General features: G+C 62.2%; 95 protein-coding genes, 12 pseudogenes and 2 other annotated features. Of the genes and pseudogenes, 61 read left to right on the top strand and 46 right to left on the bottom strand.

The features are described from left to right. Positions 1–61: 61 nt before the first annotated feature. From J5T34_RS07660 to J5T34_RS07630, 7 genes are all read right to left on the bottom strand, one after another. On the bottom strand, positions 62–400 hold the full coding sequence (locus J5T34_RS07660; RefSeq protein WP_053821763.1) for a copper-binding protein: 339 nt from the start codon (positions 398–400) through the stop codon (positions 62–64). Next, positions 397–3,567: an efflux RND transporter permease subunit gene (locus J5T34_RS07655; protein WP_174782260.1), complete on the bottom strand. Its 3,171-nt coding sequence runs from the start codon at positions 3,565–3,567 to the stop codon at positions 397–399. Before J5T34_RS07655 ends, J5T34_RS07660 begins: the two co-directional genes overlap by 4 nt. Continuing rightward, positions 3,564–5,129 carry an efflux RND transporter periplasmic adaptor subunit gene (locus J5T34_RS07650; protein ID WP_151023070.1) on the bottom strand — a complete coding sequence of 522 codons (1,566 nt, stop codon included), beginning with the start codon at positions 5,127–5,129 and terminating at the stop codon, positions 3,564–3,566. Before J5T34_RS07650 ends, J5T34_RS07655 begins: the two co-directional genes overlap by 4 nt. After that, positions 5,126–6,433 (bottom strand): TolC family protein, encoded by a 1,308-nt coding sequence (locus J5T34_RS07645; protein ID WP_151023068.1) that lies wholly within the window; start codon positions 6,431–6,433, stop codon positions 5,126–5,128. Before J5T34_RS07645 ends, J5T34_RS07650 begins: the two co-directional genes overlap by 4 nt. A gap of 72 nt (positions 6,434–6,505) precedes the next feature. Then, positions 6,506–6,904, bottom strand: a complete 399-nt coding sequence (locus tag J5T34_RS07640) for a copper resistance protein (protein ID WP_115737209.1) — start codon at positions 6,902–6,904, stop codon at positions 6,506–6,508. A 161-nt stretch (positions 6,905–7,065) separates the two neighbouring features. Next, entirely contained in the window at positions 7,066–7,287 is a 222-nt protein-coding gene (locus J5T34_RS07635) for a hypothetical protein (protein WP_062799422.1), read from the bottom strand. A gap of 594 nt (positions 7,288–7,881) precedes the next feature. After that, entirely contained in the window at positions 7,882–8,130 is a 249-nt protein-coding gene (locus J5T34_RS07630; protein WP_151023066.1) for a hypothetical protein, read from the bottom strand. A 953-nt stretch (positions 8,131–9,083) separates the two neighbouring features. Between J5T34_RS07630 and J5T34_RS07625 the strand changes: the two genes are divergently transcribed. The 7 genes from J5T34_RS07625 (at position 9,084) to J5T34_RS07595 (ending at position 15,133) form a co-directional block, all read left to right on the top strand. Then, positions 9,084–9,386 (top strand): hypothetical protein, encoded by a 303-nt coding sequence (locus J5T34_RS07625; RefSeq protein ID WP_115737208.1) that lies wholly within the window; start codon positions 9,084–9,086, stop codon positions 9,384–9,386. A gap of 249 nt (positions 9,387–9,635) precedes the next feature. Beyond that, positions 9,636–10,034, top strand: coding sequence for a hypothetical protein (locus J5T34_RS07620; RefSeq protein ID WP_115737207.1), 399 nt, complete (start codon positions 9,636–9,638; stop codon positions 10,032–10,034). A 274-nt stretch (positions 10,035–10,308) separates the two neighbouring features. Further along, positions 10,309–11,076, top strand: coding sequence for a class I SAM-dependent methyltransferase (locus J5T34_RS07615; protein ID WP_232348068.1), 768 nt, complete (start codon positions 10,309–10,311; stop codon positions 11,074–11,076). A gap of 347 nt (positions 11,077–11,423) precedes the next feature. Beyond that, entirely contained in the window at positions 11,424–11,909 is a 486-nt protein-coding gene (locus J5T34_RS07610; RefSeq protein WP_115737295.1) for a CzcE family metal-binding protein, read from the top strand. 129 nt (positions 11,910–12,038) lie between these two features. Next, on the top strand, positions 12,039–12,275 hold the full coding sequence (locus J5T34_RS07605) for a hypothetical protein (RefSeq protein WP_115737205.1): 237 nt from the start codon (positions 12,039–12,041) through the stop codon (positions 12,273–12,275). Between the two features lie 301 nt (positions 12,276–12,576). Next, the gene (locus J5T34_RS07600; RefSeq protein WP_151023064.1) at positions 12,577–14,313 is read left to right on the top strand and encodes a phosphoethanolamine transferase; all 1,737 of its coding nucleotides are present in this window, start codon (positions 12,577–12,579) and stop codon (positions 14,311–14,313) included. A gap of 7 nt (positions 14,314–14,320) precedes the next feature. Further along, positions 14,321–15,133 carry a phosphatase PAP2 family protein gene (locus tag J5T34_RS07595; RefSeq protein WP_082371458.1) on the top strand — a complete coding sequence of 271 codons (813 nt, stop codon included), beginning with the start codon at positions 14,321–14,323 and terminating at the stop codon, positions 15,131–15,133. Here J5T34_RS07595 and J5T34_RS07590 read toward each other — a convergent pair. Continuing rightward, the gene (locus J5T34_RS07590) at positions 15,098–16,363 is read right to left on the bottom strand and encodes a type II restriction endonuclease (RefSeq protein ID WP_151023062.1); all 1,266 of its coding nucleotides are present in this window, start codon (positions 16,361–16,363) and stop codon (positions 15,098–15,100) included. The two genes, J5T34_RS07595 and J5T34_RS07590, sit on opposite strands and share 36 nt — an antisense overlap. Before the next feature lie 169 nt (positions 16,364–16,532). Between J5T34_RS07590 and J5T34_RS07585 the strand changes: the two genes are divergently transcribed. The 5 genes from J5T34_RS07585 (at position 16,533) to J5T34_RS07565 (ending at position 21,154) form a co-directional block, all read left to right on the top strand. Beyond that, positions 16,533–16,808: a DUF2933 domain-containing protein gene (locus J5T34_RS07585; RefSeq protein WP_115737203.1), complete on the top strand. Its 276-nt coding sequence runs from the start codon at positions 16,533–16,535 to the stop codon at positions 16,806–16,808. Between the two features lie 13 nt (positions 16,809–16,821). Then, positions 16,822–19,263: a heavy metal translocating P-type ATPase gene (locus J5T34_RS07580; RefSeq protein ID WP_174782259.1), complete on the top strand. Its 2,442-nt coding sequence runs from the start codon at positions 16,822–16,824 to the stop codon at positions 19,261–19,263. Positions 19,264–19,327: 64 nt separating this feature from the next. After that, the gene (locus tag J5T34_RS07575) at positions 19,328–19,744 is read left to right on the top strand and encodes a DUF411 domain-containing protein (RefSeq protein ID WP_053823085.1); all 417 of its coding nucleotides are present in this window, start codon (positions 19,328–19,330) and stop codon (positions 19,742–19,744) included. 61 nt (positions 19,745–19,805) lie between these two features. After that, complete coding sequence (locus J5T34_RS07570; protein ID WP_053821772.1) at positions 19,806–20,336, top strand: c-type cytochrome; 531 nt, start codon at positions 19,806–19,808, stop codon at positions 20,334–20,336. A gap of 620 nt (positions 20,337–20,956) precedes the next feature. Next, complete coding sequence (locus J5T34_RS07565) at positions 20,957–21,154, top strand: hypothetical protein (RefSeq protein ID WP_082371627.1); 198 nt, start codon at positions 20,957–20,959, stop codon at positions 21,152–21,154. Positions 21,155–21,368: 214 nt separating this feature from the next. Here the strand turns inward: J5T34_RS07565 and J5T34_RS07560 are convergent, their stop codons facing one another. The 6 genes from J5T34_RS07560 to J5T34_RS07535 form a co-directional block, all read right to left on the bottom strand. Beyond that, a complete protein-coding gene (locus tag J5T34_RS07560) occupies positions 21,369–21,716 on the bottom strand; it encodes a CzcE family metal-binding protein (RefSeq protein WP_174782258.1) in 348 nt (115 codons plus the stop codon). Between the two features lie 385 nt (positions 21,717–22,101). Next, positions 22,102–22,578, bottom strand: coding sequence for a cupredoxin domain-containing protein (locus tag J5T34_RS07555; protein WP_053821774.1), 477 nt, complete (start codon positions 22,576–22,578; stop codon positions 22,102–22,104). Positions 22,579–22,646: 68 nt separating this feature from the next. Next, a complete protein-coding gene (gene copD, locus J5T34_RS07550; RefSeq protein ID WP_174782257.1) occupies positions 22,647–23,564 on the bottom strand; it encodes a copper homeostasis membrane protein CopD in 918 nt (305 codons plus the stop codon). Positions 23,565–23,571: 7 nt separating this feature from the next. Beyond that, positions 23,572–23,958 (bottom strand): copper homeostasis periplasmic binding protein CopC, encoded by a 387-nt coding sequence (copC, locus tag J5T34_RS07545; RefSeq protein ID WP_053823086.1) that lies wholly within the window; start codon positions 23,956–23,958, stop codon positions 23,572–23,574. 38 nt (positions 23,959–23,996) lie between these two features. Then, positions 23,997–25,115, bottom strand: coding sequence for a copper resistance protein B (locus J5T34_RS07540; protein WP_244258752.1), 1,119 nt, complete (start codon positions 25,113–25,115; stop codon positions 23,997–23,999). A gap of 17 nt (positions 25,116–25,132) precedes the next feature. Next, the gene (locus tag J5T34_RS07535) at positions 25,133–27,019 is read right to left on the bottom strand and encodes a copper resistance system multicopper oxidase (protein WP_053821776.1); all 1,887 of its coding nucleotides are present in this window, start codon (positions 27,017–27,019) and stop codon (positions 25,133–25,135) included. A gap of 202 nt (positions 27,020–27,221) precedes the next feature. Here J5T34_RS07535 and J5T34_RS07530 point away from each other — a divergent pair, with 202 nt between their 5' ends. Together J5T34_RS07530 and J5T34_RS07525 are read left to right on the top strand one after the other, a co-directional pair. After that, positions 27,222–27,908 (top strand): heavy metal response regulator transcription factor, encoded by a 687-nt coding sequence (locus J5T34_RS07530; RefSeq protein WP_053821777.1) that lies wholly within the window; start codon positions 27,222–27,224, stop codon positions 27,906–27,908. Further along, positions 27,905–29,299 (top strand): heavy metal sensor histidine kinase, encoded by a 1,395-nt coding sequence (locus J5T34_RS07525; RefSeq protein ID WP_151023058.1) that lies wholly within the window; start codon positions 27,905–27,907, stop codon positions 29,297–29,299. Before J5T34_RS07530 ends, J5T34_RS07525 begins: the two co-directional genes overlap by 4 nt. Positions 29,300–29,417: 118 nt before the next feature. Here the strand turns inward: J5T34_RS07525 and J5T34_RS07520 are convergent. The 6 genes and pseudogenes from J5T34_RS07520 to J5T34_RS07495 all read right to left on the bottom strand — a co-directional run bounded on the left by J5T34_RS07520 (position 29,418) and on the right by J5T34_RS07495 (position 36,442). After that, a pseudogene (locus J5T34_RS07520) lies at positions 29,418–30,454 on the bottom strand (IS630 family transposase). A gap of 70 nt (positions 30,455–30,524) precedes the next feature. After that, complete coding sequence (locus J5T34_RS07515) at positions 30,525–31,598, bottom strand: porin (RefSeq protein WP_053821779.1); 1,074 nt, start codon at positions 31,596–31,598, stop codon at positions 30,525–30,527. Positions 31,599–32,516: 918 nt separating this feature from the next. After that, positions 32,517–32,801: a periplasmic Cu(I)/Cu(II)-binding protein CopK gene (gene copK / locus J5T34_RS07510; protein ID WP_053821780.1), complete on the bottom strand. Its 285-nt coding sequence runs from the start codon at positions 32,799–32,801 to the stop codon at positions 32,517–32,519. An 89-nt stretch (positions 32,802–32,890) separates the two neighbouring features. Further along, positions 32,891–33,277: a hypothetical protein gene (locus J5T34_RS07505; RefSeq protein WP_116322066.1), complete on the bottom strand. Its 387-nt coding sequence runs from the start codon at positions 33,275–33,277 to the stop codon at positions 32,891–32,893. A 238-nt stretch (positions 33,278–33,515) separates the two neighbouring features. Continuing rightward, positions 33,516–34,508 (bottom strand): copper resistance protein B, encoded by a 993-nt coding sequence (locus J5T34_RS07500; RefSeq protein WP_223819835.1) that lies wholly within the window; start codon positions 34,506–34,508, stop codon positions 33,516–33,518. Further along, positions 34,505–36,442, bottom strand: a complete 1,938-nt coding sequence (locus tag J5T34_RS07495; protein ID WP_053821781.1) for a copper resistance system multicopper oxidase — start codon at positions 36,440–36,442, stop codon at positions 34,505–34,507. The genes J5T34_RS07500 and J5T34_RS07495 overlap by 4 nt, the downstream gene beginning before the upstream one ends. Before the next feature lie 265 nt (positions 36,443–36,707). Between J5T34_RS07495 and J5T34_RS07490 the strand changes: the two genes are divergently transcribed. From J5T34_RS07490 to J5T34_RS07470, 5 genes and pseudogenes are all read left to right on the top strand, one after another. Continuing rightward, positions 36,708–37,034 (top strand): four-helix bundle copper-binding protein, encoded by a 327-nt coding sequence (locus J5T34_RS07490; RefSeq protein ID WP_062799392.1) that lies wholly within the window; start codon positions 36,708–36,710, stop codon positions 37,032–37,034. 197 nt (positions 37,035–37,231) lie between these two features. Next, positions 37,232–39,046, top strand: coding sequence for a glycoside hydrolase family 15 protein (locus tag J5T34_RS24110; RefSeq protein WP_053821782.1), 1,815 nt, complete (start codon positions 37,232–37,234; stop codon positions 39,044–39,046). Then, positions 39,047–40,042 carry an SDR family oxidoreductase gene (locus J5T34_RS07480; protein WP_062799390.1) on the top strand — a complete coding sequence of 332 codons (996 nt, stop codon included), beginning with the start codon at positions 39,047–39,049 and terminating at the stop codon, positions 40,040–40,042. Positions 40,043–40,063: 21 nt separating this feature from the next. Beyond that, positions 40,064–42,748 carry a vitamin K epoxide reductase family protein gene (locus tag J5T34_RS07475; protein WP_082818925.1) on the top strand — a complete coding sequence of 895 codons (2,685 nt, stop codon included), beginning with the start codon at positions 40,064–40,066 and terminating at the stop codon, positions 42,746–42,748. Positions 42,749–42,997: 249 nt separating this feature from the next. After that, positions 42,998–44,749, top strand: a pseudogene (locus J5T34_RS07470) (Tn3 family transposase); the annotation flags it as partial. A 346-nt stretch (positions 44,750–45,095) separates the two neighbouring features. Here the strand turns inward: J5T34_RS07470 and merR are convergent. Beyond that, positions 45,096–45,503, bottom strand: coding sequence for an Hg(II)-responsive transcriptional regulator (merR, locus tag J5T34_RS07465; protein WP_062799388.1), 408 nt, complete (start codon positions 45,501–45,503; stop codon positions 45,096–45,098). Between the two features lie 71 nt (positions 45,504–45,574). On the opposite strand from merR, the gene merT reads away from it, so the two are divergent. From merT to J5T34_RS07435, 6 genes and pseudogenes are all read left to right on the top strand, one after another. Beyond that, entirely contained in the window at positions 45,575–45,925 is a 351-nt protein-coding gene (gene merT / locus J5T34_RS07460) for a mercuric ion transporter MerT (RefSeq protein ID WP_062799386.1), read from the top strand. A 13-nt stretch (positions 45,926–45,938) separates the two neighbouring features. After that, the gene (merP, locus tag J5T34_RS07455) at positions 45,939–46,211 is read left to right on the top strand and encodes a mercury resistance system periplasmic binding protein MerP (protein ID WP_062799383.1); all 273 of its coding nucleotides are present in this window, start codon (positions 45,939–45,941) and stop codon (positions 46,209–46,211) included. Positions 46,212–46,239: 28 nt separating this feature from the next. Beyond that, positions 46,240–46,659, top strand: coding sequence for an organomercurial transporter MerC (gene merC / locus J5T34_RS07450; protein WP_062799381.1), 420 nt, complete (start codon positions 46,240–46,242; stop codon positions 46,657–46,659). A gap of 40 nt (positions 46,660–46,699) precedes the next feature. Beyond that, entirely contained in the window at positions 46,700–48,385 is a 1,686-nt protein-coding gene (gene merA, locus J5T34_RS07445; RefSeq protein ID WP_062799379.1) for a mercury(II) reductase, read from the top strand. Further along, positions 48,345–48,608, top strand: a pseudogene (locus tag J5T34_RS07440) (DoxX family membrane protein); the annotation flags it as partial. The gene merA and the pseudogene J5T34_RS07440, both read left to right, overlap by 41 nt. Positions 48,609–48,826: 218 nt before the next feature. Further along, a pseudogene (locus J5T34_RS07435) lies at positions 48,827–51,764 on the top strand (Tn3 family transposase). 58 nt (positions 51,765–51,822) lie between these two features. Here the strand turns inward: J5T34_RS07435 and dsbD are convergent. Then, positions 51,823–53,759, bottom strand: a pseudogene (gene dsbD, locus J5T34_RS07430) (protein-disulfide reductase DsbD). A 232-nt stretch (positions 53,760–53,991) separates the two neighbouring features. Here dsbD and J5T34_RS07420 point away from each other — a divergent pair. Continuing rightward, positions 53,992–54,177 carry a hypothetical protein gene (locus tag J5T34_RS07420; protein WP_170265909.1) on the top strand — a complete coding sequence of 62 codons (186 nt, stop codon included), beginning with the start codon at positions 53,992–53,994 and terminating at the stop codon, positions 54,175–54,177. A 162-nt stretch (positions 54,178–54,339) separates the two neighbouring features. Here the strand turns inward: J5T34_RS07420 and petA are convergent, their stop codons facing one another. The 7 genes from petA to cueR all read right to left on the bottom strand — a co-directional run bounded on the left by petA (position 54,340) and on the right by cueR (position 59,775). Further along, complete coding sequence (petA, locus tag J5T34_RS07415) at positions 54,340–54,945, bottom strand: ubiquinol-cytochrome c reductase iron-sulfur subunit (protein ID WP_062799377.1); 606 nt, start codon at positions 54,943–54,945, stop codon at positions 54,340–54,342. Positions 54,946–55,439: 494 nt separating this feature from the next. After that, positions 55,440–55,685, bottom strand: coding sequence for a DUF2933 domain-containing protein (locus J5T34_RS07410; protein ID WP_208579253.1), 246 nt, complete (start codon positions 55,683–55,685; stop codon positions 55,440–55,442). Between the two features lie 45 nt (positions 55,686–55,730). Beyond that, complete coding sequence (locus tag J5T34_RS07405; protein ID WP_062799373.1) at positions 55,731–56,033, bottom strand: hypothetical protein; 303 nt, start codon at positions 56,031–56,033, stop codon at positions 55,731–55,733. Between the two features lie 155 nt (positions 56,034–56,188). After that, positions 56,189–56,431 carry a hypothetical protein gene (locus tag J5T34_RS07400; protein WP_116359830.1) on the bottom strand — a complete coding sequence of 81 codons (243 nt, stop codon included), beginning with the start codon at positions 56,429–56,431 and terminating at the stop codon, positions 56,189–56,191. Positions 56,432–56,551: 120 nt separating this feature from the next. Then, positions 56,552–56,809, bottom strand: coding sequence for a hypothetical protein (locus tag J5T34_RS07395; protein ID WP_062799371.1), 258 nt, complete (start codon positions 56,807–56,809; stop codon positions 56,552–56,554). Between the two features lie 96 nt (positions 56,810–56,905). Continuing rightward, the gene (locus tag J5T34_RS07390; RefSeq protein ID WP_371558780.1) at positions 56,906–59,341 is read right to left on the bottom strand and encodes a heavy metal translocating P-type ATPase; all 2,436 of its coding nucleotides are present in this window, start codon (positions 59,339–59,341) and stop codon (positions 56,906–56,908) included. 5 nt (positions 59,342–59,346) lie between these two features. Next, a complete protein-coding gene (gene cueR, locus J5T34_RS07385; RefSeq protein ID WP_062799367.1) occupies positions 59,347–59,775 on the bottom strand; it encodes a Cu(I)-responsive transcriptional regulator in 429 nt (142 codons plus the stop codon). A gap of 238 nt (positions 59,776–60,013) precedes the next feature. Between cueR and J5T34_RS23910 the strand changes: the two are divergent. From J5T34_RS23910 to J5T34_RS07360, 5 genes and pseudogenes are all read left to right on the top strand, one after another. Then, positions 60,014–60,414 (top strand): annotated as a pseudogene (locus tag J5T34_RS23910) (hypothetical protein). A gap of 70 nt (positions 60,415–60,484) precedes the next feature. Continuing rightward, positions 60,485–61,786 (top strand): TolC family protein, encoded by a 1,302-nt coding sequence (locus J5T34_RS07375; protein WP_062799363.1) that lies wholly within the window; start codon positions 60,485–60,487, stop codon positions 61,784–61,786. Continuing rightward, positions 61,783–63,324 carry an efflux RND transporter periplasmic adaptor subunit gene (locus J5T34_RS07370; RefSeq protein WP_062799361.1) on the top strand — a complete coding sequence of 514 codons (1,542 nt, stop codon included), beginning with the start codon at positions 61,783–61,785 and terminating at the stop codon, positions 63,322–63,324. Before J5T34_RS07375 ends, J5T34_RS07370 begins: the two co-directional genes overlap by 4 nt. After that, positions 63,321–66,491, top strand: coding sequence for an efflux RND transporter permease subunit (locus tag J5T34_RS07365; protein WP_062799358.1), 3,171 nt, complete (start codon positions 63,321–63,323; stop codon positions 66,489–66,491). Before J5T34_RS07370 ends, J5T34_RS07365 begins: the two co-directional genes overlap by 4 nt. Beyond that, complete coding sequence (locus J5T34_RS07360; protein ID WP_053821791.1) at positions 66,488–66,841, top strand: copper-binding protein; 354 nt, start codon at positions 66,488–66,490, stop codon at positions 66,839–66,841. The genes J5T34_RS07365 and J5T34_RS07360 overlap by 4 nt, the downstream gene beginning before the upstream one ends. A 399-nt stretch (positions 66,842–67,240) precedes the next feature. Here J5T34_RS07360 and J5T34_RS07355 read toward each other — a convergent pair whose 3' ends face one another. Next, positions 67,241–68,137, bottom strand: a complete 897-nt coding sequence (locus J5T34_RS07355; protein ID WP_082371464.1) for a sterol desaturase family protein — start codon at positions 68,135–68,137, stop codon at positions 67,241–67,243. A gap of 160 nt (positions 68,138–68,297) precedes the next feature. Here J5T34_RS07355 and J5T34_RS07350 point away from each other — a divergent pair, with 160 nt between their 5' ends. The 7 genes and pseudogenes from J5T34_RS07350 to J5T34_RS07320 all read left to right on the top strand — a co-directional run. Next, positions 68,298–68,930, top strand: a complete 633-nt coding sequence (locus J5T34_RS07350; RefSeq protein ID WP_053821792.1) for a cation transporter — start codon at positions 68,298–68,300, stop codon at positions 68,928–68,930. Between the two features lie 78 nt (positions 68,931–69,008). After that, entirely contained in the window at positions 69,009–72,044 is a 3,036-nt protein-coding gene (locus J5T34_RS07345; RefSeq protein ID WP_170265910.1) for a heavy metal translocating P-type ATPase, read from the top strand. Then, complete coding sequence (gene lspA / locus J5T34_RS07340) at positions 72,034–72,528, top strand: signal peptidase II (RefSeq protein WP_053821794.1); 495 nt, start codon at positions 72,034–72,036, stop codon at positions 72,526–72,528. The genes J5T34_RS07345 and lspA overlap by 11 nt, the downstream gene beginning before the upstream one ends. Then, positions 72,485–73,348, top strand: a complete 864-nt coding sequence (locus J5T34_RS07335; protein ID WP_082371465.1) for a helix-turn-helix transcriptional regulator — start codon at positions 72,485–72,487, stop codon at positions 73,346–73,348. Before lspA ends, J5T34_RS07335 begins: the two co-directional genes overlap by 44 nt. Continuing rightward, entirely contained in the window at positions 73,345–73,770 is a 426-nt protein-coding gene (gene cadR / locus J5T34_RS07330) for a Cd(II)/Pb(II)-responsive transcriptional regulator (protein ID WP_053821795.1), read from the top strand. The genes J5T34_RS07335 and cadR overlap by 4 nt, the downstream gene beginning before the upstream one ends. A 680-nt stretch (positions 73,771–74,450) precedes the next feature. Further along, positions 74,451–74,828: pseudogene (locus J5T34_RS07325) on the top strand (OmpH family outer membrane protein); the annotation flags it as partial. Positions 74,829–74,868: 40 nt separating this feature from the next. Then, positions 74,869–75,569: pseudogene (locus J5T34_RS07320) on the top strand (IS3-like element ISRme15 family transposase); the annotation flags it as partial. Next, positions 75,162–75,278: a sequence feature (AL1L pseudoknot), on the top strand. (Overlaps the previous pseudogene by 117 nt.) 40 nt (positions 75,570–75,609) lie before the next feature. Here the strand turns inward: J5T34_RS07320 and J5T34_RS07315 are convergent. Beyond that, a protein-coding gene (locus J5T34_RS07315; RefSeq protein WP_109842673.1) for an IS3 family transposase occupies positions 75,610–76,835 on the bottom strand; the annotation gives its coding sequence in 2 pieces (ribosomal slippage) (positions 75,610–76,550 and positions 76,550–76,835; 1,227 coding nt in all). Next, positions 76,441–76,557 (bottom strand) — a sequence feature (AL1L pseudoknot). It overlaps the preceding gene by 117 nt. A 38-nt stretch (positions 76,836–76,873) precedes the next feature. On the opposite strand from J5T34_RS07315, the pseudogene J5T34_RS07310 reads away from it, so the two are divergent. Beyond that, positions 76,874–77,035: pseudogene (locus tag J5T34_RS07310) on the top strand (OmpH family outer membrane protein); the annotation flags it as partial. A 181-nt stretch (positions 77,036–77,216) separates the two neighbouring features. Continuing rightward, positions 77,217–77,483, top strand: coding sequence for a heavy-metal-associated domain-containing protein (locus tag J5T34_RS24105; protein ID WP_338123553.1), 267 nt, complete (start codon positions 77,217–77,219; stop codon positions 77,481–77,483). A gap of 44 nt (positions 77,484–77,527) precedes the next feature. Here J5T34_RS24105 and J5T34_RS07300 read toward each other — a convergent pair whose 3' ends face one another. Beyond that, on the bottom strand, positions 77,528–78,007 hold the full coding sequence (locus J5T34_RS07300; RefSeq protein WP_115737192.1) for an MAPEG family protein: 480 nt from the start codon (positions 78,005–78,007) through the stop codon (positions 77,528–77,530). 46 nt (positions 78,008–78,053) lie between these two features. Further along, a complete protein-coding gene (locus tag J5T34_RS07295; protein ID WP_115737191.1) occupies positions 78,054–78,626 on the bottom strand; it encodes a phosphatase PAP2 family protein in 573 nt (190 codons plus the stop codon). A gap of 417 nt (positions 78,627–79,043) precedes the next feature. On the opposite strand from J5T34_RS07295, the gene J5T34_RS07290 reads away from it, so the two are divergent. Together J5T34_RS07290 and J5T34_RS23905 are read left to right on the top strand one after the other, a co-directional pair. After that, positions 79,044–80,969 (top strand): cytochrome c/FTR1 family iron permease, encoded by a 1,926-nt coding sequence (locus J5T34_RS07290; RefSeq protein ID WP_053823089.1) that lies wholly within the window; start codon positions 79,044–79,046, stop codon positions 80,967–80,969. Between the two features lie 182 nt (positions 80,970–81,151). Then, positions 81,152–81,328: pseudogene (locus J5T34_RS23905) on the top strand (DoxX family membrane protein); the annotation flags it as partial. A gap of 23 nt (positions 81,329–81,351) precedes the next feature. Here J5T34_RS23905 and J5T34_RS07280 read toward each other — a convergent pair. Beyond that, complete coding sequence (locus tag J5T34_RS07280; RefSeq protein ID WP_004635319.1) at positions 81,352–82,857, bottom strand: tyrosine-type recombinase/integrase; 1,506 nt, start codon at positions 82,855–82,857, stop codon at positions 81,352–81,354. Next, positions 82,854–83,792, bottom strand: coding sequence for a DNA-binding protein (locus tag J5T34_RS07275; protein WP_004635320.1), 939 nt, complete (start codon positions 83,790–83,792; stop codon positions 82,854–82,856). Before J5T34_RS07275 ends, J5T34_RS07280 begins: the two co-directional genes overlap by 4 nt. A gap of 598 nt (positions 83,793–84,390) precedes the next feature. Between J5T34_RS07275 and J5T34_RS07270 the strand changes: the two genes are divergently transcribed. Then, complete coding sequence (locus J5T34_RS07270; protein ID WP_004635326.1) at positions 84,391–84,567, top strand: hypothetical protein; 177 nt, start codon at positions 84,391–84,393, stop codon at positions 84,565–84,567. Positions 84,568–84,654: 87 nt separating this feature from the next. On the opposite strand, the gene J5T34_RS07265 is transcribed toward J5T34_RS07270, so the two are convergent. Together J5T34_RS07265 and J5T34_RS07260 are read right to left on the bottom strand one after the other, a co-directional pair. After that, a complete protein-coding gene (locus tag J5T34_RS07265) occupies positions 84,655–85,062 on the bottom strand; it encodes a hypothetical protein (protein WP_004635327.1) in 408 nt (135 codons plus the stop codon). Between the two features lie 107 nt (positions 85,063–85,169). Next, complete coding sequence (locus J5T34_RS07260; RefSeq protein WP_004635330.1) at positions 85,170–85,628, bottom strand: MgtC/SapB family protein; 459 nt, start codon at positions 85,626–85,628, stop codon at positions 85,170–85,172. Between the two features lie 249 nt (positions 85,629–85,877). On the opposite strand from J5T34_RS07260, the gene czcN reads away from it, so the two are divergent. From czcN to czcE, 9 genes are all read left to right on the top strand, one after another. Further along, on the top strand, positions 85,878–86,528 hold the full coding sequence (gene czcN / locus J5T34_RS07255) for a heavy metal efflux RND transporter CzcN (RefSeq protein WP_020206397.1): 651 nt from the start codon (positions 85,878–85,880) through the stop codon (positions 86,526–86,528). Positions 86,529–86,842: 314 nt separating this feature from the next. Beyond that, positions 86,843–87,190: a CDF family cobalt-zinc-cadmium transporter CzcI gene (gene czcI / locus J5T34_RS07250; RefSeq protein WP_137924345.1), complete on the top strand. Its 348-nt coding sequence runs from the start codon at positions 86,843–86,845 to the stop codon at positions 87,188–87,190. Between the two features lie 75 nt (positions 87,191–87,265). Then, the gene (gene czcC / locus J5T34_RS07245) at positions 87,266–88,522 is read left to right on the top strand and encodes a heavy metal efflux RND transporter CzcC (RefSeq protein WP_004635338.1); all 1,257 of its coding nucleotides are present in this window, start codon (positions 87,266–87,268) and stop codon (positions 88,520–88,522) included. A gap of 17 nt (positions 88,523–88,539) precedes the next feature. Further along, entirely contained in the window at positions 88,540–90,102 is a 1,563-nt protein-coding gene (gene czcB / locus J5T34_RS07240; RefSeq protein WP_004635340.1) for a heavy metal efflux RND transporter CzcB, read from the top strand. A 16-nt stretch (positions 90,103–90,118) separates the two neighbouring features. Continuing rightward, positions 90,119–93,310, top strand: a complete 3,192-nt coding sequence (gene czcA / locus J5T34_RS07235; RefSeq protein ID WP_004635342.1) for a heavy metal efflux RND transporter CzcA — start codon at positions 90,119–90,121, stop codon at positions 93,308–93,310. Positions 93,311–93,360: 50 nt separating this feature from the next. Beyond that, a complete protein-coding gene (locus J5T34_RS07230) occupies positions 93,361–94,311 on the top strand; it encodes a cation diffusion facilitator family transporter (RefSeq protein ID WP_004635344.1) in 951 nt (316 codons plus the stop codon). A gap of 1 nt (position 94,312) precedes the next feature. Further along, entirely contained in the window at positions 94,313–94,990 is a 678-nt protein-coding gene (gene czcR, locus J5T34_RS07225; protein WP_008646724.1) for a heavy metal homeostasis two-component system response regulator CzcR, read from the top strand. Between the two features lie 4 nt (positions 94,991–94,994). After that, positions 94,995–96,425 carry a sensor histidine kinase CzcS gene (gene czcS / locus J5T34_RS07220; RefSeq protein WP_011229349.1) on the top strand — a complete coding sequence of 477 codons (1,431 nt, stop codon included), beginning with the start codon at positions 94,995–94,997 and terminating at the stop codon, positions 96,423–96,425. A gap of 108 nt (positions 96,426–96,533) precedes the next feature. Further along, the gene (czcE, locus tag J5T34_RS07215; RefSeq protein ID WP_011514820.1) at positions 96,534–96,935 is read left to right on the top strand and encodes a copper-binding periplasmic protein CzcE; all 402 of its coding nucleotides are present in this window, start codon (positions 96,534–96,536) and stop codon (positions 96,933–96,935) included. A gap of 298 nt (positions 96,936–97,233) precedes the next feature. Here the strand turns inward: czcE and J5T34_RS07210 are convergent, their stop codons facing one another. Continuing rightward, positions 97,234–97,512 (bottom strand): hypothetical protein, encoded by a 279-nt coding sequence (locus J5T34_RS07210; protein WP_008646716.1) that lies wholly within the window; start codon positions 97,510–97,512, stop codon positions 97,234–97,236. 182 nt (positions 97,513–97,694) lie between these two features. Next, positions 97,695–98,762 carry a porin gene (locus J5T34_RS07205; protein WP_011229350.1) on the bottom strand — a complete coding sequence of 356 codons (1,068 nt, stop codon included), beginning with the start codon at positions 98,760–98,762 and terminating at the stop codon, positions 97,695–97,697. Between the two features lie 296 nt (positions 98,763–99,058). Here J5T34_RS07205 and flgB point away from each other — a divergent pair, with 296 nt between their 5' ends. Further along, positions 99,059–99,481, top strand: coding sequence for a flagellar basal body rod protein FlgB (gene flgB / locus J5T34_RS07200; RefSeq protein ID WP_008650726.1), 423 nt, complete (start codon positions 99,059–99,061; stop codon positions 99,479–99,481). Positions 99,482–99,980: 499 nt separating this feature from the next. Continuing rightward, complete coding sequence (locus J5T34_RS07195; RefSeq protein WP_011514822.1) at positions 99,981–102,470, top strand: heavy metal translocating P-type ATPase; 2,490 nt, start codon at positions 99,981–99,983, stop codon at positions 102,468–102,470. A gap of 57 nt (positions 102,471–102,527) precedes the next feature. On the opposite strand, the gene J5T34_RS07190 is transcribed toward J5T34_RS07195, so the two are convergent. From J5T34_RS07190 to J5T34_RS07175, 4 genes are all read right to left on the bottom strand, one after another. After that, entirely contained in the window at positions 102,528–102,806 is a 279-nt protein-coding gene (locus J5T34_RS07190) for a zinc ribbon domain-containing protein (protein WP_223277440.1), read from the bottom strand. A gap of 256 nt (positions 102,807–103,062) precedes the next feature. Then, complete coding sequence (locus J5T34_RS07185; protein WP_008650723.1) at positions 103,063–104,184, bottom strand: glycosyltransferase family 2 protein; 1,122 nt, start codon at positions 104,182–104,184, stop codon at positions 103,063–103,065. After that, entirely contained in the window at positions 104,181–104,564 is a 384-nt protein-coding gene (locus J5T34_RS07180) for a GtrA family protein (protein ID WP_008650722.1), read from the bottom strand. The genes J5T34_RS07185 and J5T34_RS07180 overlap by 4 nt, the downstream gene beginning before the upstream one ends. After that, positions 104,561–106,168, bottom strand: coding sequence for a glycosyltransferase family 39 protein (locus J5T34_RS07175; RefSeq protein WP_008650720.1), 1,608 nt, complete (start codon positions 106,166–106,168; stop codon positions 104,561–104,563). Before J5T34_RS07175 ends, J5T34_RS07180 begins: the two co-directional genes overlap by 4 nt. Positions 106,169–107,017: 849 nt before the next feature. Between J5T34_RS07175 and J5T34_RS07170 the strand changes: the two genes are divergently transcribed. Together J5T34_RS07170 and J5T34_RS07165 are read left to right on the top strand one after the other, a co-directional pair. Continuing rightward, positions 107,018–107,344, top strand: a complete 327-nt coding sequence (locus tag J5T34_RS07170; protein WP_049768032.1) for a helix-turn-helix transcriptional regulator — start codon at positions 107,018–107,020, stop codon at positions 107,342–107,344. Positions 107,345–107,442: 98 nt separating this feature from the next. Continuing rightward, positions 107,443–108,006 (top strand): mechanosensitive ion channel family protein, encoded by a 564-nt coding sequence (locus tag J5T34_RS07165; RefSeq protein WP_012435773.1) that lies wholly within the window; start codon positions 107,443–107,445, stop codon positions 108,004–108,006. Between the two features lie 145 nt (positions 108,007–108,151). Here J5T34_RS07165 and J5T34_RS24100 read toward each other — a convergent pair whose 3' ends face one another. Then, entirely contained in the window at positions 108,152–108,229 is a 78-nt protein-coding gene (locus J5T34_RS24100; RefSeq protein WP_223819874.1) for a YHYH domain-containing protein, read from the bottom strand. A gap of 297 nt (positions 108,230–108,526) precedes the next feature. On the opposite strand from J5T34_RS24100, the pseudogene J5T34_RS07155 reads away from it, so the two are divergent. Further along, positions 108,527–109,939, top strand: a pseudogene (locus J5T34_RS07155) (phage integrase family protein); the annotation flags it as partial. 21 nt (positions 109,940–109,960) lie between these two features. Here J5T34_RS07155 and J5T34_RS07150 read toward each other — a convergent pair. Next, positions 109,961–111,130 carry an NAD(P)/FAD-dependent oxidoreductase gene (locus J5T34_RS07150; RefSeq protein ID WP_103519529.1) on the bottom strand — a complete coding sequence of 390 codons (1,170 nt, stop codon included), beginning with the start codon at positions 111,128–111,130 and terminating at the stop codon, positions 109,961–109,963. A 625-nt stretch (positions 111,131–111,755) separates the two neighbouring features. On the opposite strand from J5T34_RS07150, the gene J5T34_RS07145 reads away from it, so the two are divergent. Beyond that, on the top strand, positions 111,756–112,082 hold the full coding sequence (locus J5T34_RS07145) for a four-helix bundle copper-binding protein (RefSeq protein ID WP_012435770.1): 327 nt from the start codon (positions 111,756–111,758) through the stop codon (positions 112,080–112,082). Next, entirely contained in the window at positions 112,009–112,299 is a 291-nt protein-coding gene (locus tag J5T34_RS07140; protein ID WP_162491053.1) for a hypothetical protein, read from the top strand. The genes J5T34_RS07145 and J5T34_RS07140 overlap by 74 nt, the downstream gene beginning before the upstream one ends. Before the next feature lie 426 nt (positions 112,300–112,725). On the opposite strand, the pseudogene J5T34_RS07135 reads toward J5T34_RS07140, so the two are convergent. After that, positions 112,726–112,851, bottom strand: a pseudogene (locus J5T34_RS07135) (twin-arginine translocation signal domain-containing protein); the annotation flags it as partial. Positions 112,852–113,040: 189 nt separating this feature from the next. On the opposite strand from J5T34_RS07135, the gene J5T34_RS07130 reads away from it, so the two are divergent. Together J5T34_RS07130 and J5T34_RS07125 are read left to right on the top strand one after the other, a co-directional pair. Continuing rightward, positions 113,041–113,727: a heavy metal response regulator transcription factor gene (locus tag J5T34_RS07130; protein ID WP_012435768.1), complete on the top strand. Its 687-nt coding sequence runs from the start codon at positions 113,041–113,043 to the stop codon at positions 113,725–113,727. Continuing rightward, positions 113,724–115,109 carry a heavy metal sensor histidine kinase gene (locus J5T34_RS07125; RefSeq protein ID WP_012435767.1) on the top strand — a complete coding sequence of 462 codons (1,386 nt, stop codon included), beginning with the start codon at positions 113,724–113,726 and terminating at the stop codon, positions 115,107–115,109. Before J5T34_RS07130 ends, J5T34_RS07125 begins: the two co-directional genes overlap by 4 nt. Positions 115,110–115,343 lie beyond the last annotated feature (234 nt).

Here is a 115,343-nt window from a genome sequence, read left to right as displayed (position 1 = left end):
TGCTAGGCCATGCCGTGACGCGCACGGCCGCCGGCGGCGAACCCGTGCGCGCATGGGGCGATTACTTGCGCTGCATATCCACGACCGTCGGCGCGCCATCCACCTTGTCGAATGTCACCGACACGGCATCGCCTTCCTTGAACTTGCCAAGCGAGGCGCGATCCTTGACCGGGAACACCATGGTCATGCCGGGCATGCCCAGATTCTCGATCGGGCCGTGCTTGAGCGTGACCTTCCCGGTTTGCGCATCAATCTTCTTGATTTCTGCGGGCACCGGCCGAGCTGCCTGTTGCGAGGCGGCGGGCGCCTTCATGTCCATGCCGTCCATCGAACCCGCGGCGAACACGGCCGGCGCGGCAATGATGGCCAGGGCGGCGGCGAGGGTCTTGAGGTGTTTCATTGTGATTCCTCCTGAGGTGTGAGGTTGGGGGAAAGGGAAGCCTGCTTGATCTGACGGCGGCGTAGCAGCAGATACACCGCCGGGACCACAAACATGGACAGCAGCGGCGCCGTCACCATGCCGCCGACCATCGGTGCAGCGATGCGCTGCATCACTTCTGAGCCGGTTCCGTGCGACCACATGATCGGAAGCAGGCCGGCCAGAATTACAGCTACGGTCATCGCTTTCGGGCGCACACGCAGCACGGCGCCTTCCTGGATGGCATCGAGCAGGGCCGCAAGACTGTTTTGCCCATCCTCGAGCCGTTCCTGCCAGGCATGCTTCAGATAGAGCAGCATGATGACGCCGAATTCCGCAGCGACCCCGGCCAGTGCAATGAAGCCGACAATCCCGGCCACCGACAGGTTGTATCCCAGCAGATAGAGTAGCCAGAAGCCGCCGATTAAGGCCAGCGGTAGAGTGCCCATGATGAGCAGCGCCTCATCCAGCCGGCCGAATACCAGGTAGAGCAAGACGAAGATGATCAGCAGGGTGAACGGGACCACTACCTTCAGCTTCGCGGTGGCGCGCTCGAGATACTCGAATTGTCCCGACCAGCTCAGGGAGTACCCGGCTGGCATCGGGACGGCTCTGGCGACTGCCACCTGCATGTCTTGCACGGCAGAGCGCAGGTCCCTGCCGCGAATGTCGACGTAGATCCACCCGGAGAGCCGCGCATTTTCACTGCGCAACATGGGCGGCCCTTGCACAACCTGGATGCGCGCAACGTCGGCCAGCGTGATTTGCAGCCCCTTGTCGGTCACGATCGGTAGTCTGCGCAGTTGCTCGATGGAGTCCCGATAGTCGCGCGGATACCTGACATTGATCGGAAAGCGCGCAAGCCCGTCGACCACTTCGCCGACGTTTTCGCCACCGATGGCCGACGAGACGATCGCCTGAACGTCGTCAATGTTCAGGCCGTACCGACCCGCAGCGCCCCGATCGATATCGACGTCGATGTACCGGCCGCCCGTGAGCCGCTCAGCCAGTGCGGAGGTGACCCCGGGAACCGTCTTGACGGCCTCCTCGATGCGCGTGGCCAGGCGATCGATTTCCTTCAGGTCGGTACCGGCGACCTTGATCCCCACCGGGCTTTTGATGCCGGTCGCGAGCATGTCGATGCGGTTGCGGATCGGCGGCACCCAGATGTTGGACAGCCCTGGCACCTTGACGACCCGATCGAGCTCCTCCACCAGCTTGTCGGTGGTCATGCCGGCACGCCATTGGTCCTTGGGCTTGAACTGGATGGTGGTCTCGAACATCTCGATCGGCGCCGGATCGGTGGCGGTATCGGCGCGGCCCGCCTTGCCATACACCGTTGCGACCTCCGGCACGGTCTTGATGAGCCGATCGGTCTGCTGCAGTAGCTGGGAGGCCTTACCTGCAGAGAGACCTGGCAACGCGGAGGGCATGTAGAGCAGATCGCCTTCATCCAAGGGCGGCATGAATTCGCCGCCAATGCGCATAATGGGCCACGCGGTGGCGACGAGCAGCACGGCGGCGACTGCCAGGGTGGTCTTGGGATACGTGAGCACCTTGCCGAGCAGCGGCTGGTAGCCACGAATCAGCCAGCGATTGAGCGGATTGGCCTGCTCCGACGGGATCTTGCCGCGGATCATGTAACCCATCAACACTGGTACCAAGGTGACGGAAAGTCCCGCTGCGGCTGCCATGGAATAGGTCTTGGTAAAGGCGAGCGGCGAAAAAAGACGGCCCTCCTGCGCCTCCAGCGTGAACACCGGAATAAACGACAGCGTGATGATCAACAGGGAGAAGAAGAGGGCAGGTCCGACTTCGACAGCAGATTCGCCGATGACGCGCCAACGCTCATGCTCGCCGAGGTCGCGCTGCGGGTTGTCGGCATGCCAGTGCTCGAGATGTTTGTGCGCGTTCTCGATCATGACCACCGCGGCATCAACCATCGCGCCGATGGCGATGGCGATGCCACCCAGCGACATGATATTGGCGTTCACGCCTTGATAGCGCATCACCAGGAAGGCGGCCAGCACGCCCAGCGGGAGCGAGACGATGGCCACCAGCGCCGAGCGCAGATGAAAGAGAAACACCAGGCAGACCAGCGCAACGACCGCGAATTCCTCGATCAGCTTGGTGGTGAGATTGTCCACTGCCCGTTCGATCAGCGCCGACCGATCGTAAGTCGTGACGATCTCGACGCCCTTGGGCAGGCTCTTTTGCAAGGTGGCGAGCTTGGCCTTGACCGCTTCAATAGTTTCCAGGGCATTCTTGCCTGAGCGCAGGACGATGACGCCACCAGCCACTTCGCCCTGACCATTCAGTTCGGCAATGCCACGCCGCATCTCGGGGCCGAGTTGCACGGTGGCAACGTCGCCCAGCCGTACCGGGATGCCGGCGTCGCTGGTGACGAGCGGAATCTGGCGAAAGTCGTCCAGCGTTTTCAGGTAACCGGTCGCCCGAACCATGTACTCCGCTTCACCCAACTCCAGCACCGAACCGCCAGTTTCCTGGTTGGCACCCTTGAGCGCTGCGAGCACCTTGGCTTGCGACAGGTTGTAGGCGCGCAGCCGATCCGGCATCAGCACGATCTGGTATTGCTTGACCATGCCGCCAAGCGAAGCCACTTCAGCGACGTTGGGCAGGGACTTGAGCTCGAAACGCAGGAACCAGTCCTGTAGCGCCCGTAGCTGGCTGAGGTCATGCTGGCCGGTCTTGTCAACCAAGGCATACTCATAAATCCAGCCGACGCCGGTTGCATCGGGGCCGAGCGCGGGCTTGGCCGCTGCCGGCAGCCGCGATTGCACCTGGTTCAGGTACTCGAGCACGCGCGAGCGCGCCCAGTACAGGTCGGTCCCGTCTTCGAACAACACATAGACATAGGAGTCACCAAAAAACGAGTAGCCGCGCACGGTCTTGGCGCCGGGTACGGATAACATGGTCGTGGTGAGCGGATAGGTGACCTGGTTTTCCACGATCTGTGGTGCCTGGCCTGGGAACGGCGTGCGGATGATCACCTGCACATCGGACAGGTCCGGGAGGGCGTCAAGCGGTGTGCTCTGTACCGCCCAAAGTCCCCACGCGGTGACCATGACGGTGGTGAGCAGCACCAGGAACCGATTGCGGATGGACGCGAGGATGAGCCGGGCAATCATGGCTTGGCTCCCGCAGTGGCGTCGGCGGTCTCAACGGCGGAGAGGGTTGCCACGCCGTCGCTATCCAGGCGGAAGCGGAATCGGACCCGGTCCCCGGGCTTGAAACCTTTGGGCATGCCGGCTGGCGGCGCGCCAAACTCCATCGTCATGGCGCCCCACTGCGCCGAGGGAATGGCACCATGGGAGATCGTCATGCTCTGCTCGGTGAGGGCCTCGATCCGGCCGACGCCTTGATGCTCCGGCCCGGGCGCCGCAGCGGTGCCAGGCGCCGACGCGCCGGCTGCAGAGGCGGCTGTGGGGGCGGTCATGCGCTGAGTAGTGCCGCGCAGGCTCGCCTCCGAGTCGATCAGGAACTGTCCTGATACGACCACCTTCTGACCCGCTTTGAGCCCTTCAATGACTTCGGTTTGACCGCCTGCCGCCGCGCCGGTCTTGACCTCCACGGGGCTGAAGCCGCCTTGGCCGGATGCGACCATGGCGATGGTGCGCGTGCCGGTGCGAATCAGCGCCTCGGTTGGCACGAGCACACGATCTGGCCCTGGGGCGGCGTCAAAGCGCACCGAGACAAACATGCCGGGCAATAGCTGACGGGCCTTGTTCTGCAATTCGATGCGCACCTTGACCGTGCGGGTGCCGGCGCTGATATCTGGCAAGATGGCGTCGACCTTGCCCGACAGCGGGTGGCCGGGCAAGGCTGCCGCGGTGGCCGACACTGTCTGGCCGGGCCGCAACGGGGCGGCCTGGCTCTCAGGCACCTCGGCGATGACCCAAACGGTTGCTAGGCTCGCAATGCGAAACAGAGTCGTTCCCGGCGAAACCGTCATGCCATCGCGCGCCCCGATTTCGGTGACGATGCCGTCGACCGAACTGGTGATCGTCAGCCGCGGCTGCAGTTTGCCGGTGGACTGGACCAACCGGATATGGCTCTCGGTCATGCCCACCTGACGCATGCGCGCAATGGCGGCCTCGCGCAGCTCGCGCTGGAGGCTGCCGTCCATCCGGCTGATCGCCAGATATTCCTCCTGCGCCGCGACCCATTCTGGCGCATAGATTTGCGCCAACGCTTGACCTTTGCTGACCGGATCGAGGGTGGTCCGAGCGTACGCGTGCTCCACGAATCCGCTGGTGCGGGCCTGCAGCACTTCGATGCTACGTTCATTGATCGCGACATTGCCCGGCACTTGAAGTGCGGCCTCGAGTCGGCCGGTCTTCACCTCGGCCGTGCGAATGCCAAGGTTCTGTGTCACGCGGCTGTCAATGGTGACGGCCGCACCGCCGCTGGCTTCTTCATACACGGGCGACAACGGCATGTCCATGTACGGCGACTTGCCCGGCTTGTCAAAGCGCTGTCCGGGCACCATCGGGTCGTGCCAGTAGAGGATGCGCTTGCCAGTTTTCGGGTCAATGTCGCCCGCCTTGAGGGCGGCACCGCCGGCGCCGGTGCCCGAGTTTGCCGACGCGGGCGACTGGCGCCCTTGCTGTTGACCGAGGTAATAGGCAGCGCCAACGCTTGCCACCACCATCAGGCCTGCCACCGTCCGTGCAATCGTGGTCTTGTTCATGGTTGGGCTCCTTGCAGTGACGTGGGCTGGTTTGCAGTGGGTAACGGCATCAGGAAAGTCAGGTCCGCCCACAGGCGGGCGGTGGCAGCCTCAAGCTTCAGGCGCTCAAGCGAAATATTGAGCGCCTTGCGGCTGGCATCGGCCACGGCGGTCAGGGTGCCGGCACCCGCTCGATAGGCAGTCAGGGCCGCTTCGGTCTGTGCCTTGGCCAGCGGCACCGTGGTGCTCCGATAGCGCTCGAGCCGCGCCTGGCTGAGCGCCAGCTCTGCCTGCTTGCCGCGCAACTGCCCGAGCAAGCCGCGGCGTACGACTTCGGCTTGCGCGCGCGCGGCGTCGGCCTGCGCAAGCTTTGCGGCCAGTTCCCGATCCTGGCGATGCTTCTGGTCCCAGGGAAGCGGCAGTGAGACGTTGAGCGAAACCATGTTGGAGTAGGCGGGGCCGCGCTGGCTGTACATCAGTTCCACGCTCACATCCGGGATCTTGTTCTCCCGAGCGACCCGGCTTTCCGCCTCGGCGACGCCAACCTGTGCCTCGGCCGCCGCCACCTCCGGCAGTTGCGCCACGCCGCCGGCATCCAAGGTATTGAGCCAGGCCGGCGCCTCAAAGCCAGGGCGTTCGGCCAGGGGAAGTTCTGCAGCCTCGCCCACCCAGCGTCGCAGCATCGCTCGGGCTGATACCAGTGCGGCGCGGGCCTCGTCTTCGCGATCTTGCAGTTGACGGAGCTCCAGTTCGGCGGCCAGGATGTCGGCACGGGAGCCGCGGTTGCCGCGATAGGCGGCCTGCGCCGCGTCTACCATCAACTGGATGGAGTGCGCCTGTTCGGAGAGCACACTGTAGGCGCGCTCGGCATACCAGCGGTCCAGCCAGGCCGTCGCGGCGCCGCGCTGCACCGTGGCGAGCGCCGCCGTACGCTGGGCCTCGGCCGACGACGCCTCGGCTTCGAAGCGCTGGGCGCGAGCCTCACGCTTGGCCGATCTCGTGAACTCCTGCATCAGGCTGATCGAGCGCATCGTCATCGATTCCGTGCCGAGGGAAAACCGGTCGGGTCCGTTCGCCGGTACGTTATTGACACCGACTTTGAGCACCGGATCCGGCAATTGCCGGCCAACGACCGCCATCTCGATGGCGGACTGGACCGCCGAGCGCGATGTTTCGGCGTCCGACGAGCCGGAAGACGCGAGGGCTACCGCTTCCTGCAAGGAGAGTGCGGCCGCCGGTTGTGCCCATCCGGGATGGGCAGCGGCCAACAGCGTAAGGGCGAGCGTCAGCCGGCACCCATACGCAAAGGGAGAACGCAAATGCATAAAGCCTCCGCAAAGCAACGACCACCCTGAACACCATGGTTCAGGGCACGATAGTAGGCGTTGCTGCGGAGGCTAGTTTCGGAAACAGCAGTGGAGGATGGGCAGCGGGCGAGGGGGCCCGCGTGGCACCGCGTCGGCGTAGGCGGCTCGCTGGCTGACGACTACCGGCACCAACGCCGGCTCAACCAGATTGACGAGCACGGGCTGGAACGCTGGAATCTGCGGGCTGGGGTGGTCGGCCGATTTGGAGCCAAGCTGGCAGTGCTCCAGGCACAAGCCGTCATGGGCAGCCGGCGCTTCGGCCTTCTGCGTCATGTCGGGACAGGACTCGGTCATACTGGCCATGTCCGTCATACCGTCCATCGAATACCGGCTGCCCGCGCAGGCGTAGGCCGCCGCTGCCAGCTGAACTGTCAGGAAGGTACTCAGCAGGAAGGCGGCAAGGCAAAGCCGGCGAAAGCGGATACGCACGTGGGAAACTCGGTTTGAGCCAAATGGTAGCAGCGTTTGGCCGCTTTCGGCACTTTGCCCTCGCGGCCGTTTGCCACAGATCAAATGCGACCCACTTGTGGCATCGCCCAATCGAGGCGCTCCGATGCGCCACGCCAACGCAGCGCATCGGAGTATGCCGGTTACTTGGGCTGACCCATCATTTCGCGGCACTTTTGCATCATGGCGGCATGGTCACGCCTCATCGCGGTGTGGTCCTCTGCCTGCTGCGCCTTCAATTGTTGCGCCTCAGCCCGCTTGGCGTTGCGAGCCTTTTCGATCACATACCAGTCCGGACCGGCGACTGCTGACAGCGAGAGCCCAAGGGCGACGGCGCCCCCTAGCGCGTGAAAAAAGAATTTCATGATGTTCCTCGTTCTGGGTATGCAGCGCGCGGCCTAAACCCACCAGCGAGCGGCAGGCGACACTGCAAATGTCGAAATCAGACGAGCACGTTGGTGCGATGGCACCAAGTGCGGCACCCTCGCCGTGCGAGACCGCCCTACAGACAGTACCGTTTGGGCGGGCGCTCGAGGCGAGGCGGAACGACGGAGCGATATGCGAACTCCGGATGCGCGACCAACACGCTGGTCCATGCATCCGTGGGGGCGGCGGTGGCCAACGGCGTGCCCGCGAGGATTGCACAAGCGGAAATCGTGCAGGGAAGACGAGACGGGCCGCTGACATGTCGGTCACCGGCGCAACCGAATTGACTGACGCAGTCATGGGGACTGCCGGTCTCGACACTGGCTTGCGCCGCTTGAGCAGGTCCGTGTGCTGGCATTTGAGCGATGCCAGCGATACAGCAGTTGTCCAACGGTCCGGCCTGAGCTCGTAGAGGCAAAGCCAGCGCCAGGGTCAGGAGCACGACGAGACGCCAAAGGCGATTCATAGGCTTACGCATTGGACCTCTCCGAGCCGAGTAGCGCCGTCGCGGGAACCATATTGAGTATAGAACTTCATCTTGCGCGCGGCACGGTTGAGTCCGACAGCGCGTTGCCTGCAGGGCAGGTCGACGCGAACGACAGGTAGACCTCGTCGAGCATGCGATGGTTGTCGCCGGCCAATTGTTCCAGGGCAGCCAGCAGGTGCTCGGCCACGCTGTACTGCTGCTGTGCGCAGGCCAGACGGAACGCAGCGAACACGTCATCAAATAACGTGGCGTTGCAGTCGTCATGCTTTCCCCGCTGGATGCGTGGTACGGCCAAGGCGTGATCGCCGCGATGCCGTCCTCATTTGCACTATGGACCTTCCCACGGGGGTAAGGTCAAGCAGTGCGCAGGCTGGCGTCGCGCTTCGATTGAAAACGACCGGTAAGCGCCACCCATCCGCAGCCGCTAGGCGTCGGGTGTAGAGAACGAACTCGCCGCGAATTGCCCCGCCATACGCGGGGCATGCGTTTCAAAACCGTCGATGCATACACGGTCCACTTCCGGCACTGAGGCGTAACACGCAGTCACGCCACGGATCCGAGTCTTTCTGATAGCCGAGCTTTTCGCAAGCGGGGCCCTCAACGCGTAATGAGGTCTCCATATCGCGCTCGGCGTGCGCGGTACGTTCTGCGACGGTCGCGCACCCGGCCAACATGACGGTAATGAGTAATAAGACACGCATGATTTCTCCTTTGCCCTAGATGACGAGAGTCCGTTGCGGTGGTTCAGGGCGCGACACGACCGGGAAGCCAGCGAAGCGGTGTGCAAACGGCAATGCCGTTATCGTGAATCTAGGTTCTGATTGCTTTTGCACCAAGATCTGCCTTTGCAGAAGGGCCCCGCAGCGTGCCATCTTTCAGCGACCTTACTTCACATTGCTATGCGATGACCCAACCATTACATGCTGGCCATCCATGTTCGGTTGGGCTTTCGTCCTAGTGATGTTCATCGGCAGGAGATTGCGACATTCACGACCAGCTAGTATTACGCGACCATTACGTGCAGGAATTTTTTCTGTGTTGTCTTGGCCCGGGAATGGCAGCAAGCGTTCCCGTTTGGAAATTGCCGCCATCATTACCCAACCATTACGCGGCAGTCATCGAGTTCGACTCGCGCGTCATTGCTGGGGTAATGCCGTTACAACCGCTCACATTTGTAGGGAAACGCGAACACTGCCGGCAATGTAGAAGTCGTATGCTCCCACCCTCTACGCACGCAAAGGAGAAAATATGAAAAAGCTTCCCATCCTAGTCGGCACCGCGCTGGTCATCGGGTTCAGTTACGCCAATGCGCAGACGCATGGCTACACGCATGAGGGCTATGGTCGGGCAGGCCTCTACCCGTCACGGCCGGCGCCTGCCGCTGTGCACGTCGTGCCCGCGGTTGCGGTGGTACATGATGCGCAGCCCTCGTACGGGCATGGCACTGCGCCGCGCGAGTCGCATCGCCAGCCGCGCCACGGCATCGAACATGGGCGACGTGAGCCTGAGCGCCGCTGGCACAATGCCGCTCACGGTTCACGCGACCACTGACGCACTCGCCTGTTATTGATTGCCCGCTGGCGTGCCGACACCGGTAGCCGGAGCGGGGGACTCCCGCATGATACGGATGCTTTCATCAGAGGCATCGCTTCTAGGCTTTGTTCGTTACCGTGACGCCGGCGTCCGTTGAAAAAATCAGGAGAAGCGCCGCGTCTGTCATGTCCACGTCATTCTACTGACAGGCGGCTCGTATAGACTCCCGACTCAATTGATGCTTGATGCCGCCGGATGAGAAGGCTGTTGCGCCACCTATCGCTTTGGCTCGTTGTATTGGTATTGCCGATTCAGAACGTTGGCGCAGCGGCTACTCTTTCGTGCGGCGAGCTGACCGAGTTGCGGCAGGGCGCCGGTCTCTTCGCCATCCTTGCCACCATCGACGTCGCTGACGAGGCGAGCGCCGACCAGGCCGACGCACACTGCGATCCGAGGTCGCATCACTGTCCGGCAAGCAAAGAGCGCGGCAAGGGGCGCGGTTGTCATGCGTGTTCTGCCTGCTCGGCCGCCTCGACACTTGCCATCTTTGCCTTCTCGGGGACCCAAGCATTGTCCATGAACAGCATGCTACCGGCGTCTCTGCTGTGGATATTTGCCAGCACAACGCCTGAAACGCTGCTGCGCCCGCCTTCCCCCCATCTCTGACGCCGCCCAAGCAACTCCTGGGCTGGCTACCTCCACCTTCCTAGATCTCGTCCTTGACCGAAGACGAAACAAGCCTGCCTGCGCTCGTTCCTGTGCGAGAGCAAGGTAGGGCAATTATGGTGCGGCGTGCGATGTCGCGCGCGCGCACATATTGGAGACAGCGATGCGCATCTGTAATCAATGTAAGGCCCCGCTCAAAATTGACGTGTGGGCGTGCAGCGCGTGCGGTTGGCAGCCCCGTGTTCTGGCTGGCGTGCTCTGCCTAGCACCTGCCATGATGGTCGACCATGATGGCTTTCACGAACCGCTCTTTGTCGAGTACGAGAAGCTCGAAGCGACGCACTTCTGGTTCGTCTATCGCCGCAAACTGATCCTGGACGCGCTGCAGCGCTACTTTCCGGCCTTGCGCTCTTTCATGGACGTCGGTTGCGGAACCGCGGAGAACCTGCGCGCGATCCAGGCCCGCTTCCCGCGTGCACGCTTGGTCGGCGGCGAGGCATCGTTGCGCGCCCTGATGCAGGGACAGCGCAAATGCAAAGCTCAATTGTTGCAAATGGATGCCCGTGCCATTCCCTTTGCCCAAGCCTTCGATGTCATGGGGGCGTTTGACGTCATCGAACACGTCGACGACGACGCTCAAGTATTAGCGGAGATGTACCGGGCCTGCAGGAATGATGGGGGAATCGTATTGACAGTGCCCCAGCATCCGTCGCTGTGGAGCCATATGGACGATGCGGCCAAGCATAAGCGGCGCTATACGCGCCAAGAACTGGTGAAGAAAGTGGAGGCGGCCGGGTTCGAAATCGTGGACGTCACCTCCTTCATGACGCTGCTGCTGCCTGCGATGGCCATCTCCCGGGTGTGGCAGCGCGCCAAGCCGCCCGGCGATGCCATGGACGACGGGTTTCGCATTGGGGCGGCCATGAACGGCATGCTCGGGGGTGTTTGCACCCTCGAGCACAACCTAATACGGGCCGGTTTGCGTTTCCCGGCAGGCGGCTCGCTGCTGCTGGTGGCCAGGAAGAAGGGCTGGACTTTGTAGAGGACGCAGTCACGCGTGGGCCCATCGCGGCGTTTAACGTCAATGACGAGGACGCCGCGGGCCGCGTCTCAAGCCTTCGCCAGGCTCGTCTGTGGCGCAAGAGCGGACGCGTCGGCTTGGGTTCTTCCCAAATGCCTCGGTTCGCGCGGCCGTCAGGGCAGCGTCGCAGGCGCGGCCCTCGCGCCTGGCTATCCAGGTCGTTCACCTCGCCGAAGTACCCATTTCTGCGGCGCAGATGGATGCGGGAAAGCTTACGGGGATGTAATTCGCGAGTAACGTCCGCGTGAGTGCCGGTTGCCTACCATGACACTTAAGAGGTTACGCCTCGAAACGTTATGGAGCGCATCATGAACACCAAGAAGACCGCTTTGACCGCTTTGACCGCATTGGCGCTGGCGGCCGTTTCCGTCCTATCCAGTTCACCGGCGTGGAGTGCGGACCAGACCAGAACCAATGCGGGCGACAACTGGGCGGAGCACGTGCGGCGGCAAGCCGCCGACCAAGCCAGCTCATCGGCATCGCTCACAGTGCCCAGCGCAATGGCTACGGCGCAGGCTGCTACCCCATTGGGGCCGCAGGCGACGCTCTTCGGTAGCCTGGCGCCGGCGAACACGGCCGCACGCGCGGTGACTCTCGCTCCCGGCCTGAAGTCTGTCAATGTGGCCTCCGGCGACACCGTTACCTTCCGCAGCGGCGCGCAGCAGGCCACCTGGACGTTCGCCGAATTTGTTCAAGGAAAATCCGTGGATCTTGGCGTCCTATTCCCGGCAATGCCCAACGCCCAAGGCGTGCGCGTCTATATCGAGCGCAGCAAGCTCTTTACCGGTGGCTAAGAATGGCCGGTTTGCCGGGAGTGACAACATGACACATTTGTAATTTTGTCGTCAGGCCCTGGTGGGGTACATCTTTCTACACTGCAAATGCAGGCTCACTGAGCCACTATCGAAACAAGGAGAAATAGAATGCGTACATTGAAGAAGACTGCCTTGGTGGCATTGACCGTGGCAACCCTTGGTGGCGTCGCGGGCATCGCGAACGCTGGCGTCAATTCGCCGCGCGATCCCTTTACCGATGGAGCGCATGCCATGGGCACGCGCGATCCGTTCACCGATGGCAGTCACGCCATGGGCACGCGGGACCCGTTCACAGACGGTAGCCACGCCGTAGGCCCTCGCGACACGTTCAGCGACGGCGCCTAAATCTCGGCAACGCGCCGACTCGCCGGGGCGATGGGCCGCTCGGTGGGCCGGTGCGTTGACGCGGGGCGGGTATCGGGGAAACTGTCCCGATACCCGTTATCGTGCTTGCGCACGCGCCGAGATTCAGCCTTGCCGATGCGCCGGCTCGGGTCGGACCAGGCCCTGATCTAGGCAGACGGCATAGGCTGCAGCGGTCGGACCGCACCCAGCCCAGCGAGTCATCATCGCGCCTTCGGCGCGATTCTTTTTGTCCACCACTGGCTCAACACAGCGTTGCGTACTGCAACGCCTGGGGCTGGTAATGTCCCGCCTTTCGCGCCATGCGCCAATGATGGAACCGAATCTAAACCGGTCGCGCCGTGACCCGGCTTCGCCCGACACACCACCAAGCGGCGCGCGCGCAAAGGTGGGTCGCCCCTGGCGTCTGGAGGTCGGCGTCGAGACCTTGCTACTCGGCTTCTGCCTATACTTTGTTCTCGTCCTGAACGGTCCGTTCTGGCGGGCGCTATTCGCCGAACGGACGTTGAGCGGGCTCCGTGATCTGGGCTACGGCGTGGCAGTGGGCACCGCGCTGGTCACGGCGCATTTTGTGCTGCTGGCGCCGTTCATAAACCGCTGGACGGCCAAACCGTTGCTGACAATTTTGGTCGTAGTGGCCGCCGGTGCCAGCTATTTCATGGGTCAATACGGCATCTACCTTGACCCCAGCATGGCCCGCAATGTGCTGCGCACCGACGTGGCGGAAGCTCGCGAGTTGCTAACGCTGCGTATGATGTGCAGCATCGCGCTCTTGGCACTACCACCATTGTTGTTGTTGCCCTGGGTGACGCTGCGCCAGCGTTCACTGACGCGAAGCGTTGGCCTGCGCGTGGTCGCGATGTTGGTGGCCGTTGTTGTCGGCGTGGGGACGCTGTCCTTGGTGTTTAAGGATTTCGCAGCCCAGATGCGCAATCATAAGGAGATCCGCTATCTGCTCGCGCCGGTCAATGTAGTGTACGCCTTTAGCGGGGCGCTGGCACGCGATGCCAGTATCGCGAACCGGCCGCGCCAGCCGGTGGGCACCGATGCCCGGCTCGGCGCTAGCTGGGGCGAGCACAACAAGCCCCTGCTCTTCGTGATGGTCGTGGGAGAAACCGCACGAGCGGCGAACTGGGGGCTCAGTGGCAGGTCGCCTCATGACACGACGCCGAACCTGGCGCAGCGCGCTGTGATCAATTTCGCTCAAGTCACCAGTTGCGGCACCAATACCGAGGTCTCTCTGCCCTGTATGTTCTCGTCCCAGGGACGTCGCAATTACGACGAAGATGCCATCAAGGCCAGCGAGTCATTGCTACACGTCATCGGACGAGCGGGACTGAAGGTGGGGTGGGCAGACAATCAATCGGGATGCAAAGGCGTCTGTGCAGGCCTGCCCACGTGGCAGCCGGATCCTCAGGCTATGTCGGCGTTATGCGATCGCGACCGCTGCCTGGATGAAGTGTTGTTAGCCGGGGCGGAAGCATTGCGGCACCAGCTACCTGGCAGCTTGGTCGTGGTCCTGCACCAACTTGGCAATCATGGTCCCGCGTACTACCGGCGGTATCCGGCCCGATTCGCGCAGTTCGGTCCGACTTGCGACACCGATGATCTCTCGCGCTGTACCCCAGAGCAAATTCGCAACGCGTACGACAATGCATTGCTGTACACCGATCATGTGCTCGCACGCACCATCGACTGGCTCGAACAACTCGAGGCGCGCTATGACACGGCCATGATCTATGTATCAGACCATGGCGAGTCGCTGGGAGAGCGCGGACTGTTCTTGCATGGCATGCCTTACGCGATTGCTCCGCGGGAGCAGACCGAGGTACCGATGGTGATGTGGTTCTCCGCCTCATTCGCCCAGCGCATGCGGCTCGATGTCTCCTGCCTGCGGGCGCGTGCGCGCGAACCCGCCACGCATGACCACTTATTCTCCACGGTCTTGGGCCTGCTGGATATCCGCACCCAGACCCGGGATGCCACCATGGATTTGTCGGCACGCTGCCGCAACGGATAATGCCCCCATGAGAGAAATGCCGTTGGTTCAGACGCCCGCCAGTCAGCGTTGGCTGCGCCAGCAATGGTGGATGCTGGCATCGGCCGCGCTGGTGCTGGCCTACGTGTTCCAGCGCACCGAACTCGACCTCTGGCTCGAGGGCCGTTTCTACGATGTCGGTCGGACGGTCTTCCCGTTGCGCCAGCACTGGCTATTTGAAGCGGTGCTCCACAAGGGCGCGAAGTGGCTCACTTACGTCGCCGTAGCCGCGGCCATGGGTGTCTGCTGGCTGGGCTGGCGGGGGCGTCTGCCTTGGCTGCCGCGTCGCAATGCGTTGCTTGCCGGTGCGGGCATGGTGGTGATCCCGTTGAGCGTCACGCTCCTGAAGCTCATGACGGGACGCCACTGTCCCTGGGACATGGCTCAATTCGGCGGCAGCTTGCCCTATATGCGGTTGCTGGATCCGCTGCCGGCAGACGTCAAGCCGGGACAATGCTTTCCTGCCGGTCATGCGGCCACCGGCTTTCTCTGGGTCGTCTGGGGGATCGCATTGCGTCCTGCCGGCCGTCGCTGGGCGTGGGTTGGGCTGGCTGGCGGACTGCTGCTGGGCGGCACGCTTGGCGCGGCGCGCATGGCGCAGGGCGCGCACTTCCTGTCGCACACGCTCGCAACCCTCTGGGTGGCGTGGGCGGTCAGCTTGCTACTCGCGTGGGGGCTGCGGGCCGACGTGCGGCTAGGCAGCGCCGCGCCGCACCAGGGCCCGAAAGCTTGCTCGCGCCGTCGCCGACCACCGCCAGGACCGGACTCACAACTGTCTCGCGATGGCCTCGATCGGCTTTAAGCCACTGCCAAAGCGCGCAATGCTTTCGCGATGCTCGCGCAGGCTGGAATAGGGGACATAGCGGATATTGAGTGCCGAGACGCGGCTAAAAGCCGGGCGGCTCAATTGCGCGCGCACGTCGTCTTCGCGATCATCCGGCGCGACCAGGAACAGATGCTTGCGGGCGGACGGGTCGGAGCCGAGGGCCAGATCCAGCAAGCGCACGATACCGGAATAGATCGAGGTGGTATGTTCGACTTCAAAGGCGGCTTCGACCTCAAGGGTGGTGGCATTTAGCCAGACGGTGTCAATCCATGGAACGGTATCGCCTCCCGCCACCAGCAGCGCCGGCGGCAACGTTGAGAGACAGCCCTGGCTCAAGGGCTCGCCGTTGTACAGCCGACTTCGGTCGTTGGTGGCAATCCAAACGGCAAAGCCGAGCGACTTGCCGAGATCGCGCAGCCATCCCTGCACTTCGGTATGGGTGGCGTCTTCGGCCTGCCCCAGCTGAATCTGCCTGGCAAGCGCGGCAGCCTGCTCGCGCACCTTGGCCAGTTCCTGCTGCCAGACGGCCACATCGTGGGCCTGCGCTTGCCGCGGTGGCAGCGGATAGCGCTGCATGCCGATGTCAAACAGCAGGCCCGCGATCGCGCCAAGGTCATTGGAGAGCAAATCCCGATAACGCTGATTCAGGGCGAGCACCCCCTCGCGCATCGCCAGATAGTGATCCCATTTGCCAAGCTTGACCGACGAGCCTGTCAGGGCGTTATAGCCATTGACAATCGCGGTATTGAATGGCATCACCAGCGTGGGATGAATGAAATACAGCAGGTTGGCCGCCGCCGGCCCGAGACCCTTGATGCCGAGGCTGCTCAGCTGGCGAATCGCATCAAGGACTTCGGATTCGGTGTCACAGCAGTTGCAGGTATGGAGCAGTCTGGCAAAAGCACGCTGATTGTCGGCATGCTCATAGATATCTGGAATGCGCAGTTTTGGCTTCCACAGAAAGGCGTGATCCGCGCCTTTGAAAATCTGCCGTTGCTCTGCGATTGAAGACACCACGGTCTCGAGCGATGAGCCCCGATACGCGTTGCCGAATGTACCGGCCTGGATCTCGTCGACCACCGCGCCGATGCCACGCCGAATCGAGCGGAAATTCTTCAGCCGCTCCGGCCAAAGAAACCAGGTTTGATAGGCGCCGGCGGGATCGGTCTTCCAGCGCTCAATGAGGATGCGGATGGTGTCGGTCATGGTGTGCATTTTGCCGGGCAGTGTATCACCGTGAGGCCTTTTGACCTGGCGCATTGTTGACGCGAACCGGCTTGACCTTCCCATTATCGGAAGCTCTACCGTTATCACAAGAAAGCTGAGTGCGGCGATTGGCTGCCGGTCAGCTTCCCGTCATGGTAAGGAGTCTGTCATGAAAGCATGTCATGCCCAATCGACGCATCATGGCGCCAACGCCGGCCAAATCCGTCGGTTTCGCTGGTCGCTGCGTTGGGGGATCGTCCTTGCCGCCGTGGCGATCGTCATCGCCATCGCGCTCGGGATGCCGCGTTGGAGTGCGGTTGCTTCCTGGCTGCCATTTGCGCTAGTGTTATTGTGCCCGTTGATGCATCTATTCCATGGCGGCCACGGGCGCAGCGCGCCTTCAAAAGAAGGCGGCGACCCGGTGGACGGACAGCGCCACGACTAACAGGAGGCCTTCCATGAATGAACCCAGCAGCCAGCGCCACCCACCGAAAGCGGGGCACCCTGACAAGGCAACAAGCCCCGGTCCTGGCGCGCATGCTGACCAGCACCATTCCCATCGCCACGGTGCGCCGCACGACAGCCCAGTGTCGGGCGTCGGCACCGCCAAAGATCCGGTTTGTGGCATGGTGGTGTCGGCCGACTCGGCATTCCAGACCCAACACGCTGGCATTCCCTATTACTTTTGCAGTGCATCGTGTCAGCGCAAGTTCGAGGCGGACCCGGCCAAGCACGCCGCGGCTGCGGCAGCTCCTGCCGCGGCCCCTTCAGCCGCCCCGGATGCGGAATCGGGGCCGCCGGGCACGATCTACACCTGTCCGATGCACCCCGAGATCCGGCAGGATCATCCCGGCAACTGCCCGAAATGCGGCATGGCGCTGGAGCCGCTGTTGCCAGACCTGGACGAGACCGAGAATCCGGAGCTGGTGGATTTTCGGCACCGTTTTTGGTGGACGCTGCCGTTGACGGTGGTGACCACGGTGTTGGCCATGCTCGGCCATCGATTCGGGTGGATGCAGGCGGCGACGCAGAGCTGGGTCGAATTGGTCCTGTCGACGCCGGTGGTGCTTTGGGCGGGTTGGCCTTTTTTCGTGCGGTGCGCCCAGTCGTTCCTGCATCGCAGCCCCAATATGTGGACGCTGATCGGTCTGGGGACCGGTGCGGCCTATGCCTATAGCGTGGTGGCAACCGTGGCACCGGATGCGTTCCCTCAGACCTTTGCCGCCCACGGCCGCATCGGCGTGTACTTTGAGGCCGCGGCCGTCATCATCTCGTTGACGCTGCTCGGCCAGCTGCTTGAACTCAAGGCGCGATCGCAAACCTCCGCGGCGATCAAATCGTTGCTCGGGCTCGCGCCCAAGACGGCGCGCCGCATCGGGCGCGATGGCGCCGAGGAGGATGTGCCTCTCACTCATGTGCATGTCGGCGATTTATTGCGCGTCAGGCCCGGGGAAAAGGTGCCAGTCGACGGCATCGTGACCGAAGGCAGCAGTTCGGTGGACGAATCGATGATCACCGGTGAACCGATGCCGGTCACCAAGCGCGAAGGCGACCGCGTTATTGGCGCCACCATGAATACCTCAGGCAGCCTGATCATCCGGTCGGAGAAGGTTGGCGCACAAACGGTGCTCTCCCAGATCGTGCAGATGGTGGCGCAGGCGCAGCGCTCAAAGGCGCCGATGCAACGCATGGCCGATAAGGTCGCGGGCGTGTTCGTGCTCGGCGTCATCGGCGTCGCCGTGGTGACGTTCTTTGCCTGGGGCCTGTTCGGTCCACCGCCGAGTTGGGTGTTCGGTCTGATCAATGCAGTTGCGGTCTTGATTATCGCCTGTCCCTGTGCATTGGGGCTGGCCACGCCGATGTCGATCATGGTTGCCAGCGGCAAGGGCGCCACCAACGGCGTGCTGTTCCGCGATGCCGCCGCGATCGAGAACCTGCGCAAGGTCGACACCCTGATCGTCGACAAGACCGGTACGCTGACCGAGGGGCGGCCAGCCTTCGAGCGTGCAATTGGCGCCAATGGCTATGCCGACGACGAGGTCCTGCGGCTGGCGGCGAGCCTGGACCAGGGCAGCGAACATCCGCTGGCCGCGGCGCTGGTGGAGGCGGCCCGCATTCGTGGCTTGGCGCTGGAGAAGCCACAGGACTTTGAATCGAGCACGGGCATCGGTGTGCGCGGTACGGTCGGTGGGAAGACACTCGCCATTGGGAACACGGCGCTGATGCAAGCCGACGGCATCGACACCGAGGCGCTGCGCGCCCAAGCCGATACGCTGCGCGTACAAGGCGCGAGCGTTATGTATCTTGGCGTCGATGGCCGTCTGGCCGGGCTGCTGGCGGTGTCGGATCCCGTCAAAGGCTCAACGCCCGAAGCGCTGGCGGCCCTGAAGGCCGAGGGCATCCGCGTGGTCATGGCCACCGGCGACGGCGTGGCCACGGCAAAGGCGGTGGCCGCAAGGCTGGACATTGCGGAGTTCCACGGCGAAGTGAAGCCTGCGGACAAGCTTCAGCTGGTGAGCCAACTGCAGCAAAGCGGGGCGGTGGTCGCCATGGCCGGTGACGGCATCAATGATGCCCCGGCGCTGGCCAAGTCGGATGTGGGCATCGCCATGGGCACGGGCACCGATGTGGCGATGAACAGTGCTCAGGTGACGCTGGTCAAAGGCGACCTGCGTGGCATTGCGCGCGCACGCGAGCTATCCGAGGCAACCATTCGCAACATGAAACAAAACCTTGGCTTCGCGTTTATCTATAACGCGCTCGGGGTACCGTTAGCGGCAGGGGTGCTGTACCCGTTCACCGGTTTGCTGCTTTCGCCTATGATTGCCGCGTTGGCAATGAGCCTGAGCTCGGCCTCGGTGATCTCCAATGCGCTACGCCTGCGGCAGGCAGAGATTTAAGCTGGCGATGAGGCACTCGACCGGTGCTGACTTGTCTATTGACATGATGTTTTTCGGAGAATCCATGAAGTATTTCTTGGCCACTGCCGCATTGCTCGCGGCCGCCACCGGCGCGCAAGCGGCCTCGCCGACGCTAACGGTGTACAAGGATCCCAGTTGTGGCTGCTGTGCAGAATGGGTCAAACACGTGAACCAGGCCGGCATCCAGACCAAGGTCATTGATTCGTCCGACATGACGGCGGTCAAAGCCAGGCTCGGCGTCCCGACCCAGTTCGGCTCCTGCCATACCGCGGTGATCGATGGCAGCGCGCAGGTGGTGGAGGGGCACGTGCCGGCAGCAGCGGTGCGCAAGCTCGCTGCGAAGCCGACCTTGAAAGGGGTCGCAGTGCCCGGCATGCCGGCAAACTCGCCAGGCATGGGGCAGATGGACGGAAAGCTTGTGACAGTGGATTTTAGCGGCAAGCCATTCTCGAAAGACTAGGACTGCAGCGGGGCTGCGCGGGTAAGCGTTGCCAGAACTTCAGAACTGCCAGACAAAGGACATGGAAGAGTCAACTCAGTCGCGCTGGATCGTGGCCTGCGTGTTGGTGGTGGCCGCCGCGGCGGCCACCGGGGTCGCGCTCAAGGCGAAACGCTATCTGGAGCCACCCTCCGGTGGACCGCAGACGCTCAGGGAAGGGCGCCAACTGCGCATCGATGCCACGGATGCCGCGCAGCTCGGTCGCGGCAGGCAGCTGTACGCACAGGCCTGCGCGTCGTGCCATGGCGTCAAGCTCGAAGGCCAGCCTAACTGGCGCGAGCGGCTCGCAAATGGCCGGATGCCGGCGCCCCCGCATGATGCATCGGGTCATACCTGGCACCATGCGGACGCGGTGCTGTTTGCCATCACCAAGAACGGGCTCGTTGCCGGCGTGACCGCGCCGAGAGGCTATGTCAGTGACATGCCAGCCTTCGGCCAGTCGATGTCGGATGACGACATCATTGCCGTGCTCGCGTACATCAAGAGCACTTGGCCTGAGAAAATGGCAGTAGCGCAGCGCGAAGCGACCGCGCAGTATGCGAGCCCGAAGTAGCGACCCAAGCAAACACCGCAAGCAGGCGCTCCGGTCAGCGATGGCGCCTACGTCCGTTTCGAGCCTAGCCTGGGCTGCTGCAGTGACCCTGCACGAGCTGTCGCGGTGTGTACGCCACAGCTGACGAACATGTCGCGTTGAGCGGCCGGCTTGCTGGTATTCAGGCGCTTGGATCGCGCCTGGTAATTTCTGTCTCTTGCCTGCCTGCCCGCTCGCGCGTGGCACACAGCTGTATGCGAGCAGCGGTCGCGCGCCGTCGAAACGGCTCGAACACGCGTGCCGCTACGCCGATGACTCGTCGTGGGCGAAGATCGGCGAACGCTGCGCCGCACTAATCCCCTTACGTCGTCCAGAAGAGATACAAAAGCCCAAGCACGACCAGCGCCGCCCCAATGATCGAGTAGTAGCGCATGCCATGCAGGGGCTGGTCTGGATGGCCTCGCCGGTGAAAGACGAGTCTCATAGCCGTTATGGAAAGTCGAGCATTGCCATATGGTAGACCCAGCGCCGGTGATTTACCTTGACGTGTCTGCACGGCGGTCATTGAATGAATGCTGAAACGCGTCGCCACGAGAGCGGAACCATCCGCCGATTCACTTCTAGGGGTCCTGGAGACTACGATGCTGACACCACATGAAGTGGCCACCCTTATGCTGATCGACGACGCAGCCCCCAATCTCGCCGACCTCGATCACGCGTCGATCGAGGCATTGATTGAGCGGCAGCTGGTGCATCTGGAAAAATTGGCTTACGGCGATCGTCTGCACATCACGCCGCGGGGCAGTGACTTTTTGCATGCTCTCGCTAAATTGCATTAGGCTGGTCTGCAAACGCACTTGCGCACTGAAGGCTATGCGTTGCGCGTTGCGCAGTATGCCGCGATATGGCTAGACCCGGCGGTGCCCCTCGGGTCTGCAAGCGCCAAGTCAGCGGACCAAGGCGGACGTTCCACCGCCTACTGGTCCGGATGCGGCGTGGGGGAGGGCTGTCGAAGTGGTCGTCTGGCACAGCGTCCAGTAAGCAACCAATACGTCATGAGCTGCCCCGATAGAGCGGGCTTGGCGCGATGATGGCCGTGATGCCTTTGGCTTCCGGCAGATCCGGCAAAAGGAAGTTCAGCGCAACTGCCGATCGTCCACTACTTGTGGTCATAAAGGTCCAAGCCACCGTGCGGTTGGCGCCCCGGAAAGCAACGGTTTCTCCAGAGGTGACATTAACGTATCGCGCACCTGGCCGCAGCGTGATCGACCGAGTCGCCGTCTCGCCGGCAGCGACGGTACCATACAAATCGGCCCTAGCAGGTGGCAAAGGCGCACACGCCGACGCCATGCCGAAGGCAGAGAGTGCCAGTGCGATCCGTAAAGCCTGCGTGGTAGTCATAATGAGACTCCCTGTCGATGTGCGGCAAGGTCTAACGGACCCGCCTTTGCGACAACCCGACTTCCACCCGCGCCAAGGACGCACGCAGCTTGGTGCTGCGCTGATCTGTGGGCAACTGGCAAGGCTACCGGCACCCAAACGCGAGTTGCCGCACGATCTAGTCTAATCAGGGCATTCCAACGATAACGTTGCCCAAACGTTACATTCTGGACAGGTAACAATGTGGTCCACGTCATGCCCCACAAGTCAACGCTTCCAAGTGGGGAGGATCACGCGCAAGAAAACGGGTCCGCCACGGCGGCACCATGACCCAACCTACGCTGTCGAACCCTCAGCATCGGTGCGCCGTTTTGTTCGCCGCCGGACGCACCCGTCGTCGCGCTTTTTACTTGACGGCCACCTTGCCGACCATGCCGGCTTCGAAATGGCCCGGCACCAGACAAGCGAAGTCGACGGTCCCAGGACCGTCGAACTGCCACACCAGTGTGCCTTGTTTGCCAGGTGCGAGCATAATCTGGTTCGGGATAGAGTGCTTAGCATCAGGCATGCTGCGCATCATCTGCGCGTGCTCTTTCAACTCAGCGGCGGTACCGATCACCATTTCGTGCTCCACTTTGCCGACATTCCGCACGACAAAACGCACGGTTTCACCGCGCTTGACCTGAATCGAGTCGGGCGCGAACCGCATCGTGTCGCTCATGGTCACGTTAACCGTGCGTGAGACCTTGGCCGGCTTGCCCGGCTGACCGGCAGCGGACTTACTGGCGCTAGCTGGGCTCGCATGCCCCTCCATGCTGCCGGCAGCCCACACCAGCATTGGCGACAGCCCCAACACCAGCAGCAACGACTTGAGCGTCTTCATGGCATCTCCTTGGCGGTTGTTTGAGAGCAAAACAAGCGCAGCCTAGCTGCGCGGTTCGTGAAACGTGGCTACATGCCCGCGGGGGATAGGATGCCGAGCGAGGCGACAAGAGCCAGAATGAGCGTTGCCGCACTGGTCTCGAACATCAGGCTGCGCCGCAAGGTACGAACGGCGACGGCATAGTCGCTCGTCCGTACGGCATGCTCCAGGCGCGGGCTCAGATGAAAACGGTTAGCCGCGGCAAGGGCGAGCATGGTACCGAACAGCGCCAGCTTGGACGCCAGCAGTCCACCGTATGAGTTCAGCGACAGTTCTGGCAAGACCGGACCGACAATCAACCAATAGTTCACTGCGCCGGTAATGACCAAGGTTACGACAACGATCGTACCCACCTGAGCGAAGCCGTTCGAGGTGCGGCTCAGTAGGGCAACCTTGGCAGGTGTGGCAGAGGGATGCGACAACAACACGAACGCGAGCAGAGCGCCGACCCATGCGCCGGCGGCCATTAGATGCGCGATATCCGAGGCAAGGTGAATGTAGCGTCGAATGCCATCATCCATGGCGCCATGGCCGCCCCAGGCAAGCGTGGACAGCGCGACGCCGCCCGCTGCAGCCAGAACCCAGAATTGAAGTTCTGGCCGTTTGCGGACAAACAACGCGACCAGCACGCAGAGGACCAGGGCAACGAGTCGCACGACCCAGGCCGCGCCAAACGCGGTGCCTGTCACAATCATTTCGAAGACATGGCCTTGCAGTTCGGCGTAGGATGCGGCACCGGTCATGCCCTTGGCCATGATGGTGATATTGGCCAGCGACAGGACGATGCCCAGGGCCGCGACCGCCGCGCCAAGCGTCAAAAAGCGCGCACCCGTTGGCGACGCCATTTCCTCACGGCGCAGTGCGTACAAGCCAAACAGCGGCAGACCAAACAGTGCAGTCAGGTCGAAATAGAGTGCGAAACGCACTGCAACAGTTGCCCAGTCCATCGGCGGATCACTTCACGGTGAACGCGATGTTGCCATTAATCGGGTGCGTGTCGGACGACACTGCACGCCAATCGACGCGGTAGCTGCCAGGCGCCAGCGTCTGGGCCGGGGTGATCACCATGGTCTTGGGGTCGTCGCTGCCGGCAACCTTGGCGGCAATTTTCATCGGCGCATGGTTGGCCATGCCGGGCATGCTGGTCATGACGAGGCTGGCCCCGGAGAATTGGGTCGCGAGGTTCTCTGAAAACTTCAGCTCGATCTTCTGCGGCGCCGCCACCTCGGCCTTGTCGGCGGGCATGGACGATACCAGCTTTGGATGGGCGAAGGCTGCAGTACTAGCCAGCACAGCGGCGGCTGCCAGAGCGGCACGAATGGTGAAGCGGGGCGCTTGCATGGTGAACTCCAAATATGAGTGTGGATTGAAATACGTGGTTAGAACCACATGCGAACACCCGCTACAAAACGGGTTTCGCCACTTCGGCCGCCGGCGGTGCGAACCATGTCGGCGGTATTGCCAAAGGTTTGGTACCGTTCAATGCCGATATAGGGAGCGAACTGACGGCTGAACTCATAGCGCAGGCGCAGACCCACGGCACCGCTGGAAAGCCCGCTGCCCACGCCGACCTCGGGATCGTTCTTGCCATAAAGATTGGCCTCGATTCGGGGTTGCAGGATCAGGCGCTGGGTAATTAGCAATTCATACTCGGCTGACAGGCGCAGCGCAGTGCGACCTTCGGTGCCGATATAGCCAGTAGCGTCGACCTCGAACCAGTATGGCGCCAGGCCCTGGATACCGAAGGCCAGCCAGTTTCGGGTTGGCCGGCCATAGCCGGCATCGTTGCGGATACCCAGCTGCGTGTCCCAATAGGTGGCAATGGCATGACCCCACAGCAATTCGGTCCGCGCCTCGTGGATCTTGCGCCTCTCGGATTCGCCTTCGGCCTTGATCACGAGGCGGTTAAAGCTGCTGCCAATCCACGCTTGCGCCTCATAGGCAGCGGCATTGCTCTCATTTCCCTTGACCCATTCCAGCCGGTCAACGAGTACCGAGGCAAATAGGTGTTCGTCTGCCATGTGCAGCGAACGGTGCGGACCAATGGCGTATTGACCCACGCCGAGCTGATAGCCCCCTGAGTAACCGTGCGGGTCGCGCGCATCCGCGGGCGCGCTCCCCCCTTGCATCTGCATGTCGCCATGATCCATGCCTTGCATCGAACCCGTGCCTTGCATCTGGCTGTGGTCCATGCCCTGCATCGAACCCATGCCCTGCATCTGGCTGTGGTCCATGCCCTGCATCGAACCCATGCCCTGCATCTGGCTGTGGTCCATGCCCTGCATCGAGTCCATGCCTTGCATCTGGCCGTCGGTGGCAGCGGTGCCGCCAACCTTGCCCGAAGACTTTGCTTTCGGAATGGACTTCGCCTTTTCCGCGACGGCGGGCGACGAAGTTTGCGTTGGAACCGCTTCGGTGTGGGCGTGCTGGGCCCAAGCTGCGCTCATGCCAGCGGAAGCAAGCACGGCGGCAAGTACTGTTCTTGTTGGTTTTTCCATGTGCATATCGGTTAGGGTCAGGCCACCACCACTTCGCGGAACATCCCGGCGTCCATGTGCAACATCAGGTGGCAATGCCAGGCCCACCGGCCCAAGGCGTCGGCGGTGACGAGGAAGCTGATGCGTTGCGCCGGTTGCACCGCGATCGTGTGTCGACGCGCGAGGAAGGCGCCATCCGGCGATTCGAGTTCGCTCCACATGCCATGCATGTGCATTGGGTGCGTCATCATGGTGTCGTTGTGCAAAATGACGCGCAGCCGCTCGCCATACTTAAAGTGCACCGGCGTCGAATTTCCGAACTCCACCCCGTCGATGGACCACGAGTAACGCTCCATATTACCGGTCAAGTGCAGTTCCACTTCGCGCCCGGGACCGCGTTTGTCCAACGGACCGCCAATGGTGTGCTGATCGGCCAGTGTCAGGACGCGGCGCCCGGTGTCGCGCAAACCGATGCCCGGGTCGTCCAAGTTGGTGCGCGCCATGTCAACGCGCATATCGGTGGTGGCGCCATACTCGGTCTTGGCGTGGCGCGCCTTGGTGCTGGGCACCTTCAGCGACGCATCGGTCGCCATGCCCCCCGACATGCTACCCATGGCATGCTGGCTGTGATCCATGGCCATAGCGCCATGGTTCATGCCTTGCATGCCCATCGAGCCGTGGTCCATGCCTTGCATGGCCATGCCGCCATGGCTCATTCCGCCCATGGCGCTGTGATCCATGCCGCCCATGCCTCCCATACTGCCCATCATGTCGGCCATGGTGAGCCACTGCGGCTTATCCACGGCGGGCACCGGTGCCGCCAGCCCGGCTCGAGTTGCCAGGGTGCCGCGGGCATAGCCGGTGCGATCCATCGACTGCGAGAAAATGGTATAGGCCTCGTCGCGCGGCTCGACCAGCACGTCACAGGTCTCGCCCGGGCCGAAGCGGAACTCATCGACGGTTACCGGTTCGATGTTCTGTCCATCGACTTGGATGACCTTAAGCTTGAGGCCGGGAATGCGCACATCGTAGAACGTGTTGCCTGCGCCGTTGATAAACCGCAGACGAACCTTCTCGCCCGGCTTAAACACGCCGGTCCAGTTGCCGGCCGGTGTGACGCCGTTCATCAAGTAAGTCAGCGTGGCGCCCGAGAGATCCGCCAGATCGGTCGGGCTCATCCGCATCTCGTTCCACATCTTGCGCTTAGCGAGCGCGCTCTTCATCCCTTCACTGGAGACGTCGCGGAAAAAATCGATAACCGTCGGCTGGTTATAGTTGTAGTAGTCGCTCTGAACCTTCAGTTTCGAGAGCACGCGCATCGGATCTTCGTCGGTCCAATCCGAGAGCAGCACGGTATAATCGCGATCGGCTCGCACGCCATCCACGCCGGTGGCTGGATCGATGACAATGCCGCCATACACGCCGGTCATCTCCTGGAAGCCCGAATGCGAGTGATACCAATAGCTACCAATCTGGTCGACCTTGAAGCGGTAGGTGAAGGTCTCGCCCGGCGCAATGCCCGCAAAGCTGATCCCCGGCACGCCGTCCATCTCGAACGGCAGAATGATCCCGTGCCAATGAATCGACGTGTGCTCGCGCAACCGGTTCGTGACCCGAATCGTCACCGTTTCGCCTTGACGCCAGCGCAGCGTCGGCCCCGGCAACATGCCATTGATGGTGGTCGCGACGCGTGGCGTCCCGGTGAAGTTGACCACCGACTCGCCGATCACGAGGTCGAAGTCGGTCCCGCGCAGCACTGGTGCTGTGCCGGATAAGACATCTGCCGGTCGGCCTGACGGCTGAGCCCAGGCCGCACCGCCCAAGCCAGACAGCCCCGCCATCACGCCACCGGCGGCCAGACCCTGTACAAAACGGCGGCGCGGCAGATTAGGCAGCACAAGGCCAGACGGTCGATCACGTCGCATGAAATAGTCCTTTTTGCTTGAATGGCCGCGTCGGAAGGCGGCAGCAAGAGAGTAACGACAGCGAGGCTACCGTCAACTTACCCAAACATTACATTCCGGTAAGGTCTGGGTTACCCACAGAGCGTCTCGGTAGACTACCCCGTATTAGAGCCGGTCCAACAGGCGGGCACATAATCCGAAAGACGAGGGGGAGGGCACGAAGATGAAGCTGCTGGTGGTAGAAGATGAATCCAAGACCGGCGAGTACCTGCGCCAGGGGCTGACCGAGGCAGGATTCGTGGTCGACTTGGTCGCCAACGGGCTGGACGGACAGCACTTGGCGCTTAACGAAGCGTACGACCTGATTATCCTCGACGTCATGCTACCCGATCTCGATGGCTGGCGTATTTTGCAGACGATCCGCGCCGCGGACAACCCGGTTCCGGTGTTATTTCTGACCGCCCGCGACAGCGTGGCCGATCGGGTCAGGGGGTTGGAGTTGGGCGCTGACGACTATCTGGTCAAGCCATTCGCGTTCTCGGAACTACTGGCGCGCGTACGTACGCTATTGCGGCGCGGTACTGTACAGCTAGCGATGGACCGCATTCAGGTGGGCGATCTGGTGCTGGATTTGGGCAGGCGCCGGGCGTCGCGGGCCGGGCGCCGCATCACGCTGACCAGCAAGGAGTTTGCGCTGCTGGAGTTGCTCGCTCGCCGGCGCGGCGAGGTGCTGCCACGCTCGTTGATTGCCTCCCAGGTCTGGGACATGAACTTTGACAGCGATAGCAACGTGATCGATGTGGCCATTCGCCGCTTGCGGGCGAAGATCGACGATGACTTTGATATTAAGCTGATTCAGACCGTGCGCGGCATGGGCTACGTGCTGGAAGCGCCGGAGGAGCAGGCATGACGCATCGCCTGTCCCTGACGATGCGTCTGACCATCCTGTTTTCGCTCTGCTCTGCCGTGGTGCTGCTGGGCTTGGGCGTTCTCATCTGGCTGGCGATGGACCGCCACTTCGCCACCGAGGATTATGTGGTGCTCGGCGACAATATTCGCCTGATCGAAAAGATCGCGCAGGAAACGCCGGCCGAGCGCTTGCCCCAGCGGCTTCGGGAAATGGTCGATCACCATCCTGGCTTCGTCGCGCAGGTGCAGACCGCACAAGGCCACAAGCTGTATGCGACCAAGGACTTCGATTTTGCGATTGCTTTCGAGGCGATTCCGCGCGAATTGGCGCGTGACAATACCTTCGTCTGGCAGCAAGGCGAGCAGGAGTATCGCGGCATGCGCGCGCAGGTTGGTGCGGCTGACCCGCGCATTGCACCTTTGCGCGTCGTGGTCGGCATGGACACGGAAATCCACGCGCACTTCATGCATGCATTTCGTCGTTCGCTGGCCTTCTATACCACATTGGCGGTGCTCGCCAGCGGTCTCTTTGGTTGGTGGGCGGCGCGACGCGGGCTCGCACCCCTGCGCATGATGGTCTCACGCGCCAAGGGCGTCACCGCGAACAAACTGGATGCGCGCATGCCGGTCGAAGCCGTGCCGGTCGAGATGGCAGATCTGGCGATCACGTTAAACGCGATGCTGGAGCGACTGCAGGATGATTTTCGGCGGCTCTCGGAATTCTCCTCCGATTTGGCGCATGAGCTGCGCACGCCCATCACCAACCTGATGACGCAGACGCATGTCGTGCTATCGCAGCCGCGAGATGCCGCCAAATATCGAGAGGTCCTGGCCTCGAATGCCGAGGAATTGCAGCGGCTTGGGCGCATGGTGTCCGATATGCTGTACTTGGCCAAGATGGAGCACGGCATCACACTGCCGAATGAGGAAGCGATCAACGTGGCTGATGAAGTACAGGCGCTGTTCGAATTCTACGACGCGCTGGCAGAGGACAAGGGCGTCAATCTACGGCTTGATGGGCAGGCGAAAATTACCGGCGACCGTCTGATGTTACGCCGAGCGCTCAGCAATCTGCTCTCGAACGCTCTACGCTATACGCCGTCCGGCAAAGAGATCCGGGTCGAGACGCGCGAGCAGGGCGGCAGCACGTCGATCGTAGTCGAGAATGAGGGCGAGGAAATCAGTCCCGAGTTGCTGCCATCGCTATTCGACCGCTTTTTCCGTGCCGACAAATCAAGGACCCGTGCGGAGTCCGAAAGCGTGGGACTGGGTCTCTCCATCACGCAAGCCATCATGTTTGCGCACGGGGGCCAGATTTCGGCGGAATCGTCGGAAGGCACTACGCGCTTCATTTTGACGTTTCCCCGCCAGCGAAACGCCGCCCGGAGCTAGACGGTTGGCCTCCAGCGCGTCGCCGCATAAAAATAGCCACGGCGTTGCGGCGCCGTGGCTAGTGGTCCTTCGGTAAAAGGACCGTTCAACCTATTGATCCGGCATTGTATCTAGAATCTCATGCGGCATCACGAAGCGGTTTGGGCTCGAAACTCGCTTTTGGTCCGCTCGGGCTGTCGTTGACACCTTCACAGGTACATGGACGTCGCCTTGACCAGTTGCAGCTTGGTGCGCGCCGGCGCCAGCGTTGTGACGGCCGGCTTGAGGTCGGCGAAGGCCCTCTCGTCCGGGGTTGAGTTCGGGTCTGTAGCTTGGCCGGTAGAAGACTTCGATTTCGTGCTTGTGCTCGGCCAACCACGCCTTTACGGGCTTGCTGTGATGCACGCGCAGATTGTCCAGGATCAGGTAGACCTTGCGCTTAATACCCTTGACCAGCCGTTTCACGAACTTGATCAGGATGTCGGAATTGAGCGCGCCGTCGAATATCTTCCAGCGCATCGTTCCCTGGTTGGTAACGCTGGAGATGACCGACAAGCCATGGCACTCGTTGTTCGCCCGTACCACCGCCGCCTGGCCTTGCGCAGCATGGCCGCGCATGCGTACGTCGTTGCTGCGCAAGCCGGTCTCATCGCCCCAATGGATCTCGGCGCCTTCTGCCTTGGCGCTCGCTAAAATGACCGGATACTCCTCATCGAGCCACTTCTTCACTGCCGCTGGCGGCTCGTAGGCCTTCTGGATCGGCCTCTGCGGCGTGAAGCCCCAGCGTTCGTGGTAAAGACCTAGGGTGCGTGCAGCGAGTTCGATGCCGTAGCGATCGCGGATCAGTTTTGCCACCGCCTGGCGCTGCCACAGCGGGTACCCCATCTTCATCTGATCGGGCGTACGGTCGCGAATCAGGCGCAGCACTTCACTCTCCTGCTCGGCCGTCAGCGTGCGTCCAATGCCGCGGGGTCGTCCCGGCCGCGTAGTGTCCACCGCCTTCCAGCCGCCCGCTTCATACGCCTTGAATGCCGCACTCACCGTCGCGCGCGTCAGCTCGCACTGCGCCGCCGCCTCGTTCACGCTCACGCCTTGAAGCCGCATTCTCACCGCTCGCCGTCGCCGCTCGTTCAACGCGTCGACCGACAGCGTCCTCGAGTCGATTTTGTCATGCATCATCTGACTAACCCTCTCGAGAACGTCCCCTATTTGTGTGCCGGATCAACAGGTATTCAGGCGGCTTTGCTTAAAACTTATGGCGTAGACCCAGCACGACACCGGTCTGGTTGTCGCCCGGCACGACATTGACCGGCGCGCCACTGCTGGCGTTAAAGCCGTTCAAGCCCAACTGTGAGCCACCTTTGTTACGGACATAGCCGACATTGAAGTACATGTCGGTGCGTTTGGAAAACGCGTAATCGGTCGAGGCCACGAACATCAGCGGATCGGCGCCGGAACCCCGCACATCGGTATAGTACGCTGCGCCGGTGAGCGACAGCGCCGAGGTCAGCTGATAACGCAGGCCTGCCCAATACAAGTTGGAGCGCATTGCGCTTACCGCGCTCGAGATATTTCCGTTGAGCCAACGATATCCGGCATACAGCTTTGCTGGTCCGATCCCATAGCTGATCCCCACTAACGCGCGCCGGTCCTTTTGCCCCTGCGATGCAACGGTTGACCCCTGGTACTCGTCGTACAGGGCGCCCAGGGAAAGCGGTCCAGTCGAATACACCAGACCCGCACTCATCTCCCGGTCCACCTTCAGCTCGCCGGGGACTTCGCCGCCGCCAGTGCGGCCGAAGCTGTACAGTGCCATGGCGGTCACGCCGCCAAACGTGCCCTTGTACTTGACGGAATTGTCCGCGCGACCGGCAATGGTATCGTCGCTCTTGAAAAGCGAGTATCGCGGCGCGAAACCCATCGGATCAAACTGAATGGCGGTGTCGTATAGCACCGTGGTCTGGCGACCAAGGGTCAGCTGACCATATGGGCTGGACAGCCCGACCAGTGCGCCCCGGTCAAATAACCGGCCGGCGCTACTCGACTGCGCGGTATCAAGGGCGAAGCCGCTCTCCAGTTCGAACACCGCTTTGAGGCCACCGCCGAGATCTTCCGTACCCCGCAAGCCCCAACGCGAGGTCGACATATTGCCGGCCGACATGCGCACCTGGTTGGTGCCGCCGCTCGACGATGGCACATTCGATAAATATTCGATGCCGACATCGGCGACGCCGTATAGCGTGACACTCGTCTGCGCATAAGCCCCCAATGACAGCGACCCCAGCAGCATGCCAGCGGCGGTCATCTTTCTTCTTTTCATAGCGTCTCCAGTTCGCCACGTTATTGGTATTCGATAGGCACTGAAGTCTAGTGAGACCAAGCTTACTGCGACATTGCAAGCCGGTTACATTGTTGGGGCGGATGCAACTTGTGCAGCGCGCAGCGGTCGCCCATTCCCACGGAGTTAGCAGGCATGCGCTCGCGCTGGGCTAATGGGAAGTAGACGACAGGAGAGTGCGCGATGGCGGGATGATGTCTTGTCATGTTCTCGTAATCTCTGTGACAGACCGGCCGCCCTAGAATCAATCGCGTTGCCGCCTTGGGTCAACAGGAGCGCCCCGTTCTTTCCAGGTGCCAGGTGGCATGCCGCGTCATGATGCTGGCCGTCAGATCCCACGAAGACAGCCTGCGTCCAGTTCTTTTTTAGGGAGACTTCGATTGAATCTGATCCGAACCGGCTTATCGGCGTTGCTTGTTAGTCTTAGCGCTTCTGCGTTGGCGCACGCCCCCATTTTGGATCTTGATCGGGGTCCTGCCGCTTTCGTGCCCGGTGGCCTGGCCGAGCCGCGCCCTACGGAGTGGCTGATCGACGTCGGGGCGCGGGTCAACGCGACCTGGCGCCGAACACTTGGTGCGGGGGAGGGGTGTGTGCTGGTTTTGGACAATCCCCGCAACGAGCCAGCCGAGGTCACCGTAGTGATTTCCCAGGATGACGCCGGACACGCGATGCCCGGAACGCGCCCGGTATCGCTGCGCATCCCTGCTCATGGTCGCCATGCCCTGACACTGCAGGCCTCTCGGTCGCTTAGCGTGTCCGTGTACGCTGAGAAATAATGCAGCGCTCGCTCATCGCTCGGGCCGCGTGGGTGACGCTGAGCATGGCAAGCGGCCCGGACGGGCTCCGAGCAAGGGCACTGCACGGCGCCCGCTTGCTCAGAGCCCGTGTCAGGTCGCCCGCTTAGCCGCCTTCGCGGTGACCTTTGATGAGGGCGTCGTCCAGACGGAACACCTCATTGCCCTTCATCAGGATCTTGCTACCGTCTTTGGTCTCCATGACCTTGCCTTCTGGCATGCTGACGGACTTGCCGTACTTGTTCTCCATGCCCATCTTGCCGTCTTTGAAAACGTGGACTTTTGATCCGTCTTTGAGCTCATAGGTTTTCACGACCGTGCTCAAATCGGTCGCGGCGGCAGTAAGCGATACCGCGGCAATCAGGCTTGCAACGACAAGTTTGCTTTTCATCTTCGAGATCTCCTTTGGCTCGGTGGCACAGGTTGAGACTGCGTTGGCACACGCGGAAAGCGCGTACCGAAAAAGGGGGAACGTCTAGACTATTGCGGTGGCGCCGGTCGGGGCTGGCCGCAGTCACGGTTTTGTCGCTTCGCCTCTCGCGACGGCTTAGATTTGGCAGTATTCGATGGCGCCGCGGCGCCGTTGCCGTGCTTGAATAAGCGGTGCCGGGGGTTCACGGCAAGCGCATACTGCGGGGTTTCCTTGTCCCGCTGCGCTGTACAGTCCAGCGACCTGCTTTCCCATTCATGGTCCACGGCAGGCCACATCGCGGGCGCGGCAGGAGCCGGCACGCCACCGCACTGCAGCCACCAGTTACTGCTGAGCTCTTGCCTGGGCTCCCAGCCGATTTGAATGGCGCCAATCGCACCGGGCGCGATGCCCATTGCCGCGCCACCGAGCAGGACCAGCAGCTTTCCGACTTTCATGGGTCCTTTCCTGAGTTGGCCGGCGACGTGTGCCACGCGCGCCAGCATGGCACGCGGAGAGGACGCAGACTAATGCCCCATCAAACGGGGCCCCCCTATGGCTGCTTGCACGTGCGTCATAATGACCATTCTATTTTCCCGCGCGCGGCCTTCGCAGGCGTGATACGAAATGTAATCGCACAGTAAGTTGGCGGTTAACCAGCAGCGGGCTTGAACCTGGCCGGCGTCTCAAATGGGTTCAGAACCAGATTCGCACGCCGGCAACGATTTGCTTGTCGGTGGTCCGCTCTCCGGCAGCACGCGCAAAATCCGCGGTATTGCCCAGCTTCTTGCCCCACACCACGCCTAGGTAGGGGGCGAACTGGCGACGGATCTCGTATCGCAGTCGCAAGCCAAGCTTGAACTCGGACACGCCGCTGCCAATGCCTCGCGCCTCATCTGCCTTGCTATAGGCGTTCGCCTCGAACTCCGGCGTCAACAGCAGACGTTGGGTGAAGCGAATATCGTAGGTAGCCCGCACTCGGGCGGCAGCGCGTCCCGACGACCCCAGATAAGCCGTGGCTTCGATATCAAACCAATAAGGCGCCAGGCCTTGCACGCCAAAGGCGCCCCAGGTCCGCGGCGGCCCATTGCCGAAATCCTGGCGCACGCCCAGTTGCCAATCCCAGAACGGCGCAAAGGCGTGTCCCCACAGTGCCTCAGCTCTGGCATCCTCTGTGTTGCCATACAGACGCGTGCCTTCCGACTTGACCCATAACCGGTTCAGATCCCGTCCTACCCAGGCGAGCATGTCCCAGGCCAGTCCAGAGCCGCCGGGTGCCTTGACGTACTCGAGGCGATCGAATAGCACCTGATAGTAGATATCGTTATCGGCCATCGTATCCCCAGGCATGGGAATGCCTCGGTTCGGATCTGCCATCGGCACCGGGGCCTCATTCACCTGGATGATCGCATTCGCGCCGCCGGGCACTGAGGCAGATTCTGTCGGACTGACTGCGGGATGGCTTGGCGCTGGCTTCCCGGCTGGAGCTGCGGTCTTTGGTGGCATCGGGGCATCGTGCGCCATGCCTGGCATCGGCGTATCGTGTGTCATACTTGGCATCGGCGCCATCGTCTGCGCCGCCACGCTGTGGCACTGCACGCTGGCCAAGAGAGCCAGGCTTGCGAGAAGGATGAGACGGTGGTTGGGCACGTCAATCTCCCTGGCGTTGGCGAGGTTCAACCCGCTCATGCGACCACGACCTTGCGGAACATGCCGGCTTCCATGTGGTAAAGCAAGTGACAATGAAAGGCCCATTGTCCCGGCGCATCGGCCGTCACCAGGAAGCTGACTTGTTTGGACGGCTGGACGTTGATCGTGTGCTTTCTGACCAGCGCCTGGCCTTCGTGATTTTCCAGCTCGCTGAACATCCCGTGCAGGTGCATCGGGTGGTTCATCATGGTGTCGTTGATCAGCGTGATGCGCAGGCGCTCCCCGTAGTAGAGCCGGATCGGTTCGGCTTGGGAAAACTTCTTGCCGTCGAGGCCCCAGATGAAACGGCGCATATTGCCGGTCAAGTGCAGTTCCAACTCCCGGCTGGGCGGGCGCTTGTCGATCACCGGGCCGAGCGTTTTAAGGTCCGCGTAGGTCAACACTCGCCTGCCGTTGTTGCGCAGTCTTGGCCCCGGATCCGACAGCGAGCGGGAAGGGTTCATCGAGCGCATGTCGACCTGTGGCCCCATGCCAGGCATATTGCCCATCTTGCCCATGTCATGCCCCATCTCGCCACCGGTTTTCTGCATCCCCGGCTTCGCGTCGGACTTGCCGTGGTCCATGCCGGCCATTCCGGCATGGGCGTCCTTCGCTGGCCCGGACATGGTCGACATGTCATGCCCCCCCATGCCCCCCATGGCGCCCATGCCCGCCTCCGGCGTCATTGGTTGCATCGTGGGTGCGCCACCCATGGACTCCATCCCCATGCGATCCATGGCCATGGATGGTTTCTGATCCATCTTCATGGCCCCCATTTCCATGCTGCCCATATCCATGTCCGCCATGTCGCCCATGCCCATATCGGCCATGGTGAGCCAGGTCTTCGGATCGAGCTTGGGCACGTCGGCTTCCATCCCGACTTCCGGTGCAAGTGTCGCCCTGGCGTAGCCGCTGCGATCGATCGACTGAGCAAAGATGGTGTGCGCCTTATCGTCCGGCATCTGCACCACTACGTCGTAAGTCTCGGCGACGGCAATGCGGATTTCATCCACCGGTACCGGTTCGACATCCTGCCCATCAGCCGATACCACCGTCATCTTCACGCCGGGAATTCGGACGTCAAAGTTGCTGGTCGCCGAGCCGTTGATAAAGCGCAACCGCACGCGCTCCCCGGCTTTAGCGATCGCTGTCCAATTTTTATCTGCGGGCGTGCCGTTGATCAGGTAGGTAAAAGTGGCTCCCGAAACATCGGCCAAATCGGTCGGATTCATTCGCATCTGGTTCCACATCGCGCGCTTAGCCAAGGCCTCGGACAGCCCCATTTCGGACACATCTCGGGCAAAGTCGCCCACCGTCGGCATCTGAAAGTTATAGACGTCGCTCATCTTCTTGAGCTTCGCGAACACCATTTCCGGGTTTTCATCCGTCCATTCGCTGAGCATCACGACATAGTCGCGATCGACCTTGATCGGGTCTGGATGCATTGGCTCGATGACCAGCGGTCCGTACAAGCCGGTCTGCTCCTGAAAACGGGTATGCGCGTGGTACCAATAGGTGCCGGCTTGCCGCACTTGAAAGCGATACACGAACGTCTCGCCCGGCCCGATGCCGGGAAAGGAGATACCGGGCACGCCGTCCATCTGAAACGGCAGCAAGATGCCGTGCCAGTGAATCGATGTTTGGGTATCGAGCAAGTTGGTCACGCGCAGCGTGACCTCGGTGCCTTGCTTCCAATGCAGAATCGGCGCGGGGATGGAGCCGTTCACACTGGTGGTAGGCCGGATACGGCCGGTAAACGACATGGGCGTCGCGCCAATGGCCAGGTCAAACGTGGTCCCTGTCAGCACGACCGGATAGCCTTGGCTCTTCAAGGCCCAAACGGCGCGTGGATACGCGCCCAGGCTCGCCAAGCCGCCTCCGGCGATCAGACTTCCCAGCAGTCGGCGGCGGCTCAGTGAGACGGGGCGAAGCATGGCATCGCTAGGGCGTTCGAACACGTTGTCTCCTCGCGCAATGGTGAAACGTCCACTTAGCATAGTGCGCGCCACGTCGAAGCAAAAGCTCCTTTAGCGTCATCAGCCTGGCCAAAACATGTGCTGTCACCGGTTTCGTCATCGTCGCGTAATGCTCCTGTAAGGCAGTCGCTCCCATGCTGTCGTCTGCTTCCTGTGGCGCGCGAATTGCTCTCAATTTGGCGGCGTCTCGCAACGCTGGTCGAATTTCTTTAGGAGCTTTGCCATGCCACATGAAAACTATCTATCTTGTATTGAAGCCTGTCACGCCTGCACAGTCGCCTGTCATCACTGTGCTGCGTCTTGTCTGCGTGAGCCAGAGGTTGAGGCCATGAAACGCTGCATCGCACTCGACCTGGACTGTGCCGAAACATGTGCCTATGCCGCGGCGATGATGGCGCGCGACAGCCAGTACGCGCGCGCGATATGCGCGCTGTGCGCGAAGGTCTGTGAAGAGTGTGGGACGGAGTGCGCCAAGCACGAAGCGCAGCATTGCCAAGAGTGCGCACGTGCCTGTCAGGAGTGCGCGCAGGTCTGTCGCGCCATGGCGTAGATCCAGGTAGCCCAACGACTCGATCTTGGACGGCAACGCGCGGCTCGGGTGGTGAAGCCATGGCACGCCGCGAACTTGAGCCGTGTAACGGCAGGCATAGCGCGTTGTAGTTCTTTCCCGCGCTAGCGCCAGATGTAAGCCAGGATCCCGACCTCGGCAACGCGTGTTGCCAGCGTGGCGAGGGTCAAGGAGACGGAGTGTTCACCAACCCCAGGTATCCGCCCATTGCCGACTATGCCGTCATTGGCAACACGCATAGCGTGGCGTTGGTGAGCACGTCGGGATCCATCGACTGGTGCTGTATGCCGCACTTTGACGCCGGCGCCGTATTTTGCAGATTGCTCGATGCTAACCGAGGAGGCTACTTTCAAATCCGGCCGACGGGTCGTGCGATCAGTTCGCGCTATTACCGGGTCCCAGGGGGCGTACTGGAAACCATGTTTGAAGCCAGCGGCGGGATCCTTCGCCTGACCGACTTCATGCATAGCGAGCGTCTCGCACGCAGTCGGCTGGACCATGACTCACCCGAGTGCCATCGGCTGTTGCGGCGCATTGAGGCGACCGTTGGCGAGGTGAGGGTGGAACTAGTGTTCAGTCCGAGCTTTGACTATGCGCGCAAGCCCCACCAATGGGAAGTCGGTTCGCATGGCGTGACCGCTGTATGCGAACACCAACGTCTCAGCCTGGTATGTTCGCCGCCGCTGCCGCTGGCGACCGAAGCGCACCGCGCCAAAGGCGTGGCCATCGTGCGGCCCGGCGCGCCGCTGTGGGCGATTGCGTCCTTCCAACAAGACGGGCCGGACCGGCCTGTGCACGACCCCCAGGCGGTCCTTGATGAGACCCTACGACATTGGGGCGAGTGGCAGCAGCAATGCACCTATCGCGGTCCCTTCGAACGAGAAGTGCGCACCAGCGCCTGTGTTCTCAAGTTGCTGACGTTTGGCCCGACCGGAGCACTGGTGGCGGCGCCAACCACCTCGCTGCCGGAGTGGATCGGTAGCAGCCGCAATTGGGACTATCGGTTTTGTTGGCTGCGCGACTCGGCCATGGTGCTGCGCGCGTTGATGGCGCTGGGCCATCACGAGGCCGCAATGGACTTCTTTCGTTGGATCGAGCGATTTTGCGATCTCAAACGACTGCAGATCATGTACCGGATCGATGGCAGCCCGAACCTGCCTGAGCAGGAGCTTCGCCATCTTGACGGGTACCGTGCGTCCCGTCCGGTGCGTATCGGCAATGCGGCGGCGGAACAGGTGCAACTGGATGTCTATGGGCATGTCCTCGACGCGGCCTGGGTGTGCCAACAGGGCATGCCAATGACACTGTCCGCCCCAATGCGGCGCGTGCTCGCCCGGCTAGCCGACGCCGCCGCGGCGCGCTGGCGTGAGCCGGACCAAGGATTCTGGGAAACGCGCGGGGTGCCCCAGCATTTCGTATCATCCAAGCTGATGTGCTGGGTCGCGTTGGACCGTGCCATTGCGCTGGCACAGGCTGGGCAACTCGACGGAAACGTTGCTGTCTGGAAGCTCGAACGGGACGCGCTGCGTCGCGTCATCGAGGGGCAGGGGTTTCACCACGGGACTGGCGCGTTCACGCAAAGTTTCGGATCGCCAGCTTTGGATGCGAGCGCGCTACTGATCCCGCTGACCGGCTTTCTCCCCCCAACTGACGCGCGCGTGAAAGCAACCGTGGCCCGCATTCAGCGGGATCTCACCAAGGATTCGCTGGTCTATCGGTACCGCATCCACGATGGCGTGCCAGGAGAAGAGGCGACCCTCGCCATCTGCAGCTTCTGGCTGGTACAAGTCCTGGCCCGACAAGGCCGGGCCAAGGAGGCGATCAAACTCTTTCGGCACATCTGCTCGTTTGCCAGCGATCTCGGCTTATTCGCGGAAGAGATCGACCCGGATAGCAAGGCGCTGCTGGGCAACTATCCGCAAGGCTATACCCATCTGGCACTGATCCAGGCTGCGCTGGACATTCAGCAAGCGCAGCAACGCGGGGAGGCCTGAATGCATCCGCCCAACGTTGTTGTCGTCACCGGTGGCACCGCAGGCGTGGGGCTCGCTGCCGTGCGGGCCTTTGCGCAGCGCGGGGACTGGATCGCAATCCTGGCAAGAGAGCCGGATCGCCTGGCCCGGGTCTGTAGCGAATTGCGCGACCTGGGGATCCTGGCGCTGGGCATCCCCGTCGATGTCGCCGATGCCCAGCAGGTGGAGGCAGCAGCGTCGCGCATTGAGCTCGAACTGGGACTGATCACGATTTGGGTGAACAATGTCTCGACGACCGTGTTTGCGCCGGTCGCCGAAACAACGGCGGCCGAGTATCGCCGCGTCACGGAAGTGGTCTATCTGGGCGCGGTGCATGGCACGTTGGCCGCGCTGAAACGCATGTCGGCGCGCAATCATGGCTGTATTGTGCAGACCGGCTCGGCGCTGGCCTATCGGTCCATCCCGCTACAGTCAGCATACTGTGGGGCGAAGGCGGCGATCCGTGGCTTTACCGATTCCCTGCGTTCGGAACTCGTTCACGATCATTCGTCGGTGAGACTGACGATGGTGCATTTATCGGCGTTCAATACGCCGCAATTCGATTGGTGCCGCAGCAAGTTGCCACGCCGTGCCCAACCAGTGCCGCCAATATTCCAGCCGGAAATCGCCGGCGAGGCCATTGTCTGGGCAGCCACGCACGGCCCTCGCGAGGTATGGGTGGGCTGGCCAGCCGCCAAAACCATTCTGTCCAGTCGATTTTTCCCAGGCCTGGGTGATCGTGTGGCGGCCAGACAGGCCTATGAGGCACAGCAGACCCAGGAACCCGCCCACCCCGATCGGCCCGATAACCTGTTTGTACCGGTCGTGGGCTTGTTTGCAGCACATGGCCGCTTTGACAATCAAGCGAAGTCAACCAGTGCGCAGTGGTGGATCTGCGTGCATCGCTGGCAAGTGTCCGCAGCGATCGGTGTGGCCGCCGTGGCTGGCCTGCTCGGTCTCTTCATGATAGTCAGATAACACCCCGGCAAGGAGTCGGCGTTGGCACATAGCACGGACACGATTTTGGTAGTGGGGGCAGGATCGCTGCTCGGCCGCGCCGTAGTGGCGCGCCTGTTGCAGCAATACCGTGTGGTCGCGCTCGATGGCGAAGACCTTGCCGCAGCGTTCCCCAGTGCGCTAGCGCTTCGCATCGACGCGACACGTGAAAAAGATATGGCGCAGGCATTCGATGCGGTGATAGCCGGTCACGGCGAGCTTATAACGTCGGTCGTCTATGTGGTCAGCGAGATGGAAGACGCGCCCAATGCGGACGGCAGCGTGCAGCGGATCGCGGCGGAACTCGACCTTGTCGGCAACCTGCAACGCATCATTGTTGAATTGCTGCGGTGCGCGGTGGGTCAATTCGTGCTGGCCGGCACCTTGCTAGTCCATGCCCCGTCGCAACCCGGCAATCCGATCAATGAAGCCTCGCCCATCGATCCCAAATCGCCATTGCGGGCGATGATGATCAGGGCGGAGCACCTGCTCCAGCACGAACTCGGCGCCGTACCGCGGTTGATGCTGCGGCTCGCGCCGCTCTACGACGATCTCGGTCATAACGCTTTCCTGGTGCAGCAGATCGCGGCAAGCTACGAGTCCAGCCTTGTCGCCCGGGCCGACGCACATCCGGACACCGCCCATGTGTTCCTGCACGTCGATGACGCGGCAGCGGCGGTCGCGCACGCTGTCGCAGCGCGCGGCCAGTTGCCTTGCAAGTTGTCGTTAGTGCTTGCCGAGGAGGAGGCAGTGACACCAAGGCAACTGCGGGCAGCAATTTTGCACGCACTGGATGGCCCGGGCGAAGCGATGCGGCCGCAGGCCGGCGTCGGGGCGCGCCTTTACTCACGCTGCCAGCATGCGCGAAATGTCGGTGACGCCTCTGACCCGGAACTGCGATGCCTGGCAAGCGATCATTATGAAGTGGACAGCGCCAGCGCGCGCGAGAGGCTAAATTGGCGGCCTGAGCGCCGAATTCTAGAAACGATGCCTCGCATCATCGCGGCGCTGAAGCAGGACCCGGTCAGTTGGTATCGCGCTAACCGGCTAAACACGGCCATCATCGCCGACCATCACCCCGTGGTGCGACACGGCAGCGTGACCGTCAAGGGCGCGCCGGAAATCAGCGGCTCCGCCGCTAAGCACGAGCACGAGCACGAGCACGAGCACGAGCACGCGCAGCATATGCGCGACGCCCATTACAGCCTGTTATGGGCGCATTATCTCAACATCTTGCTTGGTGCCTGGTTACTCACAAGCCCTTTTGTCTTGGGCGCCTTTGATACTCGGGAGTTTGGCACGCTGGTAATGCAAGTGACCGCAGAACGCGGTCTTGCGCCCCCTGCGTTGCGCATGACGTGGCTGGGCTGGAGCGACATGGCCAGCGGCAGCCTGATCATGGGCTTCGCCACATTGTCTCTTTCGCGTCGCTTTTCATGGGCGCAGTGGGGCAACGCCTGTGTCGGGCTCTGGTTGCTGTTCGCGCCACTGGTGTTCTGGGCGCCGTCCCCGGCCGTCTACAACAACGATGTGATCGTCGGCGGCTTCCTCATCGCCTTTGCCATCCTCGTACCCATGATGCCAGGCATGAGCATGGCGTCGATGAAGGACCAGTCCGATCTGCCGGTCGGGTGGACGTACTCGCCGTCCACCTATTTGCAGCGGCTGCCCATTATCGGGCTGGCCCTGTTCGGGTTCCTGATCGCACGCCAGCTCACGGCGTATCAACTCGGCCATGCGGCGGCGGTTTGGGAGCCGTTCTTTTCTCCTGACGCGCAAAAAAACGGGACGGAAACCATTATTACCTCCGCCGTGTCCCGGTCCTGGCCGATTCCGGACGGTGGCCTTGGCGCGGTCAGTTATCTGCTGGAGGTGTTGATGGGCGCGATGGGTGGGCGCCAGCGTTGGCGCACCATGCCTTGGATGGTGGCGGCATTTGGGATCGTCGTCGTGCCCCTTGGCGTGGTGAGCATCTATTTCATCATTATCCAGCCAATCGTGATCGGGACCTGGTGCACGTTGTGCCTGATCGCTGCGGGCGCAATGACGCTGATGATCCCTTATACGTTGGATGAACTGGTTGCAATGGGTCAGTTTCTGGGACAAGCGCATCGGCGCGGCGAGCCGGTACTTCGCCTCTTCTTCGTGGGCGGCGCCTCGCCAGGAAGCCAGCGCGACCGGCGTCCCGGTTTCGATAGCGCATTGTCCGACGCGATGGCGTCGGCGTTGCGTGGTGTGCAATGGCCCTGGACACTGGTTGCGTGTGTCGGAGTTGGCATCGCGCTGATGTTCACGCGCCTGTTGTTTGGCACCATTCCGCCGTTAGCGGACAGCGATCATTTGATCGGTGCGCTCGTAATTGTTGTCGCTGTGGCCGCGCTCGCAGAGGTAGCAAGGTTACTGCGCTGGATCAATGTCGGCTTTGGCGCTTGGTTGGTCATCGCACCGTGGGTGCTCAGCGGCGGAAATTCCGCGGCGGCGGCATTTGGGGCCGTCGCAGGGCTTGCGTTGATCGGATTGAGCCTGCCGCGCGGCTGGCGCAGCCGGGAGCACTATGGTAGCTGGGTCGGCTCATTCGGTAGCGGAATGCGGCGAACTGGCGGCGGAGTCGCCGCCAGTTTGACCGTCGGCCAGCGTGCCTTTGTTATCGGACCTCGCCTTCATGCATCATGCCTAACAATCATCTAGCCATCATTAACCTCTCCCGCCTTGACATCCTGATTGCGTCGCTTCAGGCAAACGCCGCCTTGCAACGTCGCCGACTTGTGCGCAGTCGGCCAGCAGCAGCGAAGGACGGCCGGGCGCAAAACTTGCTGGAAGTACAACTCGCAGCGCTCACCGCCCTACGGGCGATACGCTTTAATCTAGTAGAGTCGGCACCAGCGCCACGCAATGTTGATGGCGCCGCAATATTTGATCAGGCCGCACGGCGGCAGTCTGGCTGCCATCGATACGATCCGGACGATGAACGTCAACGATGTGCGCAAAGTCCCGGCCGACGCGCCGACCTCCTTCATCAAGAAGCGCTGGGAGCCACTGGTACGCACCAAGAACGGCATCGATCGTCGCTACTATGAGCTGTGCGCGCTGTCCGAACTCAGAAACCGCCTGCGCTCCGGCGACATCTGGGTCCAGGGCTCGCGCCAGTTCAAGGATTTCGATGAGTACCTGCTGCCCGCCGAGAAATTCGTCGCACTCAGACAGAGCCGCTTGCTGCCCCTGCCCATCGCCACCGATTGCGAGCGCTACTTGAGCGAGCGGCGCGGGCTGCTTGAACTGAAGCTGGCCACCGCCAACCGGTTGGCCGCCGCCAACAAGCTGCCGGACGCGATCATCACTCAGTCGGGCCTGAAGATCTCGCCGCTCGATGCGGCCGTCCCGATGGAAGCGCAGACCCTGATCGATCAGACCGCGCTCATGCTGCCGCGCGTCAAGATTACGGAACTGCTGATGGAAGTCGACGGCTGGACCGGCTTTACCCGGCATTTCACGCACCTGAAGACCAGTGAGCCTGCCGCCGACAAGACGCTGCTGCTCACGACCATTCTTGCCGACGCCATTAACCTCGGGCTAACGAAGATGGCGGAATCCTGCCCGGGCACCAGTTACGCCAAGCTCTCCTGGCTGCAGGCCTGGCATATTCGGGACGAGACCTATGCTCAGGGCCTGGCGGATCTGGTCAACGCGCAGTCCGCCCATGCGTTCGCTGCCCATTGGGGCGATGGCAGCACCTCATCGTCGGATGGCCAGCGATTCAAGGCGGGCGGCCGTGCCGAAAGCACCGGCCACGTCAACCCAAAGTATGGCTCGGAGCCCGGCCGGATGATCTACACGCACATCTCGGATCAGTACGCGCCGTATCACTCCAAGCTGGTGAACGTCGGCGTCCGTGACTCCACCTATGTGCTCGACGGCCTGCTGTACCACGAGTCGGACCTGCGGGTCCAGGAGCACTACACGGACACCAACGGCTTCACGGACCACGTCTTCGCCCTGATGCATCTGCTCGGGTTCCGGTTCTCCCCGCGCATTCGCGACCTCGCGGACTCAAGGCTGTACATCCCCGGCAATCCTGACGACTATCCGGCATTGGCCCCTATGATCGGCGGCGCGTACAAAGAGAGACTGATTCGCACGCACTGGGACGAGGTGCTGCGCCTCGCGACGTCGATCCGGCAGGGCACGGTCACCGCCTCGCTGATGCTGCGCAAGCTCGGCAGCTACCCGCGACAGAACGGACTGGCGGTCGCCCTCCGCGAGCTCGGCCGCATCGAGCGGACGATATTCACCTTGGACTGGCTGCAGGACCTGGAACTGCGTCGGCGCTCCCATGCGGGGCTCAACAAGGGGGAAGCGCGCAACGCCTTGGCACGGTCCGTGTTCTTCTACCGGCTTGGCGAGATCCGCGATCGCAACTTCGAACAGCAGCGCTACCGTGCCAGCGGACTGAACCTGGTCACCGCGGCCATCGTCCTGTGGAACACGGTCTACCTTGAACGTGCCGTGCAGGCGCTGGTGGAGCGCGGCATGCCCATCGATCCGTCCCTGTTTTCGTACCTGTCGCCGCTCGGCTGGGAACACATCAACCTGACCGGCGACTACGTGTGGCGTCAGAGCCAAAAGCTCCAAGATGGAAAATTCCGCCCGCTGCGATCGCTTCCGGAGGTGCGTTGGCCTAGCGCTGCCTGAACCCGCAATTCACCGGCGTTACGACTTCACGACCGTTCTCGGGCAGGGCCAACACCGGCATGGCACTTACACGGCGCCACATTGTCGTATCCAACCACTGGGCCGCCCCTCGTTGGCCAAGCCGAGGGCGTCGTAGAGGAATGTACGACTGGATCTTACAGCACAAGCGCGCCTTGCAAGCGCTGCGCCCGCTGGTGCCGCTTTGTCCCCCCGACGATGTCTGACTCGACTAGGTCGCTTGCCCCTCGATACGGGGCATATGAGGCTGGCTGCGCCGAAGCCGTACAAAAGAAGCCGGAACGAACTGGGGCAGCGTAGCCCGCGTCCACTACGTCCTTTGGCGCACTTATCCCGCTTGCAGCGCTGCGATCAGCGGGCAGGATACGTTACCCTGGCTGGCATGACAGGCGCCCACCAGTTCGGACAGCACGGCCTCCATGCGTCTCAGGTCGGCCAGCTTTGCGCGCACGTCATTGAGCTTGCGCTCGGCTAGGCTGCTCGCTTCCTCGCAATGGGTGCCGTCCTCCAGGCGAAGCAGTTCACCGATTTCTTCCAGACTGAATCCCAGCCGCTGCGCCGATTTCATGAAGCGCACCCGGACCACATCCGTTTCGCCATAGCGACGAATCCCGCCGGCGGGCTTATCTGGCTCTGGCAGCAGCCCCTTGCGCTGGTAGAACCGGATCGTTTCCACGTTGACACCAGCCGCCTTGGCGAAGGCGCCGATGGTCAGGCTCTCCAATCCGCTCCGCATATCGCTTGACTCCGTACATAAGTACGGAAGTAAGGTTACGCTATCCCTACCTACTAAGAAAGGAAAAACGCATGTCACGACTGCAAGCCGGGCGCCGTGCGCTCTTTGCCGGTGGCATCGCCGCAATCCTCGCCTCCACCTGCTGCTTGGGGCCGCTGCTCCTGATCGCGCTCGGTTTCAGCGGGGCCTGGATCGGGAATTTAACGGCGCTGGAGCCATATCGGCCGCTGTTTCTCGGCACCGCAGTGCTGGCTCTGTTCGTCGCCTGGCGGCGCGTTTTACGCCCGGCGCAAGTCTGCAAGCCGGGCGAGGCCTGCGCTATCCCGCGGGTACGCGCCACCTACAAGCTCATTTTCTGGGTCGTCGCCCTGCTGGTTCTGGTTGCGCTCGGCTTTCCCTACGTGATGCCATGGTTCTACTGATCAGGAGTTCGCCATGAAGAAGCTGTTTGCCGCCCTCGCTCTCGCCGCCGTTGCTCCGGCGTGGGCCGCCATGCAAGCCGTCACGCTGTCCGTGCCGGGCATGACTTGCGAAACCTGCCCGATCACGGTCAAAAAGGCGCTCTCCAAGGTCGACGGCGTGACCAAGACCGAAGTGAGCTTCGAGAAGCGCCAGGCCGTCGTCACCTTCGACGATGCCAAGACCAGCGTGCAGAAACTGACCAAGGCGACCGAGGACGCGGGCTATCCGTCCAGCGTCAAGCGGTAAGCCCCGGATCGAACATGGGAGTGACCGCATGGGACGGATCACGCGCGTGACCAACAAGGCAGGGGCGCTCGGCGGTATCGTCTCGGCGATGGGTTGCGCGAGTTGCTTTCCCGCCATCGCCGGCTTGGGCGCGGCTATTGGCCTAGGCTTCCTGAGCCAGTACGAAGGGCTGTTCATTAGCGTTCTGCTGCGGGTGTTCGCTGGTATCGCGCTACTCGCCAATGCGACTGCCTGGTTTAGCCATCGGCAGTGGCAACGGACCGCACTCGGCGTGATCGGCCCACTCCTGGTACTGACGGCGGTGTATTTGACGGTTGGCCGGCGCAGCGAGGCGCTGCTCTATGTCGGCCTGAGTTTCATGGTCGGCGTATCGATCTGGGACTTCATCTCGCCGGCAAAGCGCTGCGGGGCACCGAACGCCTGTGAACCCCCGGTCAAGCGCGGCTGACCGCATTGGCCGCTGCCGAAGTGAACATTGGAACTGTGGTATGACCCACTTGAAGATTACTGGAATGACCTGCGACTCGTGCGCCGTCCACGTCAAGGATGCCTTGGAGAAGGTGCCGGGCGTGCGGTCTGCGGTCGTGTCCTACCCGAAGGGGACGGCGCAAATCGCCGCCGAACCCGGCACGTCGCCAGATGCGCTGACTGGCGCCGTGGCCGGACTCGGCTACCGGGCCATGCTCGCCGAGGCCCCGCCGGCGGAAAAGCGCGGCAGCCTGCTCGACAAGGCGTTCGGCTGGCTGGGCCGCGGTGAGAAATCCGCAGGCGAAGGCTGCGGGCTTCGCATCGCCGTCATCGGCAGCGGCGGCGCCGCGATGGCGGCGGCCCTCAAGGCCGTCGAGCAAGGCGCCGAGGTGACCCTGATCGAGCGCGGCACCATCGGCGGCACCTGCGTCAACGTTGGCTGTGTGCCGTCCAAGATCATGATCCGCGCGGCCCACATTGCCCATCTACGCCGCGCAAGCCCGTTCGACGGGGGCATCCAGGCCACGCCACCGGCGATCCTGCGCGAGCGCCTGCTCGCCCAGCAGCAGGGGCGTGTCGATGAGCTGCGCCACGCCAAGTACGAGGGCATCCTCGCGAGCACGCCGGCCATCACGGTGCTGCGCGGCGAGGCCTGCTTCCAGAACGGACACACCTTGAGCGTGCGCCTGGCCGAAGGCGGCGAGCGCGAGGTGGCGTTTGACCGCTGCCTGATCGCTACTGGTGCCAGTCCGGCTGTGCCGCCGATCCCCGGTCTGAAGGACACCCCGTACTGGACCTCGAACGAGGCGCTGGCCAGCAACATCCTTCCTAAGCGGCTGGCCGTGATCGGCTCGTCGGTGGTGGCCGTGGAGCTGGCGCAGGCCTTCGCCCGGCTCGGCAGTCAGGTCACGATCCTGGCCCGCAGCACGCTGTTCTTCCGCGAGGATCCGGCCATCGGCGAGGCCGTCACGGCCGCCTTCCGTGTCGAGGACATCACGGTGCTGGAACACACGCAGGCCAGCCAAGTGGCCTACGCGAACGGCGAATTCGTGCTCACTACCGGGCACGGCGAAATCCGCGCCGACCAGTTGCTGATCGCCACCGGCCGCGCGCCGAACACGCGTGAGCTGGCACTGGAGGCGGCGGGGGTGACGGTCAACGCGCAGGGCGCCATCGTCATCGACAACGGCATGCGAACCACCGCGCAACACATCTACGCCGCCGGCGACTGCACCGACCAGCCGCAGTTCGTTTACGTGGCCGCGGCGGCCGGCACCCGCGCGGCGATTAATATGACCGGAGGCGATGCCGCGCTTGATCTGAGCGCCGTGCCGGCGGTCGTGTTCACCGACCCGCAGGTCGCCACCGTGGGCTACAGCGAGGCGGAAGCGCACCACGACGGCATCGAGACCGATAGCCGCCTGCTCACGCTCGACAATGTGCCGCGCGCGTTGGCCAACTTCGACACGCGCGGCTTCATCAAGCTGGTTGCCGAGGCAGGATCGGACCGCCTGATCGGCGTGCAGGCGGTGGCGCCTGAAGCGGGTGAGCTGATCCAGACGGCGGCGCTGGCGATCCGGGCGCGGATGACCGTGCAAGAGCTGGCCGACCACTTGTTCCCATACCTGACGATGGTCGAGGGGCTGAAGCTCGCGGCGCAGACCTTTGCCAAGGACGTCACGCAACTGTCTTGCTGTGCGGGTTGAGAAAAAGCCAACCGTCTGGAACTCGGCGATGGCCAAGCTGGCCAACTGGAATACCGCCCTCGAACTGTTCCGCGGGGACTACCGGGTGCCGCTGGTGCCCTCGAAGTCTGCGGCCTACCTGGCGGTGTCAATCGAGCTGACCGCCCCAGCTCTGCTGTTGCTGGGACTAGCGACCCGCGCCGTGGGGATGGTCCTGCTCGGCATGACGGCGGTGATCGGCGTCCCCTTGATTTCGGTGCAATTTACCGGGGTAGCCACCCTTAGCATTCACGCGGGTTTCCGGGCGGCGTCCGGGAAAATACCCCAGTAAATCAATAAGTTGCTGTCTACTGTCGCCAGTTGGGCGCGATTGCCTCATAGCGCACTTATTGTGTCGAAACGTTGCGTCCCGGTCTCATTGCCGATAACCTCAGCGGTCCGTCTTACGCTTGGGAGAGCGCGATGGATCACTGGCAACTGGCGTATCTGGGCATGCGGCAGATTCCGCGCGAACTCAGCGAGTTTGAGCTTACCACGTTCTTCACCTTCTCCGCCAAAGAGCGGGCCCTGATCCATGCGCGGCGCAGCCATTTGTACCGCTTGGCCTGTGCCGTTCACATTGGCTTTGTCCGCATGACGGGGCGCACCCTCGATGCCTACAAGCAGGTGCCAAAATTCCTCTGGGCCTTTGTGGGCGCGCAACTCGGCATCACGCCGCCGGACATGGGCACGCTGAGCGCGCTGTATGACGGGCGCACCGATACCTTGGTGGACCATCAGATGCTGGCCTACCAAGCCCTGGGGTTCAGCCCGATGGCAGAGCATCAGCGACGTTACGTGACGCGCTGGCTCAAGGAGCGGCTGGCAGGGCAACCGAGCCGCAGTGACCTGCTGCACGAGTTGAAGCGCTGGCTCTACGAGCATCGCATCCTGATTCCGCATGACCGAGCGCTGAAGCGGCTGATCAGCCAGGCCGGAGAGGCATTCGAGTCGGCCCTGGCTGACGCGCTGGTGCAGGCCTACGGCGAGGTTTCCCTCGATGCGTGGGGTGCCCTGCTACCGCGGCCAGAAAACGACCGGCCGAGCCTACAACAATGGCTGTGGGCTGTCCCGCTACGCAATTCGACCCATCAGATGGGCGAGTTGTTCGACAAGATCGACCGCCTGTACAAGCTGGGCATCCACAGCGGTTGGCCGGCAGCCTGCAATGAGGCGGTGGTGCGGCACTATGCGCGGCGCTGTGCCAACCGCCCGGCGTCGGTCAGCAAGCGGGTCGCGCAACAGTCCCGCCGCCTGGAATCGGCTTGCTTTTTACGCTATGCCTTATGCGCGGCCACGGATCAATTGTCGTCCATGCTGCGGCACTGGATTCGCAAATGCGTCAACGATGCCGGACGCCTAATTGACGCGGGCCGACCGGACCCAGGTACCAAGTTGGGGGAATTCGCTGCCGCCGTCAAAGCGCTGGTCGCAGACGAGACGCAGACAAGGGATGCCCTCTGTCAGCAACTGAGCAATCTGGCTGACGAGGCAGCTGGTCAGCATCTAGCGAGCCGTGCCAGCCTCATCCGCGCGCAACTCCTGTCGCGACACAGGCTATCCCGTGCCTTGCTGGGCAGACTGGTTCATCTGCCATTTGCGGCACAGTCGGCCCACCCGGTGATCGAGGCAATGGAGGTACTGCGCAAGCTCTATGCGCGCAGGGCCGACTGGCTCCCTGATCGGGTGATGGTTCGATTGGGACGCGCCTGGCAGCCAGCACTAGAGGGCTTGGATCGCAAGCGGGCCCTGGCCGCCTTCGAGTGGGGGACGCTGTTTGCCCTGCGGGTGGCGCTGCGCAATGGCTCGGTCTTCCTGGACCACAGCTTCGCCTTCCGCAGTCAGGCGGCCCTACTCATCTCCAAAGAGGATTGGCAAGCCCGGCGTAACCATTTCTACGGTCATCTCAAGCTGCCGCAGGACGCCAAGGCGTTCCTCGATCCTGTGGTGGCGCACCTGGACGCGGGGCTCGCCAGGTTGCGCGATGCAGTCCAGCGTGGGGAGCTGAACATTGATAGCGCCATCCATATCGATCCGCTCACGGCAAAGAAACCGGAAGCCTCTGTGGAGGCGCTGCGACGCGCGCTGTTCGAGCGGCACCCCGGTGGACAATTGCCCGAAATCCTGCTGGAGATTGACAGCAGCACCCACTTCAGCTGGCTCCTGCTGGGTCGGGAACCGCATTCGCGCAGCGAGCTGCTGATGATCTACGCTGCAGTGCTGGCGCACGGCACCTCAATGTCGGCGGCGGACCTCGCACGGATGGTGCCGGAGTTGTCGCCCAGCGCGATCCGGCAAATGATGCATCGCATCGCGGACGAGCGCAAACTGCGCCAGGCCGCCGATGCCGTCCTGATCTTCATGCATCAGCACCCGATCGCCCAGCACTGGGGGCGCGCCGATCTGGCGTCGTCGGACATGATGTCGCTGGAGACCACGCGCACAGTCTGGCGGGCACGGGCTGATCCGCGCCGGCGCACGGCATCGATCGGTATGTACACGCATGTCCGGGACCGCTGGGGCATCTTCTATGACCAGCCGATCCTACTGAACGAGCGGCAGGCCGGTGTCGCCATTGAGGGCGTCATCCGCCAGAGCGGATCGGAAGACGTGGCACAACTAGCGGTCGATACCCATGGCTACACCGATTTCGCCATGAGCCTGTCCCGGCTACTTGGCTTCGATCTCTGCCCGCGGCTTGCCCACCTGCGCGATCGCCGCCTGCATGTGCCCAGGGATCACGAGATACCGGCGGAATTGGCTGCGGTGGCGGACGCGGATGTCCGGCTGGTCTTGATCGAACGTGCCTGGGACGAACTGGTCCGGATCGCGGCATCGGTGCAAAGCGGGGCAATGTACGGCAGTGCAGGCCCTGATGCGTTTCGGTGCAGCGGCGAAAGGTCAACCCATCTATGAGGCTGGCGTGCATCTCGGGCGGCTGTTTCGCACGATCTTCCTCATCGACTATTTCACCAATCCCGCGTTCCGCCATGAGATGCAGCATGCCTTGAACCGCGGCGAGGCGGTCCACACGGTGCAGCGGGCCATCCACTATGGCAAGATTCCGTTGGAATTGACCCGGCACGATGCGTCGCTGGCGGCGGTGTCGTCGGCTCTGACCTTGTTGTCCAATGCCGTGATGGCCTGGAACACGCTGCACATGCAGCGCGCGCTGGACGCGATTGAGGCCATCGGCGGCGAATCCATGCGTGCCGAGGATTTGCGCCAGATTGCGCCGACTCGTCTGGAAGGCATCAATTTGCGTGGTACTTTCGATTTTCCGATTGCACGTTACGCCCATCGGCTGCTGCCGAGTGCGACGAGCACGCCGGACTCACCATCGCAGTGGCGCACTGCATAGCCCATTTTTTTTCGGATTGTGCCGTTATCCTCGCGGGTTGGAGTCGGTGATGTCATCCTTAGGGCCTGCCTTCCTTACCGAAGGCGCGCTCGAGGCTATCAAGGAAACGCGATGCGGATTGATAGCCGATGACCCGCACCGGGCTCTCTCGCCCATCGGCGCCGAACAAGATGATGCCGGGCGGCCCGAATAGGCCGAAGCGCTTTAGCAACGCCTTGTCGTCGGCGTTGTTTTGTGTCACATCAGCTCGAAGTACGACAACCCCGGCCAACTGCGTCTGAACTCCGGGATCGCTGAAAGTCGTCTCCATCTCCTTACAGCTGACACACCAGTCGGCATAGAAATCGAGCAGTACCGGCTTGCGGGCCGCAACGGCCTGCGCCAGACGTGCGTCGAGCTCGGCCACCGAGCGGATCCGCGCGAAGTGCACCACCGCGTGGTCGGCGGCGGTGGCTGGCGACGACTGGCGAGTGCGCAGGTGCGACAGAGGCTGCAGCAGATCCCGCCCGCCCGACGCCAGCCCGACCAACAGGATGGTTCCCGCCAGCGCGGCGATCAGGCCCAGGCCCTTGCCCAGCCGGGCCACGCCATGCGGTTTGGGGCCAAGCGAATCGAAGGCGCCCAGGAAAACTGCGGCGATCAGCAGCAGAGCGGCCCACGTTGCCATCACGGCCCAGGGTGGCAATAGCGGGGTGATCACCCAAGTTCGCCTCGCCCAGCAGCAGAAAGCCAAGGCAACGCTTGGTCACCTCCAGCCAGTGCCCGGCGCGCGGCGGGAGATTGCCGGCGGCGACGCCGGCCAGCACCAGCGACAACCCCATGCCGATCGCCAATGCGAATAACGCACCGCCTCCGGTCATGGCATCACCGGTTCGTGCGAGATAGGCGAGCGTGCTCGATAGCGGCGCCGGCATGATGCGCGCGACGGCCAACGCGGACATCGCCCCCAGTGCTGCGGCAGCCCGACGATCCAGCTGCTGTGCGGATGTCGTCGATCGGGGCTGCCGCAGCAGCGCGCGGAGCCCGAACATCGATAGCGCCAGGGCCACGAGCAACGTGGCGAAGGCCCCGAGCGCCCAGGGCGTCAGCAGCCCTGTCAAGACCCTCTCACCGAGCCACCCGGTGGCCATGCCGACGCCGGCATAGGCTACCGCCGAGCCGAGCACGTAGTCTAGCGAGATGATCAGCGCACGGCTGCGTGTCACGTGCTCGCCCACGACGATGGACCAAAGGATCGGCACCATCGGCAGCACGCTCGACGTGACCGTCAGCAGCAGGCCGAAGCCGAGGAAGAGCAGCGCGATTGCCCCAAGCTGGTGGCTGGTCAGCGCGCGAATGATGCGGTCGCCGTCATCGCCATGTGGCACGATCTCCGGTATCGCATGCCCGCCCTGGTATTCGCCCGCTCCGGGAGAGGTTACTGCAGTCGGTGGCACAAGCATCGCCATTGGCGTGCCACCCTCGCGCTTATCAAATAGGCCCGCCGAGCGGGCTGCCGCCCACCTTGTATACGCTCTCCATCGGTGGATAACAGATTCCCTTGTCGGCGCAGCCTTGCGATGTCACGACCAGCGTCCATTCGCCATCCGCAGGAGTGACCTCCACTGGCACGCGAATCTTGACGCCACCATGGTAGATCTCCATCTCCTTGCCAAACGCCTCGTCGTACTTAACCTGCCCTGGTGGAAGCACAGGTGTACCGAGCTTCACCCCTGCCGGCCGGGCAGCAAAGGCGAATCGCTCACGGTAGAGGTGATAGCCGTCCGCGATGTCGAAGTGCACCTCGATGGCGTGTTCGTCGAGTTGCCGGGCCGCAAAGCGCAAGGCCCGCTCAGGCGGCAGAAGATCTTCCTCGCCCACGGCGCGGGAAACGCCAGCGGCGCCCGCGATACAGAGCCACGTGACGAGGAGCAGCCCCAGGAGGAATTGCCCCGGAGCCAAGCGCCATACTCGCCCGGTGTCGCCCGTACGCGCCACTGCCATGCCAGTTTGCATAGCCCACCTCTGGAACTGAATTACCGGCCACGCAATGCCGCGGCTCGTGCCACTTGCATTCCGACCGGTGCCACGTGCCGCCGCAACTCCGTTCAACGGGCATCGTTATCTGGCCCTGCGGCCGATCTGTGCCTCGCCGCATTCATGGGCGCTCATCCCCGCCGGCACCCAACGCACCAGCCGATTCGGGTCATTCGGCTGTATCCACTGACGCTCCCGGGGGAACGTGTAGATGCAAGAACCTCTCGACGGCGATTACCGCCACAATCCCGGCGCCTGGCACGGTGGATTGTCCTACCTCGATGATCGCTTTGGTGATGGCCTCGACGTCGCTTTCCTCCGCGAAGATCTCGATCTTGGTGTGCACGGGTGGTCAGATCGCTCGAGAAGAAATTCCGATACTCGCCGTACCCCTTGACTTTCGTTGCGGTCAATCCGGGCGCGTGGACGGTTGCGAGGCGCTTCTCCAGCTTCTCCAAAAGCTCAGAGGGCACGATGGCAATAACACATATGGTACTCATGGGCGCCTCCTTGACAACGCAGGGTTGGACGATCAGCAGTGCACTGTCGGGGTAAGTCATCATCCGGTTCCATTGCGATCCTGGCCGATCACCAGACGGGTTTCGCCTTGATACGCGTGCGGTGGGATCTCCAGATTGAGCGGCGCTGGGACGTTGCGGAACACGCGGCCGGCCAGGTCAAACTTGGAACCATGGCAAGGGCAAAAAAAGCCACCAGGCCAGTCATCCCCCAAGTCCGCCGCGCCGACGTCCGGGCGATAGGTCGGTACGCATCCCAGATGGGTACAGATGCCTACCGCCACAAAGAAGTCCGGGCGGAGCGAGCGTGTCGCATTACTCGCATACGCGGGCTGCTGGTCCTTCTGGGACAGGGGATCGCTCAACAGGCGATCGTGCCTGCCCAGACGCGCCAGCATGTCGCGGGTCCGGTGCAGTATCCAGACGGGCTTGCCGCGCCAGGCGACGGTGACGAGTCCCCCTGGCTCCACGGCGCCGAGCCTCACATCGACGGGCGCGCCCCGCGACCTTGCGGCGTCGCTTGGCGCCATGCTGGCCACGAATGGCACCATGGCGCCGACCAGGCCTACGCCTCCCATGGCGCCGGTGGCCAGCAGAAGCAATCGGCGCTGGCGTGCGCTCTGTGTGTCTGCCGTCGGATTGTTCATGGCGATTTACTCCAATCCCGGGGGGGCATGTGGCCAGCAACGTGACTGGCTGCCCAACCGCTCACTCCCAGAGCTTGCCCAATAGCTGCGCCCATTGGCAGCGGCCCGGCAAGAACACGGGCACCCGCTTGCGATACGCCTCATAGTCCGCCGCGAAGCGGTGGGCCAGGTCTTGCTCTTCCTGCCTTGCAAGCATCAATTTCCCACAAGGTTGCCGAGTCCCCTTGCTTCGCCATGGCAGGAGGGCACGCACTTGCCCGTCTACTTCAGGCGCTGCTCCCCAGCTTGCACCCGGGCTAGCAAAGACTGAACCCGCCCATCATGCGTTGATGCATCACGAGCATGCCTACCGCGCCAAAGGATGCAGCACGCCGATGATGGCGAACACGATCAAGAGGACTCTCCATATCAACGATTTGTTCACGTGTTACCTCTCTCTTCGTTGGCGGCCCGGGTACGCGTCCGCCATGCGTGCCAATTGCTCTGCCGTCCTGTCACTCCTTGATTCGAAATGGATGGGGCTTCTGCTTTGGCGCTTGCTCGGTCATTCCGCCCACTTGATCGTCCTGCGCGCTCATGCTCTTAATCAGCCACATCGACAATGGGCAGATCAAGAGCAGGAGATACGGCCCAATACCCAGGACAAGCGCTCGGACCGGCGGCAATAGGGCATAGGCGGCTGCCAGCATTGCCGCCAGAGCGATGCCTGCGGTGATCATTGCTTTCGGATTGCATTTCATGGTGGTGGTACTCCTTTTCAAATGGTTCGGATCTGGACAGCGTCCTTACTTCGTCGGTGGCGTCTGGATCTTGTCCGCGTACTTGCGCATGATCTCGCCCATCGCCTGCATCATGTCCGCATGCATCTGCATCGAAAGCTTCTCGTTGCCAGGTGGCAGGCCCATCATCGGGCAGCTTCCCATCATGCCGCCGCCCATCATGTGGTCCATCATCATGTCGTGCCCCTTGTCCTGTGCACCCGTCTTGGCGCTTTCGGCGCCACGGGTTGCACCGGCCGCTGCGGACCAGCCGCTGGCGCCAAGCATCACCACGGCTAGGGTTGCGGCTACTAGTGATTTCGTATTCATGGCGATCTCCTTATCGATCGCGATTCAATGACCACGCGCCAATCCAGTACCAGACAAGTGGGCGGGCAGACAGTCAGTCCGGCTCCCTCAGGGCGGATGCCAGAGGCCGGATTGCACGGATGCATGCTTTGCCTGGTCGGCCGAAGCACCCTCAGTCACTTGGACTCGGAAGGCCCCATCGGGCTGCCGCCGCCGGTCGACTGGGAATCCATTTGTTTCATCATTGCATTGCAGCGCGCCAACATCGATGCCTGAGAGGCTGATGTACTGGAGGTCGCCGCAGGGTGTTGCGCTGCAGTGCGCGCGCGATTGATGACGTCCCAGTCGGGACCCGCGAGCGCCTGCGCGGTCGCGACGGCGAGTGAAATGAGAACGAGAGTCTTGAGAGTGGAATGCATGATGATCTTCCCCAGTATTCGGTTTTGTCTGGCTCAACCGCAACGGGTCAGAGCACCCACGCTCGGGTAGAGCCACCAAAGTCAAGCACGTGGCCGAAGTGGGCCACGCGTAGGGATAGATCAGATGCGCAAGCGGGCCGTTGCGAGATAGACCGGACCAGGCGAGTTGTTCGCGCTGTCAGCCGTGTGGAAGATGCGGAAGGTGTATGGCGTGGGCGGCAGAACGTGTTCAAGCCCAGCCATAGTCGGCAAGACACCGAGATCGGGCCCGTGACCGTTGCTGTCGGCCCAGTGCCGACCGTCCTGTTGATGGTCAGCGCACAAGGCCAACAACAGCAGCGCAAGCAAGCGAGTGAAGGGGCTGCGGCTATGCTTCATGAATCACGCCAGCATTTGTCCTAGTCTAGCCCCCCGATCTGGGCAGCAAGGCAAGGAGACACGGGTTGGTAGAGTCGAATTCACACATGACAATAGCTACGCCACGCGGCGTCTGAGTCGTAGCGCATTGGAGATCACTGAAACGGAACTCAGGCTCATGGCCAATGCCGCGATCATCGGCGACAGCAACCAGCCGGTGAACGGGTACAGCAACCCCGCCGCCAGCGGGATACCCAGCGCGTTATAGATAAAGGCGAAGCCCAGGTTCTGCCGCATGTTGGCGATAGTGGCCTCGGAGAGTTCGCGTGCTCGGGCGATACCGCGCAGATCGCCCTTGACGAGGGTCATCTGGGCGCTGTGCATCGCCACATCTGTGCCGGTTCCCATCGCAACGCCCACATCGGCCTTTGCCAATGCCGGCGCGTCGTTGATGCCGTCGCCCGCCATCGCAACCACGCGGCCTTCCCCTTGCAGCTTCTCGACGAGCGCCAGCTTGTCGGCCGGCTTCACTTCGCCATGAAACTCGTCGATGCCCAGGCGACCGGCTACCGCCTTCGCCGTGACAGCGCCGTCACCTGTCGCCATCACCACGCGGACCCCGGCTTGCCTGAGCGTCATCAGAGCCTCGGGCGTGCTGGCCTTGACGGGGTCGGAGACGGCAAGCAGACCGGCCAATGTTCGATCTGCCGCCAGATACATGACACTGGCGCCTTGCTGCCGCAGGGTATCCGCCTGAGACGCCAGTGGTGCAACGTCGACCTGTTCCTGCTGCATCAGGGCGGTGTTGCCCAGCACGAGCTGGTGGCCACCGACGCGGCCGCGTACCCCCATGCCCGTGTCCGAGGCGAAATCCTCCGCCTTCGCCAGGGCCAGGCCGCGCTCACGCGCGGCGGTGACGAGGGTCGCGGCTAGCGGATGTTCGCTGCCCTGGTCGAGGCTCGCGGCCAAACGAAGCACCTCGGTTTCCGTGAACGGATCGACACGATAGGCCCGTTCAAAACTCGGACGGCCTTCTGTCAGCGTGCCGGTCTTGTCCACGATCAGGGTGTCGACCTTGCGGAATTGCTCGATGGCCGCCGCGTCCCGGAACAGAATGCCCTTGGTCGCGCCATTCCCGCTGGCCACCATGATGGATGGGGTGGCCAATCCCAGCGCGCAGGGACAGGCAATGATCAGTACAGCCACCGCATTGACCAGGCCAAAGACCCAGCTCGGCTCGGGGCCGAAGACGCCCCAGGCGAAGAACGTGAGCAAGGCGATGGTTACGACCACCACCACGAACACGCCGGCGACCCGGTCCGCCATCCGCTGCATCGGCGCCTTGGAGCGCTGTGCCTGGGCCACCATCTGCACGATCTGCGACAGCACCGTCTGGGCGCCGACCTTTTCTGAGCGCATCACCAGGCTGCCCGAGGTGTTGATGGTGGCGCCGATCACGTGGTCGCCGACGCGCTTGGAGACGGGCAGAGGCTCACCGGTGATCATCGATTCGTCGATGGCGCTGGCCCCTTCGTTCACGACGCCATCCGTGGGCACCTTTTCGTCGGGCCGGACCCTCAGGAGATCGCCGACATGCACGTGCGTGAGCGGAATATCGGCCTCGCTGCCGTCCGGATTGAGGCGGCGTGCCGTCTTGGGGGCCAGGCCGAGCAGCGACTTGATGGCTGCCGAGGTCTGCGAGCGCGCCCGCAACTCGAAGATCTGGCCGAGCAACGTCAGCGAAATGATGACGGCCGCGGCTTCGAAGTAGACCGCGATCCGGCCGTGCATGAGAAAGGCGCGGGGAAACAGCTCTGGGGCAACGGTGGCGGCGACGCTGTAGACGAACGCCGTACCCGTACCCAGACCGATCAGCGTCCACATGTTCGGGCTGCGGTTTCGGAACGACTGGAGGCAGCGGACGTAGATGGGCCAGCCTGCCCAGAGGACCACCGGTGCGGACAAGACGAGTTCCACCCAGCTTTGCGTCGCGGGCTCCAGCACCCCGAGGCGGTCCCCAAGCATCACCAGCGACACGACGGCGATCGTCAGCGGCAAGGTCCACCAGAAGCGATGGCGAAACGCCGCGAGTTCGGGATTCTGGTCGTCGTCGAGGCTTGGCATGAGCGGCTCGAGTGCCATGCCGCACTTTGGGCACGTCCCGGGATGGTCCTCGCGGATTTCGGGGTGCATCGGGCACGTATAGGTCGTGCCCGGCGCCGTCTCGCCTTCATCGGGCGCCGAAACGCTTGGTGTCTCGACATAGCGCGTCGGCTCGGCCTCGAACCGCTTCTGGCAGCCGGCACTGCAGAAGAAGTATTGTGCCCCGGCATAGCTTGCCTGGTATGGCACATCCCGCATGACCGTCATTCCACACACAGGATCGCGTGCACTGGCCCCACAGACGGCAGCGCCGTGACTGGTGGAATCATGGTCTCGTCGATTCGGCGCATTTCCGCTGCCGTGCCCTACGTGCTCATCGTCTCGCGCTGCTGCCATCGCGTGATGTGAGGCAGGGTCGAGAGATTGCCGTTGTCGATCGCTCGTGGTCATCGCGCTCACTGCCTGGTTGCACGTACTGCCGCTCGATGTTTCGGCGGTTCGCCGCTGAACTCATCCAGGATCGGGCATTCGGGGCGGTCATCGCCTTCGCAATGTCGCGACAAGTACAGGAGCGTGTCACGCATGCTGGACAGTGAGGCAATGCGGGCGTCCAGCTCCTGGATTCGCTGTTCCGCAATCGCCTTTACCGTTGCACTCGCGCGCCGTTTGTTTTGCCACAACCCGAGCAACTCGCGGATCTGGGCCATCGAGAAGCCCATCGCCCGCGCTCGCCCAATGAAGCGCAGGGTATGAATGTCAGCTTGACCATACACCCGGTAGTTCCCCGCGCTGCGTGCGGCTGAAGTCACAAGACCAACGCTTTCGTAGTAGCGGATCATCTTGGCCGAGACGCCGGATGCGCCGGCGGCTTGTCCAATATTCATGATGTGCTCCTTACCTTCAATCCCTGTTGTCTCGGACACGCAACTTGAGCAAGCTGCGGGGTGGATGGCATCCAGGGTTCGATGACTCAACGATAGACCTTGCCCCGGTGGGAAGGTCAAGGACACGATCCTTCGGAAACTTGGGCCACGTTGCGAGAAGACCCGGGGCGAAAGGTCCGGTTGCATTACCCGCAAAAGACAGTATCCTTGCGACTATCACGCCCACCGCAAAGAACTCTTGCGTCACTCGGTCCGCCGGCATCCCTGGTTCGCCGGCCTCCTTCTCGTTGTGTTTCTGACAGTCCAACTGGCAGCGGCCGCGTACGCCTGTACCGGTAGCCGCTATCAGGTGGAAGGCAGCGGCACGACGGCGGCAATGACCGAATCCTGTGCCGATATGGCGGCTGGCGGTAGCGACCAAGCACTGACCAGAGTGCGCTCTGCTTGGCGCACTGCCAGGCAGATTCCAAGAGCGCGGACCATGTTTCACCGCAGCTTCCGGCCTTCCTGCCAGTGCTGAAGAGCGTCGTGGAACCCACGCGCGTGGTCACGGCCGAGGTTCGCATCGCGCTGCGCGCCGAGGTCGAGGCGCGCGGCCCGCCGCCCCTGAACATCCTTCACTGCAGTTTTCAAACGTAGCCTCCAGATCGACGCCCATTCGGTGCTGCCCAGCTAGACTCGGGTAGCTGTCGTCGTTCATGGAGGCTTTATGCTTTTTCCTCGTCGCCTGACGCTGGCGCTGCTTTGCGCGCCTGCCTTCAGCATGGCGGTGTCGCATGCCGCGGCTGCGCAATCTGCCCCTTCTCTTTCCCTCGAGGAGACCGTCGCGCTCGCGACCACTCACGCCGGCGATGCCGAATCCTCGCGAGGCGCCGTCGAGGCAGCCGTGCAAATGGCGGTTTCCGCCGGCCAATTGCCGGACCCGGTGCTCAAACTTGGACTCAACAACGTCCCCGTGACCGGGCCGGACCAGTTCTCGCTCACGCGGGATTTCATGACCATGCGGTCCATCAGCGTGATGCAGGAATTCACGCGCTCGGACAAGCGCCGCGCCAAGGCGGCGCGCTTTGAAGCCGAGGCGACTGCCGCCGAGGCGCAGCGCGCGGTCGGACTGGCCAACGTGCAACGGAATGCCGTCGGTGCCTGGCTCGATCGGTGGTATGCCGAGCAGACCGGTGTCCTGCTAGGCCATCACGGCCATCCCCTGGACCTGGCGCTCCAGGCGGCGACCGCCGCCTATCGCAGCGGGCGTGGCACGCGTGCGGATGTCTTGGCGATGGAGCTGGAAGTCCAGAAGCTGCATGACCGCCTCGACGAAAACCGGGCCGCCGTAGCCACCGCCATGCTTAATCTGCAGCGCTGGGTCGGGCCTGCGGCTAACCGCACACTGTCGCAGCGCCCGCCGCTCGACGTACCCCAGAGCATTCAGCAACTGGCGAAAGACGAATTCGACGCGGTTCCCGAGATCGCGGCGGCACGGCGCGACGTGGCCCTGGCCGAGTCGGAGATCCAGGTGGCAACGGAGGCCAGGACACCAGATGTGACGGTCGAGCTGATGTACAGCCAGCGCGGCCCAGCCTTCTCCAACATGGGGTCGATCAACGTCAGCTTCCCGGTGCCCTGGGACCGGGGCAATCGCCAAGACCGCGACGTCGCTGCCCGGCTGGCACAGGCCAATGAAGCGCGTGCCAAGTCCGAAATCATCCGGCGCAATACCCAGGCCATGGTAGGCGCCAAACTTGCCGAGCTGCAGCGCAACCTTGAGCGGCTCCAACGCTACGACGAGAAGACCTTACCGCTCGCCAATCAGCAGGCGGAGGCAGCGCTCACGGCATACCGGGCCAATACCGGATCGCTGCTTGCCGTCGCCGAGGCCAACCATCGCGCCATCGACACAGCGGTGGAGCGGCTGACGCTGGAGGCCAGGACGGCAAAGCTGTGGGCCGACTTGACCTTCCTGATCCCGCTGCCTACCGCGCAGACCGAGCCAGCCACCAAGGAACGCAAATGAAGAAACCAGTCATTGCCGCGGTCGCCGGCGTCGTTGTCATCGGTGCCGCCCTCTATGGCGCCTACCACCTCGGCGTCATGCGCGGCACACAATCTGCGCAGACGGCCGCGCCAGGCGCGGCGTCTGCGCTCAAAGCAGGCGACACCGATCCGAACACTGGCAAGAAGATCCTGTACTGGCACGATCCGATGGTACCCGGCCAGCGTTTCGACAAGCCAGGCAAGTCCCCTTTCATGGACATGCAGCTCGTGCCCGTTTATGCGGATGGGGATGCCGGAGGCAGCGGAGGCAGCGGCGTCACGGTCGACAGCCGTGTCGCGCAGAATTTGGGCATCCGCACGACTGAGGTCAAGGCGAGCCGGATGAGCGCCGTGCTCGAGGCACCTGGCAATGTCGCCATTGACGAGCGCAGTGTCCAGGTGATCCAGGCGCGGACGAATGCCTTCGTCCAGCACGTAGCGGTCAAAGCGACCCTCGACCCGGTCCGGCGCGGCCAAGCACTGGTGACGCTGTACTCGCCCGATTGGGTGGCCGCGCAAGAGGAATATCTTGCCGTGTCCCGCATGGCCGCGGGTGGCCAATCCGACCTGCGCAGCGCGGCCAAGGCCCGCATGCTGCAGGCTGGCATGACCCCCGGCCAGGTCAGCACCGTCGAATCATCCGGCAAGCTCCAGCCTACTCTTGGCATTGTGAGCCCCGTCGACGGCCTTGTGACAGAGGTTGCGGTCCGGGAGGGCATGACTGTGTCTCCTGGCATGACCCTGTTTCGCCTGGCCGACCTGAGCCAGGTCTGGGTGATTGCCGAGGTACCGGAGGGACAAGCCCACGCCATCGCTCCGGGCCGGGCGGTCAAGGTGTCGCCGACCGGCGCAACCGAGTCAATCGTTGGCAAGGTCGATACCGTCCTGCCCGATGTCAATCCGGCCACGCGAACCATCAAGGTGCGCATTGTCCTGCCCAACAAGGGCAGGCACCTGTTGCCGGGGATGTTCGTGACGGTCCGGTTTGACAGCGGTGATCAGAAGGAATTGCTGATGATTCCGCTGGAGTCCGTCATCCGCACCGGCCAGCGCAGCATCGTCATGGTCGATGCGGGCAAGGCCGGCTTTGTGGCAACCGAAGTCAAGACCGGGCGCGAGGCCGCCGGCATGGTCGAGGTGCTGGACGGGCTGAAAGCGGGGCAGAAAGTGGTCACCTCCGGGCAGTTCCTCATCGATTCGGAAGCCAGCTTGCGTGGCACGGCCGAACGCATGAGCGCCACGACAGCGGCTTCCGCGCCGGCTGCGGCTGCGCCCGAGCACGAGGGCGTCGGGCGCATCGAGGCCGTGACGCGCGAAGGCCTGACCATCTCGCACGGGCCGATTCCCTCGGCACAGTGGGGCGCGATGACCATGGATTTCGCCGCGCCGCCTGCCGGCCTGCCGAAGGGGCTCAAGACCGGCGACCGCATCCGGTTCCGCTTCCACCTGGACAAGGATGGCCTGGCGATCCTGTCCGCAGTCGAGCCGGCCGGCACCACCCAGGGGGCCAAGCCATGATCGCCCGGCTCATTCTTGCTTCCATCCGCAACCGTTTCCTGGTCCTGCTGGTCACGGTCATGCTGACCGCCTGGGGACTGTGGGCCGTGCGCAGCACGCCGCTCGACGCGTTGCCGGACTTGTCCGATGTGCAAGTGATCATCCGCACGCCGTTTCCCGGCCAGGCGCCACAGATTGTCGAGAACCAGGTCACCTATCCACTGACCACGACCATGCTGTCGGTCCCGGGCGCCAAGACCGTACGCGGCTACTCGTTCTTCGGTGACTCGTTTGTCTATGTGCTATTCGAGGACGGCACCGACCTGTATTGGGCGCGCTCCCGCGTGCTGGAATATCTGAACCAGGTGCAATCCCGCCTGCCCGGCGCCGCCAAGCCGGCGCTGGGGCCGGACGCCACCGGCGTCGGCTGGATCTACGAGTACACGCTGGTGGACAAGACCGGCCAGCACGACCTCAGTCAACTGCGTGCGCTCCAGGACTGGTTCTTGCGCTTCGAGCTGAAATCGCTGCCCAATGTTGCCGAGGTCGCGTCCCTCGGCGGCATGGTGAAGCAGTTCCAGGTCGTCCTGATGCCGGACCGGCTACGCGCCTACAACCTGTCGCAGGGCAAGGTGCTTACGGCGCTCAAGGGCGCCAACCAGGAAACCGGCGGCTCGGTGCTGGAATTGGGCGAGGCGGAGTACATGGTCCGGGCCAGCGGCTACCTGAAGACGCTCGATGATTTCCGGCAGATCCCGCTGGTGACCAGCGACGCCGGCATCCCGGTGCGGCTGGGCGATGTCGCCACCGTCCAGCTTGGTCCCGAGATGCGGCGCGGCATCGCCGAGCTCGACGGCCAGGGAGAGGTCGCCGGCGGTGTCATCGTGATGCGCTCGGGCAAGAACGCGCTGGAAACCATCGAAGCGGTCAAAGCCAAACTCGCCACGCTGCAGAAGAGCCTGCCGGCAGGCGTCCAGATCGTCACCACGTACGATCGCTCCGCCCTGATCAACCGGGCGGTGGAAAACCTGACCCACAAGCTGATCGAAGAGTTTATCGTCGTCGCGGTGGTCTGCCTGGTTTTCCTGTTCCACCTGCGCTCCGCGCTGGTTGCCATCGTTTCATTGCCGCTGGGTGTGCTGGCCGCGTTTCTGGTCATGCGATACCAGGGTGTCAATGCCAACATCATGTCGCTGGGCGGCATCGCCATTGCCATCGGCGCCATGGTCGATGCCGCGGTCGTCATGATCGAGAACGCGCACAAGCATCTCGAGCATTGGCATGCGGATAAGCCCGGCCTGGATCTCACCGGCCATGAACGCTGGAGCGTGATCGGCGAGTCGGCGGCTGAGGTTGGACCGGCGCTGTTCTTCTCGCTGCTGATCATCACGCTGTCATTCATTCCGGTGTTCACGCTGGAGGCGCAGGAGGGCCGACTGTTTTCGCCGCTGGCCTTTACCAAGACCTACTCCATGGCCGCGGCGGCGGGCCTCTCCGTCACCCTGGTGCCGGTCCTGATGGGCTACATGATCCGTGGCAGGATCCCCACGGAGCAGTCCAATCCCCTCAGTCGGTGGCTGATTCGCGCCTATCAGCCAGTGTTGGCCAAGGTGCTCACCTACCCGAAGACCACTGTAGCGATCGCGGCAATTCTGCTCGTCGCGACCGCCTGGCCGATCATGCGAATTGGCGGCGAGTTCATGCCGCCTCTCGATGAGGGTGACCTACTCTACATGCCGTCGGCGCTCCCGGGGCTGTCCACCGGCAAGGCAGCGCAGTTGCTGCAGCAGACCGACCGCCTAATCAAGACCGTTCCCGAGGTAGCCACCGTGTTTGGCAAGGCCGGCCGCGCCGACACGGCGACCGACCCGGCGCCCATCGAGATGTTCGAAACCACCATCCAGTTCAAGCCGCGCGACCAGTGGCGTTCCGGCATGACGACGGACAAGCTGGTGGAGGAGCTCGACCGCGTGGTGAAGGTGCCCGGCCTGTCCAATATCTGGGTGCCGCCGATCCGCAACCGCATCGACATGCTCGCCACCGGCATCAAGAGCCCGGTCGGCATTAAGGTGGCGGGCACCGACCTGAAGGAAATTGACCGACTGGCCACGAGGATCGAGGATGCTGTCAAGGCGGTGCCGGGCGTCACCTCTGCACTCGCCGAACGCCTGTCCGGCGGGCGCTACGTCGATGTCGACATAGACCGGATGGCCGCCGGGCGATATGGGCTCAACATCGAGGATGTCCAGAGCATCGTGTCCTCGGCCATCGGTGGCGACAACGTCGGGGAAGTGGTCGACGGGCTGGCGCGCTTTCCGATCAATGTGCGTTATCCACGGGACTACCGCGACTCGGTGGAACAACTGCGCAGCCTGCCCATTGTCACCGACCGTGGCCAGCATATCACGCTGTCCGACGTGGCGCGCCTCCAGGTGGTGCAAGGACCGCCGATGCTGCGCAGCGAAAACGCCCGCCTGTCGGGCTGGGTGTACGTCGATATTCGCGGACGTGACCTGCGTTCGGCCGTCCAGGACATGCAGGCCGCCGTGGCCAAGGCGGTCCCGATGCCAGCGGGCTATTCCCTCAGTTGGTCGGGTCAGTTCGAGTATCTGGAGCGGGCCACCGCGAAGCTGAAGGTGGTGGTGCCGTTCACGCTGCTGATCATCTTCGTGTTGCTGTACCTGGTGTTCGGCCGTCTCGATGAAGCGCTACTGATCATGGGCACGCTGCCGCTGGCGCTCATCGGCGGATTCTGGCTGCTTTACTTGCTGGGCTACAACCTTTCGGTAGCGGGGGTTGTCGGCTTTATCGCCCTTGCCGGCGTGGCAGCCGAGTTCGGCGTCATCATGCTGCTCTACCTGAAGCAAGCCTGGAGCGAACGCGAGGGCCGAGGCGAAACCAGCGTGTCCGCATTGCTGGACGCCATTCAGGAAGGGGCAGTGCTGCGGGTCCGCCCCAAGGCCATGACCGTCGCTGTCATTCTTGCCGGCCTGATTCCCATCATGTGGTCGCATGGCACCGGCTCGGAGGTCATGCAGCGCATTGCGGCTCCGATGGTTGGCGGCATGGTCACCGCGCCATTGCTTTCCCTGTTTGTTGTGCCGGCGGTGTACTTGCTGATACGCAGACGGCAGGCCGAATCTGTCTCACTTTCCACCCACCCCTCACTCCCGGAGGAATCACAATGAAATACGTCAAAACTCTTGCCATCATGGCTGCTCTCGCTGCCACACCGGCTGCGTTCGCGGCAGGGTCGATGGACGGCATGGATATGAAGGGCATGGACATGAAGCCGTCAGCCGAAACGAAGCAGGCCCCCCACCCGGTTGCGGCAGAGGTAAAGAAGATCGATGCGAAGGCAGGGAAAGTTACCCTCAAGCACGGCCCGATCGAAAATCTCGGCATGTCCGCCATGACCATGGCGTTCCCGGTCAAGGATCGCGCTTCGTTGAAGGACTTCAAGGAAGGTGATGCGGTTACCGCCGTATTCGACACGGTCGACGGCAAGCCGACAGTCGTGGACATGCAGCGCAAGTAAAACTCAGGCGGCACCACCGCTCGCATCGGGGCAGTGTGCCGCCTGCCATGGCCAAAATCCTCCGTCACGCCGCTTCGGTAGACCTCCGAATGGCGTCGTCGGGATCGAAACCGCTTTCCATGAACGTTCGGCCACAGTGAGCCGCCCACCCTTCGACCTGCCACGTGAAGTCATCGTTGTCATCGTGTTTGCCGTGGCGTTCACGGTGTGTGCTACAGGTTCGCTTGCCTGGCATTTTCGTCGCCAGATGCGCATCAAGCGCGGCCTCGAGAATGACAGATCAGGTTCGTCCACGCGACGTCGCATAACTTCAAGACGGCGCAAATAGTCCTGTCAGATCCCACCTGAGCATTCATGCTGGATGCAGCTTGCGAGCCGGTTTCACCAACGAGAGCGGCTTTAGACATCAGCATCGCGGCCCTGCGAGACGTCTTCGGTGGCCAGACGAACTTGCGGATCCGGTCGTTCAAACGGATAAATCAGTTGCTCGCCGTAGCGGTGCGGCACCGGGTCGCCTTCGATGCCGATTGCGCCCAGTGGCGCCTGCGGTTGATAGAAGGTACCGAAGAGGTGGTCCCATACCAGCCAGAACTCCCCGAAATTGACCTGCGCGTCCGCGAAGCGCTCCCGATGGTGCCAGCGATGGAGTTCTGCCACGCCTAACATATACCGCACCGGCCCCAGGCTATAGTCCAGGTTGGCATGCTGGAATGCCAGATGGACCGCCAGGATTGCGAACCAGCCGGCCACTACCTCGGCCGGCGCGCCTAGTATGCCCAGGACCAGTAAGCCCGGACCCGCCATCAGGGCTGCATGCAGCGGGTGGCGGCGTTCCCCGTTTAGCCAGTAGAGCCGCCGCGACGAATGATGAATGCTGTGCAGCCGCCACAGAAAGCCGTAGTGGTGGCTGAGCCGATGGACGGCATACAGCGACAGGTCCAGTGGCGCCCCTGCGAGTAATACCTGCAACAAGTATGGCCATTCCGCAGGCCACCATAGCTTGGGCCAACCCGTTCCTTCCCGCAGCACCACGAACCCCAGCACGGCACCGTGCATCACGGCCAAATTCACAACGGCATGGGCGACATCCGCCGGAAAGTCGAGATCCCGCTTTTGCCACCGTGCATCGAACGGGACAATGCGCTCCAGCCAAGCAACAAGAAATAGCCCGGCGGCGGCCCACAACGCCAGCCAAGCCAGCGGCGTGCCGTGGGATGGGGCGACCGAAACCCCTGTGATTACCAGGGCCATGATGGTCGGATAGGCGCCGTACCGCACCACAGAACGCGCTGTCATTGCGACTCCAGAGTTCAATTTCCTCCAGTTTCTCCAAGCGACAGACAGCTAGCTTGAATAAACATGCTGTGTGCGGGCGACGTCTTGACTCTATAGCAGGTACGGGGTGTGAAATTACTCAGATCTTCTGTGGAAACAGGCGGGTTAACAAAGGAGTTGCATGAACGACCACTTCCCCGACAAAGAACGCCTTGACCTCGACGCGAGTCAGGCGGCCGACCGCCGGATTCTGTGGCTGGTACTACTGATTAATGTCAGCCAATGTCTGGCAGGTATGGGCGTGGGCCTTTGGGCGGCGTCCACGGCGGTGCTTGGTGCGGCTCTGGACAACCTTGCCGACGCGTTGGTGTATGGCGTCAGCCTGTACGCCGTCGGCCGATCGCGAGCCATCAAGGTGCGGGCAGCGCGGCTATCGGGGTGGCTTTTGATTGGGCTGGCCCTGATGCTATGCGTGGAAGTCCTGCGCCGGTTCTTTGGCGGCGAGGCGCCATTGGGGCCGGCGATGATGGTCATGGCAGCGATCAATGCGGCGCTGAACATTATTTGCTTGCGCTTACTGAAACGCCACCGCGGGGAAGACGTCAACTTCAAGGCTTCCGCCATATTCACCAGCAACGACTCGATTGTGAATCTGGCCATTGTGTTGTCCGGAGCGCTCGTGATGTGGTCGGGCTCCAACCTGCCAGACCTGGTTCTGGGTCTGGTGGTATCTGCGATCGCCGCTAACGGAGGTCGTGAAATCCTGGTTGACGCGACAGAACATGAGGAAAAGGCCCGTTCCGAGGCAACTTAACCTCCGACCAGGAGGCAGAGCCCTTGACTCTGTATCTACTTTAGGGTGTGAAATTCTGACATATACAGAAAGAGGCGAATGATGAAACTCGACCAAGCCCATGCCGAAAGTGATGCGAGATCAACTCAAGAAAGGAAGAAGGCGGAGGACCTGAACGGCGCGACATCCGTCTTCCGCATTCCCAACATGGATTGCCGCAACGAAGAAGCGGCAATCCGTGCACGGCTTGCCAAATTGCCAGCGGTAGAGTCCCTTTCGTTCGACCTTCCCCAGCGCCGCCTCACCGTCCGGCATGGGCTACCGAACCCGGGGCCGTTGCTGGAGGCCCTCCATGAGATCGGCATGCAAGCATCGATGGAGGACGACGGCGAAGCCGCGGGCAACGCCGCTTGCGGATCCGCGTGCGCTGGATCCTGCGCCGGCAGCCAGAGCGCTGCGTTAGAAGAGTCAAAAGACACATTCACGATTCCAAACATGGATTGCCGCTCCGAAGAGGCGGCGATCCGCGCGCGGCTGGAGCCGTTGGCCGGCGTCCGGTCGCTCGAGTTCGACCTACCCGCACGCCAGCTGTCTGTCGTCCACACCTTGTCCTCGGTGGAACCCCTGCTGACGGCGTTGCAATCGATCGGCATGCAGGCAAGGCTGGGCGAAGACACAACTCCTCCGGGCGCGAATTGCGCAGCGACAACGGAGACTGCCTGCGGTCCCTGCGGCACGCCCCCCGTCTCCTTCGTCCCTGCAGCCACGGGCAATACCACGCAGTTCCTGATCACAAACATGGACTGCCCCACCGAGGAAGCTTTGATCCGCAAGCGCCTAGGCAAGGTGGAGGGCATCGAACGCCTCGACTTCGACCTGATGAATCGCCGACTGGAGGTGCAACACCGCCTGCCCGATCCGGCACCGGTCCTCGGCGCACTGCGCGAGATCGGCATGCATGCCACGGTCGAGCGCGAGGCAGGGGCAAGTTCCAAGGGACGAGCCACCTACTTGATCGAAAAGATGGACTGCCCGACCGAAGAGGCGCTGCTGCGCAAGGCGTTGGAAGGCATGCCGGGTGTCAGCAGCCTGCAGTTCAACCTGATGAGCCGGACCCTGACCGTCAGCCATTCGCTGAAGGACGAGGTGCCAATCACAGCGGCCATTGAGCGACTTGGCATGCAGCCGGTGCTGCGCGACCATAGTCGGCCTGCCCCCGCAGTCACGAGGGACTTTGGCACCGGCATTTCGAAGGCGGAGTGGCTGCGCATGGGGGCCGCCGGCGTGCTGGCGGTTGGCGCGGAAGTCCTCACATTCGCCGGGATGGGTGAATCGGCATGGCCGGTGGTGGCCGCGTCGCTGGCGGCCATTGCGTTGGGCGGTATCGAGACCCTGAAGAAAGGCTGGATCGCGCTGCGCACGCTGTCACTGAACATGAACCTCCTGATGACGATTGCCGTCATCGGTGCCGCTTTGATCGGCCAGTGGCCGGAAGCCGCCGTGGTGATCTGGCTGTTCGCCATCGCGGAGATGATCGAAGCGCTAAGCCTGGACCGGGCGCGCAACGCGATTCGCAAGCTGATGGACCTGGCGCCGGAAACCGCACTCGTCCGCCAGGACGACGGTCGCTGGCAAGAGGTCAAGGCCGAGACAGTGCCGCTTGGAGCCGTCGTGCGCGTTCGTCCCGGCGAACGTATCGCCTTGGATGGGGTCGTGGTGTCGGGCGCATCAGCCATCAACCAGGCGCCCATCACCGGCGAAAGCATGCCCGTGGAAAAGAACCCCGGCGACACGGTGTTCGCGGGCACGATCAATGAGCGCGGCACATTGGAATTCGAAGTGCACTCGCGCAAGGGAGAGACCACGCTCGACCGTATCGCGCGCTCGGTCCAGGAAGCCCAAGGCCAGCGCGCGCCGACGCAGCGTTTCGTTGATCGTTTCGCGAGCGTCTATACCCCCTCTGTCTTTGCGCTGGCGATCGCCATTGCCGTGATCCCGCCGCTGTTCTTTGGGGCGCCTTGGTTCGAATGGGTCTACAAGGCGCTGGTGATGCTGGTGATTGCTTGTCCCTGCGCCCTGGTGATCTCGACACCGGTGACGGTCGTCAGCGGCCTGGCTGCGGCCGCGCGGCGTGGCATCCTCGTCAAGGGTGGCCTGTACCTGGAGCAAGGGCGTCTGCTGCGCGCGGTGGCACTGGACAAGACTGGCACCCTTACGCACGGCCGCCCGGCGCTGACCGATACGGTACCGACGGGCGCGCTCTCGGAGACGGAAGTGCTGCGCATTGCCGCCAGCCTGGATGCGTTGTCCGAACATCCAGTGGCCACAGCTATCGTCAACGCCTACGGCGACAAGCCGCACGCCTCAGTGCAACGCTTCGAGGCTCTGGCTGGCCGTGGCGTCAAGGGCGACATCGACGGCCAGACCTACTACGTCGGCAACCACCGCCTGGCAAATGAGCTTGGCGTGGCCAGCGAGCAGGTCCGCAAGCTGCTGGAGAGCCTGGAAGCGCAGGCCAAGACAGCAGTGGTGCTTGCCACCGATAAGCAGGCACTGGGTGTCCTGGCAGTTGCCGACACGGTCCGGGACAGCAGCAAGCGTGCGGTAGCGGCGCTCAAGCAGTTGGGCGTAGAGCCGGTGATGCTTACCGGCGACAACCGCAAGACCGCGGAAGCGGTGGCCGCCCAGGTGGGCATCACCGACGCGCGCGGCGACCTGCTGCCGCACGACAAGTTGGCTGCGATCGCAGAGCTTGGCGCGAAGGCGCCGGTAGGCATGGTCGGGGATGGCGTCAACGATGCGCCCGCGCTGGCCAAATCGAACATCGGCTTTGCGATGGGCGCTGCTGGCACCGACACCGCGATCGAGACCGCCGACGTGGCGCTGATGCAGGACGACCTGCGCAAGCTGCCTGAGTTCATCAAGCTGTCGCGCCGGGTGGGTGGCGTGCTGAAGGCAAACATCGCCTTCGCGATCGGTACCAAGGCGGTCTTCATGGTGCTGGCCTTCACCGGCCATGCCAGCCTGTGGCTCGCGATTCTTGCCGACATGGGCGCAAGCCTGGCCGTGGTGTTCAACGGACTGCGCCTGCTGGGGACCAGCCCCTCCACTGAGAGTGACCACCATGCGGGCTGATCGCAGCATTGGCCTGGGTTTCGTATTGGCGGCCCTTATCGTGGCGATGGATATCGGGACGAAAGTAGCCATCGTGGCCTGGGTCGACTACGGTGCAAGCCTCGACTGGCTGCCCGTCCTCAACGTCGTGCATGTGCTGAACCGAGGTGCCGCCTTCAGTTTTCTGCACGGCGCGGGGGGCTGGCAGCGATATTTTTTCATTGGAATTGCCTTGGCGGCCTCCGCGTTCCTTGTGTACATGATTCGGCGTACTGGTACCACCGATACCGAGCGGATCAGCTACGGACTGATCTTGGGCGGCGCGTTGGCCAATATGATCGACCGGGTCGCACGCGGAGCGGTGGTCGACTGGATCGATCTTCATTGGGGTTCGTACCATTGGCCGGCCTTCAATGTGGCTGACATCGGCATCACACTCGGTGCTGCCTTGATCGTGTTCCATGAGCTCTTCGGCAGAATGCAGGCACGCCCAGCCCGCGGATGAACACGAAGCATCCGACAGGCAGCCGCTGCTGACCATCGGCCGCGGCTGGGCCATTTACATCGGACCGATAGAGGCCGGTCGGTTGCACCGACATCAAGCAGCTCAGTTGGCATGGAGCAAACAGGGGATGTTGCTCCTCGAAGGGGCCTGGGGCGGATTGCAGGCCCCGGGACATTTTCTTGCGGCCGGGGTGCCGCATCGTCTCGTAGCGGCCGGCCCGGTGCGCATGGTGTTTCTCGACCCGACCATGCACAGCGTTTGCCCTACTGGCCGTCGGCCCGCAGCCACGATGGCGCCGAGCCCCGTGCAGGCGGATATGCTGGAACATGAGCTGGACCGCTGGCTGCGAGGCGCAATGCCGTCTGAAACAGCGAATGTGTCACAACCTGCCACGGAGGCTTCGCGTTGGGCTGCGGTCCTCCAGTGGCTGGAAACGTCGCTGGAGGGACCCGTGCATGTCGCACATGCCGCCGACGCCGTAGGCCTGTCGTCCTCCCGTTTCATGCATTGGTTCGCGGAGGCGAGCGGACTGTCGTTCCGGGCGTACGTGCGTTGGTTGCGCCTGCAGCGTGCGGTGCGCACCCTCTCCGATGGTTGTACGCTCACCGAGGCTGCTCATCTCGCCGGCTTCGCCGACAGCGCGCACCTGACGCGCACCTTCGTGTCCACATTCGGAGTCCGGCCAGCGCCGCTGCGTGGCGCTCGGATTGTCTGTACGGCACAGTCCAAACCTCCATTCACACTGCACGGACTTGAATTTGTCGACACCATCCGGCATGGAGGGCGTCAGACAGGAGCCCAACAAAGGGGAAAAGCATGAAGATCGGCAAACTTGCTCAAACCGCCGGCACCACGGTGGAGACTATTCGCTTCTACGAGCATGAAGGCTTACTGCCGGCGCCGGCTCGTTCCTCTGGAAACTACCGACTCTACGCTTCCCAGCACCTTGAGCGGTTGGCGTTCATCCGCCATTGCCGCTCGTTGGACATGACCCTGAACGAGATTCGGTCCTTGCTGCGTCTCAAGGATGCGCCCCACGAGGACTGTGGAGAGGTCAACGTCCTGCTAGAAGGCCACATTCGACACGTGGCGCGCCGCATACAAGAGTTGATGGCATTGGAACGTGACCTGAAGCAATTGCGCAGTCAATGCGGTCTGTCGCGAGAGGCCAAGGACTGCGGCATTCTGGAGGGCCTTACGAAAACAGCCCATCAGACACCACAGCTGTTGGGAGAAGAGTAGGGACGCGGATCCCACGAAGGACTACAGGCAGATCCGCCTTCAGCGAACGCTTTCCTGTCGCCGGCGCTAAGCGGCATGTGCGCCACCCCAAACAGCGCAGGCGGAAGCGTTCCCGACGCGCAAGGCAGCCTCTGCCATAGCCCCGCAGAAAGGCACAGACTCCCAAGTGCGCCTCCCAAGCCGCCAAAACGTCTGCCGGGAAATGCATGCCTGCGACCAGACGCGACCAGCCAACAAGGTCCACGCCAGTTTGGGCTAGCCCCTTCTAGTGCTTCATCTAGCACTGTGTAGCTGCCATAGGGTCAAGGAAAACGCTACGCGTTTGCCGAACTTTTCTCCTGAAGTGCGGCGCGGGTGCTTTGTTCGTAGCAGGCGGCATATATGCGTGCAGCCTTGTCTTGACCCTGTAGCCACTACATGGTGTCAAATCGCACCGACATATCAGCTGACAGGCTGCCAATGAGAGGCGCTGGGCTAAAGGCGACCGGCCATATCATTGGGGCATGCCTCGGCACTGCTCTATAACCTGCCGAGCGCGGGATCCAAGCCGACCGATCCAATGTGCTGCAACATCTTCGATTTCACTACACTCGAGCCCATGAATTTCTGCATGCCAAACGCCACTCCGAGAAGTAACCGGTAACCGCCATACACTCACAAAAGGTACGGCTCCGTCGCTCATGCAAACGCCAACCCCACATCCGAAAACTCTGATAGCGGCGGCGCTGTCCGCCGCCATGCTGTGCGCGGTAGGACCGGTGCTAGCGCAGCCAGCGCGCATTGCCGTAGTCAATTCCGAACTTATTCTGCCGGACTCGTTGCCAGCCAAGCAGGCCCACAACAGGCTTGCACAGGAGTTTTCCACGCGCGACCGTGAACTGCAGGACATGGACCGGAAGACCAGGGCCTTGGCTGACAAGCTCGAGAAGGAAGCGGCCGTGCTCACAGATCTTGACCATCAGCGCCGCCAGCACGAAGTGGCCGAGCTGACCCACGAATTCCAGCGCAAGCAGCGTGGATTCCGAGAGGACTTGCAACAGCGCCGCAACGAGGAACTGAATCGCCCCGGGTTTTGCGGAGGCTCTCACTCTTGAGAGAATGCGAGCCATGAGCAAGAACAACGCAAACAAGTTTTCCCCGGAAGTGCGCGAGCGCGCCGTGCGCCTGGTGCAGGAGTCGCGCGGCGAGTACCCGTCGCTGTGGGTGGCGGTCGAGTCCATCGCGCCCAAGATCGGCTGCTCGGCGCAGACGCTGCTGACCTGGGTCAAGCGCCACGAAGTCGACAGCGGACAGCGCGAAGGCGTCACCACCAGCGAGCGAGAACGCATCAAGGAGTTGGAGCGGGAGAACCGAGAGCTGCGCCGCGCCAACGACATCCTGCGCACTGCCAGCGCTTTTTTCGCGCAGGCGGAGCTCGACCGCAAGCTGAAGTCGTAAACACCTACATCGACCGGCACCGGGAGGTTTACGGGGTCGAGCCGATCTGCAAGGTGTTGCAGGTTGCCTCGTCGGCCTATCGGCGCCATGCCGCACGGCTGCGTGATCCGTCACGGCGCAGCGACCGTGCGCGTCGTGATGAACGGCTCATGCCGCAAGTCCAGCGAGTGTGGCAGGAGAACCATCGCGTCTACGGCGCCGACAAGGTCTGGCGGCAACTGAACCGCGAGGGCGTGACGGTTGCCCGCTGCACGGTCGAGCGATTGATGCGCGCCCAGGGACTGCAAGGTGTGCGGCGCGGCAAGCGGCTGCGAACGACCATCGCTGACGACGCCGCCAGTCGCCCGGTGGATCGCGTCAACCTGAACCGCCCCGGGTTTCCCGGAGACTCCTTGGGTTGAGTCACGCCGACATGACGGACTCGTTGGGTTGCGAATAGTAGTTGGCTTCGGCTTCGGCCGGCGGGATATTACCGATCGGTTCAAGCAATCGGCGGTTGTTGAACCAGTCGACCCAATGGAGCGTGGCCCACTCGACTTCGTCGCGCGTGCGCCAGGATGACTTCCGATGGATCACCTCGGCCTTGTAGAGGCCGTTGATGGTCTCGGCCAGTGCGTTGTCGAACGAGTCGCCCACGCTGCCCACAGAGGGCTCCAGGCCCGCCTCGGCCAGCCGCTCGGTGTATCGGATCGACACGTACTGGACGCCTCGGTCGCTGTGGTGGATCAGGCGATCCGGGCCGACCGGCTTCCTCGCGTACAACGCCTGCTCGAGCGCGTCGAGCACGAAGTCCGTCTGCATCGAGCAGGAGGCCTTCCAGCCCACGATGCGACGGGCGAACACGTCGATGACGAAAGCGACGTAGACCCATCCTTGCCAAGTCGAGACGTACGTGAAGTCGCTGACCCACAGCGCGTTCGGCCGATCGGCCTTGAATTGCCGCTTCACGTGATCGAGCGGGCACGGCGCCTTCGGATCGCTCACCGTCGTGCGCACGGCCTTGCCTCGAACAACGCCCCTCAGCCCAAGCCGCTTCATCAGCCGCTGCACGGTACAGCGCGCAACGTCGACTCGCTCGCGCCGCAGCTGCCGCCAGACCTTGCGTACCCCGTAGACCTGGTAGTTGTCGTCCCACACGCGCTGCACCTCGGGTATCAGTATCTCGTCGGTCTTCACCCGCTGCGATCGCAGCTCCGGATCGGCCTGCCTGGCCGCATGCGCGTAGTACGTCGACGGGGCGATCTGCAGCACCTTGCAGATCGGCTCGACCCCGTGAACGTCTCGCTGCTCATCGACGAATCGCTTCATCGTTTGAAGGGGCGGTCGAGCTCCGCCTGGGCAAAATACGCCGACGCCTTGCGTAGGATCTCGTTGGCCTGGCGCAGCTCGCGCACCTCGCGTTCGAGCGCCCTGATGCGCTCCTTCTCGGCCGTCGTTACGCCGTCACGCTTGCCCGTGTCGCGCTCGTGCTGGCGAAGCCAGCCTCGCAGCGTCTCGGCCGTGCAGCCAACCTTGGCCGCCACCGACACGATCGCCGCCCACTGCGACTCGTACTCGTCTTGGTGCTCCAGCACCATCTTCACCGACCGTTCCCGGACTTCCGGGGAGAACTTGCTTGCTCTGCTCATAGCTCCATCTTCTCAAGGAATGGAGCCTCCAGATTTTCCGGGGCGGTTCACTGGCACGGGTGCAAGAGCGCGCCCAGCAGGCGATTCGCCAGCTTGCCGAGCAGCGCGGGTACGACCTTGTCATACAGGCAGTCTATGTGAATCCGCGCATTGACATCACTGAAGACGTCATGAAAGCGCTGGACGCCAGCAGCAAGTAGGAAACCTTCATGGGAGGTCGCAGCAGGCTGCGCGGAGATGCTTGGCCCCGCTCTGTAGGTAATTCATGTTCACTCACGCGATGTGACCCTTCAAGGCATAGAAGCATCATCCACTTTGTCTGACATGGTGCAATGCTGGGTTCATTCCATCGAGGCCGGCTGAGGTCCCTGCGGCACTGCCATCTCGCTCGTCCCTGCAGCCACGGGCAACACCACGCAGTTCCTGATCACCAACATGGACTGCCCCACCGAGGAAGCCCTGATTCGCAAGCGCCTGGGCAAGGTGGAGGGGATAGAACGACTCGACTTTGACCTGATGAACCGCCGGCTGGAGGTGCAATACCGTCTACCAAATCCGTTACGGCATGCATGCCACGGTCGAACGCGAGGCAGGGGCCTGATCTGTCCGATGAAACGGCCCCCCTCCTTCAGCGCCCCGAGAGAATGAGAGCCACCGCAAGCGTGTAGGCACCACAACGGTCGAAATCCCAGTCATCGCCATCCCAAAAGCCGACCGGTAGGATGCCGCGCATAGCCAACCGCGAACGTGATACGACCGAGCAGATACAAGCTCACCAGAATCGGCATCAGCCTAAGTTCGGCGCCATACAGCACTGTCGCAAGAATCAAATGCGCGCCTACCGCCAGTACGGTCTGTTCGAGCGAGTTCTGTAGCACCGCCACGCGCAGCTCAATAGCGGGACTAGGACGCGAAAACGCCGAGCCCTGGATATCGGCTTGCGATAAAAAGCGTCCCTTGCTTACGGCTCTCACGCAATCTGCTAACCATAGGAAAACAGGGAGATCGGCCTTGAGCGCAAACGCGACACGGTCGCCAATACCAAGCTGTCCATCGAGGCCGAACAGAGCGGGGGGAAGCCAGATATAACCCGCGCCAAGAACTACCGCGCAAACTAAGCAGGCAAGCATCGAATCGCGTACGATGCGACGTTGTTGCAGACTCCATGGCATGGTTGCACTCCTCGCCTGTTACCCCGGCACGACGATCCTTGGTACGTTAAGCAGCCCCCTTCAATAACCGGCTCGAAAGAGCCAAACTGCCGAGCGCTACTAACCAGCCCGCCAAGACGTCCGCCGGGAAGTGCATCCCTGTGGCCAAACGTGACCAGCCGACTAGCGCGACATAGGTAAGTAGAGCCGGTCGCCAGTGGGCGCGGACCATTGGCCATAACCCACCAGCAACCAGAGCGGCGTACGTGGAATGTCCACTCGGAAGACTGTAGTGCGTCTCAATTGAACCGATTGAATGCCACAGGTGACCGAACACGGCAGCCGGCCGCGGGAAATCGAAGAGAAACTTTGATGCTCCAACTACAGCAAATGCCATACCGAATGCGACTACAAATCGTGCCAAGTGAGCCTGTAGCTCCAACGAACGATCTACATCCGAGGTTGTTCTTGACCAGACCCAAAAGCCTCCCATGACAACAGGCGCGGTCCAATAGTTGCCCAATAGGTAGCTAAACAGCTTGGCCAAAGGCAAGAACATTGCCGGCGTGCCTTCATTGACCAGTAGGAAGATCTCTCGATTCCAGCCGCTCCAGTCGTAGAGAACAAGTGCCCAACTCATCGGATCACCATCCTCCGCCCCTCGCATCCCACCATACGGTAAGGACTCGCGATATGGGAGCGTTGGGTTCTATTGTTCGCAATCGTGCGAACGCCTGAAAGCCGAGGCGGAGGGTCGCCCGAAGTTGTGCGCACCTCACGTAAGCGCATTGCACCCTCCCGCATCTTGCACGCGGCTGCACTTGGCTCGACCCCATACGAGCAATCCGCCGGAAGTCCCCATCGGTTTGTGTTGCGCTGACTCAAAGTAGGTCGCCAGTATTGACTAACGTTGTTATTTCTACGCCCTCTAGCGGCTATAGAGTCAAGCGCGATTCCCCATACTTCCATCACCAAGATGGGTCGCTCGCGCAAACGATATGAATTACAATCATTCGCATTTGTCCGCGAAAACTGCCGCCCGCCCGGCGTGTTCCTCATGCAAGCCCTGCGCATCCTCTCCCTCGTTCTAGTCTCCTTGGCGCTATCCGTCTCGACGGCTTTGGCCGAGCCTCTATCCACGCAAGACAAGGCCAAGCAAGTCTGGCAATTGCTGGACTACCTTGCCGTTGACTATGGCGGTTCAGTCAACGATGGCCGCATCACCAATGAGGCTGAATATGCCGAGATGCAAGAGTTCGCGCAGACGGTCGCGCGACAGCTAGGCGAATTGCCGCCAGGACCCGCCTCCGAACAACTAGGCAAGGAAGCTGGCGCATTGCGTTTGTCCATCGCAGCGAAGGCCTCGCCAGAAACTGTCGCCGAACTGGCTCGGAAGTTGGCCAGCGGCGTCCTCACAGCCTATCCGGTTCCTATGGCACCAAGCAAGGCGCCTGATTTGCAGAACGGGGCGAAGCTCTATCAAAGCCATTGTGCGTCCTGCCACGGCGTATCCGGTAACGCGGACGGCCCCCTCGCAGCGAAACTCAACCCGCCCCCGATTGCGCTGGCCGACCACGCGCGCGCGCAGGAACGCAGCGTCTTTGCCTTGCAACAGATCATCACGCGCGGCGTGGAGGGAACATCGATGCCGGGCTTTGCCCATCTCTCCGAAGACGACCGATGGGCTCTGGCCTATTTTGCTTCGACGCTGTCTTATTCAGATACTGACCGCCAGGCGGGCGCCAAGCTTTGGACTGCTGAACCGGGGCTGCGCGCGGCGGTTCCCACGCTCGACAAGCTTAGCCAGACCTCGGAGGCGGCACTTGCTAAATTCGTGGGTGCACAGACCTCTCGTGATGGTCTTGCATACCTGCGAAGCTCACCGGACGTACTGGCCGCATCGACCACCGATAGTCTCTCAATCGCCAAGGAAAAGCTGAAGGAAAGTGTCACTGCGCTTGACAAGGGAGACACGCGGGCCGCATCGCAACTGGCTTTGTCCGCATATCTTGATGGGTTCGAACCAGTTGAGCCTGCGTTGGCTGCCAAGAACCAGGCTCTCTTCCTGGACATCGAGAAGACGATGGGACTCTATCGAAATGCCGTCGCGAATGGCCAGGCAGAGCGCGCGCATGACATCGCAGCGCAACTGCAGTCAAGGCTGGACGAGGCGCAGGAAGCGCTCGCAGGCGCCAATGACGCATTCTCGACCTTCCTTGGCGCCTTTACGATCCTGCTTCGTGAAGGGCTTGAAGCGCTGTTGGTAGTCGTAGCCATGCTGGCGTTCCTCAAGAAGGCCAATCGCACTGACGTCCTTCCCTACGTTCACGCGGGTTGGGTCACTGCGCTGGGAGCCGGTGGATTGACGTGGGCGGTAGCTACCTACGTCGTTGATCTGAGCGGCGCTAGTCGCGAAATGACCGAAGGCTTCTCCGCGGTCTTCGCGGCGGTCGTCCTACTCGGCGTCGGCATGTGGATGCACCAGAAGAGTCTGGCGGGACGCTGGCAATCGTACGTGAAGGAAAAGCTGTCGTCGGCATTGAACAGGAAATCGGCGTTTATGCTCTTCCTGCTATCGTTCGTCACGGTCTACCGGGAAGTATTTGAGACCGTGCTCTTCTACGCGGCCCTGTGGTCCGATGGCAACGGTGCCTACATGCTCGCGGGACTCGGTTGCGGTATTGCTGTGCTGGCAGTGATTGCGTTTCTGCTCCTGCGATCGACGGCGCGTTTGCCGATTCGACAATTTTTCGCGTTCAGCTCCGCCTTGGTTGGCGTGCTTGCCGTGGTCCTGATTGGCAAGGGCGTGGCGGCACTGCAGAAAGTTGGCCTGTTGCAAGTGACGCCGCTCTCTATGCCGCGTATCGATGTCTTGGGCGTTTACCCCTCTGTGCAAACCATTGCCGCGCAAGTGGCTATTCTCCTCATCATCGTTGCCAGCGTGACCTATAACTTGCGATCGCAACGTACCGCGAGGGTGTGAGCCCCTGTCAGGCGCGAAGCTTTGTTCGTCGACCATTTCAAAGTCAGCGATTTGGCCCAAATGTGGCGGACTTTTTGCGACTACCTTCCATTCGCGGCAGGATCGATGGACGGCATGGACATGTAGGGCTGCCAAGGATGTCACGCAACTGTCGTGCTGTGCGGGCTGAGAAAAAGCCAACCTTCTGGAACTCGGCGATCGCCAAGCTGGCCAATTGGAATGCCGCCCTCGACCTGTTCCGCGAGGACTACCGGGTGCCGCTGGTGCCCTCGGAGTCTGCGGCCTGCCTGGCGGTGTCAATCGAGCTGACCGCCCCAGCTTTGCTGTTGCTGGGACTGGCGACCCGCGCCGTGGCGATGCGACAAGGCAACGCGCGCTGTCGCTACGGCCCATCATCCGCAAACGTGGCATCGACAAAGGCCCGCAACTGCGTCAGGTCGGTCCTGGCATAGGCCGCCGTGGTCTGCACCGAGGCGTGGCCGAGCAGCGCCTGGGCGGCCGGCAGCGGCACCTGGTGGTCGACCACCAGTGTGCGCGCATAGGCATGGCGCAGCCAGTGCGGGGAGGCCGCGCGCAGTAAGAGCGCCTGCGCCGGCTCGCGCGCCTGCAGACCATCGGCCACGGCCGCAAAGATCGCCTTGACCTCCCGGTACAGGCCTGCCGACTGTAGCGCTTCGCCCTTGTTGCCGTGGATTACAGGCAGCGCCTCGTGCGCCGGCGGCTCGGACGGCAGGCCGCGTGCTTGTCGGTAGGCGCGCAATACCGTCACGCACGGCACCGGCAGCGGAATGGCCCGTGCCTTGCGCCCCTTGCCGCAGACATAGAGCGTCCACCGCCCGGGCGCCTCGGCCTCCAGGCGGGGCAGTGCGATCTCTGTCGACCAGGCCAGTTCCGCCAGGCGCACGCCGGCGTAACGATACAGCGCCCAAATCGCGCGCCGCCGCTGCGCCGCCAGCGTGTTGGTCGTGTTGGCGGCGGCAAACTCCGGCGCCTCAAGCCAGGCATCGCACGCGGCCAGCAGCGCTGGCGGGATCAGCCGCGTCGGCGCGAAGCCGGCCCGGGTGCGGCTGCCGGCGGACAGGCCCGCGGCCGGATTGGCATGCAAGTAGCCGGTGTCGTACCAGTAGCCGTAGAGGCTTGCCACCACCGCCAGCGCGCGCGTGCGGGTCGCTTCTGACAAGGGCGGCGCGGCGTCCTCCCTGCCGGTCTCCCCGTGCTGCAGCGCGTGCCGGTAGCCGAGCAACCGCTGGCGCGTGAGGTCCGAGAGCGGCCCAAGCTCGTGCGCGCCGCACCAGCGCATCAGGCGGCGCAGTTCGGCGCCATAGGCGCGCAACGTGTGGGGCGAGCGCCCGGTTCGGTCGCGCAGGAAGAGCGCCAGCGCCTGTGCATCGTCGGCGGCGCCGAGCGTGTTGGCCGCCGCGTGCGGCTGGGCGAAGCGGCCGGCGCGCGTGAGCCACGCGTGGTCAGCAGGGCCGTAAGCGGCCAGCCACGGGTTCGCCGCGACAGCTCCCCTCGCTTCCGCGGCGGTCGGCACCGTTGCTTCGCTCGCTAAGGCGGCGGTGGACCGGATGCGGCGCCGGTGCGTGTGCAGCAGCCGCGCGAGGACCGTCTCCGGGCGGGGCGCCAGATCCGCCGTCACCGTGCGCAGGCGCCCGCGCTCCCAGTATTCGACTGCCCCATCGTGCGCCAGCAGCAGCTTGAGCACGGTCGGCTGCGCGGCCTTGGCGTCGGCCAGCGAGCCATAGCGGCGCTTGACGCGCGCCAGCGTCCAGTGCGCGTAGACCGGGTGCCCGAGTGCCTCCGCCAGGTAGGCGAGGGCCGCCGCGACGGTGGCCGGCAGTGGGCGCGGCGGCACCGCGCCCGTATCGATCCAGTCGGCCGGCTTCATGACTGGGCGGTCCGCTTGGCGGCCGCCTTGCCCGTCGATCTGGGCACGCGCGTCTTGGCCGCTGGTGGCGCCGCGGCCAGGGTCGCACGCAGCAGCTCGTCGAGCTGGGCGCGCTGGCTGGCGGTGACGGCCTTGAGTGCGCTCGCCTCGCCCGCGGCGGTCTGGCGCGCGGCCCGCTCGCTGGCCAGGTCGGCGTCGAGTCGTGCGCGCTCGTCTTCCAGCGCGGCGATGCGCCGCTCGGCGAATTTGAGTTGGGAGGCCAGTTGCGCGCGCTCGGCCCGCACCGCGTCGCGCTGGTGCGCGGTTTCCTGCAGGAGCTGCTTCGACAGCGCCTCGTAGCGCGCCTGGGTGGTGGCGATCGCCTCGGTGTGGGTGCGCTCGCCCGCCGTGGCGCGCTCCTGGGCGGTCGCCAGCGCCGCCTCGAGCTCGCCCCGGCGTGCGGCTTGCTCATCGGCGCGCGCGCACGCCGCCGCCTGGGCGGCGCACGCTACGGCCAGCGCGGTGTCGCGCGCGGCGAGCTGGCCGCGCACCTCGCTCAGTTCGGCCCGCAGCAGCTCGACCCGCAGTTCGGCCTCGGCGCGGGCGGCCTCGGCGGTGTCGGCTGTGGCTTGCGCCTCGCGCTTCAGGCGCACCACGTCGTCGAGCTGCACCGCGACCGCGGCCTGCCACAGCGCGCGCATCGCTTCGGCGATCTCGACCGGAATCTCGGGCAGGGCGAGGTCGGCCAGGCCCGAGCGCACCACCTCGGCCTCGATCGCGTTGAGCGTACGCGACAGCGTTGCAGGGTCACCGCCGCCCAGGCGGTCACGCAGCTTGCGCACCGACACCACGCGGCGAAAGCGTGCGGCCGTGGGCGGCGCCGCGTCGCCGGCCTCGGTGAGCATGGCCAGCACGGTGGCGCGGATCTGGTCGGGGGTGGCGGCGAGGCGGGGCATGGCAGTTTCCGGAGGCGCATTTCAGCCTATCTTACGCACATACCTAACGTTAGAAAAGCCATTTATGTGTTGCTTGGGAAAACCAAAGACGGATAAATCTAGTTATCTTGCGGAAACAATGGCTTCCAGCCACAGGGCGCGCTTGGCCGCGCGGCGGGGGCGGTCAACGTTCCAAAACCAAGGGGAAAAGGACCAGTCAGCAAGTGACTGATTTGACTAGGGTTTTAGGGTGGGCATCACCCTGGAACCCGCATGGCTGCTACGGGTGGCTACCCCGGTAAATTGCGGCGAAATCAAGGGGACCCCTGATCCAGACATTCGTCTATTCGCTGGCCTGGCCGCATATCCAGTGGGCGGCGATGCTGGTAGTGCGGCTGCGCCCGGGTGCGGGTAACTAGTCGCTGGACGAACTGTAGGGGGCGAGCACTAACCGTCTCGCGCGGCGGCTTGCGAACCATAGGTCGGCCCGCGGCCGGAAAAATGCTTGACCTTCCCTGCCGTGGGAACGTCCATATTAACCATGGGGGACAGAAGCCCCTGCGGCGTGGCAGGACCAAGTCGGCAGAGAGCATCGGATTTTCCGCCGGAGGTTAGTCAAATGGGCGTTCCGGGGCGCACGTTGTATGAAGAGGTCTTTGCGGTGTTCGAAAGGGCATGCCAGGAAAGCGATTTCGAGCTGGCCGAGGACCTCCTGCTCGCCCTAGAAGCGATGGATCGCCGGCAGGAAGCTCATCGGCAACTCGACCGCGCCTACCTGCTGCTAGCCGATCTCTGAGAACGGGAGTCCCCCGACTTTGGTTTCTACCTGCTTGCCATCGGCTGGCCAATGCCCCTGGGGACAGCAGTGGTCCTCTTCCATGCCTTAGCGTGCAATATTTTCCGTTTTCTGAAGTGACCCCTTCTTTACGGAGTCCCGCGTATACCAGTCGTTCTTCTCGACAACCGGCTCTTTGCGATAGTGCCGCATGACCCGAAGAAAGCACTCGAGAGGCTGTTCTTCTTTCGTAACCATCGGGCCTAACGTCGTCGGAGACAATTGCACGTTCCGGCTAATTCGAGAAACATCGTCTATTTTGCAGAAAGCGGCCGCTAACCGATCGAGCGGGGGAGTATCCGAAGGTCTTGCGAGCGCCGAGGCAATTTCTTCCATGTGCGCCGGGCTGCAAGGAAACTCATGTCGATCGGACAGTGCGCTCACTTTGGCTTGCAGAGCCGGGTTCGTGCCCTCGTGAAGGTACGCAAACAGGTTGTAATCCAGGTAAATTCTCATGCGATGGAGTTTGCGTATTGTTAAGCGCGCTCATACGTTTGGGAAATGCTGGCCGAACCTGAAGTTGGCGCATTCGCGCTGCACGTGGCTTGGGAGCAGTGGGAGTCTTACTTCTTCGACATTTGAAGGATTCTGAGCACGATGAGTGCGAAGGCAGTCGCGACGATGGCCGTCACCGCATGGCCCATGCCGGCGGCCACGCCGATCGCGGCAGCAATCCAGATGCTCGCGGCAGTTGTGAGCCCCCTGACGTGTGTCTCATTGTCCGGCTTCAGGATCGCCCCTGCACAAAGGAATCCGATGCCTGACGTGAGACCCTGAAGCACGCGGCTCATGTCGGCAAGCTGCACGCCCGCCTGGAGGGGAACCACGACAAAAACGCATGCCCCCAGCGCGACGAGCATGTGAGTGCGCACGCCTGCGGATTTTCCCGAGCTCTCCCGCTCGTACCCCAGCAAGCCCCCCAAAACGATAGAGACGGTCATTCGAACGACGGCACGTACTGCCTCGGCAGCATTAGCGAGATCGGAGAATTCCGAGCTCAATGTGCGGATGATGTCGTTCATTGCGGAGCGTCTCTGGGTGTGTCCTGAAAATGGCCAAGACAGTCTATGTCGCAGAAGATGACTGTCAGATTGCCGAGCTATGACACAACCGGATTCGCTGGCCCGGGGGCAAGATTAACAACGTATTACATTTCGGCAATAAAGCCTGACAACGGAAGGGCAACCTTAGAATGCCGGCCATTAGTGCTCGTTTTCGCGCCAGTGTGTCCACTCGAAGTGCGCGACATTCTCCTCCAGCCCCCGAACCGCATGACCGATTCTTCAATCTCCCCGTCCCAACCCGCTGGTCTCTCGAGGGCGCTGGACAATTTCCTGACACGCCACCGCATCGGCGTTTGGCGTGTTGTCGTAACGTTTGTCCTGGCAAGTCTGGTCTTTGGCCATTCTCGCTGGGACGGTACCTGGGTGTCGCCGCTGCTGCTGACGCTGGGGATGTTGGGGGTGAGCCTGGCCACGGTCGGGCGGCTCTGGTGCGCGTTGTACATTTCCGGGCGCAAGAACAATACCTTGGTGACCTCGGGTCCATATTCACTGTGTCGCCATCCGCTCTATGTCTGCAACTTGCTAGGCATTATCGGACTAGGGGCGATGACCGAGTCGCTGGCGGTTACCGCAGTCCTGGCGCTCGCATTTGCGCTGATGTACCCGGCTGTCATCCGGACGGAAGACCGCTTTCTGGCTTCCGCCTTCCCGGAATTCGCCGAATACGCACGCCGTACACCAGCGTTCTTTCCCCGTCTGTCGCTGTATAGGGGGGAGTCGACATGGACGGTCCATGTGTCTTCCTTTCAACGCAATATTGCGGACTCGGTCTGGTTTCTCGGCCTGTCGGTGGTCGTGGAGTCGTTTGATTTGTTCCATGACGCCGGCGTCCTCCGGGCGGTCGTGACGCTTGCCTGATGCGGGCAACTCCGCATACACGTACAGCCATGCACTACGCTCACGTCTCCGATTCTGTTGTCGAGAGCATGCTCGTGATGCTGGTCGGCCTGATCGTCCTGTATGTGGGGTTCGCTGTCTATTTGCGGTGGAAGCATGGGCCCGCCCCCAAGCGTAAGACTGATGAGGGGCGAAAGCGGCACCCCAAAACGAGCAGGCGAAAGCGATAATCGTAATCTGCTCTTAATGCTGGTGATCGAGGATTCATGTAAACTTCGGCGACGGCCCAGCCGTTAGTACTTCAACCCCAAGCCCCCCGCACAGTCTCCCAAGGAATGCGACGTTTCGTTCTGATCTTCGTGCTGCTCATTTTGCCGTTCCAGTTTTCCTGGGCGGCAGCGGCACGCTATTGTCAGCACGAGAAAGCCACGGCCACTTGGCACCTTGGGCACCACGAGCATCGTCATCAGCAGCCGGAAGGTAAAACGGATGCCGAGAAAAAGCCATTCGTGGATACAGACTGCGGGGTATGCCATCTGGTCTCCCTCCCGTTCGTCTATGGACAGACGCAGGACGTGTTGATAGCGAATCGGGTAGAAGTGACCGATACTCAACATGCGTCCGAGTTCTCGTCTCTGAATGCCAGGGCTCCCGACCGTCCTCAGTGGCAGCGTCTCGCTTGATCGGCGAGACGACGACTCTTTTTCTCCTTTCGTCTCTCGCCGAATTCTCCTGGTCACATACCTTGGTGCAATTCGATGCGAAGACTATTTCTGCCGCTCGGGCTGGCGGTAGCATTTCTCAGCCCAAACTTTGCCGTAGCGCAATCTGACACCGGCACGTCCATGGTGCCCGTCTTCCCAAGGGAAGCGGCGGGACCGTTGACCCTCGAGGCCGCGTTGTCGCTGGCGGCAGGAAGCAATTTCAACCTGTCCGCCGCCGCCAAGGAACTCGATTCCACAGAAGGTGGGATCATGCAGGCCCGGGTTATTCCGAACCCGGAACTCCAGACGCTGGTCGAGGACACGCGGAAATCCACCCGTACATCCACCGCCCAGATGAATATCCCCATCGAACTGGGCGGCAAGCGCTCGGCTCGTATCAATGCCGCGGAAAGGACGCGCGAACTGGCGCAGGCAACGCTGGCTGGCGTTCGCGGTGACATTCGGGCGCAGGTAATCGAGAGCTTTTTTTCCGTCTTGATCGCACAGGAACGCGTCAAGCTGGCAACTGGCTCCGCGGATATCGCTGCGAGGGGCGCGCAAGCCGCTTCACGCCGCGTCGCGGCCGGCAAGATCTCCCCGGTTGACGAAACTAAGGCACGTGTCGAACAGGCCAACGCCGAACTTGAATTGGCCGAAGCAACGGCGAGCCTGCAGTCCGCCCGTCAGGCGTTGACGGCGTTGTGGGGCAATGCATCGCCGCAGTTTACCGAAGCACAGGGCAATCTGGACGCGCTGCCATCCAGGCCGGCGCCTGAACTCCTTCTGAAGGAGCTGGAAAACTCACCGCTGGTGGCCGCAAGCCGCGCTGAACTTGACCGCCGCCAGGCATTGGTGGGCGTTGAGCGCAGCCGCCAGTATCCGGATCTGACAGTCAGTCTGGGTGCCAAGCGAGATACAGAAGCCAACCGCAACATGGCGGTGATCGGTGTGGCGATCCCGTTGCCGATTTTTGACCGGAATCAGGGCAACTTGTATTCGGCCATTCGCCAGGCGGACAAGGCCCAGGATGAATATCTGGCCAATCGCATCAGCCTGACCCGAAATCTCCTGATGGCATCGAACCAGCTGTCGGTATCGCGCGCCTCGGCACAAACGCTGAAGCAGACCGTCTTGCCAGGCGCCGAGCAAGCCTTCAACGCGGCGACCATTGGCTTCGAGGCCGGCAAGTTCAATTATCTGGACGTCCTGGATGCCCAGCGCACGCTGTTCCAGGCACGCATCCGCTATCTCGGCGTGCTTGGACAAACCTATCAGGCGGCGACCACGATCGATCGCATTCTGGGACGTTAAGACGGGATTCATAAAACATGGCTATTTCGAACAAACAAAAGGCTGCCATTGCGGCCATCGTACTGGTGGGCGGCGTCGCGACTGGTGGCGTTCTGCTGAGCGGGCGCTCTGCGCCGGAAGAGCAGGGTGGGCACTCGGAATCCAAGGGGCATGGCGACACCGAGCACCATGGCAAGCAGGCGGCGGAAGCCGACCACAAGGATGACAAGTCACACGGCGACGGCGAGCATCACGAGGTCAAGAAGGGCCCCAATGGTGGCGCGCTCTTTTCGCGTGATGGCTATGACGTCGAAATTGGCACGGCCGAATCCAAGGGCGAGGCCCGTATTCGGCTCTGGGTTAGCAAGTCTGGGAAGGCGGTGGCAAATGGCGTGGCAGCGACAGGCCAGCTCGTGCGGGCTACGGGCGAGTCTCAAGCGCTCAAGTTCGTGGTGTCTGGCGACGCGCTGGAAAGCCAACAGCCAGTTGCCGAGCCCCATGTCTTTGACGTGACCGCAAATGTGACCTTGCCCGGTTCGTCTTCGCCACTCGCCGTGCGGCTCTCGAAAGAGGAAGGCAAGATTGAGTTGACAGCGGACCAGCTGGCCAAGACAGGGGTAGTGGTTCAAACCGCGGGCTCGGCAAAGGTCCAGGCTGGCGTCCAGTTCCCCGGCGAAATCCGTTTCAACGAAGACAAGACAGCCCACGTGGTGCCGCGACTGGCTGGCGTCGTAGAGAGCGTTCCGGCCAATATTGGGCAACAGGTTAAGAAGGGACAGGTTCTCGCGGTCATCGCGAGCACCGGACTTTCTGACCAGCGCAGCGAACTGCTCGCAGCACAGAAACGTCTGGATCTGGCGCGTGTCACTTATGACCGCGAGAAGAAGCTCTGGGAACAGAAGATCTCTGCGGAGCAAGATTATCTGAGCGCCCGCAACGCGCTGCAGGAAGCGCAGATCAGTGTCCAGAACGCGCAGCAGAAGCTGACCGCCATTGGCGCCAGCAACAGCTCGACGGCACTCAATCGCTACGAGCTGCGCGCACCGTTCGACGGCATGATCGTTGAAAAGCATATCTCGCTTGGGGAAGCGGTGGCGGACAACGCCAACGTGTTCACGCTGTCGGATCTGTCGTCCGTCTGGGCCGAGTTCGTGGTGTCTGCCAAGGATGTCGAGCGGGTGCGCATCGGCGAAAAGGCGTCGATCAATTCGGCATCGTCCGATGTGAAGGCAGATGGCACCGTTTCATACGTGGGTTCGCTGCTGGGCGAGCAGACGCGGACGGCGAAGGCCCGCGTAACATTGACCAATCCACAGATGGCTTGGCGACCGGGTCTCTTCGTCACGGTCGACGTATTCGGTGCTGATGTCGAGGTGCCCGTTGCGGTGAAGACCGAGGCCGTCCAGGACGTCAATGGCGAGAGCGTAGTCTTTGTCGCGGTTCAAGGTGGATTCGTGCCGCAGCCGGTGAAGGTCGGCCGGACAAACGGCAAGGTCATCGAGATTGTCGAGGGCCTGAAGCCGGGCGCACGTTACGCCGCCGCCAACAGTTTTGTTCTGAAGGCCGAACTTGGCAAATCCAGCGCCGAACACGGCCATTGATACGGGGGAAACAGCAATGTTTGAACGTATCATTAGTTTCGCCATCCAGCAGCGATGGCTGGTCCTGCTCGCCGTGTTTGGAATGGCCGGGTTAGGGATTTTCAGCTACAACCGACTACCGATCGACGCGGTCCCTGACATTACCAACGTTCAGGTTCAGGTCAATACCTCGGCACCAGGCTATTCACCGCTCGAAACCGAACAGCGTGTTACGTATCCGATCGAGGTCGTGATGGCCGGCCTGCCGGGACTCGAACAGACGCGTTCCCTGTCCCGCTATGGCTTGTCGCAGGTGACGGTCATCTTCAAGGATGGCACGGACGTCTATTTCGCGCGCCAACTCGTCAACCAGCGCATCCAGGAAGCCAAGGACAATCTGCCTGAAGGCGTTGTGCCGGCGATGGGGCCTATTTCGACCGGCCTCGGGGAGATCTATCTATGGACCGTTGAAGCCGAAGAGGGTGCTCGCAAAGCTGACGGGACTGCCTATACGCCGACAGATTTGCGCGAAATCCAGGATTGGGTGGTACGGCCGCAACTGCGTAACGTGCCCGGTGTCACCGAGATCAATACTATCGGTGGTTTCAACAAGCAGTACCTGGTCGCGCCGAGTCTTGAACGGCTAGCGTCGTACGGGCTGACGCTGACCGACGTCGTCAATGCGCTGAACAAGAACAACGACAACGTGGGTGCGGGCTACATCGAGCGTAGGGGCGAGCAGTATCTGGTTCGTGCGCCGGGTCAGGTTGCGTCCGAAGACGACATCCGCAACATTATTGTCGGTACAGCGCAGGGGCAGCCGATCCGCATTCGCGACATCGGGGATGTGGAGATTGGCAAGGAACTGCGTACCGGTGCGGCAACCGAGAATGGCAAGGAAGTTGTGCTGGGCACGGTATTCATGCTCATCGGCGAAAACAGCCGGGCTGTGTCAAAAGCGGTCGATGAAAAGGTCGCTTCCATTAACCGTACGATGCCGGAAGGTGTGAAGATCGTAACGGTATACGACCGGACACGTCTGGTCGACAAGGCCATTGCGACCGTCAAGAAGAACCTTCTTGAAGGCGCGGTGCTCGTCATCGTAATTCTGTTCCTTTTCCTGGGTAACATCCGCGCGGCGCTGATTACCGCGACGATCATTCCGCTGGCGATGTTGTTCACCTTCACGGGGATGGTGAACTACAAGATCAGTGCGAACCTGATGAGCTTGGGCGCGCTCGACTTCGGCATCATCATCGATGGCGCGGTGGTGATTGTCGAAAACTGTGTGAGGCGACTGGCGCATGCGCAGGAACACCATGGCCGGCCATTGACGCGCTCCGAGCGGTTCCATGAGGTGTTTGCCGCAGCGAAGGAGGCGCGTCGCCCACTGATCTTCGGTCAGCTCATCATTATGATCGTCTACCTGCCGATCTTTGCGCTGACGGGGGTGGAAGGCAAGATGTTCCACCCGATGGCGTTCACGGTCGTCCTGGCGCTGCTGGGCGCGATGATTCTGTCCGTGACGTTCGTTCCGGCTGCGGTCGCCTTGTTCATCGGCGAACGGGTGGCCGAGAAAGAAAATCGTCTCATGCTCTGGGCGAAGCGTCGCTACGAGCCGCTGCTGGAAAAGTCGCTCGCGAACACGGCCGTTGTATTGACGTTTGCCGCGGTGTCAATTGTTCTGTGCGTGGCCATTGCGGCCCGCCTGGGCAGCGAGTTCATCCCCAATCTGAACGAAGGCGACATTGCCATCCAGGCGCTGCGCATTCCTGGCACGAGCCTGTCGCAGTCCGTGGAGATGCAGAAGACGATCGAGACGACCCTCAAGGCAAAATTCCCCGAAATCGAGCGCGTGTTTGCGCGGACAGGTACGGCGGAGATTGCATCCGATCCGATGCCGCCGAATATTTCGGATGGCTACATCATGCTCAAGCCTGAGAAGGATTGGCCAGAGCCGAAGAAAACACATGCCGAACTGCTGTCCGCCATCCAGGAGGAAGCCGGCAAGATCCCCGGGAACAACTACGAGTTCTCCCAACCGATCCAGCTGCGGTTCAACGAGCTGATCTCCGGGGTCCGCTCGGACGTCGCAGTCAAGATCTTCGGCGATGACAACAACGTGCTCAGCGAGACGGCGAAGAAGGTATCGGCCGTGCTGCAGGGCATCCCCGGCGCGCAGGAGGTGAAGGTAGAACAGACCACCGGCTTGCCGATGCTGACGGTCAAGATCGATCGGGAGAAGGCGGCGCGATACGGGCTTAACATGAGCGACGTGCAAGACGCGGTGGCAACGGGCGTCGGAGGCCGTGATTCCGGAACCTTCTTCCAGGGCGATCGTCGTTTCGATATCGTGGTCCGCCTGCCCGAAGCTGTGCGCGGCGAGGTCGAGGCTCTGCGCCGATTGCCGATTCCGTTGCCAAAAGGAGTGGACGCGAGAACGACGTTTATCCCATTGAGCGAGGTGGCGACGCTGGAAATGGCGCCCGGCCCGAACCAGATCTCGCGCGAGAACGGCAAGCGCCGCATCGTGATCAGTGCCAACGTTCGTGGACGTGATATTGGTTCATTCGTGCCCGAGGCGGAAGCGGCTATCCAAAGCCAGGTCAAGATCCCGGCTGGCTACTGGATGACATGGGGTGGCACCTTTGAGCAACTGCAGTCCGCCACCACCCGCCTGCAGGTGGTAGTGCCGGTGGCGCTGTTGCTGGTCTTCGTACTGTTGTTTGCGATGTTCAACAACATCAAGGATGGCTTGCTAGTCTTCACGGGCATTCCCTTTGCGCTGACTGGCGGGATTCTTGCCCTGTGGATACGCGGCATTCCGATGTCCATTACTGCAGCGGTGGGCTTCATCGCGCTGTGCGGGGTGGCGGTGCTCAATGGTCTGGTGATGCTGTCGTTTATCCGATCGCTGCGCGAAGAAGGGCATTCCCTCGACAGCGCGGTCCGAGTTGGCGCCCTGACGCGACTGCGTCCGGTGCTGATGACGGCCCTGGTGGCATCCCTGGGTTTCGTGCCGATGGCCATCGCCACCGGTACGGGCGCTGAGGTGCAACGTCCCCTCGCAACGGTGGTAATCGGTGGCATCTTGTCGTCCACGGCGCTGACCCTACTGGTGTTGCCGGTGCTCTATCGACTTGCTCACCGCAAGGATGAGGACGCGGAAGATACTCGCGAGCCAGTCACTCAGACGCATCAACCGGATCAAGGCCGCCAGCCTGCATGACGTAAATCCTTGGGCGGTCATCGTACCGCCCAATTTTTATAGGAGTTTCTATGGGCGCAGGTCACTCACACGACCATCCCGGTGGCAACGAGCGATCGCTCAAGATCGCCCTTGCGCTGACCGGTACGTTCCTGATTGCCGAAGTGGTCGGTGGTGTCATGACGAAGAGCCTGGCGTTGATCTCCGACGCCGCGCACATGCTCACGGACACCGTCGCACTGGCCATCGCACTGGCTGCTATTGCGATCGCCAAGCGACCCGCGGACAAGAAGCGGACATTTGGCTACTACCGTTTTGAGATTCTTGCCGCGGCCTTTAACGCATTGCTGCTGTTCGGTGTGGCTATCTACATCCTGTACGAAGCCTACCTGCGGCTGAAATCGCCACCTCAGATTGAGTCAACCGGCATGTTCGTCGTGGCTGTGCTGGGCCTGATCATCAATCTCATCAGCATGCGCATGCTGTCCTCCGGGCAAAGCAGCAGCCTGAACGTGAAGGGTGCTTATCTGGAAGTCTGGAGCGATCTGCTCGGGTCGGTTGGCGTCATCGCCGGTGCGATCATCATCCGCTTCACGGGCTGGGCGTGGGTCGACTCCGCCATTGCGGTGCTGATCGGCCTCTGGGTACTGCCTCGCACGTGGATCCTGCTGAAGTCGAGCCTGAATGTGCTGCTCGAAGGCGTACCCGATGACGTGGATCTGGCAGAGGTTGAGAAGCAAATTCTGGCGACGCCCGGGGTAAAAAGCTTCCATGACCTCCACATCTGGGCACTTACCAGCGGCAAGGCGAGCTTGACGGTTCATGTCGTGAATGACACGGCCGTCAACCCGGAAATGGAAGTGCTACCGGAATTGAAGCAGATGCTGGCTGACAAATTCGATATCACGCACGTGACCATTCAGTTCGAACTGGCACCATGCGAACAAGCGGATGCAGCTCAGCATTTCAATGCATCGCCAGCACTGGTCGGATCGAAGTCGCTTGCTGCAGGAGGAAACTAAGGTGCGGGTACTTGTTGTAGAAGACGAACCGCGTACTGCGGAGTATTTGCAGAAGGGATTGTCGGAGTCGGGTTTCGTGGTCGACATCGCGAACAATGGTGGCGATGGGCTCCACATGGCGGAAGAGACCGACTACGACGTCATCATCCTGGACGTCATGCTGCCAGGTATGGACGGGTGGACGGTCATCAAGTCCATTCGATCCAAGTCCGAGACACCCGTACTGTTTCTGACGGCGCTGGATGATGTGGCGGATCGTGTCAGAGGCTTCGAGTTGGGGGCAGACGATTACCTGGTCAAGCCCTTCGCCTTTGCCGAGCTCCTTGCCCGTATCCGGCGTTGCTTGCGCCAAAGCACCTCGAAGGAGTCCGAGCGATTGCGCATTGCCGATCTGGACATCGACGTGCTTGGAAGGCGGGTATTCCGGGGAACTACCCGCATTGAATTGACGAATCAGGAGTTCTCGCTGTTGCACCTGCTCATGCGCCGGAGAGGGGAGGTGCTGTCGCGAACCACGATCGCGTCCCAGGTCTGGGACGTCAACTTCGACACGGATACCAATGTCGTTGACGTCGCGATCCGGCGCCTGAGATCCAAGGTGGATGATCCCTTCGATCAAAAGCTGATCCATACCGTACGGGGAATGGGCTATGTCCTCGACCCAGAGCGCGGCCGGTGACGGAATGAGGCCCGGGACTTCGATAACCCCGCTGTCACTGACGAGGCGGCTTGGGCTCTTCTTTGCATTGGTACTGTCTATCGCGCTGGCCAGCATGGGCGCCTTTGCTTACTACTCGCTCGCCGCGCAACTCGAGGCCAGAGACGATGAGGTTGTAAAGGGAAAACTCGAACAGGTCGAGCATTTCTTGCGCGAGGTGGACGGGGTGCAGGGCGTCCCGGCGGCGCAGCATCGCTTCGATGATCTGGTGCGAGGTTACTCGGACCTCATCGTTCGCGTCACGGCGCTGGATGGCCGGCTTTTGTTTCGCACGGGCAACGATGCATTGCTGGAAGGCACTGACCAAGCGGCGGTCACGGGAAAGTCATCGCTCATGTTCCAGTCCGCCGATGCGGTGTTGGGGCGAGACGGTACGCGGGCGACGGTGTTCGTGGCGAAGTCTGGCGAGGACAGGAAGCAGGTGACTGCGCGATTCCGGACGACGCTCGTGCTTGGTACCACCGTCGGTGTGATATTGACGGCCCTGGTGGGGGCGGCCATTACGCGCCGTGAGCTGGAGCCGGCGCACGTACTTATCAAGCAGATCAACCGGATCAGTGTGGAACGGCTGAGCTACCGGGTGGACATGCCACCCAAGCCCACCGAAGTGCGTGATATCGCCTCTGCGTTCAATGCGATGCTGCAACGCCTCGAGGATGGTTATCAGAAGCTGTCGCGGTTCTCCGCCGATCTTGCCCATGATTTGCGCACGCCGCTTAACAACCTCATTGGACATGCCGAGGTCGCCTTGTCACGAGACCGCACCGGGCCCGAGTATGTCGCCTTGGTGGAGGAAAGCCTGGTCGAATACCAGCGACTTGCGAGGATGATCGATGCGATGTTGTTCCTCGCGCGAGCTGACAGTGCCAATGTGGCGCTCGAGTTGACGGAACTCCAGTTGAATGCAGAACTTCGCAAGTTGTCCGCCTACTTTTCGGTGCTTGCAGAGGAGCGAAGCGTCGTAATCAGGGTAAGCGGGGATGCCACCCTGGTCGCTGATGCCATTCTGTTCCAGCGTGCGATCAACAATGTTCTGTCAAATGCGGTCCGTCATGCGTGGCCGAATTCGATGATAGATCTGGTGGTGCGCCGCGAAGCGGCACATTGTTGCATCGACATCACGAACGTTGGAGACCCAATCCCGGAGCGGGAACTTTCCCTCATCTTTGATCGGTTCTTCCGTGGGGATAGGGCGAGATCCAACTCGTCACAGTCCACGGGGCTGGGCCTGGCCATCGTCCTGTCGATCATGGAGCTCCATGGCGGCGACGCGTCAGCCGTGAGCGGCTTGGATGGGAAGACACGCTTTACATTGCGCTTCCCGCTCAACGGTGCTGAAGCCTCAGCGCGGGTTTCGGTGGGTAGGCCGAGTCAGGACCGACCAGTCGTTGGGTAGAGTGGTGCAATGAGCCCGATTGCCTATTTGTAATCGCCGGGCAAGGCTGCAGCATGCGTACAATTTATACACTCGTTTTCATAGATCAACGAAGTCTCTAGAAAGGAGATGACTATGAAAACGAAGAAACACGCCTTGCTGTTTGCGGCGTTGCTGTTGGGTGGGATGTCGGCTTCGTATGCTTTGGAAATGACCGGGTTGAAACCGGGCGTGCCTGCGTCGACGGCGACGGCGCAGGCGATGGCGAAGCGTCACGCGACCTTGTATGGCGATCCAGCCGGCCAATCTCAGGCCAGTCGCATTATCGACGTGAAGCCAGGGATGCGGTATGTCAACGTGGACTCTGGCGAGACGGTGGCGTTTCGGGCCGGCGAGAAGATCGTCGCATGGACCTTCGCCCAGATGGTCAGGGATACGAGTGTGGACCTTGGCTTGTTGATGCCGGATCTGCCGGGTAGCGCTGGCGTGCGCGTCTATATTGATAGAAGCGACCTCTTCACAGGTGGCTGAACGTTGCTGAACCGGTGAACTACAGGCCCCGCACAATGCGGGGCCTTTTTCATCGTCATTGGCGTCGGTTCTGCCGCTTAGCAATACACGAGGCGATGGGAAGTTGTAGCACGCGCCACCGCATCATGAACGGCACCGGATTGACGCCGATGGAGGGAAAAAAAGCTTGCCCTCCGGGGAGGGCAAGCTTCGGAAGCTTTCGCCATCGGGATAAAGCGAAAGAGCACCAAGAGCCAAGCAACTGACGGGTGCCTGGCTCCCCCACAGAGGTCGGTCTGAGTTTCAGGGACGGCTTGCGTCAAATTCCGCGTGCGCCATCGGTGAACACATCACGCGGCCCAATACGCGAGCCGTCGGTAAATACGTCACGCTGGCCGAGGCGTGCGCCGTCGGTGAACACGTCGCGCTTGTCGATGCGTGCACCGCCGGCGTAAATGTCGTTGACTGCGGCGCGTCCGCCGTCGGTGTAGGGGTCGCGGGGACGGTGGATCTGGCCATCAGGGGTAGCAGCGATGGCGGAGCCGGCGGCAGCAATCGTGAGGGCAGCAGCAATCAGGGCAGTGTGAATCGTCTTCATGGAATCTCTCCGGAGTCAATGTTTGTGAGTCTCTAATCGCTCACCGTGTTCACAGTCTAGCTACCGGACCTGCTCCACTGAATTACCCGCGTATTACGATCCTGTCATAAAAAAATGCCTCCCGGTTGGGAGGCACAAACTCTCTTGAATTAACAAGAAAGTGTCGATTCTTTTGAGCTCGCTCAGAACTTGTGGCGTACGCCTACGACGACGCCGGTCTGATCCTTGCCAGGGACAACGTTGGTCGGGCTGCCGGTCGTCGAGTTGTAGCCGTTCATGCCCAGCTGCGAGTTGCCGCGGTTCAGTGCATAACCGACGTTCATATACACATCGGTACGCTTCGAGAAAGCGTAATCTGCCGAGGCAACGAACAGGAACGGGTCTGCGCCAGAATTGCGGCTGTCCGTGTAGTAGGCGGCGCCGGTCAGCGTCAGTGCGGGCGTCAGGCCATAGCGCAGGCCGGCCCAGTAAATGTTAGAACCGTTCGTCGGCAGCGCACCGACATTGCCGTTGTACCAGCGATAACCAATAAATGCCTTAGCCGGTCCGAAAGCGTAGCTCGCGCCAATTAGAGCGCGGCGGTCCTTGCGGTCGGCCGTGGCGACGGTGCTGCCCTGGATCTCGTCGTACACCGCGCCGACAGCGAGGGCGCCGGTTTCATACATGAGCGATACGCCCATGTTTCGATCGACCTTGTAGTTCCCCGGCACTTCGCCGCCGCCGGTGCGGCTAAAGCTGTAGAGGCCGGTGACCGTCAGGCCACTGAAGATGCCACGGTACTTGATAGCATTGTCAGCGCGACCCGCCAAGACGTCATCCATCTTGAAGAGCGAGTAGCGCGGCGCGAAGCCCATCGGGTCGAGTTGCAGCGTGGTGTCATACATTGGTGTCGTTTGACGACCCAACGTCAGTTGACCATATTTGCTACCCAATCCTACGAAGGCACTACGATCAAAAAGACGGGTGCTGTTGTTCTGTGCGCCGGTGTCGAACGAAATGCCGCTTTCCAATTCGAAGATGGCTTTCAGACCGCCGCCAAGGTCTTCGACGCCACGCAGGCCCCAACGCGACGTCGACATGTTGCCGGAGGTCATGCGAACCTGGTTCGAGCCACCGGGCGAAGCCGATGGGACGTTGCTCAGATACTCGATACCCGCGTCGGCCACACCATACAGCGTGACGCTCGATTGAGCGAATGCGGTTGTAGCGAACAGACCGAGGGATGCGACGGCAATGCGACTAATCTTCATGGATTCTCCTCATTAAGACCCGAAATTAATTTGGTGGGGGCGAGTATAGAAATCTGCAGATGACGGTCAGATTGCGAAGTAATTACGTGGGGTCACTTCGTCGCGTGATGACGACAAGGTGGAACGTACCGGGGTTATGTGGATTGACATGGCTTTCGCGCGGACGCGTCAACCTGTGTGCGCGCGAACATTGCGGGCCGGTAATGGGAAACTCACGAAAAGAGGTCGCTTCTCTCGAAGCAAGATCGACTGCCTTTGCAATACGCTGCGGGTTCCGATCTAGTTGGAGAGTAAGGATGGACACGCCATACGTCGCAAAATGGGCGCGTAGCGAAGACAGCGTTCATGAGCAAGCGCTGCGACTTCGCACACGGAGGTTCGAGCTGCTGTCTGCAAATATTGCAAATGCGGATACGCCGAACTACAAGGCGCGCGATATCGACTTCAGCGCCGAGTTGGATAGGGTGATGGGCAGTGGCCAGAATTTTGCGGGCATGACCATGACTTCGCCGCGACACATCGAGGCAAGCAAGCCCGCGCTGGAAGAGGATCTGATGTATCGCGTCCCCCTGCAGTCGAGTATGGACGGCAACACCGTGGAGATGGACGTCGAGCGTGTGGCGTTTGCAGAGAACGCGCTGCGGATGCGGTTCTCCATTCAAAAGACTGCCGACGAGTACAAGGACATGCTCAAGCTCTACCAGGACATGCGGCCCTAGCGGGGAAACCGCGACTACTGGCAGGGCGGCTTGGGTGCGGCGACAGCGCTGGACGCGTCTCTGGAAGACGGCTCCGGTGTGCTCGCTGCGGATTCCTGCTTCGACGGATGTTTGGCTGTGCGATGTCGCGGGTTGGCCGCCCAGGCAACCCGTTGGTCGCGGGAGGCGTATCCCGTGTCTGAATGTCCAATGGCGAGGGTGTGCCACTGGGTCGGCTTCTCGCTGAGTCGATCACCGGTCGCAGGAGCCGGCAAAGCGTAGGCCAGCAAGGCAGAGCATGCGACGGCGCTAATCATCTGTATGGTTCCTGGACGGATGACATGAGGATCCTGTCATCCGCAAGATAGTACGCTCAGATTGCGGGCACATTACCAACGCATTACGGCGGGGCATTGGGGCGCTGACTCGTTGAGCTTTGTTGTTGCAATGCGGGGCACACTAGTTGCTAATAGTGTGCAACGGCGTGAATGCCGATTCAGACTGACTGGAGCCCGCGACAATGACCGAAAAGCTGCGCCTGGACATTCCTGTCTTGCTTCCTGGCCTTCCCGATTCCTCTGATCCCTGTGTAGAACGGTTGCTGTCCGAACTGAGAGGGAAAGAGGGCGTCGAGGCGGCGCATATAAAAACTGCAAATGTTGATAGCGATTCACAGATATGTGTCCACTACGATCCCGCAGCGATTTCCCTTGCCCGCATCCGGGAGCTGGTGACAAGCACGGGTGCGGTGATTTCGTCGCGGTTTGGTCATGTGCTTTGGCAATTGAAGGGCGTCTGGCACGAACGACGAGCGCGAACCGTAGCTAGCCAACTGCGGGCCTTGCCCGGCGTCATCGAGGCCGAAGTCAGCGCCTCCGGCATAGCGCGCGTCGAATTCGACAACGATCGGATCTCCGCGGCAGGGATCGAGCAGGCCCTGTCAAAACGCGGGCTCGCGCCGGTTGAGATCGGTGCCCGGAAGAGCGGTCATGCAGACCATGAACACCGCGAAGGCGTCAAGGATCATGCACATGGGGAAGGCGAGGGGCATGAGGCCCACGCACACGGCAGCGTGTTTGGCCCGAATACTGAGCTAATCTTCTCCCTGATCTGTGGGGCCTTGCTTGGTCTCGGATTTGCCGTTGGTAAGCTGTTCGGCAGCCTGCCAGCATGGATTCCGGTTGCCTTCTTTGTCGGCGCGTATTTTTTTGGTGGTTTCTATACCGTTCGGGAAGCGATAGAGAACCTCCGGCTAAAGAAGTTCGAAATCGACACACTGATGCTGGTAGCCGCCGCAGGGGCGGCGGCGTTAGGCGCTTGGGCGGAAGGCGCGCTACTTCTCTTTTTGTTCAGTCTCGGCCACGGGCTCGAACACTACGCCATGGGGCGCGCCAAGCGGGCGATCGAAGCGTTGGCGGCGCTCGCACCGGCTACAGCAAGTGTGCGGCGTGAAGGCGAGGTACGAGAGGTCCCCGTCGAGGAATTGCAGGTGGGGGATGTGGTGGTGGTTCGGCCGAACGAACGCCTCCCCGCCGATGGTTTTCTGGTAAAGGGGGCTTCCGCAGTCAATCAAGCGCCGGTTACTGGCGAAAGCATCCCGGTCGACAAGCAGCCCGTGGATGACGCCGCCGCAGCCAGGAGGAAGCCCGATGCCGTAGGGGCCGTGTCCCGCGTGTTCGCCGGAACCATCAATGGCGCCGGCGCCATTGAAGTGGAAGTGACGCGCCTTTCCACGGACAGCGCCCTGGCGAAAGTCGTCAAGATGGTCAACGAGGCCGAAGCGCAAAAGTCACCGAGCCAGCGGTTCACTGAGAAGTTCGAACGGATCTTTGTTCCTGCAGTGCTTGTGCTGGCGGTATTGCTGCTGTTTGCAGGGCTAGTGATCAATGAGCCGTTCAGTGCGACCTTCTACCGCGCCATGGCGGTGCTGGTTGCCGCCAGCCCATGCGCGCTCGCCATCGCGACACCGAGCGCGGTGCTGTCGGGGGTAGCGCGCGCCGCTAGAGGGGGTGTACTGATCAAGGGCGGGGCGCCGCTCGAAAACCTGGGTTCACTGAAAGCCATTGCATTCGATAAGACGGGGACGCTGACGGAGGGGCGCCCCCGTATTACCGATGTGATGGTCGCCGAAGGAGTAGCTGAAGCGGAATTGTTGAGCGTAGCGGTCGCCGTGGAGTCGCTCAGCGACCACCCGTTGGCTGCGGCCATTGCCCGCGATGGCCGCAAGCGCCTGGAAGGCAGTTCCATCCCGGAAGCGTCTCATCTCCAAAGCTTGACCGGACGCGGGGTCACGGCGACGTTGTGCGGTAAGACCGTCTGGATTGGCAAGCCTGACATGTTCGGCGCCGACGGGATTGCACCGCTTAGCGAATCGATGGCGAGCGCAGTGCAGACGCTGCGCAGCACTGGCCGCACGACAATGATCGTCAGGCAGGGAGATCGGGACCTCGGCGCCATTGGGCTGATGGACACGCCGCGCGCCTCGGCGCGCGCTGCCCTCGAGGCACTGCGCAGGCTGGGTATCACACGCATGATCATGATCTCCGGCGATCACCAGCGCGCAGCCGAAGCCGTCGCCAAGGACGTAGGTATCGATGAAGCCTGGGGCGATCTGATGCCTGAGGACAAGGTCAAAGCCATCCAGACGTTGCGCGCGGAAGCCAAAGTGGCCATGGTCGGCGACGGCGTCAACGACGCGCCGGCAATGGCCAACGCCACGGTGGGCATCGCAATGGGTGCGGCAGGTTCAGATGTGGCACTGGAAACGGCGGATGTTGCGCTGATGGCCGACGACCTCCAACACCTGCCTTTTGTGGTCGGTTTAAGCCGACATACGCGGGCCATCATCCTTCAGAACGTGTATATCAGCCTCGGCGTCGTGGCGTTCCTTCTGCCAGCCACGATCCTCGGCCTCGGTATCGGGCCCGCCGTGGCCATGCATGAGGGGTCGACGCTGATCGTCGTGTTCAATGCGCTTCGACTGCTAGCCTATCGCGACAAATCCCCATGACGGGCCCCGGCCGCAATGATGGCGATGCCAGATGCGGCGGCAGCTATGGCCGCCGACTCATTTGGCGGCATTGCCGCAACTTCCACAGAACTTTGCGTCGCGTGGGAGTAAGGTGCCGCATCGACTGCACGGCGCCGGAGCCAGTGAACTGCCGCATTGCTGGCAGAAGCGCGCGCCCTGGGCGCTCACCGTGCCGCAGTTGGGGCAGTGGACGCCGGCGGGGCTTTGTGGTGGCAAAGGATTCCCATAGCCGTAGCTGCCGCCACCATCATGATGACCTCCTCGACGACCGTGCTCACTTCCGCCGCCGTGATGACCGCCGCTGTGACGGCCCATGAGCCTTTCCAAGAAACCCATCATTCCTCCTAAGTGGATGGATCGTCGCTGCGGCCCCGTGGTGTCGGGTGCTGCGACGACTTGCGCTGCTACGCGTCAGCCAATGCCTGTAGTAAATAGTCTGTAGTGACTACAGGGTCAATGGTCGGTGGATGCGAAGAACGGAATAAGTTGAATACGAGGCTCTTTCTTTCGAAAACGTCATGATCCCGATAGTTGCTGGCCATGTCGTGAGAGCGCATGGAAGGCGGGCTGTCTATCGGCTTGGCGCAAGGGTTTCCGTGAGGATGGCATCCCGCTGAGGAGCCTCGGGGAGGCCAGGAGCTTTGCCTTCCGGGCATCCGGGTGCGTGAAAGATTGCTGCAGGCGGGGTGCCACCCCGTGTCGCTGCGGCCACCTGCCCCGGCTCAGCGGTGGGGGTGCCGGGGCCGATCGGCGCCGTATAGCTTGCCACCAGATACACCGGCCGCCGCTTGACTTCATTGAACAGACGCCCAACATATTCCCCGAGCACGCCTAGGAAAACCAGTTGCAGGCCGCCCAGCAGAAGCAGGGCGGTCATCATGGATGGGTAGCCGTGTACGGGGTCGCCGTAGAGCAGCGTCTTGCCAACGATGAAGGCGGCCATGCCAAAGGCGGGAACGGCAACAAGCAGGCCGATCGAGGTTGCAAACTTGAGCGGCACGGTGGAAAAGGCAGTGATGCCATCCACGGCAAAACGCAACAGCTTGCGGTAGTTGAACTTGGTCGTCCCGGATGCCCGCGCGTCACGCCGATACAAGACGGCCGTCTGCCGGAATCCTATCCAGGCATACAGCCCCTTCATGAAGCGGTGCTGCTCCCGGAGTTGTCCGAGTGCGGCAACGGCACGACGGCTCATGACGCGGAAGTCGCCGGTGTCGGCCGGAATCTCCGTATCGCTGAGCTTGCCCATCAGGCGGTAAAACCAGTGCGCGGTGAACTTCTTGAGGAACGATTCGCCATCCCGGGAAGTGCGCGTGGCGTACACCACGTCGAACCCCTCGCGCCATTTCTCGATCAACGACGGAATCAGTTCGGGCGGATCCTGCAGATCGGCGTCGATGATCACAACGGCGTCGCCGCTTGCCACGTCGAGGCCCGCCGTTAGCGCGGCTTCCTTGCCGAAGTTGCGACTCAGCTCGACAATGCCGACGCGCGCTTCGGCCGCCTTGAGATTGTGTGCAACCGCCAGTGATCGATCGCGGCTGCCATCGTCCACGTAGATAATCTCGTAGTCCGATGCCAATCCATCCATCACGCGGAGAAGCCGAAAGTGAAACTGTGGCAGGACAGCTTCTTCATTGAAGAGCGGTACGACGACCGAGATCTTCTCTGGCAGCAGGCTGGCGGCATTCATCGCATCGCTCCATTCATGAACGTCCAATTTGCATGGAGTACGTAGTTGACCAACATGACGAAAATTGTCGAGAGGATTTGAGCAACCAGGTAGTGAAGCCCCAATGCTAGTCCAGCCCACATCAGAAGTGAGTTAAGAAAGAACGCCAGCGCGGAAACGAGAATGAACCGTCCGAAAGTGGCGCGTTGTGGTCGGACTGGTGTGAACACCCATCGGCTGCTGATGCAGTAGTGCGTCAGAAGGCCTGCAACACTGCCGGCGGCAGACGCCGGTAGCGCTGCAACCCCGAAACCGACCAGCGTGATCAGTGTTGCGTAGTGTGTAGCGGTTGCCGTCGCCCCCGCGCCCAGAAACCGTACAAATCGTGATGGGATGTTCATGGTTTTTGCACCAGAACGTTGACGCCATGTCGTCCGATCACAGTTGTGTTGCCGCCGAGCAGCGGTCTCAGTCGATGAAACGTCTCGTGCCGCATGACCGCGAGCTTGTGACCAGGGGTCAGCCATCGCTGCGCAAAAGCTTCTTCATTAGCAATCCACTTGTCGGGCTCGACCGAGAAGCCGAGATCCAGCTCGGATCTGGCCCCGACAATGATCGGTTCTCGTTCGGCGTAAAACGCCAGACCTCGGTCAATCTGGCCCACGTTGAACAGTTGTGTGTTGTCGCGGGACGCCGCCTTGGCTTCCAAGCCAAGTGGTTTGATGGAGAGGGACCCAAACGCCCGAGACGCCATCAAGCCAGCCTGAAGGCTGGCCAGCGTCGCCAGCGAAGCGACGGCAACCGCGCAGAGCCTGTGGCCGCGCAGGGCGATCCCAAAGGCCAGGAAGCCACCGATGACCAGAATGCCCATCGTGATGGCGCCCCAGGTATGCAATGAGGCCGGATTGCTGATATTGAGCTTCAGTACCGCATTCGACATTGTCGGATGCCATAGCAGCACGGCGATGGCAACGCCGAGCACAGGCATGGCAAGAAAGCTTGCCGCCAGTGTGGGGCGGGCTGCAGTCATGGATCTGTACGCGAGCAAGACGGCCACCGGTGGTAAGGCGGGCAGGATATAGAGCGGCAGCTTCGAGCGCGAAATCGAAAAGAAGGCAATGACAACGACTACCCACAGCGACAGAAACAGTCGTGCGTCGAAGCCAGGCGTTGCCTGTGCGCTGCGAGAGCGGAGTGCGATAGCACGGGGAATCAAGCCCATGAACGGCAGGACGCCTGCCGCACCAACGGCCAGGAAGAACCAGAATGGCTTGTCCCGCTCGTGAACCGAGGACGAGAATCTCGCGAAGTGTTCGTGGATGAAGAAGTAATTCAGAAATTCGGGGTTGCGCTGGGACACCACGACAAACCAAGGCATGGTGATGGCCACCGCAAGCAGGCTCCAGCGCCAGAATCTCGCGCTAAAAAATGCGGAAAATTGTCGAGTGACCGCCCCGTATAGCAGCAGCGTGATTCCTGGCAGTACCAGGGCAATCAGGCCTTTGGCAAGAAATGCCAGACCGACCAACAACCAGATCAGGGGGTATAAGCGAGGTTCCCGATTCTGGTAGGCCACGGCGAAAACGAGAGCGGCACTGCCGAGCAGTGCGCCGACACCAATGTCTGTTGTTGTCAGATTCGAGCCGAGAATCCAGAGGGGAGCGCCGATGAGCACCAGCGCTGAGGCGAGGCCTATGCGCGTGTCATAGAGCGATCGCGCCGCCCACCATGCGGCGAGTGCGCCCAGCAGTCCCACAAGCGCACTCCAGATCCTTGCTGTCCACTCGGACGGCCCGAAGAGCGTATAGGCGCTGGCGGTCGCCCAATACTGCAGGGGCGGCTTGTCGAAGAACTTGATGCCGTTCAACCGCGGCGTGACCCAATCGCCGGAGACGAACATCTCGCGCGGAACCTCGGCGTAACGACCCTCGTCGGGTTCATAGAGGGGACGCACGGATAGCGTGGACATCCAGAGGACCACCGTGAGTGCGATGGTCAAAGCCATGAAAATCTGTCGCTTCAAGAGACTGCCCGTCCAGGTGTGCGGTGGCCACTGCTACCGCGCTTGGTCAAATGCTCTCAGGGCGCAACGACATAGATGCCGGATGTGGTTCGTCGCCGTCGTGATGTTGGATCATGGAGCAGTTCACGCGGCGCCGCTTGACGCCCCACGAGCCGAGGATGCGATTCACGCGGGAGTCCGAAGGATGGCGACTTGGCCAGCAGAGAGCGAACAGCGGGATTCTAGGGCGCTCACCTGTCGGGGGGGTTACGAGATGATGACGGCGCAGTCCGCCGTCGAGTGCTTTGCGGCAGAAGAAGTTGCCTGACGAAGCGTCAGCGTTAGCTCATGGTAACCCAAGTGCTTCGGAGAACGGGCGTCGGGTTCGATGCGTTGGTGCGTAACCATTCGGCAATGTCGCCGCAATGTTCTGCATAGTAAACTTGACGCCCCGCAGTTGTCAGCGGGCCTCATCACCCTTAGTGCTCAAGCCTAGGAAGTCGCTTTCCATCAGATGTTCTTAGGCGCAGCCTCTTTCGAAGGTGCTTGTCTTTCGCGCTGCGCTTAGATCCGGGGTGTTCGTTGTCAACCCCAAAAAGTCGCAAGGACTTCGCTGCTATGCGGTCGAGACTGACGGCACTTCTGATGGCAATCTCGACCTATCAGGCGTGGGATTTCTACCACCTTGCAACGCGAACACCGGACGCTCATGTCGTCGCCGACGCAGTCGCGTAGGTAGTGGGCGGCCTCGCGATCCTTTGGTTCGTGATTCGAAAACGGTGTCGTCGTGTCAGCCCAAACCGACCTGTTTCTGAGGCGCTACCTGGCGCAGCCAAGGTACGAGGGCAGGTGATGGCGGAACGAAACGAGGTGGCAATTCAGGCGACGCGGCAGTTGTTGCAGTCGATGCTGCTGCAGTTCGAGCGCTGGAAATATACGCCATCGGAAACGGAAGTGGCGATGCTTCTCATAAAAGGGTTGACCCTTGAAGAGTGCGCTCACTCGCTAGCGTGGCATGATGTGACGGTGCGGACAATTGCCGCGGGCGTATTCGCCAAGGCGAACCTCAGCAATCGCCATCAATTTGCCGCCTACTTTTTCGGTGATCTGTTGGTTGAGCCGATCGAGCCTGCACCTCGATCAAAAACCGGTGAGTGTAGGCACGACGCCGGCATGTAAGTTGTCGCGCTTGACCTTCAAGCAAAGACCGGAACGGTAAAAATCCGATTATTGGTATCTGTGCCACAGTACGGTGCTGTGGCTGTATCTCTATTTCGATGAACAAACTTCTTCAAGCTATACACGAAAGCTTGCCGCAGTGGCTGGCAGATTGGTTCGACATTCTTGTTCCCGCTATCGAGGTCGTGCTGATTGCGGCTGGCGCATGGTTAGCAGTGCGCATCGCGCGGCGGTTGCTTAGAAAGCTGACCAATACATATTCTCTGCCAGGAAAAGTTGCGGCGCTGTCTTTGCGTGTGGTCGCGACCATCGTGTACGTAGCTGCCACGCTCTGGGCTCTGGAGCGAATGGGCGTGTCTGGAACCGTCCTGTGGACCGCATTCACGGGATTTGCCACTGTCGGGGCGGTCGCGTTTTTCGCCGCGTGGAGTGTACTCTCGAACCTGTTCTGCGCGCTCCTGATATACGTCACCGGTGCGTTCCGCATTGGGGATGTTGTGGAGCTTCTTGAGAACGGGGAAAAGCCGGGAATTAAGGGCCGTGTGCTCGACGTAAATCTCGTCTATACCACCTTACTGGAAACAACAGTCGAAGGACAAGAGGTGGTGCTGCAGCTGCCGAACAGTCTGGTGTTTCAACGTGTGCTACGAAGGTGGAAGTAACCGCAAGGGTGGCGCGGTCAGGCAAGGACGGAGACCGGCGCAAGAAGGGAAGCCCCGCTTCGCTTTTTTGAGGCCGAGCAAACTACTCAAGACCTTAAGCCGCTGGCGTCCGCGATGTCGGCGGACGCCGCAATACTGCTTGACTTCAGTGGCAGTGACGAATGCCGGTCTTGTGGTCCATATGGCAGCCTTGGCTGTCAGTCCCACCACTATGCGCCCACACGCCGCCCGACGCACAGGCCAGAACGGCCGTGAGAATGATGGTGATCCGTTTCAAGAAAGGTCTCCCTGGAGTGTTGGTTAGCGGTCTCAGTCTGCCGCAAGTTCCACACTATCATCACTGCGATTGCCAGCCCTCCCCGCCGCGGTAGGGCTGTTGCGGCTGTGTCACAACTGTCTGCGCTCGCTACGGCCAACGCACCTCAGCAACTTAACGAAAATGCTGACGGCCGCTGGCGCCCAAGTTTGTAGGTGAATCGACGCATAGCGTCCCCGCAATCCCGATGGCCTCGCCGATGGCCAGGCCATCAGGGTTCTGCGTGCTCTGCCTGCGCCGCAGCCACAGGTCACCGACGACATTGAACTGTGGCTGGCACCGCGGGCCGTGCGCGCATTGCGAGCCCACGGCATTTCCACACTGGCGGACCTGACCGTGCGCGTGCCGCGCCGGCGCCGCTGGTGGGGCGCGATCCCGGGGCTGGGGCAAGCGAGCGCGCGGCACATCGAGGCCTTCTTCCACGCCCATCCGCGGTTGACGGAGCGTGCGCGTGCCCTGATCGTCGGCGCGCCGCCAGGCGAGGTGGTCCCGTGGGAGCGGCTGAAACTGCCCGACGAGGTGGACGGCTCGCGAGGCAGCTTCCGGGCACCGCGACAGGCCTGCACGCTCGACGCATCGAACGACTACGAAGCCGTGCAGGCCTGGCTCGCCCTGCACGAAACCCAGACCACGCAGCGCGCCTATCGCAAGGAGGCGGAACGCCTGATCCTGTGGGCGATTATCGAGCGCGGTCGGGCGCTGTCGTCGCTTACGACCGAGGACGCCATCGCCTACCGCGGGTTCCTGCGGCGACCAACTCCGCGTGAGCGCTGGATCGGGCCACCGCGGGCACGCAGCGCGCCCGACTGGCGCCCCTTCGCACGGGGGCTATCGGCACGTTCGACGGCCTACGCCCTCACGGTGCTGGGCGCCATGTTCCGATGGCTGATCGAGCAGCGCTATGTATTGGCCAACCCGTTTGCCGGCATCAAAGTCCGCGGCCGCACGCGGGTCGCGCCACTCGATACCACACGTGGCTTTACTGAGGGCGAATGGCTGCTGGTGCGCACCATTGCCGATGGCCTGGAATGGTCGTACGGGTGGGACGTGCCCGCAGCGCAGCGCTTGCGCTTCATTCTCGATTTTGCCTACGCGACCGGCCTGCGGGCCAGCGAACTGGTTGGCGCGACGCTGGGCGATATCCGCACTGACGAGCGCAACGACCGCTGGCTGCACCTGGTCGGCAAAGGTGGGCGCCCGGGAAAGGTGGCGCTACCGCCACTTGCGCGAACCGCACTCGATCAGCATCTTGTACAGCGCGGACTGCCGGTGACACCAGCCCGTTGGGACCCCAGGACACCCTTGATCGCCAGCCTGGAGCAGGACAGCGTCACTAACATCACCGGCACCCGGCTGTGGATGGTAATGCGGCGCTTCTTTGGCCAGGCCGCGGACATCATCGCCGGCGACCACCCGACACTCGCCGAAAAGCTGCGCCGAGCCAGTCCCCACTGGACGCGGCATACCCACGCTACACACGCCCTCGCTCGCGGCGCGGAACTGACCACCGTGCGCGATAACCTACGCCACGCGTCGGTGGCCACCACCTCGATTTACTTGCAAAGCGACGAAGTCAAGCGGGCACACCAAATAGGTCAGGCCTTTGCCGCTCGGTAGCCGACGTCCGTGCCGACTGGCTTAGCGTGCAATATTTTCCGTTTTCTGAAGCGACCCCAGGTACAGCGAACTCCAACGGCTCTGCGCGCCGATGATCTGATCAGTAATGATGTGGGCCGCGACTGTGCCGTACACCAGCCCGTCGGTGGAGAAACCAGTGGCGATGAAAGCCCCTGACTCGTCCCGGCCGATGTAGGGAAGGCCGTCCGGAGAATGAAAGTGTTGTGCCGACCAGCGCTGAACGGGTGAACCGACAGCCAGGTATTCCTGCGCGGCCCGTTCAAGTTGAGCGAGTGCCGCGGCTGCATCATGCCTTCCCGTTTCGTGGTGTTCACCGATGCAAAGCAAGTAATGCTTGCCGTTTGCCTCCAATCCGCGGACCGATAGCCTGGGATGGGCCTGCGCCCAGAAGATGCCAGCCGGAACGGCTTGTTCGTGGAAGGCCAAACCATATTCGCGGCGCACAGCCATGCCGGCTTGCACCAAGTGAAAACCCAGCGGGGAATGGGTGGCCAGCACAATATGGTGGCCGAAGGCGGTACCGGTCCGTGTGCGAACGACGCCGACTTCCAGGTCCAGCTCGAGGGCAGGGGAGTTTTCGAAGAGGCGGGCGCCGGCGTGTTCGGCTTGCAGGGCCAAGGCGTGCAGATAGCCGATCGGATGGAACTGCGCTTGTGCCGAAAGCAGAAGCACCGCGCCCTTTGCGGCGGGCAAGCCGGGGGGCATCTCAGAGGCCAACTGCGCGTCCAGACCTGCTGCGCGCAATGCCTTCAGCTCCCCCAGTATGGTCGGCTCGGCATCCGGGCTTAGCGGATACTGGTACATCGGGCAGCGGCGGAAGCCGCTGCTCGGCCCCATCGCCTGCGCTTGCTGCTCGATCCAGGCGATCGCTTCCCCGCGAGACGCTACGACGGCGCGGGCGGTGTCCGCTTCGCACTTAGCCGCCAGCGTTTCGAGGCCACCGGTGACGGTCTGATACAGGTTACCGGTGGAGCCGCCGCTATCACCCGCGCCTACGGCACGGGCTTCGATCGCCGCCACCGACCGGGCGGTCTTTGCGAGCAGCAGGGCGGCGGTCAGGCCCGTGATGCCGGCACCGACGATCACCACGTCGACGCGCAGGTCGCCCTCAAGGGCCGGTCGAGGCCGACGCGGGCGCGTGGCCGCCCAGATGGAGATCGAGCCCATCATGCCTCCTTGTACCGAGTTTCATGGCGGCACAGGTTATCGGCGCAGGCGTCCAGGACTTCCCGACATCGCGGGTCAACGCCATGGTGCTTGCGTGCGCCGGGCGCCGTCCCTTGGTGGCGCGGCGGCACTGGCAGCCCAACAGATAGCAAAGCAGATAGCAAAGCGCGTGCCGTGATTGGATAGCCCGCGCGTGAATGCTGGTCTCAAATTGAGCGCCGGGCATCGCGCGGGAGAACGCTCGTCGGCGAAGGCAACGCGAGAAGAGGCGCGTGTGCGGGACGAACTGGTCAGCCCGAGCAATGTTGGCATCGCCCCTCCCAAGGAAGCGAATCAAACGGAGTCATCCGCGCATGACCAGCGAAATACTAAGTCGCCATAAACTCGAAGTGCCGGCAGGCCACGACATTACCGGGCTGTAATCAACGCGCAAGCTTATTCCTGAAAGATATTCCTCGCCTTGTAATTTGGCCTCAATCTTTAAGCGGAAATGAGCGCGGTCATAGCACCGTCGCGAGCAAAGGGAGGGCAAAACGTGCGAGCGCTGCGGCCTCGCGGTGCGGCCGGTCCAAATATTGCTGTGACGATAGCGGCGCCGACGTGGCGTCATCACTTCAAGGAGCCGACCATGCCGCATCAGAATTTTCAACACTGTATCGACGAGTGCAATGCTTGCGCAGTGGCATGCGAGCACTGCGCCGCCTCGTGTCTAAGTGAGCCGAACGTACACGAGATGGCCGAGTGCATTCGCCTGGATCTCGATTGCGCCGCAATGTGCCGGATGGCCAGCGCCTATATGGCGCGGGGAAGTCGCTTCGCCAAGGATCTGTGCAACCTTTGCGCGACCGCTTGCGAAGCATGCGGTGCCGAGTGCGAGCGACATGCGGCTCAGCATTGCCAGGAATGCGCTCAAGCGTGCCGGCGTTGTGCGCAGGCATGCCGCGCCATGGCGTAGCACGATCGGCTGCCAACGGCAGAACGGCCATGACGCTAACTTTTTGGCTCTCTACGGTCACGCGAAAGCCCGCGCGGACTACAGGACTGCAACGTCGCTGTCATTAAACGCGTCGGTTCTTCCGGCCGCCACCAGCGGCGACGGGATGCCGTCTCAGCGTCCGGTCGAGCATGGCGAAGACATCCCTAGCGTCGATTCGTTGCGCCGTCACCGTTGACGAAGTCGCTCATTCGTGCCGGCGGCTGCGGCGTGCCACCCATCGCGGGTCCATCGGAAGAGCCGCCTCCGTGCGAGTTGTGTGCACAATCATCTGCGTGATTGCCATCCTGGCTGTGGTAGGCATGCTGTTGATGCATAAGCGCATGATGGGCGGGCTAAGTTGTTGCTGGACCGGCGGCCGCGTAGTGCGCCGGATAAGGGCGGTGGCCGCCTAGTTGATGCCCGCCCGGAGATCGCTCCGGCGACCGCGCGCACGCAGCGCACCGGAGAGCGGCTGGGTTACTTGGTCTGATCCATCATTTCGCGACACTTTTGCATCATGGCGTCATGGTGGCGCAACATCGCCTTGGAGTCGTCCGGCTTCTGTGGCTTGTGTTGCTGCGCTTCAGCCCGTTTGGCGGTACGAGCGCGGCTTGTCTGATGCTTGGGCCCACGCGATGCCCCCAAGACCGGACAATCCTGCCATCACACCCCCCGCAGCCAGACCCTGCACGAAGCGGCGGCGCGGTAGGTTGGCCAGCACAATGCCAGACTGTCGATCACGTCCCATGAAATAGTCCTTTTTGCTTGAATGGCCGCATCGGACAGCGGCAAAGAGAGAGTAACGAGGACGAGGCTACCGACAACTTACCTGAACATTACATTCCGGTAATGTCCGGGCCACTCGGAGCAGGGCTGCGTAGACTCGCCATGGGCTGACCCAAGCGCAGCCATACAATCGGAAAAAGGAAGCTCGAACATGAAACTGCTCGTCGTAGAGGACGAATCCAAGACAGGCCAGTACCTGCGCCAGGGATTGACCGAGGCCGGATTCGTTGTCGACCTGGTTGGCAACGGGCTTGATGGACAACACCTGGCGCTCAACGAGTCTTACGATCTGATTATTCTCGACGTCATGCTGCCGGACCTCGATGGCTGGAGAATTCTGCTGAGCCTGCGCGCGGCCGAGAGCGCGGTTCCGGTCTTGTTCCTTACTGCCCGCGACAGCGTCGCTGATCGGGTCAAGGGACTGGAGCTCGGCGCGGACGATTACCTGGTAAAGCCATTTGCATTCTCCGAACTGTTGGCTCGCGTCCGGACGCTGCTGCGCCGCGGCACTGTGCAGATGGGGCTGGACCGCATTCAGGTGGGCGACCTGGTGCTTGATCTTAGTCGACGTCGCGCTTCGCGCGGAGGTCGCCGGATAGCGCTGACCAGCAAGGAGTTTGCGCTGCTCGAACTGCTCGCCCGCAGGCGGGGAGAAGTTCTGCCCCGCTCGTTGATTGCGTCCCAGGTGTGGGATATGAACTTCGACAGCGACAGCAATGTGATCGACGTTGCGATTCGCCGCTTGCGAGCCAAGATCGACGACGACTTCGACGCCAAGCTGATTCAGACGGTGCGAGGCATGGGGTACGTGCTGGAAGCGCCCGAGGGGCAAGAATGAAGCGCCGTATGTCGCTGACCATGCGGCTGACGTTGTTGTTTTCTCTGACGTCGGCATTGGTGCTACTTGGCCTCGGAATACTGATCTGGCTTTCCATGGACCGGCATTTTGCCGACGAAGATTATGTGGTGCTTGGGGACAACGTTCGTCTGATTCAAAAGATCGCTCAGGAGCAATCCAGCACGCACCTGCCGAGCCGTCTTGCGGAAATGGTGGAACATCACCCCGGTTTTGTCGCCCATGTGAGCACCGCGAAAGGTGACGTCATTTACCGCACCAATGGGTTCGATTTTGGCGCCATGCTCAACGTTATTGGCCGGCTTGGACCGGATGAGACGACCTTGAGCTGGCAGCAGGGAGACAAGGAATACCGAGGTATGCGCGCGCACGCGACAGTGCCCGGCGAGTCGGTGCCCTTGGCGGTGATGGTCGGCATGGACACCGAAATCCATGCCCACTTTATGCACGCGTTTCGTCGCTCGCTGGCCTTCTATACCACGTTGGCGGTGCTCGCCAGCGGCTTGTTCGGCTGGTGGGCAGCCAGGCGCGGTCTGGCGCCGTTGCGAACGATGGCCTCTCGCGCCAAGGGTGTCACGTCGAATCACCTTGACGCCCGCATGCCCGTGGAGACCGTGCCGGTGGAGATGGCCGATCTGGCGGCGACGCTGAATGCCATGCTCGAGCGCTTGCAGGACGATTTCCGGCGATTGTCCGAATTCTCGTCCGACCTGGCTCACGAATTGCGCACGCCGATCACCAACCTGATGACCCAGACCCATGTCGTGTTGTCGCAGCCGCGCGAGGCCGCCAAGTACCGCGACGTGTTGGCCTCCAACGCCGAGGAGCTGCTGCGCCTTGGCCGCATGGTGTCCGATATGCTTTACTTGGCCAAGATGGAGCACGGCATCACGCTGCCCAACGAGGAGTCGATCCATGTCGGCGACGAGGCCCGCGCGCTGTTTGATTTCTACGACGCCTTGGCCGAGGACAAGGGTGTGCAGCTGCGCCTGCAGGGCGACGCCAGCATCGTGGGCGATCGCCTGATGTTGCGCCGCGCACTGAGCAATCTGCTGTCGAACGCACTGCGGTATACGCCCAGCGGCAAAGCGATTGTGATCAAGGCATGCGAGCAAGACGGCGGCGCCACCATCGTGGTCGAGAACCAGGGCGAGGGGATCGATCCCGAGCTGTTGCCGTCGTTGTTCGACCGGTTCTTTCGGGCCGACAAGTCCAGGGCGCGCGCTGATTCGGACAGCGTGGGGCTTGGCTTGTCGATCACGCAAGCCATCATGGTGGCGCACCGCGGTGGAATCTCGGCTGAGTCGTCAGGCGGTCTCACCCGCTTTATTCTGACCTTCCCGCGGCGCCAGCCACGAGCTTAGGGAGGCCGGTCCCCCATGGCGAGCTGCGAGGCACGTGCTGATGCCAGCAAGATCGGCATACTGTTAGGCCATGTGCCGGATCCCGCTGCCAATAGCGACGCTATTGAGATAAGTATCCTTATCGTAATAGCCAGTTCGCTGCGCTAAACTGGCCCCCATGAAATCACGCCTGACCCTACCTAACTCCACATCATCCGCCAGCACGGGTATGGATACGGCCCCGACCGATGCCTC

The sequence above is a fragment of the Cupriavidus gilardii genome, assembly GCF_017598945.1.
Classification (GTDB): domain Bacteria; phylum Pseudomonadota; class Gammaproteobacteria; order Burkholderiales; family Burkholderiaceae; genus Cupriavidus; species Cupriavidus gilardii_E.
Note: the sequence above shows the minus strand (reverse complement) of the source record. Positions and strands in the feature narration are given on the sequence as shown.

Coding starts and splice junctions, on each gene's coding strand:
- J5T34_RS07490 (WP_062799392.1), top strand. CDS start 36,708: ATGCCACATGAAAACTATCTATCTTGTATTGAAGCCTGTCACGCCTGC.
- J5T34_RS07615 (WP_232348068.1), top strand. CDS start 10,309: ATGATGGTCGACCATGATGGCTTTCACGAACCGCTCTTTGTCGAGTAC.
- J5T34_RS07535 (WP_053821776.1), bottom strand. CDS start 27,019: ATGCGACGTGATCGACCGTCTGGCCTTGTGCTGCCTAATCTGCCGCGC.
- flgB (WP_008650726.1), top strand. CDS start 99,059: ATGGACACGCCATACGTCGCAAAATGGGCGCGTAGCGAAGACAGCGTT.
- J5T34_RS07180 (WP_008650722.1), bottom strand. CDS start 104,564: ATGAACATCCCATCACGATTTGTACGGTTTCTGGGCGCGGGGGCGACG.
- merA (WP_062799379.1), top strand. CDS start 46,700: ATGACCCACTTGAAGATTACTGGAATGACCTGCGACTCGTGCGCCGTC.
- J5T34_RS07150 (WP_103519529.1), bottom strand. CDS start 111,130: ATGATGGGCTCGATCTCCATCTGGGCGGCCACGCGCCCGCGTCGGCCT.
- J5T34_RS07230 (WP_004635344.1), top strand. CDS start 93,361: ATGGGCGCAGGTCACTCACACGACCATCCCGGTGGCAACGAGCGATCG.
- merR (WP_062799388.1), bottom strand. CDS start 45,503: ATGCGGAGCGGATTGGAGAGCCTGACCATCGGCGCCTTCGCCAAGGCG.
- J5T34_RS07360 (WP_053821791.1), top strand. CDS start 66,488: ATGAAATACGTCAAAACTCTTGCCATCATGGCTGCTCTCGCTGCCACA.
- J5T34_RS07575 (WP_053823085.1), top strand. CDS start 19,328: ATGAAGTATTTCTTGGCCACTGCCGCATTGCTCGCGGCCGCCACCGGC.
- J5T34_RS07505 (WP_116322066.1), bottom strand. CDS start 33,277: ATGAAAGTCGGAAAGCTGCTGGTCCTGCTCGGTGGCGCGGCAATGGGC.
- J5T34_RS07570 (WP_053821772.1), top strand. CDS start 19,806: ATGGAAGAGTCAACTCAGTCGCGCTGGATCGTGGCCTGCGTGTTGGTG.
- J5T34_RS07400 (WP_116359830.1), bottom strand. CDS start 56,431: ATGCATTCCACTCTCAAGACTCTCGTTCTCATTTCACTCGCCGTCGCG.
- J5T34_RS07390 (WP_371558780.1), bottom strand. CDS start 59,341: ATGACCACGAGCGATCGACAACGGCAATCTCTCGACCCTGCCTCACAT.
- J5T34_RS07335 (WP_082371465.1), top strand. CDS start 72,485: ATGAGCTCTTCGGCAGAATGCAGGCACGCCCAGCCCGCGGATGAACAC.
- petA (WP_062799377.1), bottom strand. CDS start 54,945: ATGAACAATCCGACGGCAGACACACAGAGCGCACGCCAGCGCCGATTG.
- J5T34_RS07195 (WP_011514822.1), top strand. CDS start 99,981: ATGACCGAAAAGCTGCGCCTGGACATTCCTGTCTTGCTTCCTGGCCTT.
- J5T34_RS07130 (WP_012435768.1), top strand. CDS start 113,041: ATGAAACTGCTCGTCGTAGAGGACGAATCCAAGACAGGCCAGTACCTG.
- copK (WP_053821780.1), bottom strand. CDS start 32,801: ATGAAAAGCAAACTTGTCGTTGCAAGCCTGATTGCCGCGGTATCGCTT.
- czcS (WP_011229349.1), top strand. CDS start 94,995: ATGAGGCCCGGGACTTCGATAACCCCGCTGTCACTGACGAGGCGGCTT.
- J5T34_RS07580 (WP_174782259.1), top strand. CDS start 16,822: ATGAATGAACCCAGCAGCCAGCGCCACCCACCGAAAGCGGGGCACCCT.
- czcA (WP_004635342.1), top strand. CDS start 90,119: ATGTTTGAACGTATCATTAGTTTCGCCATCCAGCAGCGATGGCTGGTC.
- czcI (WP_137924345.1), top strand. CDS start 86,843: ATGCGACGTTTCGTTCTGATCTTCGTGCTGCTCATTTTGCCGTTCCAG.
- J5T34_RS07260 (WP_004635330.1), bottom strand. CDS start 85,628: ATGAACGACATCATCCGCACATTGAGCTCGGAATTCTCCGATCTCGCT.
- J5T34_RS07560 (WP_174782258.1), bottom strand. CDS start 21,716: ATGACTACCACGCAGGCTTTACGGATCGCACTGGCACTCTCTGCCTTC.
- J5T34_RS07660 (WP_053821763.1), bottom strand. CDS start 400: ATGAAACACCTCAAGACCCTCGCCGCCGCCCTGGCCATCATTGCCGCG.
- J5T34_RS07650 (WP_151023070.1), bottom strand. CDS start 5,129: ATGAACAAGACCACGATTGCACGGACGGTGGCAGGCCTGATGGTGGTG.
- J5T34_RS07565 (WP_082371627.1), top strand. CDS start 20,957: ATGCTGACACCACATGAAGTGGCCACCCTTATGCTGATCGACGACGCA.
- J5T34_RS07210 (WP_008646716.1), bottom strand. CDS start 97,512: ATGAAGACGATTCACACTGCCCTGATTGCTGCTGCCCTCACGATTGCT.
- czcN (WP_020206397.1), top strand. CDS start 85,878: ATGACCGATTCTTCAATCTCCCCGTCCCAACCCGCTGGTCTCTCGAGG.
- cadR (WP_053821795.1), top strand. CDS start 73,345: ATGAAGATCGGCAAACTTGCTCAAACCGCCGGCACCACGGTGGAGACT.
- J5T34_RS07280 (WP_004635319.1), bottom strand. CDS start 82,857: ATGAAGCCGGCCGACTGGATCGATACGGGCGCGGTGCCGCCGCGCCCA.
- J5T34_RS07190 (WP_223277440.1), bottom strand. CDS start 102,806: ATGGGCCGTCACAGCGGCGGTCATCACGGCGGCGGAAGTGAGCACGGT.
- J5T34_RS07600 (WP_151023064.1), top strand. CDS start 12,577: ATGTCCCGCCTTTCGCGCCATGCGCCAATGATGGAACCGAATCTAAAC.
- J5T34_RS07140 (WP_162491053.1), top strand. CDS start 112,009: ATGCGGCTCAGCATTGCCAGGAATGCGCTCAAGCGTGCCGGCGTTGTG.
- J5T34_RS07170 (WP_049768032.1), top strand. CDS start 107,018: ATGGCGGAACGAAACGAGGTGGCAATTCAGGCGACGCGGCAGTTGTTG.
- J5T34_RS07365 (WP_062799358.1), top strand. CDS start 63,321: ATGATCGCCCGGCTCATTCTTGCTTCCATCCGCAACCGTTTCCTGGTC.
- J5T34_RS07185 (WP_008650723.1), bottom strand. CDS start 104,184: ATGAATGCCGCCAGCCTGCTGCCAGAGAAGATCTCGGTCGTCGTACCG.
- J5T34_RS07480 (WP_062799390.1), top strand. CDS start 39,047: ATGCATCCGCCCAACGTTGTTGTCGTCACCGGTGGCACCGCAGGCGTG.
- J5T34_RS07270 (WP_004635326.1), top strand. CDS start 84,391: ATGGGCGTTCCGGGGCGCACGTTGTATGAAGAGGTCTTTGCGGTGTTC.
- lspA (WP_053821794.1), top strand. CDS start 72,034: ATGCGGGCTGATCGCAGCATTGGCCTGGGTTTCGTATTGGCGGCCCTT.
- J5T34_RS07295 (WP_115737191.1), bottom strand. CDS start 78,626: ATGAGTTGGGCACTTGTTCTCTACGACTGGAGCGGCTGGAATCGAGAG.
- J5T34_RS07420 (WP_170265909.1), top strand. CDS start 53,992: ATGCAAGAACCTCTCGACGGCGATTACCGCCACAATCCCGGCGCCTGG.
- J5T34_RS07345 (WP_170265910.1), top strand. CDS start 69,009: ATGATGAAACTCGACCAAGCCCATGCCGAAAGTGATGCGAGATCAACT.
- J5T34_RS07500 (WP_223819835.1), bottom strand. CDS start 34,508: ATGAGCGGGTTGAACCTCGCCAACGCCAGGGAGATTGACGTGCCCAAC.
- copC (WP_053823086.1), bottom strand. CDS start 23,958: ATGCAAGCGCCCCGCTTCACCATTCGTGCCGCTCTGGCAGCCGCCGCT.
- merT (WP_062799386.1), top strand. CDS start 45,575: ATGTCACGACTGCAAGCCGGGCGCCGTGCGCTCTTTGCCGGTGGCATC.
- J5T34_RS07610 (WP_115737295.1), top strand. CDS start 11,424: ATGAACACCAAGAAGACCGCTTTGACCGCTTTGACCGCATTGGCGCTG.
- J5T34_RS07540 (WP_244258752.1), bottom strand. CDS start 25,115: ATGGAAAAACCAACAAGAACAGTACTTGCCGCCGTGCTTGCTTCCGCT.
- J5T34_RS07300 (WP_115737192.1), bottom strand. CDS start 78,007: ATGCCATGGAGTCTGCAACAACGTCGCATCGTACGCGATTCGATGCTT.
- J5T34_RS07595 (WP_082371458.1), top strand. CDS start 14,321: ATGAGAGAAATGCCGTTGGTTCAGACGCCCGCCAGTCAGCGTTGGCTG.
- J5T34_RS07355 (WP_082371464.1), bottom strand. CDS start 68,137: ATGACAGCGCGTTCTGTGGTGCGGTACGGCGCCTATCCGACCATCATG.
- J5T34_RS07405 (WP_062799373.1), bottom strand. CDS start 56,033: ATGAATACGAAATCACTAGTAGCCGCAACCCTAGCCGTGGTGATGCTT.
- czcE (WP_011514820.1), top strand. CDS start 96,534: ATGACTATGAAAACGAAGAAACACGCCTTGCTGTTTGCGGCGTTGCTG.
- J5T34_RS07555 (WP_053821774.1), bottom strand. CDS start 22,578: ATGAAGACGCTCAAGTCGTTGCTGCTGGTGTTGGGGCTGTCGCCAATG.
- J5T34_RS07590 (WP_151023062.1), bottom strand. CDS start 16,363: ATGACCGACACCATCCGCATCCTCATTGAGCGCTGGAAGACCGATCCC.
- J5T34_RS07290 (WP_053823089.1), top strand. CDS start 79,044: ATGCAAGCCCTGCGCATCCTCTCCCTCGTTCTAGTCTCCTTGGCGCTA.
- J5T34_RS07635 (WP_062799422.1), bottom strand. CDS start 7,287: ATGAAATTCTTTTTTCACGCGCTAGGGGGCGCCGTCGCCCTTGGGCTC.
- J5T34_RS07645 (WP_151023068.1), bottom strand. CDS start 6,433: ATGCATTTGCGTTCTCCCTTTGCGTATGGGTGCCGGCTGACGCTCGCC.
- J5T34_RS07125 (WP_012435767.1), top strand. CDS start 113,724: ATGAAGCGCCGTATGTCGCTGACCATGCGGCTGACGTTGTTGTTTTCT.
- czcB (WP_004635340.1), top strand. CDS start 88,540: ATGGCTATTTCGAACAAACAAAAGGCTGCCATTGCGGCCATCGTACTG.
- J5T34_RS07175 (WP_008650720.1), bottom strand. CDS start 106,168: ATGGCTTTGACCATCGCACTCACGGTGGTCCTCTGGATGTCCACGCTA.
- J5T34_RS07585 (WP_115737203.1), top strand. CDS start 16,533: ATGAAAGCATGTCATGCCCAATCGACGCATCATGGCGCCAACGCCGGC.
- copD (WP_174782257.1), bottom strand. CDS start 23,564: ATGGACTGGGCAACTGTTGCAGTGCGTTTCGCACTCTATTTCGACCTG.
- J5T34_RS07395 (WP_062799371.1), bottom strand. CDS start 56,809: ATGAAGCATAGCCGCAGCCCCTTCACTCGCTTGCTTGCGCTGCTGTTG.
- J5T34_RS07165 (WP_012435773.1), top strand. CDS start 107,443: ATGAACAAACTTCTTCAAGCTATACACGAAAGCTTGCCGCAGTGGCTG.
- J5T34_RS07265 (WP_004635327.1), bottom strand. CDS start 85,062: ATGAGAATTTACCTGGATTACAACCTGTTTGCGTACCTTCACGAGGGC.
- cueR (WP_062799367.1), bottom strand. CDS start 59,775: ATGAATATTGGACAAGCCGCCGGCGCATCCGGCGTCTCGGCCAAGATG.
- J5T34_RS07530 (WP_053821777.1), top strand. CDS start 27,222: ATGAAGCTGCTGGTGGTAGAAGATGAATCCAAGACCGGCGAGTACCTG.
- J5T34_RS07275 (WP_004635320.1), bottom strand. CDS start 83,792: ATGCCCCGCCTCGCCGCCACCCCCGACCAGATCCGCGCCACCGTGCTG.
- J5T34_RS07625 (WP_115737208.1), top strand. CDS start 9,084: ATGAAAAAGCTTCCCATCCTAGTCGGCACCGCGCTGGTCATCGGGTTC.
- J5T34_RS07515 (WP_053821779.1), bottom strand. CDS start 31,598: ATGAAAAGAAGAAAGATGACCGCCGCTGGCATGCTGCTGGGGTCGCTG.
- J5T34_RS07350 (WP_053821792.1), top strand. CDS start 68,298: ATGAACGACCACTTCCCCGACAAAGAACGCCTTGACCTCGACGCGAGT.
- J5T34_RS07655 (WP_174782260.1), bottom strand. CDS start 3,567: ATGATTGCCCGGCTCATCCTCGCGTCCATCCGCAATCGGTTCCTGGTG.
- J5T34_RS07495 (WP_053821781.1), bottom strand. CDS start 36,442: ATGCTTCGCCCCGTCTCACTGAGCCGCCGCCGACTGCTGGGAAGTCTG.
- czcC (WP_004635338.1), top strand. CDS start 87,266: ATGCGAAGACTATTTCTGCCGCTCGGGCTGGCGGTAGCATTTCTCAGC.
- merC (WP_062799381.1), top strand. CDS start 46,240: ATGGGACGGATCACGCGCGTGACCAACAAGGCAGGGGCGCTCGGCGGT.
- J5T34_RS07205 (WP_011229350.1), bottom strand. CDS start 98,762: ATGAAGATTAGTCGCATTGCCGTCGCATCCCTCGGTCTGTTCGCTACA.
- J5T34_RS07410 (WP_208579253.1), bottom strand. CDS start 55,685: ATGAAATGCAATCCGAAAGCAATGATCACCGCAGGCATCGCTCTGGCG.
- J5T34_RS07370 (WP_062799361.1), top strand. CDS start 61,783: ATGAAGAAACCAGTCATTGCCGCGGTCGCCGGCGTCGTTGTCATCGGT.
- merP (WP_062799383.1), top strand. CDS start 45,939: ATGAAGAAGCTGTTTGCCGCCCTCGCTCTCGCCGCCGTTGCTCCGGCG.
- J5T34_RS07145 (WP_012435770.1), top strand. CDS start 111,756: ATGCCGCATCAGAATTTTCAACACTGTATCGACGAGTGCAATGCTTGC.
- J5T34_RS07605 (WP_115737205.1), top strand. CDS start 12,039: ATGCGTACATTGAAGAAGACTGCCTTGGTGGCATTGACCGTGGCAACC.
- J5T34_RS07375 (WP_062799363.1), top strand. CDS start 60,485: ATGCTTTTTCCTCGTCGCCTGACGCTGGCGCTGCTTTGCGCGCCTGCC.
- J5T34_RS07525 (WP_151023058.1), top strand. CDS start 27,905: ATGACGCATCGCCTGTCCCTGACGATGCGTCTGACCATCCTGTTTTCG.